At 43.6% G+C, this 115343-nt stretch carries 110 protein-coding genes, 6 tRNA genes and 2 pseudogenes (2 of these 118 running past the window's edge); 37 read left to right on the top strand and 81 right to left on the bottom strand.

What is annotated here, in order from left to right:
* The 3 genes from mfd to LVY74_RS04055 form a co-directional block, all read right to left on the bottom strand.
* Positions 1-1948, bottom strand: partial view of a transcription-repair coupling factor gene (gene mfd, locus LVY74_RS04065; protein ID WP_237814106.1) — the 5' portion only. 1517 nt of this gene lie to the left of the window's left edge; 1948 of the gene's 3465 nt are visible here — the first part of the coding sequence; the start codon lies at positions 1946-1948; the stop codon falls past the left edge of the window.
* Positions 1949-2065: 117 nt separating this feature from the next.
* Positions 2066-2572 (bottom strand): ribonuclease E activity regulator RraA, encoded by a 507-nt coding sequence (gene rraA / locus LVY74_RS04060; RefSeq protein ID WP_237813947.1) that lies wholly within the window; start codon positions 2570-2572, stop codon positions 2066-2068.
* Positions 2573-2583: 11 nt separating this feature from the next.
* Positions 2584-3252 carry a nucleoside-diphosphate sugar epimerase gene (locus LVY74_RS04055; RefSeq protein WP_237813946.1) on the bottom strand — a complete coding sequence of 223 codons (669 nt, stop codon included), beginning with the start codon at positions 3250-3252 and terminating at the stop codon, positions 2584-2586.
* A gap of 203 nt (positions 3253-3455) precedes the next feature.
* On the opposite strand from LVY74_RS04055, the gene rpsT reads away from it, so the two are divergent.
* Positions 3456-3722, top strand: a complete 267-nt coding sequence (rpsT, locus tag LVY74_RS04050; RefSeq protein ID WP_237813945.1) for a 30S ribosomal protein S20 — start codon at positions 3456-3458, stop codon at positions 3720-3722.
* 44 nt (positions 3723-3766) lie between these two features.
* Here the strand turns inward: rpsT and LVY74_RS04045 are convergent, their stop codons facing one another.
* A complete protein-coding gene (locus LVY74_RS04045) occupies positions 3767-4510 on the bottom strand; it encodes a histidine phosphatase family protein (RefSeq protein WP_237813944.1) in 744 nt (247 codons plus the stop codon).
* 58 nt (positions 4511-4568) lie between these two features.
* The gene (locus tag LVY74_RS04040; protein ID WP_237813943.1) at positions 4569-5420 is read right to left on the bottom strand and encodes a 3'(2'),5'-bisphosphate nucleotidase CysQ family protein; all 852 of its coding nucleotides are present in this window, start codon (positions 5418-5420) and stop codon (positions 4569-4571) included.
* Between the two features lie 323 nt (positions 5421-5743).
* On the opposite strand from LVY74_RS04040, the gene purU reads away from it, so the two are divergent.
* The 8 genes from purU to LVY74_RS04000 all read left to right on the top strand — a co-directional run bounded on the left by purU (position 5744) and on the right by LVY74_RS04000 (position 13857).
* Positions 5744-6613, top strand: coding sequence for a formyltetrahydrofolate deformylase (gene purU, locus LVY74_RS04035; RefSeq protein ID WP_237813942.1), 870 nt, complete (start codon positions 5744-5746; stop codon positions 6611-6613).
* Positions 6610-7518, top strand: coding sequence for a bifunctional methylenetetrahydrofolate dehydrogenase/methenyltetrahydrofolate cyclohydrolase FolD (gene folD / locus LVY74_RS04030; RefSeq protein WP_237813941.1), 909 nt, complete (start codon positions 6610-6612; stop codon positions 7516-7518). Before purU ends, folD begins: the two co-directional genes overlap by 4 nt.
* 27 nt (positions 7519-7545) lie before the next feature.
* Positions 7546-8784, top strand: a complete 1239-nt coding sequence (locus LVY74_RS04025; protein ID WP_004751791.1) for an FAD-dependent oxidoreductase — start codon at positions 7546-7548, stop codon at positions 8782-8784.
* A gap of 10 nt (positions 8785-8794) precedes the next feature.
* Positions 8795-9112 carry a sarcosine oxidase subunit delta gene (locus LVY74_RS04020; protein ID WP_111891710.1) on the top strand — a complete coding sequence of 106 codons (318 nt, stop codon included), beginning with the start codon at positions 8795-8797 and terminating at the stop codon, positions 9110-9112.
* On the top strand, positions 9109-12009 hold the full coding sequence (locus LVY74_RS04015) for a glycine cleavage T C-terminal barrel domain-containing protein (RefSeq protein WP_237813940.1): 2901 nt from the start codon (positions 9109-9111) through the stop codon (positions 12007-12009). Before LVY74_RS04020 ends, LVY74_RS04015 begins: the two co-directional genes overlap by 4 nt.
* Positions 12009-12674: a sarcosine oxidase subunit gamma gene (locus LVY74_RS04010; protein WP_237813939.1), complete on the top strand. Its 666-nt coding sequence runs from the start codon at positions 12009-12011 to the stop codon at positions 12672-12674. The genes LVY74_RS04015 and LVY74_RS04010 overlap by 1 nt, the downstream gene beginning before the upstream one ends.
* Positions 12675-12738: 64 nt before the next feature.
* Positions 12739-13077 carry a P-II family nitrogen regulator gene (locus LVY74_RS04005; RefSeq protein WP_237813938.1) on the top strand — a complete coding sequence of 113 codons (339 nt, stop codon included), beginning with the start codon at positions 12739-12741 and terminating at the stop codon, positions 13075-13077.
* A 183-nt stretch (positions 13078-13260) separates the two neighbouring features.
* Positions 13261-13857, top strand: coding sequence for a GNAT family N-acetyltransferase (locus LVY74_RS04000; RefSeq protein ID WP_237813937.1), 597 nt, complete (start codon positions 13261-13263; stop codon positions 13855-13857).
* 50 nt (positions 13858-13907) lie between these two features.
* On the opposite strand, the gene LVY74_RS03995 is transcribed toward LVY74_RS04000, so the two are convergent.
* The 12 genes from LVY74_RS03995 to LVY74_RS03940 form a co-directional block, all read right to left on the bottom strand.
* On the bottom strand, positions 13908-14453 hold the full coding sequence (locus LVY74_RS03995; RefSeq protein ID WP_237813936.1) for a GNAT family N-acetyltransferase: 546 nt from the start codon (positions 14451-14453) through the stop codon (positions 13908-13910).
* A 20-nt stretch (positions 14454-14473) separates the two neighbouring features.
* Entirely contained in the window at positions 14474-15052 is a 579-nt protein-coding gene (locus LVY74_RS03990; protein ID WP_237813935.1) for a helix-turn-helix domain-containing protein, read from the bottom strand.
* 200 nt (positions 15053-15252) lie between these two features.
* Positions 15253-16383 carry an aminomethyltransferase family protein gene (locus LVY74_RS03985; protein WP_237813934.1) on the bottom strand — a complete coding sequence of 377 codons (1131 nt, stop codon included), beginning with the start codon at positions 16381-16383 and terminating at the stop codon, positions 15253-15255.
* Between the two features lie 52 nt (positions 16384-16435).
* The gene (locus tag LVY74_RS03980; protein ID WP_237813933.1) at positions 16436-17449 is read right to left on the bottom strand and encodes a heme-dependent oxidative N-demethylase family protein; all 1014 of its coding nucleotides are present in this window, start codon (positions 17447-17449) and stop codon (positions 16436-16438) included.
* 10 nt (positions 17450-17459) lie between these two features.
* A complete protein-coding gene (locus LVY74_RS03975) occupies positions 17460-18401 on the bottom strand; it encodes a PDR/VanB family oxidoreductase (RefSeq protein WP_237813932.1) in 942 nt (313 codons plus the stop codon).
* The gene (locus tag LVY74_RS03970) at positions 18389-18898 is read right to left on the bottom strand and encodes a dimethylamine monooxygenase subunit DmmA family protein (protein ID WP_237813931.1); all 510 of its coding nucleotides are present in this window, start codon (positions 18896-18898) and stop codon (positions 18389-18391) included. Before LVY74_RS03970 ends, LVY74_RS03975 begins: the two co-directional genes overlap by 13 nt.
* A gap of 746 nt (positions 18899-19644) precedes the next feature.
* Positions 19645-21012 (bottom strand): NAD(P)-binding domain-containing protein, encoded by a 1368-nt coding sequence (locus LVY74_RS03965; RefSeq protein ID WP_237813930.1) that lies wholly within the window; start codon positions 21010-21012, stop codon positions 19645-19647.
* Between the two features lie 163 nt (positions 21013-21175).
* Positions 21176-22183: a hypothetical protein gene (locus LVY74_RS03960; protein WP_237813929.1), complete on the bottom strand. Its 1008-nt coding sequence runs from the start codon at positions 22181-22183 to the stop codon at positions 21176-21178.
* A 211-nt stretch (positions 22184-22394) separates the two neighbouring features.
* Positions 22395-23249, bottom strand: a complete 855-nt coding sequence (locus LVY74_RS03955) for a hypothetical protein (RefSeq protein ID WP_237813928.1) — start codon at positions 23247-23249, stop codon at positions 22395-22397.
* A 182-nt stretch (positions 23250-23431) separates the two neighbouring features.
* Positions 23432-24238, bottom strand: a complete 807-nt coding sequence (locus LVY74_RS03950) for a PAS domain-containing protein (RefSeq protein ID WP_237813927.1) — start codon at positions 24236-24238, stop codon at positions 23432-23434.
* A 7-nt stretch (positions 24239-24245) separates the two neighbouring features.
* Entirely contained in the window at positions 24246-24926 is a 681-nt protein-coding gene (locus LVY74_RS03945; protein WP_237813926.1) for a response regulator, read from the bottom strand.
* A gap of 12 nt (positions 24927-24938) precedes the next feature.
* Positions 24939-26114, bottom strand: coding sequence for a sensor histidine kinase (locus LVY74_RS03940; protein WP_237813925.1), 1176 nt, complete (start codon positions 26112-26114; stop codon positions 24939-24941).
* Between the two features lie 174 nt (positions 26115-26288).
* On the opposite strand from LVY74_RS03940, the gene LVY74_RS03935 reads away from it, so the two are divergent.
* The 3 genes from LVY74_RS03935 (at position 26289) to LVY74_RS03925 (ending at position 31744) form a co-directional block, all read left to right on the top strand.
* The gene (locus LVY74_RS03935; RefSeq protein ID WP_237813924.1) at positions 26289-28694 is read left to right on the top strand and encodes a DUF1989 domain-containing protein; all 2406 of its coding nucleotides are present in this window, start codon (positions 26289-26291) and stop codon (positions 28692-28694) included.
* A gap of 109 nt (positions 28695-28803) precedes the next feature.
* Positions 28804-30120: an ammonium transporter gene (locus LVY74_RS03930; protein ID WP_237813923.1), complete on the top strand. Its 1317-nt coding sequence runs from the start codon at positions 28804-28806 to the stop codon at positions 30118-30120.
* Between the two features lie 307 nt (positions 30121-30427).
* Complete coding sequence (locus tag LVY74_RS03925) at positions 30428-31744, top strand: ammonium transporter (protein WP_237813922.1); 1317 nt, start codon at positions 30428-30430, stop codon at positions 31742-31744.
* Between the two features lie 85 nt (positions 31745-31829).
* Here the strand turns inward: LVY74_RS03925 and LVY74_RS03920 are convergent, their stop codons facing one another.
* The 10 genes from LVY74_RS03920 to LVY74_RS03875 all read right to left on the bottom strand — a co-directional run bounded on the left by LVY74_RS03920 (position 31830) and on the right by LVY74_RS03875 (position 39610).
* Positions 31830-32486, bottom strand: coding sequence for a tRNA-(ms[2]io[6]A)-hydroxylase (locus LVY74_RS03920; RefSeq protein WP_151710417.1), 657 nt, complete (start codon positions 32484-32486; stop codon positions 31830-31832).
* Complete coding sequence (gene pdxJ / locus LVY74_RS03915; RefSeq protein WP_045793329.1) at positions 32486-33214, bottom strand: pyridoxine 5'-phosphate synthase; 729 nt, start codon at positions 33212-33214, stop codon at positions 32486-32488. The genes LVY74_RS03920 and pdxJ overlap by 1 nt, the downstream gene beginning before the upstream one ends.
* Before the next feature lie 26 nt (positions 33215-33240).
* Positions 33241-33945, bottom strand: coding sequence for a DNA repair protein RecO (gene recO, locus LVY74_RS03910; protein ID WP_237813921.1), 705 nt, complete (start codon positions 33943-33945; stop codon positions 33241-33243).
* 8 nt (positions 33946-33953) lie between these two features.
* On the bottom strand, positions 33954-34166 hold the full coding sequence (locus LVY74_RS03905; RefSeq protein ID WP_237813920.1) for an NF038104 family lipoprotein: 213 nt from the start codon (positions 34164-34166) through the stop codon (positions 33954-33956).
* Positions 34167-34192: 26 nt separating this feature from the next.
* Positions 34193-35212: a GTPase Era gene (gene era, locus LVY74_RS03900; RefSeq protein WP_237814105.1), complete on the bottom strand. Its 1020-nt coding sequence runs from the start codon at positions 35210-35212 to the stop codon at positions 34193-34195.
* A 2-nt stretch (positions 35213-35214) separates the two neighbouring features.
* On the bottom strand, positions 35215-35916 hold the full coding sequence (rnc, locus tag LVY74_RS03895) for a ribonuclease III (protein ID WP_237813919.1): 702 nt from the start codon (positions 35914-35916) through the stop codon (positions 35215-35217).
* On the bottom strand, positions 35888-36265 hold the full coding sequence (locus tag LVY74_RS03890) for a DUF4845 domain-containing protein (protein ID WP_237813918.1): 378 nt from the start codon (positions 36263-36265) through the stop codon (positions 35888-35890). Before LVY74_RS03890 ends, rnc begins: the two co-directional genes overlap by 29 nt.
* A gap of 37 nt (positions 36266-36302) precedes the next feature.
* On the bottom strand, positions 36303-37166 hold the full coding sequence (gene lepB / locus LVY74_RS03885; RefSeq protein ID WP_237813917.1) for a signal peptidase I: 864 nt from the start codon (positions 37164-37166) through the stop codon (positions 36303-36305).
* 19 nt (positions 37167-37185) lie between these two features.
* Positions 37186-39006 (bottom strand): translation elongation factor 4, encoded by a 1821-nt coding sequence (lepA, locus tag LVY74_RS03880; RefSeq protein ID WP_237813916.1) that lies wholly within the window; start codon positions 39004-39006, stop codon positions 37186-37188.
* Positions 39007-39154: 148 nt separating this feature from the next.
* Positions 39155-39610, bottom strand: a complete 456-nt coding sequence (locus LVY74_RS03875; RefSeq protein WP_237813915.1) for an acyl-CoA thioesterase — start codon at positions 39608-39610, stop codon at positions 39155-39157.
* 78 nt (positions 39611-39688) lie between these two features.
* On the opposite strand from LVY74_RS03875, the gene LVY74_RS03870 reads away from it, so the two are divergent.
* A complete protein-coding gene (locus LVY74_RS03870) occupies positions 39689-40279 on the top strand; it encodes a uracil-DNA glycosylase family protein (RefSeq protein WP_237813914.1) in 591 nt (196 codons plus the stop codon).
* A 70-nt stretch (positions 40280-40349) separates the two neighbouring features.
* Here the strand turns inward: LVY74_RS03870 and LVY74_RS03865 are convergent, their stop codons facing one another.
* The 7 genes from LVY74_RS03865 to pabC form a co-directional block, all read right to left on the bottom strand.
* Positions 40350-41093 (bottom strand): amino acid ABC transporter ATP-binding protein, encoded by a 744-nt coding sequence (locus LVY74_RS03865; protein ID WP_151778075.1) that lies wholly within the window; start codon positions 41091-41093, stop codon positions 40350-40352.
* 16 nt (positions 41094-41109) lie between these two features.
* Positions 41110-41787 (bottom strand): amino acid ABC transporter permease, encoded by a 678-nt coding sequence (locus LVY74_RS03860; RefSeq protein WP_237813913.1) that lies wholly within the window; start codon positions 41785-41787, stop codon positions 41110-41112.
* A 1-nt stretch (position 41788) separates the two neighbouring features.
* A complete protein-coding gene (locus LVY74_RS03855) occupies positions 41789-42631 on the bottom strand; it encodes an amino acid ABC transporter permease (RefSeq protein WP_237813912.1) in 843 nt (280 codons plus the stop codon).
* Between the two features lie 78 nt (positions 42632-42709).
* The gene (locus LVY74_RS03850; protein WP_237813911.1) at positions 42710-43603 is read right to left on the bottom strand and encodes an amino acid ABC transporter substrate-binding protein; all 894 of its coding nucleotides are present in this window, start codon (positions 43601-43603) and stop codon (positions 42710-42712) included.
* Between the two features lie 499 nt (positions 43604-44102).
* Complete coding sequence (gene tmk, locus LVY74_RS03845; protein WP_237813910.1) at positions 44103-44708, bottom strand: dTMP kinase; 606 nt, start codon at positions 44706-44708, stop codon at positions 44103-44105.
* Positions 44708-45775 carry an endolytic transglycosylase MltG gene (gene mltG, locus LVY74_RS03840; protein WP_237813909.1) on the bottom strand — a complete coding sequence of 356 codons (1068 nt, stop codon included), beginning with the start codon at positions 45773-45775 and terminating at the stop codon, positions 44708-44710. Before mltG ends, tmk begins: the two co-directional genes overlap by 1 nt.
* 4 nt (positions 45776-45779) lie before the next feature.
* Complete coding sequence (gene pabC / locus LVY74_RS03835; RefSeq protein WP_237813908.1) at positions 45780-46595, bottom strand: aminodeoxychorismate lyase; 816 nt, start codon at positions 46593-46595, stop codon at positions 45780-45782.
* 168 nt (positions 46596-46763) lie between these two features.
* On the opposite strand from pabC, the gene LVY74_RS03830 reads away from it, so the two are divergent.
* From LVY74_RS03830 to LVY74_RS03795, 8 genes are all read left to right on the top strand, one after another.
* Entirely contained in the window at positions 46764-47777 is a 1014-nt protein-coding gene (locus LVY74_RS03830; RefSeq protein ID WP_237813907.1) for a sulfate ABC transporter substrate-binding protein, read from the top strand.
* A 27-nt stretch (positions 47778-47804) separates the two neighbouring features.
* The gene (locus LVY74_RS03825; RefSeq protein WP_237813906.1) at positions 47805-48398 is read left to right on the top strand and encodes an RBBP9/YdeN family alpha/beta hydrolase; all 594 of its coding nucleotides are present in this window, start codon (positions 47805-47807) and stop codon (positions 48396-48398) included.
* A gap of 63 nt (positions 48399-48461) precedes the next feature.
* Positions 48462-49295: a sulfate ABC transporter permease subunit CysT gene (gene cysT, locus LVY74_RS03820; RefSeq protein WP_237813905.1), complete on the top strand. Its 834-nt coding sequence runs from the start codon at positions 48462-48464 to the stop codon at positions 49293-49295.
* Positions 49292-50179: a sulfate ABC transporter permease subunit CysW gene (cysW, locus tag LVY74_RS03815; protein ID WP_111891783.1), complete on the top strand. Its 888-nt coding sequence runs from the start codon at positions 49292-49294 to the stop codon at positions 50177-50179. Before cysT ends, cysW begins: the two co-directional genes overlap by 4 nt.
* Before the next feature lie 15 nt (positions 50180-50194).
* Positions 50195-51250, top strand: coding sequence for a sulfate/molybdate ABC transporter ATP-binding protein (locus LVY74_RS03810; protein ID WP_237813904.1), 1056 nt, complete (start codon positions 50195-50197; stop codon positions 51248-51250).
* 39 nt (positions 51251-51289) lie between these two features.
* Positions 51290-52213, top strand: a complete 924-nt coding sequence (locus LVY74_RS03805; protein WP_237813903.1) for a CysB family HTH-type transcriptional regulator — start codon at positions 51290-51292, stop codon at positions 52211-52213.
* Positions 52214-52319: 106 nt separating this feature from the next.
* The gene (gene gloB / locus LVY74_RS03800; RefSeq protein WP_237813902.1) at positions 52320-53054 is read left to right on the top strand and encodes a hydroxyacylglutathione hydrolase; all 735 of its coding nucleotides are present in this window, start codon (positions 52320-52322) and stop codon (positions 53052-53054) included.
* Positions 53055-53351: 297 nt separating this feature from the next.
* Positions 53352-53555, top strand: coding sequence for a hypothetical protein (locus LVY74_RS03795; RefSeq protein WP_151709231.1), 204 nt, complete (start codon positions 53352-53354; stop codon positions 53553-53555).
* Between the two features lie 165 nt (positions 53556-53720).
* Here LVY74_RS03795 and LVY74_RS03790 read toward each other — a convergent pair.
* The 7 genes from LVY74_RS03790 to LVY74_RS03760 all read right to left on the bottom strand — a co-directional run bounded on the left by LVY74_RS03790 (position 53721) and on the right by LVY74_RS03760 (position 56661).
* Positions 53721-53805: transfer RNA gene (locus LVY74_RS03790), tRNA-Leu, on the bottom strand.
* 20 nt (positions 53806-53825) lie between these two features.
* Positions 53826-53899 (bottom strand) — tRNA-Trp (locus LVY74_RS03785).
* Positions 53900-53949: 50 nt separating this feature from the next.
* Positions 53950-54034: transfer RNA gene (locus LVY74_RS03780), tRNA-Leu, on the bottom strand.
* Positions 54035-54054: 20 nt separating this feature from the next.
* Positions 54055-54128 (bottom strand) — tRNA-Trp (locus tag LVY74_RS03775).
* A 52-nt stretch (positions 54129-54180) separates the two neighbouring features.
* Positions 54181-54265, bottom strand: a tRNA-Leu gene (locus LVY74_RS03770).
* A 106-nt stretch (positions 54266-54371) separates the two neighbouring features.
* Complete coding sequence (locus LVY74_RS03765) at positions 54372-55163, bottom strand: protein kinase domain-containing protein (protein WP_237813901.1); 792 nt, start codon at positions 55161-55163, stop codon at positions 54372-54374.
* Complete coding sequence (locus LVY74_RS03760; RefSeq protein ID WP_442862769.1) at positions 55150-56661, bottom strand: DUF3336 domain-containing protein; 1512 nt, start codon at positions 56659-56661, stop codon at positions 55150-55152. Before LVY74_RS03760 ends, LVY74_RS03765 begins: the two co-directional genes overlap by 14 nt.
* 171 nt (positions 56662-56832) lie before the next feature.
* Here LVY74_RS03760 and LVY74_RS03755 point away from each other — a divergent pair, with 171 nt between their 5' ends.
* Together LVY74_RS03755 and LVY74_RS03750 are read left to right on the top strand one after the other, a co-directional pair.
* On the top strand, positions 56833-57702 hold the full coding sequence (locus LVY74_RS03755) for an ATP-binding protein (RefSeq protein WP_237813900.1): 870 nt from the start codon (positions 56833-56835) through the stop codon (positions 57700-57702).
* Positions 57703-57766: 64 nt separating this feature from the next.
* The gene (locus tag LVY74_RS03750) at positions 57767-58678 is read left to right on the top strand and encodes a LysR family transcriptional regulator (protein WP_237813899.1); all 912 of its coding nucleotides are present in this window, start codon (positions 57767-57769) and stop codon (positions 58676-58678) included.
* Between the two features lie 47 nt (positions 58679-58725).
* On the opposite strand, the gene madM is transcribed toward LVY74_RS03750, so the two are convergent.
* The 15 genes from madM to glnT all read right to left on the bottom strand — a co-directional run bounded on the left by madM (position 58726) and on the right by glnT (position 72920).
* On the bottom strand, positions 58726-59487 hold the full coding sequence (madM, locus tag LVY74_RS03745; RefSeq protein ID WP_237813898.1) for a malonate transporter subunit MadM: 762 nt from the start codon (positions 59485-59487) through the stop codon (positions 58726-58728).
* A gap of 50 nt (positions 59488-59537) precedes the next feature.
* Positions 59538-59942 (bottom strand): malonate transporter subunit MadL, encoded by a 405-nt coding sequence (madL, locus tag LVY74_RS03740; RefSeq protein WP_237813897.1) that lies wholly within the window; start codon positions 59940-59942, stop codon positions 59538-59540.
* A gap of 57 nt (positions 59943-59999) precedes the next feature.
* Positions 60000-60929 carry a malonate decarboxylase subunit epsilon gene (mdcH, locus tag LVY74_RS03735; protein ID WP_237813896.1) on the bottom strand — a complete coding sequence of 310 codons (930 nt, stop codon included), beginning with the start codon at positions 60927-60929 and terminating at the stop codon, positions 60000-60002.
* On the bottom strand, positions 60926-61546 hold the full coding sequence (locus LVY74_RS03730) for a malonate decarboxylase holo-ACP synthase (RefSeq protein ID WP_237813895.1): 621 nt from the start codon (positions 61544-61546) through the stop codon (positions 60926-60928). The genes mdcH and LVY74_RS03730 overlap by 4 nt, the downstream gene beginning before the upstream one ends.
* Positions 61543-62391, bottom strand: a complete 849-nt coding sequence (mdcE, locus tag LVY74_RS03725; protein ID WP_237813894.1) for a biotin-independent malonate decarboxylase subunit gamma — start codon at positions 62389-62391, stop codon at positions 61543-61545. The genes LVY74_RS03730 and mdcE overlap by 4 nt, the downstream gene beginning before the upstream one ends.
* Complete coding sequence (locus LVY74_RS03720; protein WP_237813893.1) at positions 62388-63236, bottom strand: biotin-independent malonate decarboxylase subunit beta; 849 nt, start codon at positions 63234-63236, stop codon at positions 62388-62390. The genes mdcE and LVY74_RS03720 overlap by 4 nt, the downstream gene beginning before the upstream one ends.
* A complete protein-coding gene (locus LVY74_RS03715) occupies positions 63229-63528 on the bottom strand; it encodes a malonate decarboxylase subunit delta (RefSeq protein ID WP_237813892.1) in 300 nt (99 codons plus the stop codon). The genes LVY74_RS03720 and LVY74_RS03715 overlap by 8 nt, the downstream gene beginning before the upstream one ends.
* 18 nt (positions 63529-63546) lie before the next feature.
* Positions 63547-64413: a triphosphoribosyl-dephospho-CoA synthase gene (locus LVY74_RS03710; protein WP_237813891.1), complete on the bottom strand. Its 867-nt coding sequence runs from the start codon at positions 64411-64413 to the stop codon at positions 63547-63549.
* The gene (gene mdcA / locus LVY74_RS03705) at positions 64414-66093 is read right to left on the bottom strand and encodes a malonate decarboxylase subunit alpha (RefSeq protein WP_237814103.1); all 1680 of its coding nucleotides are present in this window, start codon (positions 66091-66093) and stop codon (positions 64414-64416) included.
* A 108-nt stretch (positions 66094-66201) separates the two neighbouring features.
* On the bottom strand, positions 66202-67836 hold the full coding sequence (locus LVY74_RS03700; protein ID WP_237813890.1) for a SulP family inorganic anion transporter: 1635 nt from the start codon (positions 67834-67836) through the stop codon (positions 66202-66204).
* An 8-nt stretch (positions 67837-67844) separates the two neighbouring features.
* On the bottom strand, positions 67845-68261 hold the full coding sequence (locus tag LVY74_RS03695) for a hypothetical protein (RefSeq protein ID WP_237813889.1): 417 nt from the start codon (positions 68259-68261) through the stop codon (positions 67845-67847).
* Positions 68262-68364: 103 nt separating this feature from the next.
* Positions 68365-69699 (bottom strand): FMN-binding glutamate synthase family protein, encoded by a 1335-nt coding sequence (locus LVY74_RS03690; RefSeq protein ID WP_111891815.1) that lies wholly within the window; start codon positions 69697-69699, stop codon positions 68365-68367.
* Positions 69700-69726: 27 nt separating this feature from the next.
* The gene (locus tag LVY74_RS03685) at positions 69727-70446 is read right to left on the bottom strand and encodes a protein glxC (RefSeq protein WP_237813888.1); all 720 of its coding nucleotides are present in this window, start codon (positions 70444-70446) and stop codon (positions 69727-69729) included.
* Positions 70447-70477: 31 nt separating this feature from the next.
* On the bottom strand, positions 70478-71401 hold the full coding sequence (locus LVY74_RS03680) for a class II glutamine amidotransferase (protein ID WP_237813887.1): 924 nt from the start codon (positions 71399-71401) through the stop codon (positions 70478-70480).
* A gap of 127 nt (positions 71402-71528) precedes the next feature.
* Positions 71529-72920 (bottom strand): type III glutamate--ammonia ligase, encoded by a 1392-nt coding sequence (glnT, locus tag LVY74_RS03675; RefSeq protein WP_237813886.1) that lies wholly within the window; start codon positions 72918-72920, stop codon positions 71529-71531.
* A gap of 293 nt (positions 72921-73213) precedes the next feature.
* Here glnT and LVY74_RS03670 point away from each other — a divergent pair, with 293 nt between their 5' ends.
* Entirely contained in the window at positions 73214-73810 is a 597-nt protein-coding gene (locus LVY74_RS03670; protein ID WP_151709216.1) for a helix-turn-helix domain-containing protein, read from the top strand.
* A gap of 176 nt (positions 73811-73986) precedes the next feature.
* Here the strand turns inward: LVY74_RS03670 and LVY74_RS03665 are convergent, their stop codons facing one another.
* Together LVY74_RS03665 and LVY74_RS03660 are read right to left on the bottom strand one after the other, a co-directional pair.
* Positions 73987-75228, bottom strand: a complete 1242-nt coding sequence (locus tag LVY74_RS03665; RefSeq protein WP_237814102.1) for a CaiB/BaiF CoA transferase family protein — start codon at positions 75226-75228, stop codon at positions 73987-73989.
* A gap of 143 nt (positions 75229-75371) precedes the next feature.
* The gene (locus LVY74_RS03660) at positions 75372-76598 is read right to left on the bottom strand and encodes an acyl-CoA dehydrogenase (protein ID WP_237813885.1); all 1227 of its coding nucleotides are present in this window, start codon (positions 76596-76598) and stop codon (positions 75372-75374) included.
* A gap of 257 nt (positions 76599-76855) precedes the next feature.
* Here LVY74_RS03660 and LVY74_RS03655 point away from each other — a divergent pair, with 257 nt between their 5' ends.
* On the top strand, positions 76856-77803 hold the full coding sequence (locus LVY74_RS03655; RefSeq protein WP_237813884.1) for a LysR substrate-binding domain-containing protein: 948 nt from the start codon (positions 76856-76858) through the stop codon (positions 77801-77803).
* A gap of 90 nt (positions 77804-77893) precedes the next feature.
* On the opposite strand, the gene LVY74_RS03650 is transcribed toward LVY74_RS03655, so the two are convergent.
* Together LVY74_RS03650 and cysS are read right to left on the bottom strand one after the other, a co-directional pair.
* Positions 77894-77969 (bottom strand) — tRNA-Gly (locus tag LVY74_RS03650).
* Between the two features lie 63 nt (positions 77970-78032).
* Positions 78033-79454, bottom strand: coding sequence for a cysteine--tRNA ligase (cysS, locus tag LVY74_RS03645; RefSeq protein WP_237813883.1), 1422 nt, complete (start codon positions 79452-79454; stop codon positions 78033-78035).
* Between the two features lie 216 nt (positions 79455-79670).
* Here cysS and LVY74_RS03640 point away from each other — a divergent pair, with 216 nt between their 5' ends.
* The 6 genes from LVY74_RS03640 to LVY74_RS03615 all read left to right on the top strand — a co-directional run bounded on the left by LVY74_RS03640 (position 79671) and on the right by LVY74_RS03615 (position 83937).
* Positions 79671-80648 (top strand): KpsF/GutQ family sugar-phosphate isomerase, encoded by a 978-nt coding sequence (locus tag LVY74_RS03640; protein ID WP_237813882.1) that lies wholly within the window; start codon positions 79671-79673, stop codon positions 80646-80648.
* A 3-nt stretch (positions 80649-80651) separates the two neighbouring features.
* Positions 80652-81191, top strand: a complete 540-nt coding sequence (locus LVY74_RS03635; protein ID WP_237813881.1) for a KdsC family phosphatase — start codon at positions 80652-80654, stop codon at positions 81189-81191.
* Positions 81192-81218: 27 nt separating this feature from the next.
* On the top strand, positions 81219-81767 hold the full coding sequence (gene lptC / locus LVY74_RS03630) for an LPS export ABC transporter periplasmic protein LptC (RefSeq protein WP_237813880.1): 549 nt from the start codon (positions 81219-81221) through the stop codon (positions 81765-81767).
* On the top strand, positions 81751-82338 hold the full coding sequence (gene lptA, locus LVY74_RS03625; protein ID WP_237813879.1) for a lipopolysaccharide transport periplasmic protein LptA: 588 nt from the start codon (positions 81751-81753) through the stop codon (positions 82336-82338). The genes lptC and lptA overlap by 17 nt, the downstream gene beginning before the upstream one ends.
* Complete coding sequence (gene lptB / locus LVY74_RS03620) at positions 82335-83084, top strand: LPS export ABC transporter ATP-binding protein (protein ID WP_151709209.1); 750 nt, start codon at positions 82335-82337, stop codon at positions 83082-83084. Before lptA ends, lptB begins: the two co-directional genes overlap by 4 nt.
* 97 nt (positions 83085-83181) lie before the next feature.
* The gene (locus LVY74_RS03615; protein ID WP_237814101.1) at positions 83182-83937 is read left to right on the top strand and encodes an IclR family transcriptional regulator; all 756 of its coding nucleotides are present in this window, start codon (positions 83182-83184) and stop codon (positions 83935-83937) included.
* A gap of 10 nt (positions 83938-83947) precedes the next feature.
* On the opposite strand, the gene LVY74_RS03610 is transcribed toward LVY74_RS03615, so the two are convergent.
* The 9 genes and pseudogenes from LVY74_RS03610 to LVY74_RS03575 all read right to left on the bottom strand — a co-directional run bounded on the left by LVY74_RS03610 (position 83948) and on the right by LVY74_RS03575 (position 93937).
* On the bottom strand, positions 83948-85444 hold the full coding sequence (locus LVY74_RS03610; protein WP_237813878.1) for a CoA-acylating methylmalonate-semialdehyde dehydrogenase: 1497 nt from the start codon (positions 85442-85444) through the stop codon (positions 83948-83950).
* Between the two features lie 56 nt (positions 85445-85500).
* Positions 85501-86661: an iron-containing alcohol dehydrogenase gene (locus LVY74_RS03605; protein WP_237813877.1), complete on the bottom strand. Its 1161-nt coding sequence runs from the start codon at positions 86659-86661 to the stop codon at positions 85501-85503.
* A 291-nt stretch (positions 86662-86952) separates the two neighbouring features.
* On the bottom strand, positions 86953-87738 hold the full coding sequence (locus LVY74_RS03600) for an acetoin reductase (protein ID WP_237813876.1): 786 nt from the start codon (positions 87736-87738) through the stop codon (positions 86953-86955).
* 138 nt (positions 87739-87876) lie between these two features.
* Entirely contained in the window at positions 87877-88935 is a 1059-nt protein-coding gene (locus LVY74_RS03595) for a 2,3-butanediol dehydrogenase (protein ID WP_237813875.1), read from the bottom strand.
* A gap of 33 nt (positions 88936-88968) precedes the next feature.
* The gene (lpdA, locus tag LVY74_RS03590; RefSeq protein ID WP_237813874.1) at positions 88969-90372 is read right to left on the bottom strand and encodes a dihydrolipoyl dehydrogenase; all 1404 of its coding nucleotides are present in this window, start codon (positions 90370-90372) and stop codon (positions 88969-88971) included.
* 10 nt (positions 90373-90382) lie between these two features.
* Positions 90383-91066, bottom strand: a pseudogene (locus LVY74_RS17845) (2-oxo acid dehydrogenase subunit E2); the annotation flags it as partial.
* Positions 91067-91126: 60 nt separating this feature from the next.
* Positions 91127-91939: pseudogene (locus LVY74_RS17840) on the bottom strand (E3 binding domain-containing protein); the annotation flags it as partial.
* 1 nt (position 91940) lies between these two features.
* Positions 91941-92960 (bottom strand): alpha-ketoacid dehydrogenase subunit beta, encoded by a 1020-nt coding sequence (locus tag LVY74_RS03580; protein ID WP_237813872.1) that lies wholly within the window; start codon positions 92958-92960, stop codon positions 91941-91943.
* Between the two features lie 14 nt (positions 92961-92974).
* A complete protein-coding gene (locus LVY74_RS03575) occupies positions 92975-93937 on the bottom strand; it encodes a thiamine pyrophosphate-dependent dehydrogenase E1 component subunit alpha (protein WP_237813871.1) in 963 nt (320 codons plus the stop codon).
* Between the two features lie 358 nt (positions 93938-94295).
* Between LVY74_RS03575 and lipA the strand changes: the two genes are divergently transcribed.
* Together lipA and LVY74_RS03565 are read left to right on the top strand one after the other, a co-directional pair.
* Positions 94296-95258 (top strand): lipoyl synthase, encoded by a 963-nt coding sequence (gene lipA, locus LVY74_RS03570; protein WP_237813870.1) that lies wholly within the window; start codon positions 94296-94298, stop codon positions 95256-95258.
* Between the two features lie 278 nt (positions 95259-95536).
* A complete protein-coding gene (locus tag LVY74_RS03565; RefSeq protein WP_237813869.1) occupies positions 95537-96625 on the top strand; it encodes a transcriptional regulator in 1089 nt (362 codons plus the stop codon).
* Positions 96626-96682: 57 nt separating this feature from the next.
* On the opposite strand, the gene LVY74_RS03560 is transcribed toward LVY74_RS03565, so the two are convergent.
* Positions 96683-98056, bottom strand: a complete 1374-nt coding sequence (locus tag LVY74_RS03560; RefSeq protein WP_237813868.1) for a PepSY-associated TM helix domain-containing protein — start codon at positions 98054-98056, stop codon at positions 96683-96685.
* A 96-nt stretch (positions 98057-98152) separates the two neighbouring features.
* Here LVY74_RS03560 and LVY74_RS03555 point away from each other — a divergent pair, with 96 nt between their 5' ends.
* Positions 98153-98554 (top strand): DUF2946 domain-containing protein, encoded by a 402-nt coding sequence (locus LVY74_RS03555; protein WP_237813867.1) that lies wholly within the window; start codon positions 98153-98155, stop codon positions 98552-98554.
* Positions 98555-98616: 62 nt separating this feature from the next.
* Positions 98617-100719: a TonB-dependent receptor gene (locus tag LVY74_RS03550; RefSeq protein ID WP_237813866.1), complete on the top strand. Its 2103-nt coding sequence runs from the start codon at positions 98617-98619 to the stop codon at positions 100717-100719.
* A 52-nt stretch (positions 100720-100771) separates the two neighbouring features.
* On the opposite strand, the gene LVY74_RS03545 is transcribed toward LVY74_RS03550, so the two are convergent.
* The 7 genes from LVY74_RS03545 to LVY74_RS03515 form a co-directional block, all read right to left on the bottom strand.
* Complete coding sequence (locus tag LVY74_RS03545) at positions 100772-101815, bottom strand: dipeptidase (protein ID WP_237813865.1); 1044 nt, start codon at positions 101813-101815, stop codon at positions 100772-100774.
* Entirely contained in the window at positions 101812-102963 is a 1152-nt protein-coding gene (gene pqqE / locus LVY74_RS03540) for a pyrroloquinoline quinone biosynthesis protein PqqE (protein ID WP_237813864.1), read from the bottom strand. The genes LVY74_RS03545 and pqqE overlap by 4 nt, the downstream gene beginning before the upstream one ends.
* Positions 102956-103234 (bottom strand): pyrroloquinoline quinone biosynthesis peptide chaperone PqqD, encoded by a 279-nt coding sequence (pqqD, locus tag LVY74_RS03535; RefSeq protein ID WP_237814100.1) that lies wholly within the window; start codon positions 103232-103234, stop codon positions 102956-102958. The genes pqqE and pqqD overlap by 8 nt, the downstream gene beginning before the upstream one ends.
* Before the next feature lie 8 nt (positions 103235-103242).
* Entirely contained in the window at positions 103243-104001 is a 759-nt protein-coding gene (gene pqqC, locus LVY74_RS03530; protein WP_151709197.1) for a pyrroloquinoline-quinone synthase PqqC, read from the bottom strand.
* 9 nt (positions 104002-104010) lie between these two features.
* Positions 104011-104922, bottom strand: a complete 912-nt coding sequence (gene pqqB, locus LVY74_RS03525) for a pyrroloquinoline quinone biosynthesis protein PqqB (protein ID WP_237813863.1) — start codon at positions 104920-104922, stop codon at positions 104011-104013.
* Positions 104923-104994: 72 nt separating this feature from the next.
* A complete protein-coding gene (gene pqqA, locus LVY74_RS03520) occupies positions 104995-105069 on the bottom strand; it encodes a pyrroloquinoline quinone precursor peptide PqqA (RefSeq protein WP_111892195.1) in 75 nt (24 codons plus the stop codon).
* Between the two features lie 210 nt (positions 105070-105279).
* Positions 105280-106266, bottom strand: a complete 987-nt coding sequence (locus tag LVY74_RS03515; protein ID WP_237813862.1) for an ion transporter — start codon at positions 106264-106266, stop codon at positions 105280-105282.
* 152 nt (positions 106267-106418) lie between these two features.
* On the opposite strand from LVY74_RS03515, the gene rbsK reads away from it, so the two are divergent.
* Both rbsK and LVY74_RS03505 read left to right on the top strand, forming a co-directional pair.
* On the top strand, positions 106419-107351 hold the full coding sequence (rbsK, locus tag LVY74_RS03510; RefSeq protein ID WP_237813861.1) for a ribokinase: 933 nt from the start codon (positions 106419-106421) through the stop codon (positions 107349-107351).
* 209 nt (positions 107352-107560) lie between these two features.
* Positions 107561-108046, top strand: coding sequence for an Lrp/AsnC family transcriptional regulator (locus tag LVY74_RS03505; protein ID WP_237813860.1), 486 nt, complete (start codon positions 107561-107563; stop codon positions 108044-108046).
* Between the two features lie 46 nt (positions 108047-108092).
* Here the strand turns inward: LVY74_RS03505 and LVY74_RS03500 are convergent, their stop codons facing one another.
* From LVY74_RS03500 to rbbA, 4 genes are all read right to left on the bottom strand, one after another.
* Complete coding sequence (locus LVY74_RS03500; protein WP_237813859.1) at positions 108093-109931, bottom strand: autotransporter outer membrane beta-barrel domain-containing protein; 1839 nt, start codon at positions 109929-109931, stop codon at positions 108093-108095.
* Between the two features lie 219 nt (positions 109932-110150).
* A complete protein-coding gene (locus tag LVY74_RS03495) occupies positions 110151-111608 on the bottom strand; it encodes an efflux transporter outer membrane subunit (RefSeq protein ID WP_237813858.1) in 1458 nt (485 codons plus the stop codon).
* Between the two features lie 16 nt (positions 111609-111624).
* The gene (locus LVY74_RS03490) at positions 111625-112749 is read right to left on the bottom strand and encodes an ABC transporter permease (RefSeq protein WP_237813857.1); all 1125 of its coding nucleotides are present in this window, start codon (positions 112747-112749) and stop codon (positions 111625-111627) included.
* Position 112750: 1 nt separating this feature from the next.
* A protein-coding gene (gene rbbA, locus LVY74_RS03485) for a ribosome-associated ATPase/putative transporter RbbA (protein ID WP_237813856.1) crosses the window boundary here: on the bottom strand, positions 112751-115343 show its 3' portion. Its footprint extends 176 nt past the window's final position; 2593 of the gene's 2769 nt are visible here — the last part of the coding sequence; the start codon falls outside the window, past its right edge; the stop codon is at positions 112751-112753.

Below are 115343 nucleotides of genomic sequence, written 5' to 3'. Positions count from 1 at the left end.
CGACAAATGCTGCACGCATCGCCACTTCGGTTTTACCAAAACCAACATCACCACAGACCAAACGATCCATCGGTTTGGCTTGTTGCATGTCATGCAAAGTTGCCTCAATGGCATTGGCTTGATCGAGGGTTTCCTCATAAGCAAAACCACTGGCAAATTGCATATACAAGCTTTGATCTAGTTCAAAACCATAACCCGGTTTAGACTGACGACGTGCCTGAATATGTAAAAGTTCAGCAGCAACATCATGGATCTGCTCTAAGGCTTTGCGTTTGGCTTTATTCCATGCGTCATTCCCCAGTTTATGCAAAGGTGCTAAGTCAGGGTCGCCACCACTATATCGGCTGATCAAATTCAGATTTGATACAGGGACATAGATTTTTGCAGCATCGGCATAATCAAGCTGCAAAAATTCATGTTCCTGATCATCAATGGTTAAATTGACCAAGCCCGCATAACGCCCCACCCCGTGATCAATATGCACTACAGGCGCACCAATACTCAGCTCGGTTAAACTCCGAACCAGAAATTCTTCAGAAATTTCCTGCTGACGCTTACGACGGCGCTGTACCACCCGATGCTCATACAACTGATTTTCGGAAATCACAGCGAGTTGATCATGAATCACCAAACCACGATCAAGTGGCGCATTGGTAATCGCGATTGAATATTGCTGTTTTAGAAACTGCTGAAAAGACTCAACCTGTGGAATATCACCAAAGCTTGGACGCAATGCATCTTTTAAAGTCTCACGTCGACCTGCACTTTCTGCAACCAACAACACAGGATGACGCATGGCATCGACATACTGCTTGACGTGGCTGAATGGTCGCTCTAACTTGGCATCCACAGGCAGTTTAGGCGGTGCATCAGTACCAAGATTCATCGCACCTGCTTTTTCAGCAATCGGTTCAACGGATACCACGATACGGCGAAATTGATTGACCTGTTCTAGCACCTGCTGTGGTTTTAAAAATAATTCTTCAGGTGCTAATAAAGGCTGATCAACATTGTGACGACGGTCTTCATAACGTCGATATACATCTTGCCAGAACTGGGTCAGCCCTTCATCGAGATCATCGGTATTGATGACGATCGTCTGTTCAGGAAAATAACTGCTCAGCATACTTTCCTGTCGCATCGCCGTTTTTTCAAAGAATAACGGGAGATAAAACTCTAAACCCGAAGATGCGATTCCTTCTAACGCATCTTGATAAATCGGGTTTTTCTTTGGATTTGCCGTTGGGAAACTCTCAGCATAACGCTCACGGAATAATGCTCGCGCTTCTTTGAGTGGAAATTCTTTAGCAGGCAAAATCCGAAATTGCTGAATCGTTTGTGTCGTGCGCTGGGTTTCAGGGTCAAAATATTTTAACGTGTCAATTTCATCATCAAACAAATCAATACGAATCGGTGCTTCCTGACCCGATGCATACACATCGACAATGCTGCCACGTACCGCAAATTCACCATGATCGTACACAGTATCGACCAGTTGGTAGCCTGCCTGAATCAGACGTTTTTTCTGTTGTTCTAAGTCAAATTTTTGCCCGACTTTTAAGTCGAAATGCGCCCCAAGTACCCAAGACACAGGCGCAACGCGCTGAGCAAAGGTCGAAGCTGAAACAAGTAAAATACCCTGCTGAGGCATATTGGCTAAAATCGCCAAACGCTCGGAAACAATATCCTGATGCGGTGATAAACGGTCGTAAGGTAAAATTTCCCAGTCTGGAAAAATGGTCGGCTTTATTCCATAAAATTCCAGTTCACTTTCCAACTGCGCCAAATGCTGGTTATTGCGTGCGATCAGCACAAATAACTGAGGGAACTGCTCAGCAATTTCTTTAAATAAAAGCGCACCTGCCGAACCGAGTAAACCACCGATCCAGCGTTTTTCATGTTGTTTAAACTGATTGAGTTTTAATGCAGAAATTTCTTTGGTAAAAATAGACATGGAATCAAGTTTTAGCCCGTTTTTCATAGGCCAAATACTACCATGTCTATTCTAGGCTGGTCAGAATAATCCGTTAAAATTTAGATTCATTTTTAAATTCAGCAGATTAGATTAAAGATCAACCAACTTTTCTTCTGAAATAATAATGCCATTGTTATCTGCATACAGATAAGACTCAGGAATAATTGTCACCCCACCAATATGCAAGGCAACATCAACAACGCCCACACCTTGACGGTTACTTTTTTGCGGAATAGCAGCCAAAGCATGTACCCCTAAATCAAGTTCTGCCAAGGCGTCGACATCACGCACGCAACCATAAATCACCACGCCATTCCAGTGATTACGTACCGCAGATTCTGCAATCAGATCGCCCATGAGCGCACAGCGCATCGATGCACCCCCATCGACCACCAAGACTTTACCTGTGCCATCACTCGCCAGTAATTCTTTAACACGAGAGTTATCTTCATAGCATTTGACTGTCACGATTTGCCCGCCAAAGGTTTTGCGACCACCATAACTTTTAAAGAATTTATTGTCTAAACTTGGCCCAAGTACCTGAATATTCTGTTCAGGGTGATCGTCCAGTAAATCACAGGTTACAAATGCTGTCATTGCGTGCTCCATCATTTTGTGTTTTGTATGTCTAAGTTATTATAAATTCGAATATGCTCCGTTTGTAGCATTCCTGCCGCGACCATAGTCTTAGCCACTTGCGATGCGGTGACAGGCTTATATGTGTAATGCTCAGGTAAAAATCGCTCTGTCAAATGAAAAAGTTTCTGACTGAGACCTTCAAAAAAACGCGATTGCGAACGCTCACCAATCAACAACGATGGACGCAAAATGGAAATGGTGTCGAGATTAAATGCCTGCACATCGCGTTCTAGCTCTCCCTTCACCCGATTATAGAAAAAATGCGAACTGGCCGATGCACCTGCGGCACTCACCAAGACATAATGAATATGCTTGTCCTGTAACAGCTCAGCAAAATGCATGTTGATGATATAGTCAGTATCATAGAATGCCTGACGCGAACCCGCCTGTTTTAGTGTTGTGCCTAAACAACTAAAAGCATGCGTATGCTGACTGACATCTTCTTCATTCAGTAATAAAAAGTCATCTAAGATAAGCTGCTGAATCTGACTAAAAGTACAATATTGAGGCTGTTCACGACGAACAACAAGGGTAATTTTTTGGCATTCGGGAAGTAGTAGCAACTGTTCTATGAGTTGCCGCCCCACCAAACCTGTTGCGCCAATCACAATTGCACTTTGGATTTTTAGCTTTTGCATGCTTGAGATCATCTATCACCCTAATTATGCTTATATTTTATACTGTTTTGATCAGCAAAAGTCGATCAAACCCTGATAATACTTGACTTCATAACGCTGATTCATCAAAATATTGCACTTGTTTACGGGCTGGTGAAAGCGATCTGAGTAGTTTCAGTATTGTTTCAGCCCGCCCAGACCAATCTATTTGAAGGAGTGCAAGAGTGGCAAACTCTGCTCAGGCAAAAAAACGTGCGCGTCAAAACGTTGTAGCGCGCAAACACAACGCAAGCTTGCGTTCTATGGTTCGTACTTACATCAAACGTACTTTAAGTGCAATTGCAGCTGGTGATTATGCTGTTGCTACAGACGCTTACAAAAAAGCTGTTCCTGTTATCGACCGTATGGCTGATAAAGGCATCATCCATAAAAACAAAGCTGCTCGTCATAAGAGCCGTTTGAATGCACAAGTTAAAGCGTTAGCTAACTAATTTTGCATTATAAAAAAGCCCCAAATTTGGGGCTTTTTTATTGCTTATGAATTATCTTTTTGCTGAACAAATTCGCGAATAGATAACTGGTAAATCTTGCCACGCCAAATCCATTTCAAAACACTATCTGCGAAATTATCACCTTCAAACCAGACAAAGACCCCTTCCATCATTTCAGGCCAGTCGCTTTTCTCAAGCTGCATCTGATTTCGCATCACTGCAAGCATCGCAGCAATAATCGTATCATGACTAACTGCAAGCGTTAGACCACCACTGTTTTGTGGATGGGCGTTATACAGCAGCTCAAGCACATCCGCGACACCCGTAATCGGATGCTTCATGCCAGGTAAAGCATTATTCACAAAACTATTAATAAAGCCTAATGCACCTTGCTTTCTAAAATATGGTGCAGCCTGCTGAATATCGAGGACAAAACTTCCTGGTTCAACCAGTAAACCCTGCTCAACAATTTCAATATTATGGGTATTTGGACGCTGAGTGACCTGATCTGCCCCTTGAATCATCAATGCAGCAGTATCGACACAGCGCTGAATCGGGCTCGACATACACTGTTCAATGACTCGCCCTGTATTTTCAATCAGGTAGCGACCCCATGCTTGTGCAAGCTCACGTCCCTCATCTGTCAGTTGCAGGTCATATCCAGCAAGTCCCTGCCCAGCGACCATTTCACGAACCGAATGTCGTGTAAATAAAGTCACAGGCGTGATGCTATCAGGGAGTAATTCGATTGCCTGATACATACTTTGAGGTAATAACTGTAATGACATTCTTCTAGATTCAAGTGGTTACTTGTGCACTATATCATGCTGCTTTTGGACTGCAATGTCATTTCGTCATTAGGCGAAGTGCATTCAGCGCGATTTCCTGATATGCAGGCTGAGCGAAAGCAATGAAACCATCATTGAGTAAACGGTGACGCTGATTATAAATGAAAGGTTCTCCTGCCAAGCTCACCAATCCACCACCCACACTTTCGAGCAAACCTTGCCCTGCACTGGTATCCCATTCTGAGGTTGGATGAAAACGTGGATAGATGTCGATTTTACCTTCCAACATCATGCAAAATTTATAAGCACTGCCTGCCTGAGAAGTTTCAATTACATGACTTTTCTGCAAAATCTCGATAAATTCTTGATACTCTGGCTGTTTACTACGATGACTCAGCCCAACTTGAATCGGCTCAATCTGCTGCACTTCAGGCGCTTGATAGGCAAACCACTGCTGTTGCTCGGCATCGTACTTATAAGGATGCTGATCCAAATAACCGATATAAATCAATTGCTGTGCGGGAATGGCTATTGCAGAAAATAAGGTTTTACCATTTTCGATCTGGCTGAGATTAATGGTAAATTCTGGGCGCTGATGCAAAAATTCTTTGGTACCATCTAAGGGATCAAGCAACCAGCAGCGTGACCAAGTATGCCGTTCATGATGTTCATTTTCTTCCGATAAAAGTGGCAGTGCTGGCGTGAGCTTTTGTAATGCTGTTTCAATAAACTGATTGGCTTTTAAATCGGCCTGAGTTACAGGCGAATCATCGTGCTTGGTCTGCACATGAAATTTCTCACCCTGACAGAATGTCAGGTATTCCTGCCGAATAATTTCGCTAGCTTGATGCAAAATCTGCACAACAGCCTGCATTAATTCATCATTGGGATGGATACTTGGCACGAACATGATTGCTTCTCATTTTCACAATCTGTTCATCATAACGCCTCATCTTTTGAAATACAGCTCAATTCATTAGATTTTTTGAGTTTGCTGAAAATCTCGGCACAATCTTTGCTTTATTCCCTAGAAGAAAAAATATTGCACAATAATATGATGCTCTACTCCTAATGAGATACCTCACAAAAGTTTCCTGTCAGGAAAAAATAATTCAAAAAGTGCTAGACGGCGTGGTTAAATTTTTATATAAATTACCTTGAAGAAAATATTTTTCCCACGAAGAATTTTAAAGGGGAATTTTCCTAAAGACCACACGGCGAGGAAGCACCACCATGGAACACAAGCAAGTTGAGCAATATGTATTAAAAATTAGTTGTCCTGCGGCATCTGGAATTGTTGCAGCGGTTTCAGGGTATTTAGCAAGTAACGGTTGCTATATCAGTGAGATGGCACAATTCGATGATGAAACTACAGGGCATTTCTTTATGCGTGCTGTGTTCCGTTTCAATGCTGGGGTTGATGGAGATCTTGAACAACTCAAAGCCAATTTCAATGAGATTGGTGAGAGCTTTAACATGCAAGCCACTTTTTACGATCAAAGTAAGCCTGTTAAGGTCTTGATTATGGTCAGTAAATTTGACCACTGTCTATTAAACTTATTGTATCGCTATCACAAAGGCGAACTTGATTTTGAAATCACCGCGATTGTATCGAATCACTTAGATTTACGTTCAGTTGCAGAGCGTGAAGGCATTCGCTTCATTTACTTACCTGTGACCAAAGACAATAAGTCTCAGCAAGAACAAGAGCTAATCAAAATCGTGGATGAAACTGGCACTGAATTGGTGATTCTTGCGCGTTATATGCAGATTCTTTCCAATAACTTGTGCAAACAGTTATCGGGTCGTGCCATCAACATTCACCATTCATTCCTTCCAGGTTTTAAAGGTGCAAAACCGTATCACCAAGCATTTGATCGTGGTGTGAAACTGATTGGTGCAACAGCGCACTTTGTCACTAGCGACTTGGATGAAGGCCCAATTATTGAGCAGGCTGTGCAGCGTGTAGACCATGCCTATATGCCAGAAAATCTGGTGTCTTTAGGTCGTGACACTGAAACCATCGCGCTGTCTAAAGCGGTGAAATACTTTGTCGAACACCGTGTATTCCTCAACGACAATCGTACGGTGGTGTTCAAATGAGTCTACTCAGCCAATTTACTGCGTCTGAAAGTACCGTGATTGATGGTAAAGCCACCGCTGCACAGGTACTCGAAGAAGTGAAACATGATGTCGTCGCATTACAGCAGCAAGGCATTAGTCCTTGCCTCGCTGTGGTGTTGGTCGGTGAAGACCCTGCAAGTCAGGTCTATGTGCGTAACAAAGTCGAAAAAGCGCTGATGGTTGGCATCCGTTCACTGGAATTCCGCTTCCCTGCTGAACTGAGCCAAACAGAACTGCTTGCCAAAATTGATGAACTCAATGCTGATCAAAGCGTACATGGCATTTTGGTACAACTGCCATTGCCAAAACATATCGACGAAATCGCTGTTCTGGAACGTATTGATCCGAAAAAAGATGTCGATGGTTTCCACAGTGAAAATGTCGGCGGTTTAAGTCAGGGGCGTGATGTGCTCACCCCGTGTACGCCAACAGGCTGTATTCGCCTGCTAAAAGACACTTTGGGCGATCTGACTGGGCTACACGCAGTTGTGGTTGGACGTTCCAATATTGTCGGAAAACCGATGGCGGCTTTACTGCTCAAGGAAAACTGCACCGTGACTGTGGTGCATTCCAAAAGTCAGAATTTAGCACAGCTTTGCCAGTTGGGTGACATTGTCGTGGCGGCAGTCGGACGCCCACGCATGATCAATGCGTCTTATTTAAAGGCAGATGCGGTGGTGATTGATGTTGGCATTAACCGCATTCAGGAAAATGGCAAGAACCGTTTGGTCGGCGATGTGGACTATGAAGATGTCCTGCCGATGGTCAGTGCCATTACCCCTGTGCCTGGTGGTGTTGGCCCAATGACCATTGCCTACCTCATGAAAAATACCGTACATGCCGCACAGTTGCAGCATGCACAAACCCATTCAACTTCCGTTTAAGTCAATGCCGAGCGCTGTGGAGGACTCATGCCATTTAGTCTACTGAAATATGGATTAAGTTCTGAATATCCTGTCGAAGTGGATTTACCTCCACCGACAGCTCTGAAACCGCATTATGATGTGGTGATTATTGGCGGTGGTGGGCATGGTCTTGCGACAGCCTACTATTTATCTAAATATCACGGTATTACCAATATTGCGGTTTTAGAAAAAGCCTATTTGGGTGGAGGCAATACTGCGCGGAATACTGCTGTGATTCGCTCCAACTACTTAACCTCTGAAGGCGTCGAGTTTTATGCCGAATCGGTCAAAATGTTTAAAAATCTCTCCAACGAGTTCGATTTCAACATTATGTACTCCGAGCGTGGACAGCTGACACTGGCACACACTGACTCGACTGTCCGTGCCTTCCGCCAACGTGCCGAAGTCAACAAGCACTTTGGTGGTCGTACCGAAATGCTGGATCGTCAGCAAATTAAAGAACTCGTGCCTTGCTTAAATCTCGATCCTGCACATTTGCCTGTATTGGCTGGGCTTTGGCATATCGATGGGGCAACTGCACGTCACGATGCTGTGGCTTGGGGTTATGCCAAAGAAGCGGCAAAACGTGGTGTAGAAATTCATCAGCTGACCGAAGTACAGGATTTGGTGATTGAGAACAACAAAATCAAAGCCATTAAAACCAATCGTGGCACAGTGCAATGTGGCTGTGCCGTTCAGGCGATTGCAGGGGCATCTTCGATTTTGATGGCAAAAGCCAAAATCCGTGCGCCAATTCAGACCTTTCCGTTACAAGCCATGGTGTCTCAGCCATTTAAACCATTCCTGACACCTTTGGTGAGTTCATCGGCTTTGCACTGTTATGTGCAACAAACCAGTCGTGGTGAAATCGTATTTGGTGGTGGTTCTGACCCATACCCACTATATAACACCCGTTCAACGTTGGACTTGAAAGAAAGTTTGCTCGCCCATGCCATTGAAATGTTCCCGTTCATGGCAAATGTCAAACTGATGCGCCAATGGGCAGGGATTACCGACATGACCCCTGACTACAGCCCGATTATGGGGAAATCTCCTGTAGACAATTACTACCTCGATGCTGGCTGGGGCACATGGGGCTTTAAAGCCACGCCAATCTGCGGCAAGACTATGGCGGAACTGGTGGCAACAGGCAAAACCCCTCGCCTGATTGAACCTTTTGCACTGGAACGTTTCAGCACCTTCCAGCAAGTCAACGAAATGGGCGCAACAGCAGCAAGCCACTAAGGAGAATCTGATGAAAATTATGCCTTGTCCACTCAATGGTCCACGCAATATCAGTGAATTTGTCTATGGTGGCGAACTCAAAGAGATGCCTGACCAGAACCACTGTAGCGATTTAGAGTGGGCAGATTATGTCTTTAACTGCGACAACCTTGCGGGTGTGGTACGTGAATGGTGGATGCATGCGCCAAGTAGTTACTGGTTTATTGCGGAACGTAACACCATCACCGATGAAATTTTAAAAACCTATGACCCCAAAGAGCTGTTTCAGCAACGGGTCGAATTTAGTGAAAGCAGCCCATCTTCAGTTCACAAGGAGTCTTTGACATGAACCGATTACCTCTCCCTTATGGGCTGTTAATCAATCGCCAACAGCCTGTCGAATTTGAATTTGACCATAGCCGTTTCCAAGGCTTTGCAGGTGACAGTATTGCCAGTGCACTTGTCGCCAACCAACGCTGGATCATGTCACGCTCATTTAAATACCATCGTCCGCGTGCACCGCTGACCATGGCAGGACAAGATGCCAATACCTTGGTACAACTGCCTGAAGAAGCGAATGTGCTTGCCGATACCACAGTAATCAAACCAAATATGCAGGTCACTGGACAAAACTTTTCGGGTTCACTCTTAAAAGACTCCGATGCCTTTTTGGGTAAATTCTCCAAATTTATGCCTGTCGGGTTTTACTATCGCTCTTTCTATAAACCGAAAGGCGCTTGGAAACTGTGGGAACCCCTGATTCGTAAAAAGGCAGGCTTGGGTATTCTGGATCTGAACTTTCAGCCTGAATATTACGACAAAGCCTATTTGTTTACCGATGTTGCCATTATTGGTGCAGGCCCTGCGGGTTTACAAGCCGCGCTGACCGCAGCAGAATTAGGTGCAAAAGTTTTACTGGTTGAACAAGAGAAAATCTTGGGTGGTAGTCTGAACTATGCTCGTCTGGATGCTTCAGGCAAGAAAGCCGCTGAAATCAAACAACGTTTAGTGAGTGCGGTTGAACGCCATCCACAGATTACGGTACTGACTGAAGCCACCTGTAATGCATGGTTTACCGACCATTATTTGCCCATTATTCAAGGCAAACGTATGTACAAAGTTCGCGCAGCGCAATGTATTGTGGCGAGCGGTAGCTTCGATCAGCCTGTGATTTTCCGTAACAATGACTTGCCTGGTGTGATTCTGTCGAGCGCAGCACAACGCCTGATGAAACTCTATGCAGTGAAACCTGCGCAAACAGTGGTGGTGCTCACTGGGCATGATGATGGTTATTTGACTGCACTGGATTTGGCTGAGGCAGGCGTGACCGTCAAAGCTGTGGTGGATATGCGCCCTGTGGCATCGGATACCAGCTTGTTAAGCGCGGTCAAAGCCAAAGGCATCACCTGCCATTTAAGTAGTACTGTCTATGAAGCCTTACACAGCAGTGGCATGCAGCACCTGACAGGTGTAGATGTGCGCCGTATTGTGGCTGAAGGTCAAGTCGATGCTCACGCGCAGAAAATTGACTGTGACGTGCTGTGCATGTCAGCAGGTTACATGCCTGTGTATCAATTGCTCTGTCAGGCAGGTGGCAAACTCAGTTATGACGATCAACAGGCGGCATTTAAAATTTCAGGTCTGCCAAAAGGCTTGTTGATTACAGGTTCGGTCAATGGCATTCACCAGATTGAGCATGTTTTACAAGATGCCAGCTACATTGCCCAAGTTTCGGTGGCTGCTTTACGTGGTGAAGATGCAAGTCAAATTGCTGCGCCAAACTTTAAAGAAAGCTCAATGAATTTTCCTTGGCCGATCTTTGAACATCCTAAAGGTAAGGAATTTGTCGATTTCGATGAAGACCTGCAAATTCGTGACATCGTGAATGCCACAAAGAGTGGTTATCGCGATGTGCAACTGGTTAAACGCTTTTCGACTGTGGGTATGGGACCGTCTCAAGGACGTCACTCTGCATTGCCAACCGCACGTTTGGTGGCAAAATCCACCCAGCGTAGTGTTAGCGAAACAGGTGTGACGACAGCGCGTCCTCCGTTTACGGTCGAGAAACTGGCACATGTTGCGGGGCGCGGCTTCGACCCATTTCGCCAAACCCCAATGCATGCTCGCCACCTTGCTGCGGGTGCAAAAATGATGCCTGCGGGCAACTGGCAACGTCCTGCATTTTATGGCAATCCTGAACAACGCCTGCAACACATTGCTCGTGAAGTGCTCAACGTGCATCAGAATGTCGGCATGATTGATGTGTCTACCCTCGGTGGTTTGGATGTCCGTGGGCCAGACAGCGCCGAGTTCTTAAATCGTCTCTATACCTTTGGTTTCGCCAAACTTGCGGTTGGAAAAACCCGTTATGCGGTCATGGCAAATGAACATGGTGTGGTGATTGACGATGGTGTAGCAGCACGCCTAAGCGACAACCATTTTTATGTGACGGCAACCACCAGTGGTGTCGATCGAATTTATCAACAAATGTTGAAATGGAATGCCCAATGGCGTCTCAGTGTCGATATTGCCAATGTCACTACGGCCCTTGCTGCACTCAATATTGCAGGCCCGAACTCACGCCAAGTGATGCAGAAAGTCTGTCAGGACGTGGACTTGTCCAATGCAGCATTCCCTTACTTGGGTGTACGCACTGGCACAATTCATGGCATTCCTGTACGGATTTTACGGGTCGGTTTTGTCGGTGAACTCGGCTATGAAATCCATTTCCCTGCACGTTTTGGCGAGTATATGTGGGATACCCTCATGCAGGCAGGTCAGCTATTTAACATGCAGCCATTTGGGGTGGAAAGTCAGCGTTTACTACGTCTTGAAAAAGGTCACATTATCATTAGCCAAGATACCGACGGTATGACCCATCCACAAGAAGTCGATTTGGGCTGGGCGGTGGCACGCAAAAAACCGTGGTTTGTCGGCAAACGCTCCATTGCGATTTTGGAAGCTCAGCCGTTGAAACGCAAACTGGTCGCCTTTGAGCTAGACAAACATCAGGCTCAACCGCTTGAAGGGCATATCGTGCTGAATGGTGACAAAATCACGGGCAACATTACTTCTTGTGAATACTCGCCAACCCTCGACAAAATTATTGGCTTGGCCTATGTCGGCATTGAACAAAGTGAAATCGGGCAAAACTTCCCGATTCGGGTAGAACACGGTGCAATGGTGCATGCCAAAGTCGTCAAAGCGCCATTTTATGATCCAGACAACCAACGGCAGGAGGTTTGATGATGCAAACTCTAGCAACAGAACGCAGCCCGATTGCACAACAACCTTACAATGCTTTTGGGCGGAGCAAACGCGAATTTTTAAGCGAAGCGACTTCACAGGCGGAACGTAAAATTCAGCACTGTGCAGTGGTGGATCTGACCAATCTATCCCGTGTCGGTTTTCGTGGCATAGACAGTGCAGCCTACTTACACCAGTTTGGTTTTAGCCTGCCTGAACGTCCAAACCATGCACTTGCACAGGTTGATGGTAGCTGGATTGCCCGCCTGTCGATGACTGAATATTTAGTTTTAGGCAGCCTGCATGATTTTGGTGATCGGGTTGCCCAACTCGAAAATGACTGGCAGTACAATGAGCAATATGCCAACTATTTGCTACCCCGTCAGGACAGCCATGCATGGATTCAACTCACAGGTCAGTTCAATACTGAAATTATGGCAAAACTCTGTGCGGTTGATTTATCGCCTGAAGCCTTTGCTGTCGGTAAAGTGGCACAAACCTCGGTGGGACGGGTCAATGCCATTGTGATGAATGTCGGCGATCAACAAACCCAAAAACTGAATATCTTATGTGACCGTGCCGCAGCACTTTATTTGTGGCAAGTTCTGCAAGATGCCATTTCGGAATTTGGCGGTGAGATAAGCGGGATTGAAGGGCTAATTTAAATCATAACAATCAACCAGACATCTGAAATTTTCAGGTGTCTTTTTTCTTTTAGGGGATAGAACAATGAAACTCATTACTGCAATTATAAAACCATTCAAACTCGATGATGTCCGTGAAGCACTGGCAGCACTTGGGGTACAAGGCATTACCGTGACTGAAGTTAAAGGTGCAGGTCGACAAAAAGGACACACCGAAATGTATCGCGGTGCAGAATATGTGGTGGATTTCCTGCCAAAAGTCAAAATTGAAATTGCGATCAACAGCGCAACACTTGATCAGGCGATTGAAGTGATTAGCCAAGCCGCCTCTACAGGTAAAATTGGCGATGGGAAAATTTTTGTTTCCAATCTGGAGCAAGTCATTCGGATTCGTACAGGTGAAACTGGGGTCGATGCCTTATAGGTTGAGTCTTGCATTCGTCCGTCAGACTTGTTTAACTCTTTGGGTTGTTTTTCATTAGACTTCTTTGATTCATATTGATTTGTATTTTTCTCATTCGAATATGAAATACGGCGCCATAAAAAGAAGTCTATTCATCTCCTGATTTCTATTTTTTAGATTCTGACTTCATCGAGCATAAACACAATGAACTGGTTAGCTGCTGCACCTGTCCTTGAACATGGCAACATTCGTCTTGAACCGTTAAGCATCGAACATACCCAAGGGTTAGTCGATGCCACACAAGATGGCGAACTGTGGAATATCCGCGTCACATCAGTACCCCATCCCGATCAGGTTATTGCCTATATTGAACAAGCCTTGCAGCAACGTGAACAGCAACAACGCCAAGCCTTTGCCGTGATTAACACGCAAACAGGCAAGGTACTTGGAACCACCAGTTATCATGATATTGTGCCGAACATTCAGCGACTTGAAATTGGCTATACATGGTATGCGGCTTCAGTACAGCGCACTCATGTGAATACCACCTGTAAATTCCTGCTGTTAAGCCATGCCTTTGAAGATCTAAACGCGCAGCTTGTAGGCTTTCGAACCGATAATTTTAATTACCGCAGTCAACGTGCGATTGAGCGTTTAGGTGCAAAAAAAGATGGCGTTTTGCGTCATCATCAACCACGTAAAGATGGCACAGTACGCGATACTGTCATGTACAGTATTCGCGCTGGGGAATGGGCAGAGATCAAAGCACATTTGCAGGATTTATTGCAGAAAGCGTATTAAATTTTTGAGATAAAGAAACCTGCTGATACAGGTTTCTTGAATTTTAGCGATCAAGCATCATCTTTCGGATTAAAGGGTGTTTGCAAAATCAACTGATAAAAATCGACATCTAGCCAGCGCCCGAACTTAAAACCGACTTGCGGGAATGTCCCCGAATGTTCAAAACCTAAACGTTGATGCAAGGCGATGCTCGCCTGATTACTGGCATCAATACAACCAATCAGCACATGTACCTGCCCATGTTGCTTTGCACGTTCAATCAGGGCTTGCAACAACAGTTTTCCCAAACCGCGCCCACGCTGTTCATGATGAATATAAATACTGTGTTCAACCGTATATTTATACGCAGGGAATGCACGGAAACTGCCCCAACTGGCAAAGCCGAGTAACTTGCCTTCAATATCGGCTGCACCAATCACGGGAAAACCATGTTCACGTTTAGAGGCAAACCAAGTTTGAATCTGTTCCAAACTGCGCGGTTTATAATCATACAACGCTGTTGAGTTTAAAATCGCTTCATTAAAAATGTCTAAAATAGCTTGGGCATGCTCAGCTTCATTACATTCAATGAGTTGAATATTTTCACTTCTGTACATTACTTGTATTCCTATTGTCATTACATTTCACATACTGCGACCAAGTAACGCGCTTGATTGGCTGTGAAATTTTGAAAAACGATGGGTTCGTTCAGTTGAATCGACAGGCAATCACCTTGCTGCAAGGTATAGCTCTGCTCACCACAGTGGATTTGCATTTCACCTTCTAACAGCCAAATCTGTTGATAAACTTTGACCTCGCGCGGTACAAAGTCATAAGAAACCTGCGTATGTGCAGGAAAAGTAATTTCAGCCAGTTGCATCGGTGATGCCACACTCACAGGCGACAAATTACGTCGTAAATAACCCGATGCAGGATCACGCCATTGTTTCTGTTGCTCATAACGTAATAACGGTTGTGGCTCACTGGTTGTTACATCAAAGACAAATAGACTCGCCAATGAAACATCTAAAGCGGCAGCAAGTTTTTCAAGAATCACTGCCGTAGGACTGGTTGCAGCACGTTCAATCAGAGAAATACTGGAGCGACTAACTCCACTTCGTGCCGCCAACTGATCGAGCGAATAGCCTTTGGCAAGGCGTAGTTCACGAATATGCTGGGCGATATGCTGATTAATATCAGGTTGTTGTTCGCTCATACCCCTCCTCTTTATATTCAATATATTAGAATACAAATCCAATATATTAGAATTTAAAAAGTAGATGCAAGCAAATTTTGTATAGTTTTAATTTTGAAGTGCTTGTTAATGCCTTTAAAATGCTTAGGCTATTTAAATAACAAAGCAATTCCCATAAAAAAATCCTGCTAGATGCAGGATTTTGGATGTAATCAGGCAAATTAACCTTTTGCTGTTCTTTTAAGTTTTTGTGGATCATCAAACGGTAAAGTATACGTGATCGCATTGACTTCCAAACTGCCTTTGACCTGAATCTCGCGTCCTTGTACCGCATACGGGACATCAACACGGGCTAAAGCCACTGATTTCTTGCTGAGTGGTGAATACATACCACAAGTAATCACCCCGATTTGTGTATCGCCATCCCACAAGGTATCGCCCATTTGCGCAGCTTGCTCACCTTCAAGCATCACACCAAAAATCTTGATGCGTTCTTTACCTTGCAAGCGTTTATGCTCATAGCCACCACGAAACTCGCCTTTGCTTGGTGAAACGGTAAAGTCAAGTCCAAGTTCCCATAAGCTATCGCCAGACTTTTCATTTTTAAATGGGAAATATTCCGAGTTATCATAAGGATAAAACAGCAAATAACTTTCAACCCGCAACCAGTCCAAAGTTACAAATGAACATGGAATAATGCCGTACTTCCCGCCTTTGTCTAAAATCGTATCCCAAATCAATGGTGCATCCATTGCCTTACAGAAAATTTCATAGCCACGCTCGCCCGTATAGCCTGTACGTGAAATCATCACAGGGCAACCAAACAGTTTGGTCTGAATATGGTGAAAATACGGCAAGTTGCGAATATCAGGGATATATTCCGCTAGAAAATCCACTGCCAATGGCCCTTGTAATGATAAATCATGTAAGTCATCATCAAACAGCACCGCGACTTGACGACCTGTTGCCGAACGGGTCAGCATTTCCAAGCCAATCCCTGTGCCATGTACCACCATAAAAGCATTCGGCCCTGTACGGTAAATCACGCAGTCATCAACAAATTTTCCTTCTTCATTCAGCATGGTGGCATACACCGACTTGCCAGGGTAAAGCTTGGAAATATCGCGTGACGTAGCATATTCGAGCAAACTTTCTGCATGAGGCCCCACATAATGCACTTTTTTCAAGCCTGAAACGTCCATCAAACCTGCTTTGGTTCGAATCGCTAGATAATGCTCGGCAGTATCGCTGGCATAGGTCCATGCCGTGCCCATACCATTCCAGTCTTCTAAATTTGAGCCAAGCTGACGGTGACGCTCTGCCAGTGCTGAAATACGCCATAAATTTGCCATAAGTACTTTTCCTTCATTTTGTATCAATATCAATTCATTGTTAAATCATGGTTTATTCTTGGTCGAACTGACTCAGCCACTGCACCAATGGTTCACGGTAACGAGTAATGCCTTTGTAATCGGCAATCGACTCAGGCAAATCCCGAATCACCCGATGTAGGCGCTTGGCCCATGCGGGATTGGTGACCAGATCATTCAGGCTAATCAGATACGTGCGGATGCTAAATAACAGTGCGTTGCTGCGCGCAAGGCGTGGCATCATTTGCAGCTCAACCCGTAAATGCACCAACTCACCTGCATTGTCCTTGGTCACTAAACCACGCTCATGTCCCCACAAGTGGTAAGTTTCCGAAGAGGTGTCCATACGCGGGTTAATGGTCATGGTCCAGTTGAGACGGCGATACGGATGCCCGACCTGAATGTTGAGCAAAAATTTCAGTGCCCGTTCAAACACACCTGCATCGTGTGCCAGTTTCGGTACAGGTGCATGCCACTGTTTAAAGCTCATGCCTGCATCGAAGTTCAGTGACCAGTCCGCAGGCCCTGTAATCATGCCTGCATCCATAAACAGATCACCTTCACGCTGATCGAGTAAGGCAATATCGCCCTGCAACTGGCGTGAAATAAACTCAAATGCGGGTAGCGGCAGGCTTGAGTCATCACCAAACTGAAAATGCACATCGATATTCATCGGGCGGTTGATCCAGTGCCACGCCTTGCCCTGCCGTTCCAACTGAAAATGTTCAGGATAATCTGCTGACAAATGCAGCATCGCCATTTCCAGAAAATCCCACGCTGCCTGTTGCATATGTGGCAACACAATGCAGCGTTTCGGGTCATTTTTCAGGGTCAAGGCACGCTCATTCACCTCGGTTAGGTAATGCTCGTCAATGTCAAACCAGTGTTCAAATATCGTTCCTGGTTTAGATAATGCAGGCTCGATATTTACCGAATACATGTAACTGTCTTCAGGAAATGGAAATGGGAAACGTGCAATGGCTTTAGCACTGTTGTGATAATGAAACTGATCGCGCATATTTTCCACGGGGTTAAATTGTACGGTCATGGCAGTTCTCCTATAGCTCAAGCTCAATACGACAGCCCTGTTTGCCTCGTGACACGCATGGCATCAACAATTGCTCACGTTCCTGCGGATTTAAATAATGGTCATGATGCTCAACATCACCTGTATATTTGGTCGCACACTGCCCGCACACGCCACCACGACATAAACTAGTCACTGGAATGTCGTGTTTTTCCAAAGCTTCAAGCAGGCTGTAATCGCTCGGAACTTCGATTTCCTGTTGGCTTTGAGTGAGATAGACCGTAAATGCTGCCCCTGCTGGAGGTGCTGCAAAAGCTTCAGCATGTACCCGTTTTTTTGACCAGCCCAAAGTTTCTGCGGCATCTTGTACGGCTTCAGTCAGACGTTCTGGGCCACAGACATAAACATGGCTGTTTAAACTTTGCTGTTGAAGCAGTTGCATCACATCCAGACGGCGTGCGGTTTTTTCAGAATAGATGTGTACCTGTTCAGGAAATAACTCGGTCAATAACGTTTCATAGGCATTGCTGAGTTGATCTCGGCAAGCATAATGCAACTCAAAGGCTTGACCTGTATGCATCAGTTCACGGATATGTGACAAAAATGGTGTGATGCCGATGCCACCCGCAATAAACACATGCTTTTGTGCTTGTGAATGCAGGGCAAATAAATTCAGTGGTGCAGAGATATTCAGTACATCGCCAATCATCACCTGTTCATGTAAAAATCGAGAACCGCCACGCGAGTCATCCTGCAAACGCACTGCGATTTTGTAGTGATCATCATGGGCAGGATCATTGGTCAGTGAATAGGCATTGCGCAACATACGGTCAGGCAAAGGCAACTGCACCACCACATGGCTTCCAGAAGAAAATGCAGGTAAAGGCTGATTGACTGCTTCAAAGGTAAACTCACGAATCAACGCTGTGATTTGTTGAATATTGCGTACTCGCACAGGAATTAATGTAGACATACGCCCTCCGCTTGCATTGGTTGGTCTGGGTTGGCACAGACGCCCATATACGCGCCTAGACGTTGGGAAAAGTGGCTGCGAATCAGCAAATACACACCACAATGTTCGCAACTGCAAAACTCTTCGGCTGTTGTGGTTTGAGTTTCACCACAGTGTACGCAATAGACTTTTTTAAGTTCAGGCTGGGTCTGTACCAGTTCGATTTCATCTTGCATCAATCCTTGAGCAACTAAGTTTTGCGCCATCTGCCACAAAAAAATTTCATCACCACACACCACGGCATGTAACCCTGCATGTGCCTGTTGTAACTGGTCTTTGAGTTCATCTGAAAATGTGTCTGAACTGGCAAGCAATGTTGGACATGCTGCGAACTGCTCGCTGAGCTGCTGTGCCTCTGGGGAATGGGTATGCTGTAAAATCAGCAGGTATTGCCCGTGTACAGGTTGAAGTTCCTGTATCTGCCGATAGCTCGGAGTGCTAAGCATTGCTTCTTGCATGGCAGTTACTCCAATGAATAAATTAATATAATCAAATATTTAAATTATTTTATTTTTTCGATCAATTCCCTTTAAAACATACCTCCAAGGGGGTAATGCAACTTCGTGGAATTTTAAAAAGCAAAAAACCAGTCATCAACTTGACTGGTTTTGAAAGCGTTGGAGAATATCCTCTGTATCTGCTCGTGCCAGAGGTCATCCACAACCTGCGTGGTCTTTGCTGAATGTTGTTTTTGCAACACTATTGATTTAATGCCGATATTGAACAGGTTTTGTGGATGACAAAGTTTTTGGTTACTTTTTTAAAAAAGTAACATCACTGCTAAAACTTCCTTGATGTACTCACCACCAGATGCCGAGTTGTTAGCATTCATAGATAAGGCAATGTAGATAAAAACCTATACAAGATATTGAAAATAAATGCACTGTGATGACTCATTAGAACTCTAAGTTATATTCAAAGATCAACGGACTATGTCTTGCACTTCGATTGAAATATATTTCAATCTCGTTCAGGTTCGACCTGAGAAGCACTGCTTCGCAAGGCTTTCGGGAAAAGTAGGCAAAACCATTTGTCATCCACAAAACCTGTTCAACGTCAGCATCTATTTAATTACATCGCAAAAACAATATATTGTATAAACCACGCAGGTTGTGGATGACGTTCTACACAAGCAAATACCAACGAAGATGACAAAGAAAGAATCTGATTTAAAAAAATTATTCTTTCTCGCTCTCCACAACACCTACCCCACTTTTTTCTGCGGCACTTCAGGCGTATCCGTCAAATAAGCTTCAAGCGAATCATCCAGTGCATCCAACCACGGCGTATGATGCGGTGCTGCCAACGTGCCTGTAATCGCTGAACGGTAAATATGATCGCGGAAAGTCATGATGTTTTCTTTTTTATGCTTTTTCCATTCAAGGAAAATCAGACGCATCGCTTCAATATCAAAGGTTGGATAATCCGTTGCCTCGATCAACTCTAAAATATAATCGCCCTGAAATTTATACATTTGCCCCGCTTCCGTCAGGGTTTTCTCCTCTTCATGCCATGCCAATGTATGTGCCTGCATCTCTGGAAAACTTGGCAATGTCATACGATTTAAAATAATGTCGCGTACATACCATGCCTGTGCATCGAACATATTGAAGGTGTACCACTGATCTTGCATACCCAAATAAAACAGTTTCGGATTTTTCTCCCAAACCACACCTTTATATAAACCAAGTGGATACAAACGGTTATCGGTTTTTAAACGAATGGACTCTGCCATAAACGGGAAATGGTGCAAATAGCCTGTACATAGAATAATGGCATCAACTTCGGCACGGCTGCCATCGGCAAAGTAAGCATGCGTCTGATCGACTCGCAATAACTTCTGACGTTCTGACCAGTTTTCTGGCCATTTGTAGCCCATTGGACTGTTGCGGTAGCAGCTAATGATCTGTTTTGCGCCATATTTATAGCATTGTGAACCAATGTCTTCCGCAGAATAACTACTACCAACGACGAGAACCGTTTTATCTTTAAATTCAAGTGCATCTCTAAAATCATGCGCATGTAAAATGCGCCCACCAAAGGTTTTAAAGCCATCATATTCAGGCACTTTAGGGGTCGAGAAATGCCCACTCGCCACCACAACATAATCAAAAATTTCGGTATAAACGACATCTTGGTTATGGTCATGTACACTGACTGAAAACTGCTGCGTTTGTTCATTAAACTCAATATGACGCACAGCACTATTGAAACGGACATAACGACGCACATTAGCCTTTTCTACACGCCCTTTAATATAGTCCCAAAGCACTGCACGCGGAGGATACGAGCCAATCGCTTTGCCAAAATGTTCATCGAAACTATAGTCCGCAAACTCAAGCGCCTCTTTCGGCCCATTTGACCATAAGTAACGATACATGCTGCCATGTACAGGTTCTCCATTTTCATCAATTCCTGTACGCCATGTGTAATTCCATAAACCACCCCAGTCCGCCTGTTTTTCAAAACAGACGATTTCTGGAATATCTGCACCTTTTGCCTGTGCTGATTGAAACGCTCGTAACTGTGCCATCCCACTTGGACCCGCACCGATGATTGCAACTCGTGTCATGGCTGTATCCCCATGTAATTTATTTTAAAAAGTGACAGTGCTTAGCACCATGCAATTAACATAGGACGAAGTTGCGGGTCGTGAAATTCCTAAGATGGGGTATTACAAATGAGATACTGCGCATCAATAAATTGTACTCATGATTCATTCCTCTCATTTACTGTTATTTAAAGTTACATGCATTTACTTTGATTCCAAATTCAATTGGTATACCTATACCTGCACTATGCTGCATATCAATAATTGACAGATATTTTCCTGCTAATGAAATCTCCTCTGCTTTTCTATAAAGGTGGCTATAATTAGGAAAATTATCACTAAAAAAAGAATAATCCTGTTTATTTTTACCATTAAGCTGATCTAAATTGACATGATAGTTAAAATAATCTCTTCGTTTCCCATCTCGATTCAAATTTCCGCTTTTTGATAAATCTCTAAGATTTTCTTTTAATCTCTCATCAATAGAATATTGATCACAGCATAAGAAAGGATCGATAAAATCATAATAACTTAGATTCAGTATATATTTTGAATTTTCAAAATCACCTTCAGGCCAAAAACGACTAACATATTTTTCTACTCGTCGCATTCTTTTATCAGGGAGACCTTTTGCTTTATAAAAAATCATAGATGAAACTGGGAAGACTTCTGCATAGGTATGATAACCATCGTAAGTGATCATAATAATGGTGGAAGTTGGCGTAATATAAGGATCTAAAATGTCATAGACACGTTTTGTCGTCTTTTTATACTGTTTTAATTCTTCATCTAAAACACCATTATAATTTGCAGGTAATTTAACCTTTTTCCCATCTGCAAAAATCTCTAAACTATTTTTTACTCCAGCAATCACATTAAAATTTTCTATAAATGATTTATTGCGATCTGAATTTTTAATGATCTTAATTAACATATCCATATCTTTAATATCATATTTTGATATATAAACATATCCAGTTCCAGCATCATAATCCGTATCTGGCTCAGGTCGATATATCTCCCAAGCCCGATCCACAATCAATTTTTTTGCATACTGGACTTTTAAAGAATTCATTTGAGTTAAATCTAAACTTTTATAAGAATAGCAATATTTATTTTTAGCAGATATAAATATATAAATTAAACATATTAAAAATATAATACATAATATTCCATAACCTAATTTTCTCATTAATGATTCCTTTTATGATTTACTAATTTATTTGGTCTCACCTTCTCCACTTCATTAAACAAACTTAATTTCTGATTCATATAATTCACTACACTCGAAATCTACTGCTTAAAGGTCATATATATTTATAAATCTACATCACTAAGATATGCTTTGATCTGCGCTAAGGTCAGTGTCTGTCGAGTATTCATGATTTATTCTCTACTGTTATTTATTGAGATTTCTTATGATTTAAATGAACAACATATTGCTGTAAAACAGGCTTAACCCGACTTTGTATTAATTGCCAGTCTTTTAAATTTGACCGTCTATAACGCACAACGACTTTTGCTTTAAAGTCAGGTAACAATAAAAAATTGTGTTCACAATTTGGTCTGCGTGCAAGATTGGCACAGTAAATAACTGCTGTTACATGACCCTGATTATTTTTATGCATATAGATATCTTCAGAAACACCATAATCAGGTATTTGATCTAACCTATATTCAGACAACCCATACAATTCTTTACCTGTGGCATGATAATTAGATGTAGGATAGGATTTTTTTGTCATAATACTCCCCCACAATGCATCTAAGTCTAATCCGCCACTACGCCGCCCTGCATTGATATTGACTCGTAACCACTTACTATCATTTCGGTCATGTTCAACTCGATATAGGTCTCTAGATTTTGGTGGAGTTTTATAATAAGGCTCATATAGCATGCCATCGGTATAACGCATTTCAAAACTCACGTCTGCCATGACGGAGTCATAGGTTTCTGGTCGTTTTTTATACGCTTTTTTCTCTTCTTCTGTACCGCCCCATAGATCAGGCGAGTCATCATATTCCCAAACTTTAAAAATAGTTTGAGGTAACTTGACAGGCTTTCCACCCAAGTTCCCAACCCAATACTCTAAGCCATATTGGTCTTTAGGAATTTCAAATTTTGGTTTGTCTGAGTTTTTTTCTTTTGAATCGCTGACGGATTTAGATGCCTGATCGCAGGCAGTCAATATACAAGATAAAATCAAAAGTCCGAGTATTTTGAATGTTTGATTGGTCAACGGATGCATCAGCAACATGAAATTTTCCCAAAAATAAAATCCACTGCCTGTTATTGAGTGGATTGTGATTTATAATCATGAAACAGCTTTTATTGTTATTTTTTAGTCTCTTTTACGGCTAAAACAGCACAAAAGAATCTCTAAACCGTTATAAAAGCAGTCTATTTAAGAAATGCGTTAACATTATAGATTATTTTAATTTATTTTTTTAATGATATTGAATCAATAATGGGTTCAGGCATCTGCTCCGCAGTGCGCCAAATCACACCTTCAACTGCCAAAATCATATCGCTTTCTGAGTAAACGCCCCAACCGAGATCCTGCACCCAAACCACCTGCTCACCATCGAGCAAGATTCGGTAAATCACATCAAAGATTCCTTTTTGATTCAGCGCATCTTGCACAGATGACCAGACATAAGGGGCATCATCTGGGTGAATCATCTGCCCAAAACGAGGCGTATTGAGTAACTCTGTTGGAGCATAGCCTGTCACGTCCACACAGCCATCACTCAGATATTCCATCGTCCAGTCAAAATCATTGCGTGAACGGTACAGCATCATCGGTAAGCGCTTGATCAGATCATTCAGGCTGCGCTGCTGTGCCGATTGTCGATATTGCTGTTTAATTTTTTCAGTATGATCGGAGAGCAACAAACACCAATAATACTGCTGTGTCTCAGGCTGGCTCACCAAATAATTGGCGGAGAGTTCAAACCAACGTAAATTCTGCTGTGCATCCCTCAGGCGAATCCGACAACTTTCCGTAAGCTGTGGTGAACTCAGCAGACTTTTCAGTTTATGCACATCTTCTGGATATAAAGACAAACTCAGGTCTTGCATGTCACTTTGGCTAAAATGCTGCCACGTAATATTACTTTTATAAATATTGAGGTATTGGTCGACAATCAGTACCGCTTCGGCGAAACGATCAAATACAGGTGACCAATAGCTGTGTAACAACTGCAAGGGATAAACCTGTGCGGGACGGCGAAACAGTTTCAGCATAGTCACCTCAACTTCGCAATGATTTCAGATGCTGATGCGCCCACACGGACAATTCCAAACGTGAATGCACACTAAGTTTACGCAGCAAGCTTTTGACATAGACTTTGACCGTACCATCACTAATGCCGAGTTCGCGTGCAATCAGTTTATTATTCAGTCCCTTGGCAATCAGCAACAAGGTTTCTTTTTCCCTTACGGTCATGTCCGCCAAATCCTGTTGTTCTTGTTGTTCAATTTCCCAAGATTCGGTTTCACTGAGCTGCGGCTGCACACGGCGCACTTGTCGCGCCAAAATATTCACGCCTTGCCCATGTAAAATGATCTGTCCATCCAAGACATCATGCAATTTTTGCAAAATCACCTCGGGCAAGGTGTCCTTTGGCAAAAAGCCATTTGCCCCCAATTGAATCGCATCAATCACCACTTGTTCATCTTCACAAGCTGTTAAGATAATGACTTTAAGTTCCTGATCGGTCTGACGAATGTGCTTTAAAATCTCCAAGCCCGATTCATTTGGCATTTGCAAATCGAGCAGCACCACATCAGGATACTGTTCAGATAAGCCCTGCAAAAACTCTGCGCCCGAAGCATATTCGGCAAGCACATCATAACCCTGTTCCTGCCGAATAATGTCTGCAACTCCACGGCGAAATAACGCATGATCATCGACAATACTGACTTTACACATGACGACCTTCCTCTAATGTTGTTCCAAAAGCAATATGACGCAGGTGCCTTGCGGCTGATTAGCAACAAAACGTAGTTCTGCGCCAATCCGTTCCGCCCGTTCCTGCATAATTTCTAAACCAAAACTGTCACTACGTTTATTTTGTAACTGAATGCCACGCCCATTGTCACAAATACAGATTTGCAATGCCCCCGAATTCAAATACTCAATGCGTACCTGCGCGCTCGAAGCATGAGAATGCCGCACGATATTGCTCAGGCTTTCCCGAATAATGTAGAGCAGTTGCATGGCATGTTTGGCGCTGACTTTGAAATGTGCCACCCGATTGTCCAATTCAAAGGAAATACTGGACTGGTGAGAAAACTCATCCATGACTTTATTCAGTGCCGAAGCAAAATCCAGTTCTTGATAGGCCAAGCGTGAGGCGGTAATTAGCTCGCGTGTCTGCTGATAGGCGTAGTGAGTATAACTGGCAAGGTCTTCACTGAGTGGTAACAAGGCACTATAAGCTGACTGGTTTTTACACAGGCTATGCAACTGTGCCGACTTCAAGCGTAAAAAGCCCAAGACTTGTGCAATGCTGTCATGCAGTTCTGCGGCAAATTCACGGCGTTCTTTGAGTAAAATCGCCTGTCGTTTTTGTTGTTGCTCAATCCAATGCTGAAAGCCTTGTTGCAAGGCATCATCCAGTTGTTGCAGATAATGTTGCATATCACGATCAACCGTATTCGTCTGCTGCACATAGACCCGCCAGACCACCACTTCTTGTCCGAGTACCAACAAACGTGCCTGATGGTTTTGAATCTGTAGCAAGTTTTCAAGCTTAGACTGTGCATAGTAAGTTTGATTCAGTAAAACCGACTGAATCTGGTTTAAATCCTGTCGCTCAAGTTGAGTCTCTTGAGCATGGTAAATAAAACATTCCTGCGTAAATGGATAGCACAACACAAGGCACAGTTTTGGCACATGCTGCATTGCAAAAGTGCCATTGAGCTGCTGTTGCAGGTCATGCAGTAACTCAGGCAATTGTGAATTGGGTTGCTCGACACGGGCAATATTCAGCATGAGTCGAAACAGCAGACTTTCATATCGTGCAGCAAAGAGTTGCTGTTGCAGCGAGGTTTCTGCTGCATCTGTCGCTGTACGGCGCTTGTGCCAGACCTGTGACCAAGACTGCCAAGCTTTCATTGCCGCTCCGTATCGTATTGCCCAATCCACTGCATCTTTGCCCCATTTTTATTCTTAATAGTTATAAAATTTGAGCATTATTCATGCCAAAATCAGGCTTTACCTCATTGGGGGTAATCATTCTGGGCAATTGTGATCTGTTTTTGAACTGGCGATATTGAATTTCATTCAGGCATGGCGACAGGCAAATCTGCATGTGGTGATGCGAGTGAGGACAACAGCGCAAAGGCAATGCATATGGGCAATTTACCACAACATCTCTCAGTCGAAACTGAGCAGTTTTTCCATTTACAGGTTCCGCTGCAACAGATTCAGTTACGGGTTGATCCGCAATCGGCTCTGCTGTTGTCACTTGAAGCTCAAGATGAATTAGAACTGAATCTTCCAGCAGGTCAAGGGATCGAAATCTTGGTGCGAAATGCACACGGTAAAATCCAGTTACCCTTGCTACAACTGGTTAGCCCCAATGGCATTATCAGTATTGGAACAGCCGTACAAACGCTTGAACAACTTGTACAACAAGACAGCGTTGCTCAGCGTCTTAAAGACCAATTGCAAAAATTTAAGATTACTCAAACCGATTTAGACGTGGTGCTTCGCATACAACAGACTGAACATGTCCGTTTTCGTACTGCCGAAAACAGTGCCGTGATTTTACTGAACACTGGCAAAAACATGTCAGTTGATCAGCAAGATGTGATTGATGAAGTTCAAGCCATCATCCATAAAGCCAAAGCCCAAACTGAATACTTACCTGCACCACTGGCACAGCCGATTCAGGAGATCCGCGTGGGCAAAGCCAGTGCCAAAACCTATAGCGTCAAGGCAGGACAATGGATTCAGATTATTGATGTGTCAGGCAAGCAGTGTTCAGACTTTCTCGCCTTCGATGCAAAAGCATTGGAACATGGTCAGGAAATCGGACTGGATGCTGTTGCAACTCGCACCCTACTTGGACACAGCACCCCAACGCCTGGCATTCACTCACGCTTTTATGGCACAGACATGCAAGCCTTGGTTGAGGTGGTTCAAGACACCGTGGGGCGACATGATATGTTCCTGACTGCATGTAGCCCGAAATTTTATGAAGACAGTGGCTACTTTGGACACATCTCCTGTACCGACAACTTTAATCGTATTTTAAGTCCACTCGGCTTGAGTCCTAAAGCCGCATGGCCTGCGATCAATTTTTTCTACAACACCCAAGTTGAAGCTTGCGGCAGCATCAGCATGGACGAACCGTGGTCACGTGCAGGCGACTATATTTTGCTACGTGCACACAAAGACCTGCTCTGTGCTTCATCGGCATGCCCTGACGACATCGACCCATCCAACGGTTGGGTTCCGAGTGATATTCATGTGCGAATTTATGCCGAATCCGAACAATTTTCACGTTCCCAACTGTACCGTATTCATCCTGAGGAGATGCCCCGCATGACCAAACAAAGTGGCTTTCATTCACGTATTGCTGCACTAACCTCGCACCTCGTTGAATATCATGGGTATTGGGTGGCTGATGAATATCATGGTTGGGGAGCCAAAGCCGAGTATCTGGCGTGTCGTGAACGTGTGGCAATGATCGACCTTACCGCTTTACGCAAATTTGAAATTACAGGGCCTGATGCCGAGAGTTTCTTGCAATACATGCTGACGCGCAATGTCCGCAAACTCGCAATTGGTGAAATTGTCTATTCTGCGATTTGCCTTGAAACAGGCGGCATGCTTGATGACGGTACGATTTTCCGTTTGGGGGAAAACAACTTTCGCTGGGTCTGTGGTGATGAATACACAGGCACATGGCTGAAACAAAAAGCGCAACAACTCGGTTATCGGGTCAGTATTCGACATTCTTCAGATCAGATTCACAATGTTGCTGTGCAAGGACCTCGCAGCCGTGAGCTACTCAAGCAACTGATCTGGACACCTGAACATCAACCCGACCTCGACCAACTGGCATGGTTTCATTTCACGCTCGGACGTTTGGGCAATGCCCAAGGCATTCCTGTCATGGTGTCACGCACAGGCTACACTGGCGAACTAGGTTTTGAAGTGTGGTGTCATCCGACTCATGCTGAACAGATTTGGGATGCAATCTGGTCGGCAGGACAAGCTTTTGAAATTGCACCGATGGGTTTTGCTGCGCTAGATATGCTGCGCATCGAAGCAGGTCTAATTTTTGCACAACATGAGTTCGATGCTCAAACCAATCCTTTTGAAGCAGGTATTGGTTTTACCGTTCCATTAAAAAGTAAAGAAGAAGACTTCTTGGGTAAGCAAGCCATGCAAAATCAGACCGCACAAAGTCGGCACAAATTGGTGGGCTTGGTTTTAGAACAAAATGAAGCAGCTGAACATGGTGACCTGATTTATGTCGATCGTTACCCAGTCGGTGTCGTCACCAGTGCCACCAATTCCCCTTTACTTAAAAAACAGATTGCACTGTGTCGGGTTGCCCCGCAATACGCCAGTGCTGAAACCACTTTAGAAATTGGCAAACTCGACGGGCAAAAGAAACGCCTGAAAGCCAAAGTGGTCAATTTACCGTTTTACGATCCTGAACGTACTCGGGTTCGTGCCTAAGTTTTTTAATTCTCCTGATTGCCGAGTGTGAACTGGGCAATCTGCAAAAAATGGATGTTTTGTTTCGGCAAAACGCAACGTATTGTGATCATTACACGAGGAGAGAAATATGAATATCCGTTCTATTTCGAGCTTAGTATTGGGTTGTTTATTGTTGTCGCCACACTTTGCACAGGCAGCAGAAACAGCAACATTGAACCAAACATCGACCTCATGGGTCATGACATCGATCGTCTTTGTCATGATCATGTTTATTCCAGGGTTGGCTTTGTTTTACGGCGGTATGCTGCGCAGTAAAAACGTCCTGTCAATCTGTACCCAGTTTTTTGCCTTTGCAGGCATTATCGGGCTGATGTGGATTACCCATATTTACAGCATGATTGTCGATACTACAGGCATGCAAGAAGGAACATTTAACCTTGCCAGTTTTGTCGGTGGTTTCGATAAAGCCTTTATGCATGGAGTGACCGACCAGTCGTTAATGGGCGATATTCCTGAATATGTGACCTCGGTGTTTGGTATGACCTTTGCCATGATTACCCCTGCAATTGTCGTGGGTGGCTATGCAGAACGGATGAAGTTTAGTGCCATGGTCATTTTTGTGATTTTATGGACAACGATTGTTTACGCACCTATGGCACACATGGTCTGGGGCGGTGTCGGTTCTGCCATGCACAACTGGGGAGTACTCGACTTTGCAGGCGGGACAGCCGTACATATCAACTCAGGCATTGCCGCACTGGTTGGTGCGATGATCATCGGACGTCGTAAAGACTGGAAAACTCAAAATATTGCCCCACACAACTTGGTCTACACCTTCATCGGTGCAGGTTTACTTTGGGCAGGCTGGTTTGGTTTCAATGTCGGTTCGGCACTGGCAGCCAATGCAAGTGCAGGCTTAATCATGATGAATACCCAAGTCGCAGCGTGTGCAGGCATTGTAGGCTGGATGATCATTGAAAAAGTGCTCGACAGACACACCACCTCATTAGGGCTTGCTTCTGGTGCAATTGCAGGTTTGGTCGGTATTACGCCTGCGGCGGCTTATGTTGGCGTATTTGGTGCAGCAGCCATCGGACTAATCACAGGCATGGTGTGCTTCTACGCAGTCACTCGCCTTAAAAATGTACTCAATATTGATGACTCTCTTGATGTCTTTGCCTTACACGGTATTGGCGGGATGGTTGGCGGAATTTTAACGGGTATCTTTGCTTCACCACTCTTGGGCGGCAATATCACAGGTCTTGATTTTGGTACACAGTTTATTGCGCAAATGATTGGAATTGTGGTGACAGTCGTCTATAGCGCAGTCTGCACATGGGGCATTTTCAAAGTGATTGAATTAACCGTTGGCCTACGTGTTTCACATGAACAAGAGGAAAAAGGTCTTGATCTCAGCGATCATAACGAGCGTGCCTATAACTAAAACTCAGTTATTATTTCTTTCGGGCAGAGGGTTACTTCTGCCCGATTTTTTTGCGCTAATTGGTTGCACACACTGAATACCTTCTGATTTATGCACATTTTTTGTCCTCTCTTTGTCACACTTTTAATCTATTTCACATCCACACCACCCTAAATAAGCATTTGATTTATAAATTATTTTATTAAATTAAGATTTTATAAAATCTGGTACAAGAATTGCTTATAACCAAAATGAAATTAATATTCTTTAAAAGAATATTTAAAAATAATCCGCATCTCGCTTATTTATCGCAAAACAGGAGGGATCTATGAATTCCCGTTCTTTGATTCAACTGGCTTTGGGGAGCCTGCTGTTTACCCCTGTCTACGCATTTGCTGCCGATGCACCCTTCGATGCTGCATCTACCGTTTGGGTCATGATTTCAGCGATTTTAGTACTGATCATGTTTATTCCAGGATTGGCACTATTTTATGGCGGGATGATTCGCTCTAAAAACATCCTGTCCATTTTCTCGCAGTTTTTTGCCATCGCAGCTGTTGTCGGTATTTTATGGGTCAGCTTTGTTTACAGCTTTGCAGCTGATACCACAGGCATGACCGAAGGTTCCCTCAATCTACACAGTTTTGTTGGGGGCTTTGGCAAAGCCTTTATGGTCGGGATTAATGAAAATACGTTAATTGCAGGTGTGCCCGAATATGTACTTGCAGTGTTTGGGATGACTTTTGCCATGATTACCCCTGCAATTGCCGTTGGTGGTTATGCAGAGCGCATGAAGTTTAGCGCAGTGGTTTTATTTGGCGCTCTTTGGCTCATTCTTGTGTATGGCCCACTGGCACACATGGTTTGGGGTGGTGCTGGTGCCATCATGCACAACTGGGGTGTCCTCGACTTTGCAGGTGGTACAGCGGTACATATCAACTCTGGGGTTGCAGCCTTGGTCGGTGCACTCATTCTCGGCAAACGTAAAGGCTGGCCAAATACCTCTATGCCACCACACAATCTAGTCTTTACCATGATTGGTGCTGCGCTACTTTGGGCGGGCTGGTTTGGTTTTAATGTCGGCTCGGCACTGGCAGCTAATACTACAGCGGGTCTTGTCCTCATGACCACCATGATTGCAACATGCGGTGGAATCGTCGGCTGGATGTTCATTGAAAAAATGGTGGCTGGTCACGTTACTTCATTGGGTCTCGCATCTGGCGCGATTGCGGGCTTGGTGGGTATCACCCCTGCCGCAGCTTATGTCGGTGTATTCGGTGCGATTGCTGTCGGTATGATCACCAGTGTTTGCTGTTTCTTCGCAGTCACTGGTTTAAAACGTAAATTTGGTTTTGACGATGCACTCGATGTCTTTGCCTTGCATGGTATTGGCGGTATGGTCGGTGGCGTGCTCACAGGTATTTTTGCTGCACCGTCTTTAGGCGGTAACATTGCCAATTTAGCCATCGGCTCACAAGTTGTTATCCAGCTTATGGGAATTGGTTTAACCGTTGTCTATTGTGGTTTCTTTACATGGCTCATTTTGACTGTTATTGATAAAACGATCGGTTTACGTGTCAGCGCTGAAGAAGAACAGCAAGGACTTGATGTTAGCGATCACAATGAGAAAGCCTATAATCCTTAATCGCTTGTTATAGTGGGCTATGCCGCTCTTAAATTAAACCTCATAAAAAAATCCTCTCACATGGAGAGGATTTTTTATGTCTGACTTATGCCGCAACTGTAGCAGGCACACCGCTATGGAAACGGAACGTATCATCTGGACTTTGAATTAGATTTTTCTCTACTTCACGAATCTGAGCAATCCGCTGCTGAATATCCTCTTCAGGATTTTTCATTTTCGCAGTTTTTGCCACATCGAGCGCAAGCGCTAAATAGTCTTCATAATGGCGTGACTCAGACTTAAGCAAATAACGATAATAACGCCCTAATTCTTCATCCACCAAGGGTGCCAAAGCATAGAAACGCTCACAAGAACGCGCTTCCACAAATGCCCCGATAATCAGAACATCGATTAAAGCCTCAGGCTCATAGGTACGGATTTCTTTACGCAAACCACCTGCATAACGCCCTGCACTGACCGCTTTCCATTCCTGACCACGCTTTGCCATGAACTCCAACACCTGTTCATAATGCAGCATTTCTTCACGAACCAACTGTGCCAGTTTTACTTGCAAATCGGTAAAGAAGCTATAGCGAAACATCAGGTTCATGGCTGTGCCCGCAGCCTTCTTTTCACAGTTGGCATGGTCTTGCATCAACAACTCTAGGTTATTGAGTGCTTCATCCAGCCATGCTTTGGGTGTTTCACAACCCAAAAAACCGATCACTGGCTGCATCAATTCGTCATAATCTGGTGTAGACATTATGCACTCGCTGCCTGAATTGCCGCTTTCATTTGCTGTACGGCTTGTTCTAAGCCCACAAATACGCTGTCTGCAATAATTGAATGTCCGATGTTCAATTCATGAATTTGTGGAATTGCTGCAATTGGTGCCACATTTTCCAAGTTCAAACCATGTCCTGCATTGACCACCAAGCCTTTTGATGCCGCATATTCAGCGCCCTGAATAATACGTTGCAATTCGTGCTGCTGTGCTTCGGGAGTTTCTGCATCGGCATAAGCACCTGTATGTAGTTCAATGGTTGGTGCACCACAGGCAACCGCTGCATCAATTTGAGCAACATCCGCATCAATAAACAATGACACATCGCAGCCAATTGCTGTCAGTTCTTGGGTAGCGGCTTTGACATGTTCAAAGTTACCCACAACATCTAGACCGCCCTCTGTAGTCAATTCCTGACGTTTTTCAGGAACAAAGCACACGTGATGAGGCTGAATTTCTTTGGCAAATGCCACCATTTCATCGGTCACAGCCAGTTCCAAGTTCATACGTGTTTTTAAAGCTGGGCGCATGCGGCGTACATCATCATCCTGAATATGACGACGATCCTCACGCAAATGCAAAGTAATTCCTTCTGCACCTGCTTGCTCACAAATCAGTGCAGCTTTGACAGGATCAGGATATTGAGTTCCGCGAGCTTGTCTTAAAGTCGCGACATGGTCAATATTTACACCCAGTAAGGCAGCCATAACGTATTTCCTATTTAGTTCTGAACTTAACGATGCTGTATCCACAACTGCCGACTTTTTAAGGGTCGATCACCCAAAAGTGCGGTTATCATTTGTCGGTAAAGCTTGGTGAGACATTGTAACTGCTGTGCAGAAAAATCCCTACCCTGAATATGTGTTTGCATGCTTAAAATTAGCTCGCCTTGCAAACTTGCTGAACTTCGGCTGACGACAGGTAAAAAACCTTCTGTCAGTTGAAATTGATAATGTGCATTCGGCAGCACATCATTTTGGTTGGCATCTTTTGAAAAGTCGATTGCATAGCCTAATTCTTGTAATAATACATGCTCAAACTGACGTAAAATCTGCTTTAAAAATAGAGGTTTTTCTGCTTCGGTTTGCAGATTTAAATGCTGTAAATTTTGGACTGCCGATGCATATTGCAAAAAACTCTGCGGCAAGGCTTCTTCTAATGGGCAGAGTCGTAAAATCAATTCATTCAGATAAAAGCCACAAAAGAAAGCATCCCCTTGAAAAAAAATCGGTTGGGACTGAATTTCCAGATGACTAAAGTTTTTTAATTCTGATTTGCCAGAAGCCTGTAAGCGTAATGGCTGATATTGTGGCGGCGAATTTTGTCGCAATACGCCATCTATTCGCCCATATTCTTGACTAAAGATATGAACAATCTGACTACGTTCGCGGTATTTTCGGTGATGAATGAGATACCCATGTAAGACTTCATTGCGCATGAAACTGTTTAATTTTTCTCTTGATCTTTTTGTTTTTCTTGATCGTTAGATTTGTCTTTATCATCATCCCCATCAGGGGTTACAGCACGCACAACAGCGGCTGTTCCTTTAACCACACCTTTGGTGGTTTTATAAGCAACTTTAACGGGAACAGTCACAATACTAGTAATACACCCCTGCAATAAAATTACAGTTGCTAAAATAATACCTATTCGTATCATGCTGTTCCCCTCTTATAGCGAAGCAATTAAATATCGCTATAACCTAAACTTTTCAATGCACGTTCATCATCAGACCAGCCACCTTTGACTTTCACCCAAAGTGTCAGCATGATTTTCTGTTCGAACATTTTTTCCATATCAACACGTGCATCCATACCAATACGTTTCAGTTTTGCACCTTTATCACCAATGACAATGGCTTTTTGACCTTGGCGTTCTACAAAAATGGTCGCATCAATATAAGTACATGCTGGTTTCAAACGACCTGTTTTTTCATGTACGGTCGGTTCTTCGGTACGGAAAGACTCGATCTGCACAGTCAAATCGTAAGGAAGTTCTTCCCCCAATTGACGCATGATTTTTTCACGGATGATTTCACTTGCCAAGAAACGCTCTGAACGATCAGTAATTTGGTCTGGTGAATACAATGGCTCAGAAAATGGCAAATAGCTTTCGATCGTATCGCGTAAATGATCAAGGTTTGCACCACGTAATGCAGAAACAGGAACAATTTCTGCAAACTTCATCAGCTTAGTACGCTCTTGAATCAAAGGTAACAGTGATTTTTTATCTTCAAGCGTATCGACTTTATTGATGACCAAAATGACAGGCATCTGCGCATTTTGTAATTTTTCAAGGACAAGATCATCATTCTGTGTCCATTTTTGTGCATCAACCACAAATAGCACAAGATTCACATCACGCAATGCTGAATGTGCAGCACGGTTCATCATTTTATTGATGGCGCGGACTTCTTTTTTATGCATCCCTGGGGTATCAACATAAACCGCTTGTGACTTTTCACGAGTGTCAATACCGATAATTTTATGGCGTGTTGTTTGTGGTTTACGTGACGTAATTGACAGCTTTTGTCCTAGCAAGTGATTCATGAGAGTCGACTTGCCGACATTCGGACGTCCAACAATTGCTACAAAACCACTTCTGAAGTCAGCAGGCAGCGCGGCACTTTGTGAACTAAAAAATTGATTGATCAAATCAGAATTTTCAGGGTTCACAGGTTGATCGTCTTGTTGATCAGATGACATCGTCATGCTGTTTTTTGCTCCAATAATTTTAAAATTTCAGCCGCTGCAGACTGCTCTGCAAAACGTCGGCTGCTACCTTCACCCAGTGTTATTGGAAAATCTTCCACTTTGCACACAACTTTGAAATGCTGATTCGGCGCATCGCCTTGAATATCCGTCACTTCATACACAGGTAAAGGTTTTTTGTGTGCTTGTAAATATTCTTGTAAACGCGACTTTGGATCTTTGAGCTGGTCCGTTGGTTCAATATGACTAAAATAAGGTGCATACCATTTTAGAACAATTTTTTTCAGAACCTCTAAATCAGCACAATCCAGATAAATCGCGCCAATAATGGCCTCAACTGTATCTGCTAAGATAGATTCTCGATGATGTCCACCTGATTTTAACTCACCCGTACTCATAATCATATACTGGCTGAGTTTCAAATCATTGGCGATCTTTCCTAAAGCTTCTTGTCTGACCAATGTTGCTCGCATTCTCGTCAGACGCCCTTCATTTTCATGCGGATAGGCATGATAAAGGTAATGTGCGATCATCATACCCAACAATGAATCGCCTAGAAACTCTAGGCGCTCATAGTTATATTTGTGACTCACCGAGCGATGAGTTAAAGCAAGCTGTAATAATTCAGGCTGTTTAAACTCATAACCGATGTACTGAGCTAAGCGAAAATTACTTAGCTTTGACTGTCCTTTGATCAAAATCTTTCTCGAAGCTTAAAACTAAATCAATATTGAATAACAAATGGCTACGTATTTGATAGCTTTTTGCTACATGTAATTGTCCACCATCATTAGATACTTTGGCAATATTTTCCATCTTTAAATCATTGATGTTATTTCTTGACAAATTATCATTCATATTTGAAATAAATTTAGAAGGTGTCAGATTTGAATCATTTTCTAGCAAGGTCGATTCGATTTGCTTATTGATGATGTGGTCATCCCAATAAGCAGGCCAAATTGCCACGACGATCTTTAAAATCATTGACGCGACAATTACCCCTAGTAGAAAAGTACTATACGATGCCCCATGTTGAAATTTACGCATTTTTATTATCCATAATCCAGATTATTCAGGTTGGTTTTTAACTGATTTTACCATTTCGAGAAAAACTTGGAAGATGTAAACCTGGTTCTTTATGCATCCAAACATAAAAAGCTCGTCCAGTTAAGTTTTCTTCAGGTACAAATCCCCAAAAACGACTATCTGCACTTTCATCACGGTTATCGCCCATCGCAAAATAATGTCCTTGAGGAACGGTCACCTCCCAAGCCTTACCATCACTTTGTACAAAAGTCTTATTCAGATTGGCAACAAATGGAATCGCACTCGCCTGATTTTGACTCATTGCATAATTGTATTGCTCAATTAAAGGGTCACGACCTTCCAAATGACGAACCAAATGCTTATGCGTACCTAAGGTTTCATAGGTATATTTTGGCTGAAATGACGACAACTGATCTTTTTCACGACTAAATGGCGTGACTGTTGTTGCAACAGCCTGACCATTAATAAATAGTTTGCCATCATGATAAGCCACACGATCGCCCGGTAAACCCACCACACGTTTAATATAGCTAATGCTAGGTTGTAATGGATAACGGAAAACGATCACTTCGCCACGTTGGGGTTCCCCGACATTAATCACTTTTTTATTGATCAAAGGCAAGCGAATGCCATAATCAAATTTATTGACCAAAATAAAATCACCTGTTTCTAAGGTTGGTACCATAGAATCAGACGGAATATTAAATGGTTCATATAAAAATGAACGCAGGATCAGAACAGCTGCTAATACTGGCCAAAAATCATAAGCCCATGTAATAATGACGTTTTCATAGCCTCGCCCTTTATTGGCTCTTTGCTTGAGTTTGACTTTATCGAGTACCCAAACAAAAAACAAAATCAAGGTAACGGGAACGAGGATCAAATTAAAATCAAAATCCATGGACTTTTCCTAAAGACACTTACTTTTTATCAACTTGTAAAACGGCTAAGAAGGCTTCTTGTGGGATTTCAACACTTCCCACCTGCTTCATACGCTTTTTACCTTCTTTTTGTTTCGCAAGCAATTTTTTCTTACGGGATACGTCACCACCATAACATTTTGCCAACACATTCTTACGCATTGCTTTCACAGTTGAACGCGCAATAATCTGCGCACCAATCGCTGCCTGAATTGCAACATCAAACATTTGACGTGGAATCAATTCTTTCATTTTTTCAACGAGAGCATTACCACGGTAACGGGCATCATTACGATGACAAATCATAGCTAAAGCATCGACTTTATCGCCATTAATCAAGACATCAACTTTCACCAAGCTTGCGCTTTCGAAACGTACAAAGTTGTAATCTAAAGATGCAAAACCACGTGAACATGATTTCAAGCGGTCAAAGAAGTCCATGACCACTTCAGCCATTGGAATATCAAAGGTAATTGATACTTGATTACCCAAGAATTTCATATCTTTTTGAACACCACGACGTTCAATACATAACGTCATGACGTTACCCAAATATTCTTGAGGAACAAGGATATGACACTCAGCAATTGGCTCACGCAAATCTTCAACTGTTGAACCATCTGGCATTTTTGACGGGCTGTCGATGTAGATCGTTTCGCCTGCTTTGGTCAATGCTTCATAAATTACGGTAGGTGCTGAAGTAATGAGGTCTAAATCATACTCACGTTCTAAACGCTCTTGTACGATTTCCATGTGTAGCATACCCAAGAAGCCACAACGGAAACCAAAACCTAAAGCATCTGAACTTTCAGGTTCAAAGAACAACGCTGAGTCATTGATTTGAAGTTTTTGTAAAGCTTCACGGAACGGTTCAAAATCACTTGAATCGATTGGGAATAAACCTGCATAAACCTGAGGTTTGACCTTTTTAAATCCAGGTAAAGTGGCCACTTCTGGTGTTGATGCAAGTGTGATGGTATCACCCACTGGCGCACCAAAAATATCTTTAATCCCTGCAATCACGAAGCCTACTTCGCCCGCTTCAAGCATATCTGTTTCGGTATGTTTTGGATTAAAAATACCGACAGAAGTCACAGGGTGTACTTGACCTGTCGATTTAACCAACATACGGTCACCCTTACGGATACGACCTTGCTTAATACGAACTAATGAGACAACACCTAAGTAGTTATCAAACCATGAGTCAACAATTAAAGCTTGTAGTGGCGCATCACGCTCACCTTCAGGCGCAGGGATCACATCAACTAGACGCTCCAATACACCTTCAACGCCTAAGCCTGTTTTTGCTGAACAGGTTGGTGAATCAGTCGCTTCAATCCCGATAATTTCTTCAATCTCGTGGATGACACGCTCAGGTTCAGCCTGCGGTAAATCGATTTTATTAAGAATAGGAAGAACTTCTAAGCCTTGCTCAATCGCGGTATAGCAGTTTGCAACAGACTGAGCTTCAACGCCTTGCGCAGCATCGACCACCAACAAAGCACCTTCACATGCAGCCAAAGAACGTGAAACTTCATAAGAGAAGTCGACGTGTCCTGGCGTGTCAATGAAGTTCAATTGGTATTCTTGACCATTTGGATGCGTATAGTACAGTGTTACAGAAGCCGCTTTAATGGTAATCCCACGTTCACGCTCAAGCTCCATCGAGTCTAAGACCTGAGCCTGCATTTCACGCTCTTGTAATCCGCCACACATTTGAATGAAACGGTCAGCCAAAGTCGACTTACCATGGTCAATATGTGCAATGATACTGAAGTTGCGGATGTTTTTGATATCAACAGATTTTTTAGCTTGCGCCATGGGCTACCTTAAGAAATTGAAAATCGCTATGTACGCTAAAAATCATGTTGTACACAGCACAAACTGTTAACGAAATTGCGAGGATTATAGCAGATGGATATTTTAAAGTATCCATTATTTAAACGGACAGCGTTGATTCGCTGAAAAATTAAGAAGCTTCAGTTTTATCTGAAAAATCATAAGGATTAATTTCTGGGTCAAGCGGTTGGTATGCATTTAAAAATGTTGGAGACATTCGCTTTGGACGGCCTGTAGAAATTTCGATACACGTCCATTTGGTTTTAGCCAGAAAAACAACGGCCTGATCACTTGGTCTAAAAAAGGCATATTCTCGAAATGAATACATCGCACTAAGATCAGAAAACCACGTTCTTAAAATCAGCTCTTCACCCGCCAAAACTGCCTTCCGATATTGCATTTGATGCTCCACAGCGACCATTGCATGTTTCATTTGCATATATTGCTCGAGTCCTATGCCTAAAGCCGCAATATGGGCATGGGCAACATCTTGCATCCAACTGACATACACCACGTTATTCACATGCCCAAGCAAGTCAATGTGTTCAGGTTGAACCTGTATTGGCAAATCAAAAAAAGTGGTCATATCCCTGTATCATCATTTTTTATCAAAGCCGCTATTTTGCTACACTGTTTATGGCTTCTGCAAGAATTGAACAAAATCATGTCTATCTCTGTGACTGAAACACATCCTTTAACGCCTTTTCTGCCTCAACAAGCCAAGTTATTGATGCTTGGCAGTTTTCCACCGCCACAAAATAAATGGAAAATGCAATTCTACTATCCAAATTTTCAAAATGACATGTGGCGAATTATGGGAATCTGCTTCTTTAATGATAAAAATCACTTCTTAGATCTCGCCAATAAAAATTTCTTTCAGCAGCAGATTGAAGATTTTCTCAATGAAAAAGGCATTGCTATTTTTGATGCAGCTTGCGAAGTCATTCGACTCAAGGGCAATGCTTCAGATCAGTTTTTACAGGTTGTACAAGCGACCGACTTATCTGTTTTGCTCAAGCAAATCCCTGAGTGTCATAGCATTATGACCACAGGTGACAAAGCCACAGATACATTAATGACCAATTTCGAAAAAGACAGCGTTAAACCGCAATTTAACCAGCCCAGTCAGGTCAATTTTCTTAATCGGTCACTCAATTTATATCGCTTGCCCTCTAGCTCGCGAGCATATCCACTGGCTTTAGAAAAGAAAGCTGAAATTTATGCTGACTTTTTCAACAAAATTGGTTTGATCTAAATCTACTGCACATTAAAAAACCACAATACACTTTCGCATATTGTGGTTTTTTCCCCATCAAGCTTTTAACTTAATGAACAGCTTGAATTTTATCTAGGAACTGTTTGGCACGTTCATGGCGTGCATCCAGATTTCCAAAGAACTCTGAAGTAGCACAATCTTCTAGAATCTGACCTTGATCCATAAAAATCAAACGATTAGATACTTTTCTAGCAAAGCCCATTTCATGGGTAACACACATCATGGTCATGCCTTCATTGGCAAGCTGCACCATGACATCGAGAACTTCACCCACCATTTCAGGGTCAAGTGCTGACGTTGGTTCATCAAACAACATACAGATTGGATCCATACACAAACCACGTGCAATTGCGACACGTTGTTGCTGACCACCTGAAAGCTGACCTGGAAATTTGTCTTTATGTGCCAATAAGCCTACACGTTCAAGGTACTGAGTGGCTTTGGCACGCGCATCAGCGATGTTGCGTTTCAGTACTTTGACTTGTGCAATAGTCAAGTTTTCCAACACAGTCATGTGCGGAAACAACTCAAAGTGCTGAAAGACCATTCCGACACGTGAACGAAATTGGGCAAGATTGGTTTTTGGGTCTTTGAGTGAAACACCATCAACAATAATGTCGCCTTTCTGGAATGGTTCAAGCGCATTCACCGTTTTAATCAGTGTTGATTTTCCTGAACCCGAAGGGCCACAGACGACAACAACATCGCCTTTTTCAATTGTGGTTGTACAATCTGTGAGAACTTGGAAATCACCATACCATTTAGAGATATGTTGAATGTCGATCATAGGCATTTTGCTATCTCCTAAATTAGCGAATAATGGCAATTTTTTCTTGTAAGCGTTTGACGAGTTTGGACAGGCAGAATGATGTACAGAAGTACACGATAGCAACAACGAGATAGAAAGTTGCTTTGGTTTCTGGCCCATAAGTATTGGCAAGTGTGTCAGCATTACCCAAGAAATCAGGTGCGCTAATCACATAAACCAATGACACGTCTTGGAACAAGATAATGGTTTGAGTTAGCAAAACTGGAATCATGTTGCGAAAAGCTTGTGGCAAGACAACGTAACGCATGGATTGCCCATAGGTAAAACCCAGTGCATAACCCGCAAATACCTGTCCTTTAGAAACTGACTGAATCCCCGAACGCACAATTTCTGAAAAGAATGCGGCTTCAAAAACGGCAAAGGTCACCACGCTCGAAAAGAGTGGCCCATAATAAGTATCTGACTGAAATTCAAAAACTTTAGGCAACAAAAAGTAAAAAATAAAGATAACCTGAATCAGTGGAATACCACGAAAACAGTCAACATACAGCTTAGAAAAATTGCGTGCGAACCAATTGTTGGATAAGCGCATCATTGCAAGCGGCGTACCAATCATGATACCGCCGATCATCGCCAGTAATGATACTGTCACAGTAAAGCCCAAGCCTTTTAGCAATGCCTGTGTGACATCAGCATGTTGTAATAAGCTAAAGTCCATCTTACTTACCCCCCGAGCCTAAACCAGGTACTGACATGCGTTTTTCAATCCATGCCATAAATGCTTTGATGGTATAGGTAATGATCAGATAAACAGGGGTAGATAAGATCAAAATGACGATATCTTGGGAGGTTTCTTCACGCATAGTTTTGGTATAAGCGAAGAAATTCAATACACTAAGCGCATATAATACTGCTGAGTTTTTGAAAATGTTCATTGACTCAGAAGTAATGGTTGGCCAAACAATACGATAAGCCACAGGTAGAATTACATAACGGTAACTTTGTGCAGTGGTAAAACCCATTGCAGAAGCTGCAAACTTTTGACCACGTGGCACAGTTAAAATGCCTGCACGAATTTGCTCAGACACACGCGCAGCCGTATATAAACCTAGCGCCATAACACCAATGCTAGCAGGGTTCTGATTGAGTAGGTTTTTCCACCAACCACCTGCAACAACCTCACCACTACCCGCACTCAAGCTTTGCGGTAAAAATTCGGGAAAGACAAATGCCCAGAAAAAAAGCTGAACAATTAATGGGATATTACGAAAAATTTCAACGTAGAGATTACCAATAGCGGCAAGTGGTTTGTTGGGTAGCGTCCGTATAACACCCAGCAACGAACCTAAAAAAAATGCAATCACAAATGAAAGTAGAGCTGTCCAAAGCATGGTCATCACGCCATTGCCAAGCATCTGCAACCATGTTGGTGCTTCAGCCAACTGCGAATAGCTTGTGCCACCAATATGCTGACATACTGTTTCAGCCCACTGTGCTTTCTCGACACCATATTCATTTGATGCTGAACAAAAAGTTGTCCAATTTAATGAGCCAAGAGACATACATTCCCCTTATAAAAACTATAAACCGATCACCCTGCTCTCCATAGCGGGTGATCAGTAACATCCTGTTATTGCAGTTTAAATACCTGCATCAGTCGGACGAGCTTTTAACTTTTTAAATGATGCACTTGGAGCCATGTTCAAGTTTACATTTTTAGGTGGGATTGGAGATTGGAACCATTTTTTATAAAGTTTATCCATTTGACCTGTTTTCCACATACCTGTGACGACTTTGTCTGCAACTGCTTTAAATTTCGGGTCATCTTTTGGCAACATAATGCCGTAAGGTTCAGATGAGAGTACAGGTCCAACAATTGCAAATGATTTAGGATTTGAAGATTTTGCAATCAAGCCAGCCAAGATATTGTCATCCATAACAAATGCTGCTGCACGACCAGAAGCCAACATAGCAAATGAGTCAGCATGGTCTTTACCATAAACATTTTGTACGTTTACAGCTTGACCTTTTTCATTCATTTTGATGTATTTATCAGAAGTTGTACCTTGTGTAGTCACAACTGCTTTACCATCTAAATCACCAATACTTTTAACATTTGTGCCTGCTTTTACAGCCATACGCACTTCTGTTGCATAGTAATTGGTTGAGAAGCCCACTTGTTGCTGACGCTGTAAAGAGTTGGTCGTTGTACCACATTCCATGTCAATATTGCCTGCCAACAATTCAGGAATACGGGTTGATGAAGTTACAGCCTTATATTCAACCTTAAGGTTCGGCATTTTCAATTCTTTTTTGATTTCATTCGCCACGTTGTTACAGATATCAACCGCATAGCCAACTGGTTTTCCTGCCACAACATAAGAAATCGGATCTGATGATTCACGATGACCAATCACAATTTTACCAGTCGCTTTAATTTTGGCTAATGTATCTGCCGCTTGGACTTGGCTCGCTCCTCCCATCATACAAAGCATTAAGGTTGAAGTAAGTACTGATTTGGAAGAAAGTTTCATATTCACTCCTGTGATGAATCGTTTGTTTTAGCTTTTGTTTATCCAATCGATAGATTTGGCTAAATACCTGCATATCCCAAGCAAATATCAAGCCAATGTTTAGTAATTTATAAATTCAAATTACTAATCATATTTTTATACCCAATTTAGTGCATTGAGTGAACCAAAATATTACCAATTTAGACTTTAGTCTAAGTTTTATACATTAACAAAATTTTTCTTTTTTAAAAACAATAAGGTAATTTTCAAGCAATTATTATCATTTCAATAAAAAACAAGATATATATCAAAATAAATATACATCTTGTTCATGTCAGCGACTGAGATTTCGCTTTTCTCCGATTTTTTCAGCATTGACCTTTCAATTTATTCACAAAAATTGAACAAATTAAAAGCAATATGAGTATTTTGAGAAGCTCTATTTTTTAAAAACTAAAGATTCCCAATCAATCCACTTTTTACTCTGACGGACGCCATAGAACGCTTTTTTCAGTCCGCTTTAGATGCTTTTTAGGCTGCTGAGTGCTTGATTAAAAACATTTTCAGCAGATTGCGTTGCATCTAAACGAATCACACGATCTGTATCTTTTTCGTGCAAAAGTTTATAACCTTCACGTACCCGACTAAAAAAATCGAATTTTTCTTGTTCAAAGCGATCAAGCTCACCTCTTGCACGTGCCCGAGCCATTCCTAATTCGATTGGTGCGTCCAGCCAAAAGGTCATATCAGGCAAACATGGCACAAAATTTCGATTTAACAGGTCAAGTTTATCGGCATCCAAACCTCGCCCCATGACCTGATATGCAAAACTTGCATCACAAAAGCGATCACTGAGCACAATTTTACCCTCTGCCAAAGCAGGAAAAATGACCTGACTCAAATGCTGACTGCGTGCCGCATAAATCAAAAGTAGCTCTGTATCAGGGCACATATTTTCATTTGAGTTCACTGTAAGCAATAAATCACGAATTTTTTCTGCCAAAGGTGTTCCCCCTGGCTCACGTGTCAGGACAACCTCATGCCCTAATTGCTCAAAATACACCCTTACTTTCTCAATTAAGGTGCTTTTTCCAACGCCTTCAGTACCTTCAAAACTAATAAACATTATGGCGTTGCTCCACTTTTCTTCTCTCGTAATACTGCTAAATACGCTTGAACTGCCTGATTATGCTCGGTCAGGTTTGCACTAAATTTATGCCCACCATTGCCTGTTGCCACAAAATAGAGATTATCTGAATGATCTGGATGCATCGCTGCTTCAATCGCTTTTTTGCTTGGTAATGCAATTGGACTCGGTGGCAGACCTACCATGGTGTAAGTGTTATAGGCTGTCGGTGTTCGCAAATCTTTTTTGGTCAGTTTACCCGTGTACTTATCGCCCATACCATAAATGACGGTTGGGTCAGTTTGCAGTCGCATGCCTTGCTGTAACCGACGAATAAATACACCTGCAACCTGATTTAACTCACGATCCAAACTGGTTTCTTTTTCAATAATTGAAGCCATTGTGAGCGCTTCATATTTATTTTTATACGGTAAATTTGGATCTCGATTAGCCCAAGCTGCATCCAAATTATCCATCTGATGCTGATAAAGATCGAGTAAGATTTTTTTATCCGACTCCCCTTTATTATAAAAATAGGTATTGGGTGCAAATAAGCCTTCAAGATTTGAATAAGGTATACCAAGTGACTGAATCATTTGATCTTGTGGCAAATTCACTACAGTTTTTTCAATCAATGGATCTTTACGTAATTTTTCTAGCAACTGCTTAAATGTTGTGCCTTCAATCACCAAAATACGACTCATTTGGGCATTGTCTGAATTTGACATCATGCTCAACACTTGGCGCACACTCATGCCACGCTTGACTTCATACACCCCTGCTTTCAGAGTGTCATGAATCATCAGTTTTTGATAAATCTTGAGCACCCAAGGGAAATGAACTTTATGCTGCTTGGCTAAACGATCAATTAAACGTGAATAATTATCCCCCGTATTGATCGAAACGAACTGCTTTTCGCCTTGTATTGGATAATTTCGCCAAAGACTTGAACTAAAAATCAATAACAACATGGCAAATACAGCCAGAATACATGCCACAATAAATTTTTTTGTTTTGAAAAAAGGAACAGGCTTTTTTCTAGATGAAGTGGAATTTAGATTTGCCATAGCTTTATTGAATTTGATCAAGTTGAAGGGCTTTAAACAACTGAATTGCAGGCGTCAGACTGAGTTCGACATAATTTAGATGTTGTGCAATCTGCATAGGATGCAGCGCATTACAAAAAAATAGGGCTTGTATCTGGTCAATATCCGATTGAAGTAACTCAATTTCGGAACATTCAATTCCTGCATGCTGCATACGCTGCAAGATTTCTGCCCGCATCACACCACGCACGCCATTATACTCAAGATTTGGCGTGACCCACTGATTATTCATCAGAATAAAACAATTGCTGCTGATTCCTTCAACAATCCGCCCTTGAATATCTAAAACCAGTGCTTCATCCAGTTGTTTTTCGACCGCTTCTTGCTTTAAAAGCACTTGTTCCAAGCGATTTAACGTTTTTAATCCACATAGTGTTGGCATGGTTAAGCCAATCCGTTGCTCTAGAACAGCAACTTGATCAAGATGACTCCATTCATTTTTTGCAGTTTGGCTTTGCGGATAATAAAACACATACACATCGGCAGCATGTTCAGGCAATGCATAACCACGCTGCCCCTCTCCACGACTGATGATGATTTTCAGCGTGCCATTCAGCTCGGCTTGTGAACTTAATTTCTGCAAAGTTTGCTCAATCAGGCTCAAATCAACATCCAATGCCATTCGCTGTATGCAGTCATTTAACCGTTGTAAATGTCTGTTCCACAATTGAATTTTATTTTGAATAATTTTGGCTGTGGTAAAGCAGCCATCCCCATAATGAAAAGCTCGGTCTAGCAAAGAAATTTGAGGCTGTGGATGTGCATTTTTAAAGCATTGCATGAGGTTGATCAGCTAGGCAGTTGATTTTGTAGCTTAGTTTAAAAATGAATATCTAAATTCTATTTCTTTTTTATTCATATCAAATTCTATTTTTATTATTTTTTTAGATTTTAATTTCAGCATATTCTTCTTTGCATGAAAGATGCACCGAATATGAAGGAAAAGAAAATGCAACGAAATCAATTAAAATTGGGGTTACTGGCAGCACTCCTCTCGTTTTCATCAGTTAGCTTTGCCGCAAAAGATTTCTTAAATGTGTCGTATGACCCAACACGCGAATTGTATGTCGACATCAACAAACAATTTGGCGCGTACTGGAAAAAACGCACAGGTGAAGAGATTAATTTCCGTCAATCTCATGGCGGTTCAGGTAAACAGGCTCGATCAGTAATTGATGGTTTGGATGCCGATGTCGTGACTTTGGCACTGGCTGCGGATATTGACGTGATTGCGGATAAAGCCAAACTTTTACCACCCGACTGGCAAAAGAAACTGCCACAAAACTCAACACCATATACCTCAACGATTGTATTTTTAGTGCGTAAAGGCAACCCGAAACACATCAAAGACTGGAATGACTTGGTGAAACCGGGTGTCGATATTATTACCCCGAACCCGAAAACTTCAGGTGGCGCACGTTGGAACTATCTTGCGGCTTGGGCATGGGCAAAACATCAAACCAATGGCAATGACAAAACAGCACGTGATTTTGTTGCCAAGATTTATCAGCACACCAAAGTCCTCGATTCAGGTGCGCGAGGTGCAACCACAACCTTTGCTGAACGTGGCATTGGCGATGTATTGCTAGCTTGGGAAAATGAAGCCTACCTCGCTGTGCGTGAACAACCAGGGAAATTTGAGATTGTCACGCCATCTCTATCAATCTTGACTGAGCCACCTGTTGCGATTGTTGAGAAAAATGTTCAGAAAGATGGCAATTATTATGTCGCAAAAGGCTACTTGAACTTCCTGTACTCGCCACTTGGACAAAATATTATTGCGCGTAATTTCTATCGTCCACGTAGCCCTGAAGTGTTGAAAAAATACAGTAATGTGTTTAAACCGCTGAAATTAGTGACCATTGATCAGGAATTTGGCGGCTGGAAAAAGGTTCAAAAAGAACACTTTGAAAATGGTGGTGTATTCGACCAAATCGTTCAAAGCAATAACGCGAAGAAATAATCGGTACAGCTACACGGGAGTAAGCACATGATTCATCATTTAATCGTACCGGGTGTCGGTGGAAGTGACGAACAACATTGGCAATCTTGGCTGCAACGCCAGTTACCCAACAGCTCTCGTGTAGAACAAGATTGGCAGCAACCGATTTTGCAAGAATGGATTGAACAATGGGTCGCTCACGTTGAGCAAATTCAGGAACCAATTCAGGTGATTGCACATAGTTTTGGTTGCCTGACCAGTTTGGCTGCATTGGTGCAATATCCTGCATTGCAAGAAAAAATCAATAATCTGATTTTGGTTGCACCTGCCAATCCAGCACGTTTTAGCTCAACAGGCTTTGCTCAGGCAGAGCAAGCTTCATATTTGCAGTATTTTGAACAGCTTCGACTCGAATTGTCTAGCCTGATGTTGATTAGTGAAAATGACCCTTGGTTGGCATTGGATGATGCTCTGCATTTGGCAGAACTCTGGAAATTTCCTTATCTCAATATGGGTCAGGTTGGACATATCAATGTCGCTTCTGGTTTTGGGGCTTTCCCACAAATTTTACCTTTTATTGAACAGCCTTATTTTAGTCCTTGTACGCGAATGCGTTGCTTAACTCAGGCTTTGTCACATTAATTTTGCACTTTATATCTGATCTGATTTTTTTGTGGTGATGATTCATCATCATTGAGGTATTCCATGTCACACGGTAAGCGGGTATTGCCCGGCTTTGGACTTTCTTTGGGGTTTACCCTGCTGTATCTATCCATCATTGTGCTTGTGCCATTATCGGCAGTGTTTATTAAATCTATGGGCATTGGCTGGAGTGGTCTTTGGGACATCCTCAGTTCAGCACGAATATTGAAAGCCTTACAACTGAGTTTTACCACTGCATTGGTCGCTGCGCTCATCAATGTCTTTTTGGGCTTACTGTTGGCATGGTGTCTGGTGCGTTATCAGTTTTTTGGTAAGCGTATGGTCGATGCCTTGATTGATTTACCCTTTGCCCTACCGACAGCGGTTGCAGGGATTGCACTGACTTCGCTGTATGCCTCAACAGGTTGGCTGGGTCAATATTTAGAACCACTGGGCATTAAAGTCGCCTACACCCCACTTGGGATTACGCTCGCCCTGATTTTTATTGGTCTACCTTTTGTGGTGCGTACCGTACAGCCTGTACTGAGCGACTTGGAAACCGAACTTGAAGAAGCGGCTTCAGCACTTGGTGCAAATCGTTGGCAAACCATTCGGCATGTAATTTTCCCGATTGTTCTCCCTGCGATCTTTACAGGTTTTGCTTTAGCCTTTGCGCGTGGTGTGGGTGAATATGGTTCAGTGATTTTTATTGCAGGAAATCAACCTTTTAAAACCGAAATTGCACCACTGATGATCATTTCCCGTTTGGAAGAATATGATTATGCTGCTGCAACCACCATTGCCGTGATTATGCTGTTGATCTCCTTTGCCATCTTATTTTTGATTAATATTTTACAAGCGTGGGCAACACGTCGCACAGGGAGAGTGGCATCATGAGTAGTTTAGCCAATAGCCAAGATTATGCTGCACAACTGCAAAAACGCGATGCAACACGTGAACCGACTTGGGTACGTTACCTGTTATTGAGTATTGCCCTGATCAGCTTTTTAGGTTTACTGATTTTGCCGCTGATTTTGGTGTTTGTTGAGGCATTCCACCAAGGGGTTCAGGTTTATCTACAAGCCTTGGTCGACCCAGATACGCTGTCAGCAGCCAAACTAACCTTACTGACTGCGGCAATTGCCGTCCCACTCAATGTGGTGTTCGGAGTAGCAGCAGCATGGACGGTGGCGAAGTTCCAGTTTAAAGGCAAAACCATTTTAACCACGATTATTGATATGCCATTTTCGGTATCTCCAGTGATTGCGGGTTTAATGTTAGTGCTGATTTTTGGGACACAAGGTTGGGCAGGTGAATGGTTACTCGACCATGACATTAAAATTTTATATGCCGTTCCTGCAATTGTGTTAGCGACTGTGTTTATTACTGTGCCATTTGTTGCTCGTGAACTGATTCCATTAATGCAAGCTCAAGGCACTGAAGAGGAAGAAGCCGCGATTTTACTTGGTGCATCAGGTTGGCAAACCTTTTGGAAAATCACCCTGCCCAATATTAAATGGGGTCTGCTCTACGGCGTGATTTTATGTAATGCCCGTGCAATGGGCGAGTTTGGTGCGGTATCAGTGGTGTCTGGGCATATTCGCGGTGAGACCAATACCCTGCCGTTACATGTTGAAATTCTCTACAACGAATACAGTTATAGCGCAGCCTTTGCCGTGGCATCGTTACTGGCATTTTTGGCGATTATCACCCTGATCATTAAAACATGGGTCGAATTACGCCAAGAAAAACAAAACGCTGAACTCAACAAATCGAACTAATTTTGGAGTGCCCTCATGAGTATTCAAGTTAAAAATATTGAAAAAAACTTTGGTGCATTTCATGCACTCAACAATATCAGCCTCGACTTCCCCGAAGGTCAACTGGTGGCCTTACTCGGCCCATCGGGCTGTGGTAAAACCACCTTGCTACGCATTATTGCTGGACTGGAAAGTGCTGACTCAGGTCAGGTGATTTTAGAAGGCGAAGATGCCACCAATACCCATGTGCGCGAACGTCAAGTGGGTTTCGTATTTCAACATTACGCACTGTTTCGTCACATGAGCGTATTTGACAATGTTGCCTTTGGTCTGCGTGTCCGCCCACGTGCAACACGTCCATCGGAAAGTGAAATTAAAAAACGGGTCGATGCCCTGCTCGACTTGGTACAACTTGGCTTCTTGGCAGATCGCTATCCTGCTCAGCTTTCAGGGGGGCAGCGTCAGCGTATTGCCCTTGCCCGTGCACTCGCAGTTGAACCCCGCGTATTACTGCTCGATGAACCTTTTGGCGCACTCGATGCCAAAGTACGTAAAGAATTACGCCGCTGGTTACGTCATTTACATGATGAACTGCATATCACCTCGATTTTTGTAACCCATGACCAAGAAGAAGCTTTAGAAGTTGCCGATCAAATCGTGGTAATGAATAAGGGAAATATCGAGCAGATTGGTTCACCACGCGAGGTGTATGAAAAACCCGCAACACCTTTTGTATTTGATTTCTTGGGACATGCCAACCGCTTTGAAGGCGAGCATCAACACGGCAAACTGATCTTGGGTGAAGATCGTTTAGATTTAGCAGCACATCATCCACAAGGTTCATTGATTGCTTTTGCTCGCCCCCATGAACTAAGTGTGTATCAACATCCTGTCGATAATGCCATTCAAGCAACATTTGTCCGTGAAGTTTGGGTTGCAGGTAAAGTTTTTCTTGAACTACAGGATCGACAAGGCAAGATGATTGAAGCAGTATTAAGCGCCGAACAAGCCAAGCTTCAAAATTTCCAAGCTAATCAAACGGTTTGGGTTAAAATTAATCATTTACATTTATTCGAACATCATGCGGCATAAAAATTTGCCCAATTTTAAATTTTTTAGTGGTTAGCAATTATGAATTTTCAACAATTACGCATTATTCGTGAAACAGTCCGTCAAGACTTTAACCTGACCGAAGCCTCTGCTGCACTGTACACTTCCCAGTCAGGTGTCAGTAAGCATATTAAAGATTTGGAAGATGAACTTGGCGTTCAACTGTTTATTCGTAAAGGTAAACGCTTGCTGGGACTCACTGAGCCGGGGCAATCGTTACTTGGCATTGTTGAACGCATGTTGATTGATGCTGAAAATATCAAACGCCTTGCCGATGACTTTAACAAAGTTGATGAAGGCACATTGACCATTGCAACAACCCATACACAAGCGCGCTATGTATTACCACCAATTGTGAACTTATTTAAGCAGGAATTTCCAAAGGTTCACTTGGTTCTGCAACAGGCAAGCCCTGCGGAAATTGCCGACATGCTGCTACAAGGCGAAGCGGATATCGGGATTGCAACCGAATCCCTGACTGCCGAAGACAATTTAGCCAGCGTGCCTTACTATAACTGGCAACATAGCCTGATTACCCCTTTTGACCATCCTTTGACCCAGCTCAAAGAAGTTACCCTGCAAGATGTGGCACAGTATCCCGTGATTACCTATCATGGCGGTTTTACAGGTCGTTCGAAAATCGACTTAGCTTTTGATGCTGCTCAGGTTGATGTGGATATTGTGATGTCTGCTCTCGATGCTGACGTCATTAAAACCTATGTTGAGCTGGGCATGGGCGTTGGGATTATTAACGATGTCGCTTATGACCGTGAGCGCGATTACCGCTTAAAACAAATTAAAACTGATGTGTTTGGTTTAAATACCACATGGATTGCGGTGCGTAAAGGTCACTTGCTTCGCGGTTACGGCTATGAATTTATTTCTTTATGCTCACCCGATGCTGACATTCAAGCACTGAAAAAAGTTGCCTATCCAGACTATTAATTCATTCACGTCTGTACCTGCCGAATCTCCATCTATTTTGGAGTTCGGCTTGCATCCTCACTTCACGTATAATAAAAACAAGAGATGATAAACATGGATGCCCAAAATGACAGCCTACAAAATTCACGTCATTGATGTTAAAAATGATTTAAAAAATTATATCTGGCTGATCGAACATACCGCTTCACATGAAGTTGTGATTATTGATCCTACAGAGGCTCAGCTCGTACTCGATTATTGTGCAGCACATCAACTTATTCCAAGTCAAATTTGGCTAACCCACTGGCATAAAGACCATATTGGTGGTATTCCTGCCCTGCTCGCAACAAAAGAGATGCCTGTTTATGGGCCACGCGCCGAACTCAGTAAAATTCCAATGATCACGCTTCCACTCGATCAGCACAGCAAAGTTGAATTTCACGATCTTGACATCGAAATTATTGAAGTACCAGGACATACACTCGGTCACATTGTCTATTACATTGAAGATTTAGATGCCGCATTTGTCGGAGATACTTTATTTGCGATGGGTTGTGGTCGTGTCTTTGAAGGCAGTTACGAACAGATGTTTCACTCTTTACAACGACTGGCTGCTCTACCCATCCAAACCAAAGTCTATTGCACGCATGAATACACCCTTGCCAATGCCAAATTCGCCTTAAGTGTTGAACCAGAAAATGTCGCCTTACAGCAACGTGCCGATCATGTTGAACATTTACGTTATCTAGATCAAATCACGTTGCCAAGTAGTATTGAACTTGAACTCGCAACCAATCCATTTTTACGTGCTGAGTCCGTTGATGCATTTCGCCACTTACGCAAGCTCAAAGACACTTTCTAAAAAACTGAAAGTGTAATAATTGCTTACACTGTTTTAATGCTGAAATTTAGTCAAAATAAATAAACCTTTTAAAGCATATATTTTATCTATCTTATTTATTTTTATAAATTTCTTAAAAGTTCATGATTACATATCATAAAAAAAATTCACATAATTTTGCATGGTATGTGATCATTTGTGTTTGTTGTCTCATGTTTTTGTAGATTGCAAAAATAATTTTTATTTTCCCCCTTTAAAAATGTAAAAGAGAGCCTTATAAATATTAGTAGTTGTTTATTGATTTTGAGGATTTTAGCCATGAAAAAAGTTGTTAAAGCAAAAAATTTAATTGCATTTCGTATTTGGTTAGAAAAATTGGGGTACTCTGTTAAAAACCTAGCAGATGGTCAAGGTTTTACCTTTAGTTTTAAAAAAGAATATGGTTTAGTGACCTGTGATTTAGCGGGTAATTCTTTAGCAATGCAATTGGGTGAGGAGTTTGAGGATCACTTAAAAGCCTAATCCACTCTTTCTTTGGCTAAACAGTTGATATAAGAGAAAAGGAAATTCTCACACAAAAAGAGCCTGATTCAATAGGCTCTTTTTTTATCGCCGAAAAACAGGCATAAAAAAAGCAAGATCATTTATCTTGCTTTTTATCAATCTAAAACCTTATTCAGTTTTAAATGGTGGGGGCGAAGAGACTCGAACTCTTACACCTTGCGGCGCTGGAACCTAAATCCAGTGCGTCTACCAATTTCGCCACGCCCCCATCAGGGTACATCAAGTTTTTGGCAGAGGATCAAGGACTCGAACCTTGACGAACGGTTTTGGAGACCGTCATGCTACCATTACACCAATCCTCTACATTCGCCATTTTCAGGCACAAAAAAAGCAAGTTATTCTTGCTTCTTTATGGTGGGGGCGAAGAGACTCGAACTCTTACACCTCGCGGCGCTGGAACCTAAATCCAGTGCGTCTACCAATTTCGCCACGCCCCCATCAGGGTACATCAAGTTTTTGGCAGAGGATCAAGGACTCGAACCTTGACGAACGGTTTTGGAGACCGTCATGCTACCATTACACCAATCCTCTACATGACTCTGCTTTCACATTGTCGATCTAAAATTTACAGTTAAATTTCAGATGGTGGGGGCGAAGAGACTCGAACTCTTACACCTTGCGGCGCTGGAACCTAAATCCAGTGCGTCTACCAATTTCGCCACGCCCCCGATGGATGTGTATATTATAGATGAGGCTTGTCGATGACAAGCCTTTTTTCCAGAAAAACCGCCTAAACGCTTAAATGTTAAGCAAAAAAGTGTTTTACGGTCATTTTTAAGTCATATTTATTGTTTGCAAACAATTACTTGCTTGATTTGCACTCTCAAATCTATATCGATTATCACGCGCTAAAAGCCCATTGAGGCAAGTTTGTAAAGCGTTCCAAGGTTCAGGCAAATTAAAAACTGAGGTTTGGCAATGGAAAATTGCCCAATCTAAGTAACTTTTTGAACGCAAACGAGTTTGTGTCAACCATTCAAACAAAATGATTCCGAATGCATATAGATCTGTTTGACAAGTTTTTGCCTGATGATGAAATAGCTCAGGAGCCATATAACGTGGTGTAGCATTTAACTCAAGATGAGAAGCTTGCTGGAACTGACTTTGTTCAAAATCAATTAAATAAACCCGACCTTGCCATTTGCGAAAATGTTCAGCCTTAAGATCGCCATGAACCATATTCAAATCATGTAATGCAGCAAGCGTTGCCAACGCTTGTTGTATCAATTTAACCACGTGTTGAAATGATAAATGACAAGGAGATTGCCAAAAAATCTCGGTATCAGGCAAAATCAGTACTGAGCCAGTTTGATCAAATTCCGAAATATGAAACTTGGAATCATGCTGATAAGGCAATAAAAACTTTGCGTGTTGCAATGACCAAATTTGGTAATAGTCAATTTCTCTTTGAAAGCCCTGTTTAAATGTAGGATGACCTTGCTGAAGTTGTAATTTCAGCCAATAATATTGTGATGCTTGTTCAACCTGATAAATATAACGTCCAAACTGACGACTCGTTACGGACGTTTTGTCCTGCAACGAGTAGGCTAAGTTAGGTTGCAGCATAACTTGCTGTCAACTCTGCCAACGCCGCTTCTCGCATGACTGCATGTAAAGCATGTTCAATGGTTTTTCCGATTCGGGCATGCATTTCAATGGTTGAAATTTTCGACCATGTGGCTTTTTCCCCTTCCCTCTGCAAACGCATAAACAAATGTGGTTTAGGGTTCTGTAGCATATAGATATAATGTTTCATATTATAATGCGCAAAGATATTCACATCACCATAATAACGCTGGTCAATAATGCCATATCCATGATCTAGCAAACGGCGTACCTGTGGCACAGCACCAATTCGCTCACGAGTAAAGTCCATCACACCTTTTGCAAAGACTTTGCCTTGACGGCGCAAAATTCGCTCGGGCCAACTCAATAAATCACGACGATAACGATCTTCATCACTTTGCATAAATGGCACAATATGCGGGTTGACCTGACAGGCAATGGTATAATTCACATTATATAACCGCGACATTTTTTCTTGAGGAAAATCACTACGCATACTCCCATCGACCCAATAGGTGTTGGCCATAAATGGCGTATGCTCACCATCGTAGCGCTTGGCAGTGAGATGGACAGGTGGAAATAAAATTGGCACTGCACAAGAGGCTAAAACTGCGCTCCATACCAGTAAGTCAGGTGAAGTAAAGCGGTTTAGAATTCGGGCATTTTGTGAAGCATCATAAGGAGCAACGGCAATATTAATATTTAGACCTGAACGCTGATAAGCTTCTTCAAATGTGACATCACCCAAGTTTTCCATCAGGAATTTTTTGAGATAACGTACATCTGCCAAACCACCTTTGTCTTTGAGTAAGGCAGAGATCGAACGAAAATGAAAGGCTTCACTGAAAAAATGTTCGCCTGTCAGCACCTGATCAACTTGTTCAGGCAGTGACGTGCCTAACATCGCCGCCATAATGGCACCTGCACTTGACCCCGAAAGTACACGCGGCAATAAATCCTGTTCACGCAATACTTTACAGACGCCTGTGTGAAATAAGCCTAATGTTGCGCCACCTGAAAACATCAAAGCTGGCTGACCATAAGCCGTCTGACAATTCTTAAAAAATTCGATTTTTTCAGCATAGTTCAGCAATTCATTGGGTGCAGTAGCCACCTGCTCTAATGCTTGGCTGACTTCATCGACATAATCTTCAATAATTTTTTTAGTGCCAATATAACACTCGACAAATAACATCGGATGGCAGATATTGGCAATATCGTAGGTTAAGCCTTCTCTTAAGATATAAATCAGGTCTTTGATACGATTTTGCTGGCGATATCTGCGCAACAACCCTAAACGATGGGAAATCACTTCCGCATCAAAATAAGGCGACGAGTTATCGAGTTTCCATTCTTGGCTGCCTGACACTTCATCGAGTTGTAGGGCGATCTCTTTCCATTCGGTGTAACTTTCAGCACGGTTGAGTTGTTGCTGTAATTTTTGAATACGATCGGCTTTATGTGAGTTATAGGAATTACTGGTGAGTAGATTTGTCATCATATTTCCCAATTGTTTGACCTTCACGATTTCCGCTCATTTTGCTCAACTTAACTTAACTGGCGTAATAAGATCAATTGCAAATTCGATTAATTTGTTGAAAGCGTGAAATATACAATTTTTTGGCTTATGCTTTAAACCTACAAAAAACCAGCAAACAAGATGTACGTTATGGCACATATCGATTTACCGCAAGAGTTTCTTGACCATATCAGCCAAGTATTACAACAGTTACAACAAGCACTTCCTGAAATCAAAACTGAGGTTGATTTCTCTGCACCTGCTTATAAGTGGCAAAAGCAGCAGCTCAAACCGATTCATCATCCTAAAAAAATGTTTTTGGACGATTTAAAAGGGATTGAACGTCAAAAACAAAAAGTTGTTCAGAATACCTTGCAGTTTCTTAAGGGCTTACCTGCCAATGATGTGCTGCTGACTGGTGCACGTGGTACAGGTAAATCATCGATTGTCCGTGCCTTACTCGCTGAATATGTCGATCAGGGTTTACGTCTGATTGAAATTGAACGTGATGATTTATCTGATTTACCCGAGATTCAGAAGTTAATTCAGGGTCGTCCTGAAAAATTTATTGTGTACTGCGATGACCTTGCTTTTAATGCCGAAGATGAAAACTACCGTAGCTTAAAGAGCGTGCTCGATGGTTCTCTACAATCAGGTAATAACAATTTTATTATCTATGCGACCAGTAACCGCCGTCACTTGTTACCTGAATTTATGCATGAAAATACACCTGTCACCAAGGTCGATGTGCCACAGTACAAAGAACTGCATCCGCAAGAAGCGATTGAAGAAAAAATTTCACTCTCTGACCGTTTTGGTTTGTGGTTGTCTTTTTATCCGATGGATCAGCCTTTATACCTTGAAGTGGTTGAGCACTATTTACAAAAGGCCAATGTCGAATTTAACGATGAAGCCCGTGCTGAAGCGTTGCGTTGGTCGCAAAGTCGTGGACAACGTTCAGGGCGTGCCGCATATCAGTTCTCGAAACACTGGATTGGTTCAAATCTACTGAATCAATAATTTACTGTTATATGATTGGCTGAGCAGGTGCTGAGCCAATTTTTAAGAATATGGATGTTCGATTATGCAGATTGATGATGAAATCACTTTAAAGAAAATCCAGATTTTCCTTGCCTTTATGCGTTATGGCAACTTATCTAAAACCGCCGATGACATGCAGGTCAGCAATGTCAGTATTCATAAAGCCCTGCATTCACTAGAAAGTGCCCTACGCTGCCCACTCTTTAAAAATGAAGGTCGCAACCTCATTCCGTTAAAAAGCGCTTATGTGTTTGAAGAACATGCCAAAAAAATTGTGGCCGACTTGGTTTTGAGCGTGGAGAAAACCCGTGAAGCGGCAGGTTTTGCAGCAAAAGTTTTACGTTTAGGCTCATTGTATTCTTTAACAGTCAAAACTATTCCTTCACTGATCAGCGGTTTAAAGTTACGACGCAGCGAACTGGATATTCAGCTTTTACTCAGTTCCAATCAGGATTTGGTGACTAAACTCAAGCAAACTGAAATTGATGCGATTATTGTGGCGCTGAATGAAACCACTGCGAGTCATGATTTTGAAGTCCTGCCGATGTTTCAGGATGATATTTTTCTAGCTGTGCCTAAAGATTCAAAATACGCAGCGCTTGCTGAAATTGATTTGAGCTTACTCAAAGAAGAAACATTCATTACTTTAAATAAGGGTTTTGCAACCCACAGTGATAGCGAAGTGGTCTTTCAAAAAGCAGGTTTTGAACCGAAAGTTGCCCTGCAAGTCAGTGATATTTTCACGTTGATTAGTATGGTGAGTTCTGGCGTGGGCTTTGCATTATTGCCTGGTCGAATTTCGGCAGTGTATGAAAGTTCGGTCAAATTAATTCCGTTACGTGCCGATTTTCATATTCAGCAGCACATTGGCTTGGTGTTTTTAAAAAGTAAAGAGCGCGATCCAAATCTGTTAGCATTGATTGCAGAATGTCGGATGTTTGCCAAGAACTTTTAGTCATTTTTTGGGCAATCTAATGGATCATTAAATTGCCCAAGTTTTGCTTAACCAAAGATCGCATTCACAGTAAGGAAGAACACTGAAGGGCCAAGCAAACAGCCTAAACCTGTATAGAACGTGGCAACCAAAGCACCATAAGGCACTAAACGCACATCTGTTCCTGCCAAGCCTGCAGCTGTACCACTCGTTGTGCCCGCCAAACCACCAAAAATCATGGCTGAACGCGGGCTTTTAAGGTACATAAATTTCGCAAGTAATGGTGTCCCGACCATAAAGAACACGGACTTGATCAAACCAATCGCAATCGAGAGTGCAATCACATCTGAGCTTGCACCAATCGCTGAACCTGTAATCGGGCCAACGATATAGGTCATTCCACCTGCACCAATGGTGGTCATGGCAATCGGGTCACGATAACCCATTAACCAAGCAGTCATCACACCAATCACAAAAGGCACAACGCAACCAAGCATAAGGGCGATTAAACCAATTTTCCCAGCCTTTTTGACTTCTTTGACATCAACCTCAAAAGCGGTCGAAGCAATTGCAAGATCACGAATCATGGCTCCACCAAGTAAAGCAAAACCAGAGAAGATGGTGAGGTCTGAAATGCCTTTGGTACCATGCGTATAGACGCCTGCAAAGTACGCTACGACCAAACCGAGCATAATTGCAATCGCTGAACTTTGGAGCTTCCCTTTGGTGAGGTATTTAGACAGTACATGGGACACAAACATCATTAACCCTGTGACGGCCAATGCAGTGACCAAGGCATTTTTACTTAAAACGGTGACTAAAACTTCCATAATTTTTTATTCCCTGTCATGTTGAGATGATTGCCATTTTCCTTAAGGCGTTATGCTGTTTTTTCTTTGATTTCAGTGACTGTCCATTCATAGGTTTCGTAGTCGCCACTCATACGGTTCAAATAACGAATCACTAAAACTGTGCCGATCAGAGAAGCCACTGAAACGATGAGTCCCAACATACCGCCAGATAGTGCTGCAACCACGTTTTGTCCTGCCGACATGGCAACCACAATCGGAATATACATGCCCGACCAGTACAACACACCGAATTGAGTCACTTGTGGTAAGTAGCCTCTTTTGGCTAACAACTCTTTTGACAAAATCAGCAAAATCATCGCAATCGCAACACCGCCAACATTGGCTTTGACACCAAGTGCCATGCCGAGCAGATTGCCGAGATAATCACCCAGTAAGTGGCAAATTGCGAGTATTGCAGTTCCATATATAATCATTGTAGTTTCCTCATATCCTTGGAAATTCATCTATTTTTTGCAGTACCGAAAGTGAAATTAAACGCTTTCGTACTGCTGTTGCATTGCAATCATAATATTGTCGAGGCGCGTTCCTTGAAACGCCATGACTGAGCCTTCTTTAAATATACAGCGAGCAAGCCCTGTGAGTACCGTGCCAGGCAGCAACTCTAGTTGCAACCGAACACCCCGCTCCCATGCCGCTTGTATCGTGCTTTCCCATTCCACGATACACGCCATATTGCCTGCCAAATCCTGACGAATCTGTGAAGCGCTCATCATCAAACGCGCGGTACTACTACTCAAATATCGAATCTTTGCTGTTTTAAACTCAACCTCTTGCATCGCTTGCGCCAAGGTTTGCGCTTGCTGTTCCAATAATTCACAGTGTGATGGCACACTGACCTGTAAACGTTTTGCTAAAACACCTTGCTGCTCTGCCAAACTCACCACATCTTGCATGGCGGCATTTGCACCCGAAATCACAATCTGGTTTGCAGCATTGATATTCGCCACATAAACTTGCCCTTCTTGCTGCTGAACTTGGTTGACCCAATGTTCAACCTGTGTCCGACTCGTCCCGATGATGGCAGTCATGCCATAACCTGTCGGATATGCAGTTTGCATCAGCTCACCACGCAACGCGACCAGTCTGACGGCATCTTCGAAGCTCAGTACGTCGGCAATCACTGCCGCAGCCCATGCCCCGATTGACAACCCTGCCACATAATCAGGTTTAAACTGTTTCTGCAACAGTTGCTGTGAACTCACCACACCTGCAATCAGTAAACACAGTTGCACAGCTCGGGTCGATTGCAAGGCTTCTTGCGTATCCAAACTAAGTACATCCTGCCCTAAAGCGTGTGAAGCTCGGTCTAAATAACGCTGCGTCACATCATTTTGTGGTAAGTCGTGCAGCATGTTCGGCTTTTGTACGCCCTGACCCGGATAGACCCATAATGTACTCATGCAGCCACCTCCTGCACCATCCAAGGGTTATCCACCAACACCGCACCTTGTGCACGTTTCAAGAGCACCTGATGTCGGGCATTTGCCCAGTCTGCCAATGCCACACCACCGCATGGGGTTTGCAATTGCACATCCATACGTACCGATGTCTGTTGCAAGGCATCCCATAAGGCTTTTGCATCTGCTTTAGACAACTCATTTGGCATGCGAATCAGGATATCCAAATCACTGTTGGCATGGGTCACTTGCAGACCTGTTGCCAACTCAAAGCCTGTACTGCCTGTAATACCCCACGTCCATTCTGTTGCCTGTAACACTTGAGCAATCGGCTGAACTTTTTCTGCAATTACAGGAAATTGTTCAGCATCAACCATAATCAACTGTTCAGGTTTCACTATGCGCTGAATTGCAACTTTTGGCATAACACAGCCCAAGCGTTGCTGACGCTGTGCACCACGAATTCCCACGGCGATCTGATCTTCATGGGTCACAGCACGGCGTACCACCACAGGTTGCCCCGTAGCAATCGCCTGCCATGCCCAATCAGGCGCTTGCTCTGGAAGTGCACCGAGTGGCATTCCCCAAAGCAGGTCGTGGGCTTGTGGTGCGCTCATCATGCAGATTGCTCACGTGACCATTGTTCACGCAGTAAGGCACGCACTTTTTGCGATGCCTGACGGTTTTCACCGTGAAAGCGTGAAGATAAACTCCGATCTTGGCTGTGCAGAATATCTTGCAATGCGGCTGACACATGCTGCTGAATCAACTGCACATCTTCCGCTTGTGGATGCACAATATTCTGAACCTGTAAAATTTCTGCCAGTAAACCTAAGCTGTGATAATTGTGAATGTCATACGCCATAGGCGCAACTTTCGATGCCAGTTGCTCCAGTTCTTCAACACTGCGCAAGGTCACGCGTGCAGCAGATTCCTTGCCCATCGCATGTACCATCACACCTTCATCATCCAAAGCAATTAATCGATTGCCCTGATAACCATGTGCCAAAAATGCACCTGACATGGCTTTACCGACCAACAGACTAATCACAGGATGCCCTGCCAAACGCGCAGTAATATAACGATCTGCGGCAGCGCCCAAAGCCTGATGAATCCCTAAAACTTCCTCACGGCGACCATAAGCCTGACTCGGCACATCGACCACACACAAGATGGCGCGTTTTTGTGACTGAGCTTGATCGGCTTGAATGACTTGATCCACGGCTTTTGCCAGTGACCAACCTTCAAGTAAACCTACTTCGCCTTGTTGTGCACGTGGAAACTGATTGTTGGTATCTGCCACCACCGCAATCACGCGGACGGGATAACCATTCAGTTCACCATCGGCAACCCGTAATGATGCAGGAAAATCAGAAACCATTTTAAAACTTGATTCTGCTGTCAGCGCATTGAACCAGTTCAGACCGCGAGTGGCGACACGCGTTGCATTCACATCCATATTCATGCGGACTCTCCTTGATATAACTGCTGCACTGCACTTGGGCTGATCTGTTCAGAGGTATCGACCTGTGCCATTTTTTCCAAGAACCATGCATAGCGCGAACTACGCGGCTGAGTTGGGCAGCCTGCACTTAAAAACTGCTGGACTTGCTGATGAATCTGTTCCACATCATCTTCAACAAAGGCATCGACCAGACCTGATGCAAAGCGTTGTGCACCCCCTGTAATGCTCCAGATAAATGGACGATCTTTAGCATCGTATTCTTGAACACCTGCTTCCTGCTCAATCACTTGCGGGCCATTGAGACCTAAACGACCTTCCTGAGTCAGAATCAAATAGCTACATAAACTTGCAGCAATCGACATACCACCAAAACAACCCACACTGCCAGCCACAATTCCAATCACAGGTTGATACTGCCTTAATTCCACAATAGCTGAATGAATTTCGGCAATCGCTGCCAAGCCCAGATTGGCTTCCTGTAAACGTACACCACCTGTTTCGAGCAATAATATGGCTGCGGTGGGAATGCCTTTAAGGTTATCTTCAATCGCCAGTTCCAAAGCCCCCGCGATTTTTGCACCGCCTACTTCACCAAGGCTTCCACCTTGAAATGCCCCCTCAATCGCAATCACCACCACAGGTTGCTGTTGCATGGTGCCTTTAATCACCACCACGCCATCATCGGCTTGCGGCACAATATTTTGCTTAGGCAACCACGGCGATGTCATACGGTCGAATGGGTCAACCAGTTCACGGTAACGCACATCGAGCAGGCTTTGTGCACGCTGACGCGCTGAAAGTTCAATAAAGCTGCTACGCTGTAATAAGTCCTGAATATCAGTCATGTTGCACTTCCTCCAAAGCTTGCTCTAAACGTAAGCGCACCACGCCTGGGGTTGCACCAAAGTCATTAATTTCAATATTGACCGCAGGCAATTGCTGCATAGCAAACACGCGTTCAAGCAGATTTTTCCAGCGCATTTGGCTGCCATCGACCGATGTGGTGACCTGAATGTTTAAGGTGTCACCGTCGTGAGGCTCAACCAAAATTTCCAAATCACCCGAACCGACACAACCCACCAACGCACGTTGTTTGGCAACAACTTGGGCAGCAAATTCAAAATTCAATATTTCCATGTTCTTTATCCTTATGGGTTATTCGCCGTGTTCACGTTCTACCCGATCGACAAATATCGTCGCTGCCAATAAATCCGCTGCACCACCTGGTGATGCATTCAACCGCAATAAATCAATTTCCAGCAAATGCAGTTCACGACGCGCCGCCAGACTGGTATAACCACCCAAAGCCAACACTTTACCTGCACCTTGCTGCATACGGTTTAAACCGTTTAGACCTGCCCGATGCAGCACGCAGGTATCATCCAAATGTTGCATCAATGCAAGCAGTGCATCTAGGCGGGCAAATTCCTCTCGCATTGAATGCTGTCGGGTTTGACGAAGCTGCGGCAAAGCATGCTGACGAATCGCAGGGAAACCTTGCTGAGCTTGCTGTTTTGCGCCTTGCTTGCCATGTTTCTGCAACACCATTTGCCCATGACTGAGCGTTGATTGCACGCTCACAGCCCGATCTTCAATTTGTGCGATTTGCCCTGCACAAAAACAGATGTCTTCTGCGGATGTCCCTTGTGGTGATAATGTCGCTGCCGTAACCAATAAACCGAGTGCCCAAATTGCGCCACGATGAGTATTGACGCCACCTGTTACCGCCAACATGCGTTGTTCGCCCTCACGTCCAAGCTGTCCAATCTGTTCGCGTAATGCCTGTGAAACTTCACCATGCCATGTTGCTGCCACACTCATGGCAACAAACATTTCTCTTAAACTTTCTGCTGACTGTTCCATCAAACTTAAGCTTAAATCTTGATGTGCGCCTGCACTGCGTGCATCAACCAATGCAGGTTTTGGCGACAGACGGACTTCATCAAGTAATGCCTGTACTGCAAAATCGGCTAGCGTATCGGCAAGGCAACGCTGCGGTTTGGGTTGAAAAAATGCATTCATTTACCAACTCCGAAATTTCGCAGGCGGTTCGTACAAACCATCTGACCATGTCACCAAGTCAGCGATATTTTTTGCAGCAAGCAACTCACGGGTTGCATCTGTACGGCGAATGCCCAAATCTTCAGGGAATGCCACCAAACCTGCTTGGCGTAAGCGTTCGGTATTTTTCGGATCGTGACGTAAACCAATATCAGTGACCCCTGCCACTGCCGCGATCATTTCTTCACGTTGTTGCTGACTGTCGGCTTTATATAAGTAGGCAATGCCTTCTTCGGTGAGTAAATGCGTCACGTCATCGCCATAAATCATGATTGGCGCAAGTGGCATACCTGATTTTTTCGCAACATCGACGGCATCAAGCTGATCCACAAAGGTCGGTTTGCCACCCTCTTGGAAAGTTTCCACCATTTGCACCACCAATTTTTTGCCGCGTGCCAAGTAGGTATCGGTGTCATTTAAGCCTTGAGGACGCATATCCAGCCATGCAGGTGTACCATGTCGACGACCACGCGGGTCATGTCCCATATTCGGTGCACCACCAAAACCTGCCAAACGACCTTTAGTCACCGTTGAAGAATGTCCTTGTCCATCGACCTGTAAAGTTGCACCAATAAACAGATCGACAGCATATTGCCCTGCTAACTGACACATCATACGGTTGGAACGCAGCGAACCATCACGCCCTGTAAAGAACACATCGGGACGCGCTGCCACATATTTTTCCATGCCCAGTTCTGTCCCGAAGCAGTGCACGCTTTCCACCCAGCCCGATTCAATCGCAGGAATGAGGGTCGGATGTGGATTGAGTGTCCAGTTACGGCAAATCTTGCCTTTAAGCCCCAGTGATTCACCATAAGTCGGCAAGATTAACTCAATCGCTGCGGTATTAAAGCCAATCCCATGATTCAACGACTGCACCTGATGCTTTTCATAGATCCCGCGAATCGCCATCATTGCCATAAGGACATGCACAGGTTTGATGTGTTTTGGGTCACGGGTAAACAGCGGTTCAATATAAAATGGGCGATCTGCCACCACCACAAAGTCCACCCAAGAGGCAGGAATGTCGACACGTGGCAAGTCAGTCACGTCATCGACCAGTTTGTTGACCTGTACAATCACAATACCGTCGCTAAATGCCGCAGGTTCAATCAACGCTGGAGAATCTTCGGTACTTGCGCCCGTATAAATATTGCCGTGACGGTCTGCCATAAAGCCAGCCGACAACACCACATTCGGAATCAGGTCGACCAATAAACGTGAATACAGTTCGATGTAGGTATGAATTGCCCCGATTTCCAGTAAGCCATCTTCAAGTAACTGGCTAATGCGTAGGCTTTGTGTACCTGCAAATGAAAAATCCAGTTTGCGGGCAATACCTTTTTCAAATAAATCGAGATGTTCTGGACGCCCAACACTCGGCATGATCATGTGCAAATCATGCAAAATATCTGGGTTGGTTTGTGCCAATGAACGTGAAAGAAAGTCGGCTTGTTTTTGGTTGTTGCCTTCGAGGACAACCCGATCGCCTGGAGTAATCAGGGTTTCAAGCGCCTGAACAATATTTTGGGTTGGAATCACCACACCGTCGGCAAATTTGCGTGCCAAGTCCAATTTAATCTGCTTGGCATAACGGCGTTTATTCCAAATTCGATCTTTATGCTGTACCGAGCCTTCCATGTGATGTCCTGTTCTGCAGTTCATGTTTTCATCTATAAAACCCTGTTCAGGATTTTTGATCAATAAACTCGAAATGCAGAACATTAACTTCAAGTTAATGAAGTAACATCAGGTTGCAGATGAAGCTCTCCGTTCATACTCCTGTACAGCATCATCGACACTTTGAGCCGTGTAAGTCGATTGAGGAAATAAAGGACTGTTGACATACAACAAGGTCTGCGCCACTGAACGGCGTACACGTGCCAATCTCAAGTCAATTTGTTGTTCATGTAAACGGGTAGCAAGCAGAAGTAGTTCTTCAATACTGGTACTATCAAGACTCGGACATTCTTCCAGATTTAAAATCACATGCTCATAATGCTGTGTCGCAATTTTAGTTAAGATCGCATTACAGATTTTTTCAGCATTGGCAAAAAACATCGGATGATCAGGTCGGGCAATTAAAATTTCATATGGAGCAACCGCTTCAGGAAAGCGATCCATATCGACAAAGTCATGTCCTCCATCTAAGCGCCCAAGCCATGCAATACGGGGAACAGCATAACTTTTCAGCATCATTAAAATACTGACCGCAATTGCGATAATTAAGCCATTCAGCACACCAAAAATAATCACAGCCCAAATTGCAGTAATCGAAAGAATACGATCTTTACGCCAAATAAAATACTGTTTAAAGGGTGCAAGACGAATATGCCCACTGACCGCATACATCACAATACTGGCCAGAATCGGCTCAGGAATATTGGCAATATATTGACGAAAACATACTAAAAACAGGATGACTGCCAGCGCTGCAACCCACGCCGATTTTTTACTTGTTGCACCTGCGGCTTCATTGGCTGAGGTGGCGGAGTAGCCTGCGCCTAGCGGCATACCTTTGAGTAATCCCGAACAGATATTACCGACACCCAATGCAATAAGGTCACGGTTAGGTTCGCTCGGATCATTATATTTTAAGGCAAAAGTACGGATTGAGGTATAGGACTCAGCATACACAATCAGTGCTACTGCAAGGGCAATTTCAACCAGTTGCAGCCAGCTATTCATACTCAAGTTGGGCAAACTGGCACTCGGTAAAACAAATTCAAAATGCCCAACCGAATGAATTCCCCATTGTGCTGTATAACCCAATACATTTAAACTAATTCCCAAGATAATCAACAATAAAGCCACAGGAATGGTTTTATAGCTTTGGGTGAGTTTTAGAGTTGCAAAGGTCACAATACCCATGCCGAACGCATAAACATTCCAGTCCTGATACGCCGTAATGAATCCCCAAATCTGCCGAAAGAAATCACTGTGTTCAGGATGAACCTGCAAGACTGAGGGTAACTGTTTCACCACAATGCTCAGAGCCAAACCAAAAGAAAAACCTTTGAGTACAGGTTTGGCAATAAATTGTGTGACTTCGCCAAGCTTGAACAAGCCCGCAATCACCAGCAAAATCCCAGATAAAAATACCAAGGCATACGCCAAACTGGCTCGCTCAGGCGAAGATAATGCAACAATAGTGGCTAAACCTGAGCTCAACACTGCTGCGGAAGAAGATGTTGAAGAAACGATTGCAAAACGGCTACGCCCAATCAATCCATACACAATTAAACCAATGACCAAAGCCACTAGACCGCTTTGTGGGGACAAGCCTGCAATGTTGGAATAAGCCACAGCTTCAGGCAATAACAACCCTGCGATGGATAAGCCTGCGACTACATCAAAAATTGAAGATTTTTTATTGGCATTCATTCAACGACTCAACTTGCATCAAATGAAACGATTTGGCATGGAATTAAAGCATCTTCATCGTGTAAATACACGGCACATAGACGATGATAGCCATCGGCAATAATCACTTTATGCTGAGCAAGATCTCGAACAAGTAATAATGGAGAAAGCGCTTTTTCCTGTTCAATCTTGGTGATATCTCGTGCCACATGAAAATTATGCGCATCGAGCAAGGGAAGCTGTGCTGCACGAAAAATATCTTTGGCTTTGAATTGACTGATGGGTTGTTTTTGTAACTGATCGAGCAATTTTTTCACTTGGATGGGATCAAGAATCAAAGAGAGATAGGAACTCGCAGCGGGATAGTCATGGGCTTCAGGTTGTGTTAACCAGACAATGCTTGGTTTTAATTTTTTATTACTATTGTCCATGATCTTTAAACTCATTGTTATTTCAATAATTACTTGTCAAGAATAACAAATCATCGCTGTAAAAGTCTGTAATAAAAAAGCGAGCACATGGCTCGCTTTAATGGGGGATTTAAATCACTTAGAACTGAACTTGACCAGGTACCCAGTTGGTTCCTGCCAGTGGCACACGTGCCATCGCTGCTGCTTCAACAGTGAGCGCCACCAAGTCTTCAGGGTCAAGGTTGTGCAAGTGTGATTTACCACAAGCACGTGCCATAGTTTGTGCTTCAAGTACCAACACACGTAAGTAGTTTGCTAAGTGGCGACCACCTTCAATCGGGTCAAGGTTTTTAGCTAACTCAGGGTTTTGCGTGGTGATCCCAGCAGGGTCTTGACCATTTTGCCAGTCATCGTAATAACCTGATGCTGAACCAATTTTTTTCAATTCATCATTTAAGCGTGGATGGTTATCCCCCAGTGCAATCAAGGCTGCTGTACCAATTGCGACTGCATCTGCACCCAGTGCCATGGCTTTTGCCACGTCTGCACCTGTACGAATCCCGCCTGACACGATCAACTGAACTTTGCGGTGCATTCCCATTTCTTGCAATGCCTGAACCGCTTGTGGAATGGCAGGTAAAATTGGAATACCGACATGTTCAATAAACACTTCTTGAGTTGCAGCCGTACCGCCTTGCATACCATCGAGTACGATTACATCTGCCCCTGCTTTGACTGCAAGTTTGACATCGTAATATGGACGGCTTGCCCCGATTTTCACATAAATTGGTTTTTCCCAATCGGTGATTTCACGGATTTCGGCAATTTTAATTGCAAGATCATCTGGGCCTGTCCAGTCTGGGTGACGACAGGCACTGCGTTGATCGACACCGACTGGAAGTGTACGCATACCTGCCACACGTTCAGTCACTTTCATACCCAAAAGCATACCACCACCGCCTGGTTTTGCACCTTGACCAAGGACAATTTCAATCGCATCGGCTTTACGCAAGTCATCTGGGTTCATGCCATAACGTGAAGGCAGGTATTGATACACCAAAGTTTGTGAATGACCACGTTCCTCAGGCGTCATACCACCATCACCCGTTGTTGTTGATGTGCCGACCATGGTTGCACCACGTCCCAACGCTTCTTTAGCATTGGCAGACAATGCACCAAAGCTCATTCCTGCAATCGTTACAGGCACTTTCAGGTGAATCGGTTTTTTGGCAAAGCGTGTGCCAAGTACCACATCGGTTCCGCATTTTTCACGATAACCCTCAAGTGGATAACGCGACATACTTGCACCCAGCAATAACAAGTCATCGAAATGGGGTAATTTGCGTTTTGTACCCCCACCGCGGATGTCATAAATCCCTGTAGCGGCAGCACGTTGAATTTCCTGAATCGTTAAACGGTCAAACGTAGCAGATTCGCGTAATACTGGTTCAAATTGAGTAGTAGATTGAGTCATCGTAAATATCTCCGAGCCACGTTTGGTTTAGTAAGCAGATGCGTTGTCGACTTTGAAGTTGTACAGTTGGCGTGCTGAGCCATAGCGTTTGAAGGTGGTTGGATCTTCATCAAATCCCGCCTGTTCCAACAACTCGGATAACTCAGCAATATGTTCTGGGCGCATTTCTTTTTCAATACAGTCTGAACCCAAAGATTTCACTGTGCCTTTGACATAAATGCGCACTTCATACAGTGAATCACCCAATGCATCGCCTGCATCGCCACACACCACCAAGCGTCCTGCTTGTCCCATAAAGCAGCTCATGTGTCCAATGCTGCCACCCACTACAATGTCCACGCCTTTCATCGAGATGCCACAGCGTGCGCCTGCATCTCCATCAATCACCAACAAACCACCGTGTGCTGTTGCGCCTGCTGCTTGTGACGCATTGCCTTTAATGCGAACTGAACCTGACATCATGTTTTCAGCAACACCAACACCCACGTTTCCGTTCACAATCACATCGGCTTCTTGGTTCATGCCTGCGCAGTAATAACCTGCATGCCCGTCAATGGTCACTTGTACAGGGGCTTTCATGCCGACCGCAATATTGTGTTGACCTGCTGGGTTGTGTACCGTCCATGCAGGAATCGCAGCCACTAATTCAGGGGTATGTAATGCCTGATTGAGTTCGCGAATGCTGTCCACGCTCAAATCATAAGTGTCTTTTAATTCGATTTTGTCTGCCAATACTGTGCTATTCATCGTCTTTATTCCTCTAATCTGTTTTTGGTTTTTATGCTGCTGCGCCAGTCTTGGCTGTTGAGCGTTCCCAGACATATAAAGTCGCTGGTTCTGGTTCCCAAACTTTGGCTTTGTCGATGTTTGGAAGTGAAGCCAATGCCTGATATTCAGAAGCCATTGCCACATAGTCATCGGTTTCTGCCAACACTGCTGGTTTGCAGGCAATCGGATCACGAATCACGGCGAAACCGTCACGTGTACCAATCGCAAAAGTAAAGAAACCATCCAAGTCATCAAGGGCATGATTCAGCGCTTGTTCGAGGTTGTCCCCTTCTTGTAAACGCCAAGCCAAATAACCTGCAGCCACTTCAGTGTCGTTATCGGTTTCAAAATGAATGCCTTCGCGTTTGAGTTCCTGACGTAAACGCGCATGGTTCGACAATGAACCGTTGTGCACTAAGCAAAGATCTGCACCCGTTGAGAATGGGTGGCTGCCCTCCATAGTCACCGCACTTTCAGTTGCCATACGGGTATGCCCGATAATGTGGCTGCCTTTCATGTTGGCTAAGCCAAAGCGTTCAGAAATTTCCACAGGTAAGCCCATGCCTTTTAAAATTTCGATGCTTTGCCCAACGCTCATGATTTTCAGTTCAGGTGCAAGTTCAGTAATTGCTGCACGAACGGTGGTTTCATCTGCTTCGACTTTCAGCACGGCTGCGGTTGCATTTTGGAACCAGTCAAAGCCTGTACCGAGTTTTGCTTCCAGTTTTTCTGCAAATGCTTGCCAGTTAAAGCTTTCATCCGTGCTTTGTAGGGTCAGTTTGACCCAGCCATCTTGTACTTCATCGCCATAGATCGCAAAGCCTGCGCTGTCTGGGCCACGTCCAGTCATGGCTTCAAGCATCGGTTCAAACAGTTTGCCCAATTGAGATTCGAGCGCTGGGTTTTTTAAATATAGTCCGACAATGCCACACATAATGCTTACTCCAATAGATTCGATGGACTTCTTTCATAAATCCCTTTCATTTCTCCCTATGGGAGAAAAACAAAGAGGGCGTAAACAATGATCAAAGAAGTTTAATTCTGTTGATTTATCTTAAAATTTAGAAAAATTCGGTATAACGCTTAACTTCCCAGTCAGACACATGTCGACTGTATTCAACCCATTCCATGCTTTTTTGATCGATGAATTCATCCACGATTTCTGTACCCAGTTTTTCACGGAACAGTGGATCTGCTTTGAGTGCATCGACTGCCTCTTTAAGCGACTGTGGCAAGGTTTCAATGCCACGTGCAGCGATTTCTTCCAAGCCAAGGCTGTACAAGTTTTCATTGCAGGCGGCTGGTGGCGTCAATTCACGTTCAATGCCATCTAGACCTGCCGCAATAATTGCCGCTGAAACCAAGTAAGGATTACAGCCTGCATCTGGCAGACGTAGTTCGATACGACCATACGGAATACGCACCATCGCTGAACGGTTGTTAGAACCGTAGGCAATAAATGCAGGTGCCCATGTCGCACCAGACAATGAACGACCCACTACAAGGCGTTTATAAGAGTTCACGGTTGGCGCACAGAACGCACAGAGTGCTGGGCCATGCTCAAGCAAACCTGCAATGAAGTGATACGCCATTTTGGATAAGCCCATACCACTTGGGTCACTTGGGTCATGGAATAGGTTGCTAGATTCTTCACTGCCAATTGACAAGTGGAAGTGCATACCGTTGCCCGCACGTTTTGGATCTGGTTTCGGCATAAATGAGCAGATCATGCCTAAATCGTTAGCAATTTCCCCTGCTGCCATGCGGAAGAACGTGAACATGTCTGCCGAATTCATGGCATCGCTGTAGGTATAGTTGATTTCAAACTGACCGTTGGCATCTTCATGGTCAATTTGGTAAATGTCGAAACCCACAGGAATAAGCGCTTCAGTTAAACGTTCTAAAAATTCACGTGAACGCGATAAACCTTTATAGTCATAGCAAGGTTTATCGAGGTTATCTGAATCATCCACCATTTTGAGTGAACCATCTTCACCACGGCGAAATAGGCTAAACTCTGGCTCTAGACCTGTATTCAATGTCCAGCCTTTCGCACTTAAACGCTCAACTTGTTTACGCAAAACATAACGTGAATCGTAAGGATGCGGCTGACCATTGACATAGCCTTCGCACACCACACGACCATAACCTGGTTGCCATGGCACAGGGGTTAAGTTCGACAAATCGCCTTTCACCATAAAATCTGGCCCATGCGGCTGCATTCCCATTCCCGAGATGGCAAAACCCGCAAAGCCTACACCATCTTTTTCAATGGCTTTTAAGCCAGAAATCGGCACAGACTTGGTTTTTGCAGCACCATGAATATCGACAAACTGAGCCAATACATATTTTAATTGGTACTGATCAATCACCTGCTGAACCTCTGGACGATACATCGGTTTTTTGATGAGTTGATGTTGATCAAACATCTCGGTTACGGCTTGCTGCAACATTTGGCATACTCCCATATGACAAAAACTGAATGTGGTGCAGAAAATGCATCTTTCTGTGCTTACATGGTTTAAAAATTCCATTTAAGAAATTTTCTTTCCTATTAAGAAAGCAAATCCCTTGCCAACTTTTAAGCAACAGACGAAATTTGTGAATGAGAGGTAAAATTTGACTATATTTCCAACAAGAATATATATTTCACAATAGGAATTTTATTTTTTAGCGAAGTTCGGTTGTGCTTTGCAGTAAAATACACAGCAAGATCAGTATCAAAATAGTGCAGGAATGAACCAGAATGAGACAAAGTAAAAATAGTTTAAAGCTTGAACAATATATTGGCATTCAAATCAAACGTAACCGCCAAGAACAGGGTTTAAAATTGTCTGAGGTTGCACAGATCGCAGGAATTAGTCAGGGCATGCTCAGTAAAATTGAAAATGCTCAGGTTTCGACCAGCCTTGAAACCTTAAGCCGCTTATGTGAAGTACTCGGTATTCCCATGTCGACTTTATTTAGCCAGTACGATCAGCAAGAGAGTCATGCCATGTTGGTGAAATCGGGTGATGGTATGGAAGTGGTTCGCCGTGGCACAGAAAAAGGACATACTTATCATTTATTGACCCATTCACGCGGCCCACGTAAAAACTTTGAAGCCTATTTGGTCAGCATGGACGATGCCAGTGAGGAGTTCCCGACTTTTGCTCATCCAGGAACAGAAATGCTGTATTTAGTCGAAGGTGAATTGTTGTATCGTCACGGGCATGAAGTGTTTCATATGCAACCAGGCGACTGTTTAACTTTGGAAGGTGAGATTCCACACGGCCCAGAAAAACTGATTCAGGTTCCGATTCGCCTGCTCTCGGTGATGAACTACGCACAGCCGCAGGAATAAGTTTTCAGGTACAGACAGGCATAATGTCATTTCAAAATGCCTGTCAATAATAGATCATTAATATTAAAAGTTCCTTCTCCCTTTGGGAGAAGGTTAGGATGAGGGTATTTATATTGTGATTTATTGTTTAGAAAATGACTTATGAAATAAAGTCGAATAATCCTTTTTTCTCGATCTTATTCCACACCCACCACATCATCTTGCTCAGTAAAAGCCTCAATCACTCCTGTAGCTGCGAGCTGCCTTAGTTCGCTCTCACTACGATACCGTTTTAAGACCGTCCAAGTGTGCTCCCCTAAACGAGGGGGCGCTTGACGGTATTCAATCGGTGTACCCGACAGTTTAATCGGCGAAGCAATCATTTTAAATTCAGCATTTTGCGGATGTGGCACATTTACCAACATATTGCGCGCCTGAATCTGTGGTTCCTGTAATGCTTCTGCAATCGAGTTAATCATGCCTACAGGGACTTGTTTCGCATGAATACAATCCACCCAAAATTGGGCATTTTGAGTTAAAAAGTGCTGCTCCAATTGCTGAACCAAAACATGACGGTGTTTCACCCGATCCTGATTTGAACGAAAATTAGGATGATCCCCAAGGTCTGGTCGCTGAATGGCCATACACAGAGCTTTAAACTGCTTGTCATTTCCACAGGCAATAATAAAGTCTTTATCTTTTGCTTTAAATGTCTGATACGGCACAATATTCGGATGCGTATTACCCATCCGCACTGGGGATTTTTCTGTCAGCAGATAATTCATGCCCTGATTGGCCAAACCCGCAACCTGAACATCAAGCAGTGACAGATCAATATGCTGACCTTTTCCAGTCGTGAGACGTGACCACAACGCCGCCTGTATTGCAATGGTGGCATACAGCCCTGTTTGTAAATCCGTTACAGCAACCCCAACTTTTTGCGGCACATTTTCAGGTTCACCTGTAATGCTCATCAGTCCCGCCATACCCTGAATAATAAAGTCATAACCAGGTTCAGCCGCACGTGGCCCTGTCTGCCCAAAACCTGTAATCGAACAATACACTAGTCGAGGATTGATCTTGCTGAGGCTGGCATAGTCCAGACCGTATTTAACTAAAGAGCCTGCCTTATAGTTTTCAATCAGCACATCGGTATTTTTAACCATGTCCTGAATCAGCAATTGCCCTTGTTTTGAGGCGATATCAACCGCGACTGAATATTTATTACGGTTTGCCGACTGATAATAACCCGCTTCTCGGGTGGCATCTCCCTGTTCATCGGGCATCCACGGAGGTCCCCACATACGGGTATCGTCCCCCAGTTTGGGACGTTCGATCTTGATCACCTCCGCCCCTAAATCTGCGAGAATCTGACCACACCAAGGGCCAGCCAGCACCCGACTCAAATCCAGTACACGCAACCCTGTTAATGCACCCATTGCTCCATCCCAATTATTTTTATGATGTGTCATCCCAATTTCAATTTGCCTGTACTGCCATTCCCTCGGCATTTTGAAATTTTAAATCTCCTCAAGATGCCCACAACGAGCATCTCCAAGAATTTTTAATGAAAAGGTTTTATCTAGTTGGCAAATGCAGCAATGCCTGTTTGCGCACGCCCCAAAATCAAGGCATGAATGTCATGTGTACCTTCATAGGTATTTACAACTTCAAGATTAACCAAGTGGCGGGCAATCCCGAACTCATCACTAATCCCATTTCCACCCAACATGTCACGAGCGAGACGAGCAATCTCTAATGCCTTGCCACAATTGTTACGTTTAATTAAGGATGTGCCTTCCACTGCGGCAAGACCTTCATCTTTCATACGCCCAAAACGCAAGGCGATCTGTAAGCCGAGTGCAATTTCGGTTTGCATATCCGCCAGTTTTTTCTGAATAAGCTGATTGGCTGCAAGCGGTCGACCAAACTGCTGACGGTCGAGTGTGTATTGACGCGCGGTGTGCCAGCAAAATTCTGCGGCGCCCATCGCCCCCCATGCAATGCCATAACGTGCACTATTCAAACAGGTAAATGGGCCTTTTAAACCACGAACTTCAGGAAAGGCATTTTCTTCAGGGACAAAGACATCATCCATGACAATTTCTCCTGTAATCGAAGCACGCAACCCCACTTTGCCGTGAATTGCAGGTGCAGATAAACCTTGCCAACCTTTTTCTAAAATGAAACCGCGAATATCACCAACATTGCCTTCTTCTGACACTTCTTTTGCCCAAACGACAAATACATCGGCAATCGGGCTATTGGTAATCCACATTTTTGAACCTTTCAGGCGATATCCACCTGCCACTTTTTTGGCACGTGTTGACATGCCCGCAGGATCTGAACCGTGATCAGGCTCAGTCAACCCGAAACAGCCAATATATTCACCTGTTGCCAGTTTCGGCAGATATTTCTGTTTCTGCTCTTCTGTCCCAAACTCATTAATCGGGACCATCACCAAGGAACTTTGTACACTTGCCATAGAACGATAACCCGAATCAACCCGCTCGATTTCACGGGCAATCAAACCGTAACTAACATAGTTCAAACCTGCTCCGCCATATTGTTCAGGAATGGTTGGCCCAAGTAACCCCAACTCCCCCATTTCTCGAAAAATGCGGGGATCTGTGGTTTCATGGCGGAATTGTTCAAGCACACGGGGCATAAGTTTATCTTGACAGTAAGCCGCTGCTGCATCACGAATCATGCGTTCTTCTTCGGTGAGTTGTTGTTCGATCAGAAATGGGTCTTGCCAGTTAAATTGGACACGTTCAGATTTTTTTGTTGTTTCCAGCATTTGATTCATTGCTTTCCTAGCCTGTTCTGGTTGATCTTTTCATTCATGCTACGATCAAGTTCTCGACTCAGGCAAACGATTCTTTTTCATGCAGACATGCGGTTTACGCATATCTTATTTCACAAAAAATGATCCAACTTTAAAAAGTATTTTAAATACAATGAATTTTATATTTTTATAAAATGAAGATTTTATTTTTAAGGACAATCTATGTTATTTATAAATACCTTATTCTAAAAATCCACCGATATGACAAGGATCGTAATATGCGTCGGATGATTCCATCTTTACAGTCACTGTTGTGCTTTGAATCTGCCGCCAAACATAAAAGCTATACCCACGCTGCGCAGGAACTGTGTATTACTCAAAGTGCTGTTTCTCGACAAATTCAGCAATTAGAAGAATTTTTAAATCTGAGTTTATTTCAACGTACTCGCCACGGCGTGGAATTGACGCTGGCAGGCGAACAGTATTTTAAAAATATTAAATCTTCATTATTGAACATTGAACAAAGCACGATGGATCTCATGTCGCACAAAGGGCTTGGCGGCACACTGAAACTCGGCGTTGTTCCTACTTTCGCGACTCGTTGGCTGCTGCCTCGACTGTATCGCTTCAATCAGATCTATCCTGAAATTACGGTGCATCTTGAAACCAGCACCAAACCCTTTTTATTTAGTGAACATATTTTTGATGCTGCAATCTACGCAGGTACGCCGTCCCAACTTGAAAACTGGCCTGAGGCAAAGGTTGAATTTCTCATGCAGGAAGAGGTTGTTCCTGTCTGTTCGGTTCAGCTCATTCAAAAATATTTCCCCGAAATGGATCTGAATGCAATTGATTTGACTCCGCAGCAATTGAGCCAATTGCCTTTGTTGCAGCAAACGACGCGACCTTATATCTGGAAAGAATGGTTCAATGCAGCAGGTTATGACTATCCTTCCACAATGGATGGACAACGCCATGAGCTTTTTTCCATGCTTGCAGTTGCCGCAACACATCACATGGGCGTGGCACTCATTCCTCAGATGCTACTTGAGAAAGAATTAAACAATGCTGATTTAGTGATTGCCTCTCGATTTAAGCTGGTCGGTTCGCGTTCTTATTATTTTGTTTATTCGGAACAACAAAATAGTGGTTTGATCTTGAAGTTTGTAGAGTGGCTTAGTCAGGAAGTTCAGGCTTATCAGCATAGTGCGACGTGCTTAATCTAACATCATCAAAACCTAATGAAATCAGCTTTACTCTAATTTTAAACACCATAAAAAAAGCCCCAAGATTTAATCTTGAGGCTTTTTAAATTTTGGAGCGGGAAACGAGACTCGAACTCGCGACCCCAACCTTGGCAAGGTTATGCTCTACCAACTGAGCTATTCCCGCAATATGGACGCATTATAGAGTGTTTCAAAAAGCTGTCAACTCTTTTGGTGTCCAAGTGGTGATTTAATCAGCACGACGCCAAACAGTCCCTTGACGGGTATCTTCCAAAACCACACCTTGATCCAGCAATGACTGACGAATTTCGTCCGCTTGAGCAAAATCTTTGGCTTTTTTGGCATCTTTACGTTGCTGAATCAAATCTTCGATTTGTTCTTCAGACAATCCTAAAGCGTCCTGACCGATATCTGACTTTAAGAAGTCCTCAACATTGTGCTGTACCAAACCTAAAATGTTGGTCAGATGACGTAAGGTTGAATAATAAACCGCTGCCTGTTCAGTATTTTCTTCTTTCACCGCACGGTTCAGTTCTTTGTTGATTTCAAACAATACCGCAATGGCTTCAGCAGTATTAAAGTCATCACGCATAGCAGCATTAAAACGCTCAACCAGTGCTTGATCTAAAGTTTCAACCGTTTTTTCGCCATACACCTGCTGGTAAGCCTTAAATGAATGGTAGAAACGGCTAAGAGCAGTTTTCGCTTCTTTTAATGCCACATCCGAGAAATTGACTGGGCTACGGTAATGTGAAGACACGATAAAGTAACGAATCACTTCAGGATGGAATTTGTCCATCACATCGCGAATGGTAAAGAAATTGCCTAAAGACTTCGACATTTTCTCACCATCGACATTAATAAAGCCGACATGCATCCAGTAATTCACGTACTGTTCGCCTGTTGATGCTTCACTTTGTGCAATTTCATTTTCATGGTGCGGGAACATTAAGTCAGAACCACCACCATGAATATCAAAATGATTGCCGAGGCAGCAGGTTGACATTGCTGAACATTCGATGTGCCAACCTGGGCGACCTTGCCCCCAAGGTGAAGCCCAAGCAGGTTCATTTTCTTTGGCATGTTTCCAAAGCACAAAGTCAAATGGGTGCTTTTTCTCGACTTCTACATCGACACGCTCTGAAGCGCCTGCTTGCATATCTTCAAGCTTACGACCCGACAAACGACCGTATTTAGCAAACTTTTCAACTTGAAAATAAACATCGCCATTACTTGCAGGATACGCTGTGCCATTATCCACCAAATTCCCGATCATGCTTTGCATCTGGTCAATGTATTCGGTTGCACGTGGTGCTTCATCTGGGTGCAAACAACCCAGATTTTCAGCATCTTCATTCATGGCCTGAATAAAACGATCGGTCAATGCGGTGATGCTTTCACCATTTTCATTGGCACGTTTAATAATTTTGTCGTCAATATCGGTGATATTGCGTACGTATTTGACATTCCAACCCTGACTACGCAAGAAACGAATAATGTAATCAAATGCAACCATGACTCGAGCATGCCCAATATGACAATAGTCATAAACGGTCATACCGCAAACATACATGTCGATATGCCCTGCTTTACGGGGTACAAATTCAACTTTTTTACGTTGCTCAGAGTTATATAAAACAAAGGGTTGCATATAAAGTCTTCAAATGTTCAAACTAAAGATGCCTCATCATAACTGATGCACAATATTTCACAAAGTCTTATCCCTAAAAAATATAAGATAAGCAAAAAGACACGCTTTGCAAAAGTTTGTCTGGCATATTCTGTGCTAAGATAATTTTGATTGTTTTGTTAAACCGTGAATAAGTATTTAATATTGGTAAGGTAATTAACTTTGAATTTTCCAAGTATGATCAATTCCATTGATTTTAAAAAAGTCGCTTTAGAAACTTTAAAAATTGAACAGCAAGCCCTTGACGTTTTAGCAATAGAAATTGATGAACGTTTCGTAAAAGCCTGTGAAATTATCTTACAGTGCAAAGGTCGTTTGGTTGTTACAGGCATGGGAAAATCTGGGCATATTGGTCGTAAAATGGCAGCCACATTTGCTTCCACAGGTACGCCATCTTTCTTCATGCATCCAGGTGAAGCAGGTCATGGTGACTTGGGTATGCTGGTCAAAGGTGATGTCCTGATTGCCATTTCCAACTCTGGAAAAAGTGATGAGATCATGATGCTCATGCCTCTGATTAAACATCTAGGTGTACCTTTGATTACCATTAGCCGCGACACTAAAGGTCCAATGCCACAAAATGCAGATGTGGCACTGACACTTGGCGCAGCTGATGAAGCTTGTCCGCTAGGTCTTGCACCCACTTCAAGTACCACAGCGACACTGGCATTGGGTGATGCGTTAGCTGTTGCTTTACTAGAGGCACGCGGCTTTACCTCTGATGATTTTGCGCGTTCACATCCTGCAGGCGCTTTGGGTAAACGCCTGTTACTCCATGTAGAACATCTGATGCATAAAGGAAAGGATCTTCCTAAAGTTTTACCAACAGCACCAATGAGTCATGTTCTGTATGAAATGACGGAAAAACGCTTAGGCCTAACCACAATTGCAGATGAAAATGATCAATTATTAGGTGTCTTTACCGATGGTGACTTGCGTCGCCTACTCAGCAAACAAAGTAGTATTAATCTCAATATGCCCGTTGCCGAAGTAATGACTCATCATCCTGCTACAATTTCTGAACATGCCCGTGCGGTTGATGCCCTAGAACAATTGCGTGATAAAAAAATCCACCAATGTATTGTCACTGATCAAGAACATAAAGTCATTGGTGTCATTGGTATGCATGACCTTATTCAAGCTGGAGTAGCATAAAACATGGCATCTTATGTGTTATTAGAACAAGCAAGCCACATTAAGGCTTTGGTTTTAGATGTCGATGGTATCTTAAGTGATGGTTTTGTCACTTTTACGAACACTGGTGATGAAATCAAATCTTTCGATATTCGTGATGGTTTAGGCATGAAACTGGTACAAGATGCTGGTTTAAAAGTCATTATCATCACTGGACGAAAAAGCAATATCGTAGAAAAACGCATGTCTGACCTGAAAGTCGATTTGGTTTTCCAAGGTCGTGAAGACAAAGGTGTAGCACTTCGTGAAGCATGTGCGCAGTTCAACCTATTGCCAAAAGACTGTTTATATATGGGAGATGACTGGCCAGACCTTTCTGCATTTGCGATTGCAGGGATGAAAGTCACTGTTCCAAACGGTCACGTTGAAGTGCGTCGTCGGGCAGATTTGGTGACTCAAGCAATGGGTGGACGTGGTGCTGTACGTGAAGTGTGCGATATGCTGCTACAAGCCCAAGGTGTTTATCAAGAATTACTTGAAAAATTCACTGCTGTCCCGCATTAAGTAGCATTTGTTTGATAAACTACGCTTATGGATACTAAAACTTTATATATCGTAGCGATTGTAATAGGAACCATAAGCGGTGGTTACTATTACTATAGCGGTAAAAGCAAAAAGCTCGATGTCAATGCTGCACGTAATATGACCTATGCGGCCAAAGACGTTAAAATCACCCAAACCGATCAACAAGGGTATGTTTCTGCACGCGCCTCAGTTGATGAGATGCTACAAAATAAACAAAATAATACATCTCAGTTATATAACTTCAATGCGACTACTTATAGTCATGGTAAGGTTGATGCCACTTACGCGGCATCACGTGCCGATGGTTATGACGATAATCAAAAGATTATATTGTCTGGCAATGTGGTTGCCCACAAAAATACCACTCAAGGCGTTATGACTCTAAAGACTGATCAATTGACTGGCTATCCGAAAACTCGACAGTTAGAAACGACTCATGAAGTCACTGTTGACTCTTCTCAAAGCCAGTTTATAAGTCATGGCTTAAAAGCAGACTTAAACTCAGGACAATATGAGTTTTTCAATATTCGAGGAAACTATGCTCCTAAATCCTAAACATTCATCTATTAAAGCGGTCTTCAATGTTGTCATTTTAGGAGCCCTGTCTAGTACGGCAATGTCAGCATTTGCATTACCAACAGACCGTAATCAACCGATTTCATTGGTTGCAGACCGTGCAACTTATAATGATAAAACGGGTTATACCACCTATACGGGCAATGTGGTGATTGAACAAGGCTCCATGAAACTTCAAGCCGATTCAGTAACAGCACAACTCAATAAAAGTCGTCAAATTAGCACCATTACAGCCAATGGTCATCCTGCACGTTTTCAACAGAAAATGGATGTCAACAAAGGTTTAGCACATGGTGAAGGTCAAAAAATTGTTTACAATGCTGACACAGGAATTATTACGCTCAGTGGCAATGCCTATGTCAATCAAGATGGTGCTAGTCTGCGCGGCGCAATCTTACGTTACAGCATGAACAAAGGCGATATTGAAGCCATAGGAAGCTCATCTGGTGGCGCTGCAACCTCTACAGGTGCAAGCCAAAATAAAGGTCGTGTACAGATTGTGATTCCACCCAATGCATCACAATCAATGCCAGGAGCAAAAAGTAAATGAGTGATGCCCTCATCAATCAACCACAAAAGCTTCGCATTCGTCATCTTGCCAAAAACTACAGTAAACGCTGGGTAGTCAAAGATGTTTCTTTTGAAATGCACAGTGGTCAAATTGTGGGTTTGCTCGGGCCAAACGGTGCGGGTAAAACCACCAGTTTCTACATGGTGGTTGGCTTGGTTCGTATGGACAAAGGTGAGATTTATCTAGATGACCAAGATTTATCGCACTTTGCCATGCACGAGCGCGCACGTAAAGGTATTGGCTACTTGCCACAGGAAGCTTCGATTTTTAGAAAATTGACCATTGGTGAAAATATCATGGCGATTTTGGAAACGCGTAAAGACCTGAACAAAGCTCAGCGTGAACAACGCCTGAAAGAACTGCTCGATGACTTTAAAATCAGTCATATTAAAGATTCTTTAGGCATGAGCGTGTCTGGTGGTGAACGCCGTCGTGCCGAAATTGCACGTGCTTTGGCAGCAAATCCTAAATTTATGCTGCTCGATGAACCTTTTGCAGGGGTTGACCCGATTTCTGTCGGTGATATTAAAGAAATCATTCAAAACCTGAAAGATCGTGGTATCGGCGTGTTAATTACAGACCACAACGTGCGTGAAACACTGGCAATTTGTGAGAAAGCTTACATTGTCAGTGAAGGTTCTGTGATTGCTGAGGGTACAGCACAAGAAATTCTGGAAAATACCACAGTTCGTGAAGTTTATTTGGGTGAAGATTTCACCGTATAAAATTTCATTTACTGAATATTTTCAAAGCTGTATATTGAAAAATATACAGCTTTTTTATATTCAATTTAAGGATAAGGCAGGACAAGTGGCAGATCAAATCAAGAAAAAGGGATCTTCGATTACACGTGTACTTGAAATTATCGAGGCCATTGCAACTGCACAACATCCTCCTACTCCTCTCGATTTAGCCATCGCCCTCGATATTCCAAAACCAAGCATTCACCGTTTATTACAGACCTTAGAAAAAGAAGGTTTTATTAAACTCGACACTTATGGCGGTTATATTGTCGGGCGAAGAACTCATGCACTGCTCATCAGTTCATGGAATCAGGAACCCAAGAAAATTGAACGGCTTGCCATTTTGCAAAAGCTATCCAATCAGATTGGTGAAACTTGTGGCATTGCCATTTTACAAGACAATGAAATGCTCTACACCGATCGGGTACAAACCAACTGGCCCTTGCAAGTCTATTTACCTGTAGGTTCAAAAGTTCCATTATGGTGTACATCGAGTGGAAAATTGTTTTTAAGTTATTTAGAAAAAGAACGTCGGACGAATGTGCTGAAACATTTGCCAATTGAGCAAATGACGAAAAATACCTTGATTGATAAAGCTGCGTTAGAGCAGAATTTACAAGAAATTTTTGAGCAGCAACTTGGAACAGATAACGAAGAATTTATCGCAGGTATGGTGGCGTGTTCTGTACCGATTTTAAATGCACAACAAGAAATCGTGGCTTGTCTATATACCCATGCACCTACAATTCGTAAGTCATTACAGGATTTGATAGTGTATAAACCTGTGCTACGCGAGGCAGCACAGGAACTCAGTCAATTGATTCAGCAAGGATAACTGTATTCGATTAATTCAACGTTGGCATTGAGAATTGTACGCCTTCACGAACATTGCTCGATGGCCAACGTTGGGTAATGGTTTTACGGCGCGTGTAGAAACGTGCACCGTCTGGCCCGTAGGCATATAAATCACCAAACAATGAACGCTTCCAACCACCAAAACTATGATAAGCCACTGGTACAGGCAGTGGAACGTTCACCCCAACCATCCCCACTTGAATATGATCGGTAAAGTAACGTGCAGCTTCCCCATCACGGGTATAGATACAGGTACCATTGCCATATTCATGATCATTAATCAGTTGCATGGCTTCTTGCATGGTCGCAACACGAATCACTTGTAGCACAGGGCCAAAGATTTCCTGCTTATAGCTGAGCATATCTGGACTAACATGGTCAATCAGGGTTGCACCCACAAAGTAGCCATTTTCATAGCCTTCAGGTGCAGCATGACGACCATCGACCACCACCGTTGCGCCTTGCTGCTCTGCACTGTCAATATGCCCGATCACTTTGGCTTTATGTTCTGCGGTAATGACTGGACCAAAGTCATTGTCTTTATTGGCAAAGTGTCCGTATTTCAAACCTTGCATACGTTCACTGAGTTGCTGTACCAACGCATCGGCTGTTTCATCGCCTACCGCAACTGCAACTGACAACGCCATACAACGCTCACCCGATGAACCAAATGCTGCACCCAACAATGAACTCACGACATTTTCAAGATCTGCATCAGGCATCACAATCGCATGGTTTTTTGCACCGCCAAGTGCCTGACAGCGTTTACCTGTTGAAGTTGCAGTCTGATAAATGTATTCGGCAATTGGGGTTGAACCAACAAAACTCACCGCTTGTACACGGCGATCGTGCAGTAAAGTATCAACTGCAACTTTATCCCCATTCACCACATTAAACACACCATCTGGTAAACCTGCCTGTTTTAACAATTCAGCAAGAAACAGTGTTGAAGATGGATCTTTTTCCGATGGCTTCAAGACAAAGCAGTTACCACAGACGATTGCCATCGGGAACATCCACAGCGGTACCATTACGGGGAAGTTAAATGGGGTAATCCCTGCGACCACACCGAGCGGTTGGAACTCACTCCATGAATCAATTGATGGCCCGACATTTTTGCTAAATTCACCTTTTAAAAATTCTGGTGCACCACAGGCATATTCCACATTCTCAATACCACGTTGTAATTCACCCGCAGCATCATGCACGATTTTGCCGTGTTCAGCCCCGATTAATTCACAGATTTTATCGGCATGTTGTTCGAGTAATTCTTTAAATTTAAACATGACACGCGCACGTTTAATCACAGGGGTATCACGCCATTCAGGAAATGCGGCTTGTGCAGCGGCAATCGCCTGCTCAACAGTTTCTACACTGGAAATCGCAACTTCCTTGCTTTGCTCGCCTGTTGACGGGTTATAAACGGCTTGGGTACGTGCATGGTCGTAACACAGTTTGCCTTGGATAAAGTGACCAATCATGTCCATTGTGGGAGTTCCTCGTTGTGATTCTAAGATCATTGTTGATTTTAAAAATAAGCCATTTACAGCCATAATTTTTGATAAAGCTGTACCATTTCTTCGATGCTAGGTACAACAGGATTATTGTTTGGCGAACCCGATGCTAAAGCTTGTTCTGCCATAGTTTCAACCACAGCATCAAAATCAGCTTTATTGACACCAAACTCTGCCAAAGTCGGTACTTTGAGTTCTAGATTGATCTGCTCTAGTGCAGCAACCAGTTTTTGATTAGCAAGATCGGTCGCATCATTGGGTTCTGCAACACCCATCGCCTTGGCACAGGTGGCATAACGCTCAGGTGCAGCTTTAATCGAATAAGCCGTGATCATCGGTAATAACATCGCATTGGAAAGCCCATGTGGCACATGGAAAAATGCCCCGATTGGTCGGCTCATACCATGCACCAAAGCCACCGAAGCATTGGAAAATGCGATCCCTGCCAAGGTCGCACCGAGCATCATCTGTTCACGTGCGGTAGCATCCTCAGGATGCAAATAGACTTGAATCAGGTTTTGACCAATCAATTTCATGGCTGCGAGTGCTTGTGAGTCACTGTATAGATTGGCTTTTTTACTAACATAAGCTTCAATGGCATGGGTGAGTGCATCAATGCCTGTATCGGCGGTGGTACGCGCAGGTAAACTCAGTGTCAGTTCATAGTCGACAATCGCCGCGACTGGCAAAAAGCCAATTCCTGTACACAACATTTTTTCATGCGTGGCATCATCGGTAATAATCGTGAATTTGGTACATTCCGAACCAGTGCCTGCCGTGGTGGGCATCGCAATAATCGGCAAACCTGTTTCATTCACTTGACGTGGGAATTTATAGTCCCGAATCTCTCCGCCAAATTTCCCTAAAATACCAATCGCTTTGGCACTATCAATCACACTGCCACCACCAATTGCAATGATCGCATTGTAATCTTGAGACTGAACTTTTTCGACACCCGCAGCAATCGAGCTGGCGGTCGGCTCTGGAATGGTATCGGCAAAGTAGTCAGTTGAGATATTGGCTTGAGCCAAAATCGCCTGTAGTTGATCGACATAACCCAAAGACAGCATGACACGGTCAGTAATGATTAAAGGTTTACTTGCCCCTAACGATGCCAAAATATCGGGCAACTGACTTCGAGCATTACGCCCAATTTCTAAAATACGTGGTAAAACAATACGGTGTGACATAGTTTCCCTCTATTGCATCATCATCTTTCAACTCATCACTCTCGTCATTCACGACGAGAAGCGGATTAATTGACATGACAACCAAGCCATCCTGAGCTTTTTAATTATTTAAAACGATACGTATCGTATCATTATTAAATTAATATAAATTAACTTTCACATCCTCGCAAATGATTTTTTTATCAACTTTCGTCAATAGGTCGTTCTTCTATTCTGATATCGTCATATTCTAAGAATAAAAAACCGCTTGATTTAGCGGTTGGAGATAAAACGAAATTGGGCTTTCTCAGGCTAGCGATAAACAATCCCGCCATCAGTCAAAATTGACTGCCCTGTAATATAGTCCGAATCCTCGCTGGCCAAGAATGCCACCAGAGCGGCTACATCATCTGGTGTTTCGGCACGTCCCAAGGCAATGCCCTCAACATATTTTTTGTAGGTTTCACCAATCGCCGCGCCTGTAATTTCAGAAAAACGTTTATCAATTTCCACCCACATGTCTGTGCCAACAATTCCAGGGCAATAGCCATTTACAGTAATACCCTGACTGGCATATTCTTTGGCAGCGGCCTGTGTCAGTGCCCGCACTGCAAATTTGGTCGCTGAATACACACCCAGTAAAGCAAAGCCATCATGCCCTGCAATTGAACAGGCATTGATAATTTTGCCTTTGTGCTTGCGCTGCTGAAATTTCTTGGCGGCGGCTTGTATGCCCCACAACACGCCACCGATATTCACATCAACAATTTTATGAAATTCCGCAGGTGTGACATCGGCAAGTGCCTGAACCTGAGCAATGCCCGCGTTATTGATCATGATATCGAAACCACCCAAACTGCTTTCAGCATGGTCAATCGCCAATGTGACCTGTTCCAACTGGCTAACATCGGCAATAAAAGTACAGGCTTGAACACCCAATGCCTGCACTTCCTGTTGCACTGCTTGTAATTTTTCCTGATGCATGTCGACCAATGCCACATGCACGCCTTCTTGTGCCAGACGTAGTGCAATCCCGCGTCCAATTCCCTGTGCTGCACCTGTGACCAAGGCAACTTTATTGTGTAATCCTCTTGGCATTTTTTGATCCTTTTGATTTGAATGATCAGGAGAATCCTGCTCCTGTAATCAAGATGACTTCCCTCAGTTTAATTCTTGTGGTCTTTTATTCAGCGCAAAGAATCAGGTTTAACCAAGAGAAGTCTATGTTCTCTATATTTATGGATGAACAATAATTTTCACCGCAGATTCATTGTTATGAATCAGGGTTTCAAAACCTTGTGAAATCAGATCATCCAGTTGAATGCGCTGAGTAATAAACGGTTCAAGATTGATCTTGCCTTGCTCAACCAGTTTGATGGTTTCCTGATGATCATTGACGTAGGCAATCGTGCCCCGCACATCCAGTTCTTTCATCACCACGCTATGCACATTGATAGTGGCAGGATGACTCCAGATCGACACGATCACAATCACGCCTGTCGGTTTGGTTGCAGCGACCAAGGTATCTAAAACTTTGTTGACGCTGCTGCATTCAAAGGCAACATCGACACCTCGGTCTTGGGTAATTTTCATGACTTCAGCAACCACATCGACCTGTGAGGGATCGAGAATATAATCAGCCACGCCCGATTCTTTGGCTTTTTCCTTACGCTTACTGCTCAGTTCGGTGACGATCACGGTTAAGCCTTTGGCTTTAAGAATCGCAGACAGCAATAAACCAATCGGCCCTGCTCCACCCACCAAAGCCACATCACCTGCTTTCGCGCCACTGCGCACATAGGCATGATGCCCCACCGAAAGCGGTTCAATCAGCGCTGCCTGATCAAGCGGAATGCGGTTAGAAATCGGATGTACCCAACGGCGTTTCACCGCAATTTTTTCAGCCAAGCCACCACCACGACCGCCCAAGCCAATAAAGTTCATATTTTTGGAGAGATGGTAGTTTTCACCTGGGCCTGTCGGCACATCATCGGCAATGATATATGGCTCAACCACCACATGTTGCCCCACTTGAATATCCGTCACGCCTTCGCCAACGGCATAAACCACGCCTGAAAACTCATGCCCCATCGTGATCGGTGCAGATTCACCCGAAATCGGATGTGGATGCCCACATGGTGGAATAAAAATCGGGCCTTCCATAAATTCATGCAGGTCAGTGCCGCAAATGCCACACCATGCCACCTGAATGCCGACTGTACCCGCGGCGACTTCTGGTTCTGGAATATCCTCAATGCGGATATCCCCTTTGTCATAAAAACGTGCTGCTTTCATTGTTTTGTATCCGTCAAATGATGAGTGAAAAAGTTAAATATGAATCGCGCGTTGCATAGATGCCAAAATCGACTCATGCATCGCTTCCGACAAGGTCGGATGCGGGAAAATGACCTGTGCCAATGTCGCATCGGTGGCTTCGAGATATTTGGCAATCGCAAAACATTGAATATGTTCAGTGACTTCATGCCCGACCATGTGCGCGCCCAGTAATTCACCCGTTTCCGCATGAATAATAGTTTTAACAAAGCCTGCACTATCGCCAAGTGCCAAGGCTTTACCATTGGCAGACAGTGGAAACTTGCCAATATGAATCGGCAGATTTTGGGCTTTCGCTGCCGCTTCATGTAACCCGATACTGGCGACTTGTGGATGAGTAAAAATACACCCTGGAATTTGGCTACGATCTAGTGCATGTACGCCTTGCACCCCTGCAATTTTCTCAACACACAAAATACCTTCATGGCTGGCTTTATGTGCCAAACACGGCGCACCCGCAACATCTCCAATCGCATACAACCCGACAACATTGGTTTTGCAGTAAGCATCAGTCTGGATAAAGCCTTGCGGATTTAACTCCACACCTAAATCTTCCAATCCTAAATTTTTGGTATTTGGCTGCACCCCAATCGCTGAAAGTACCCGATCAAATTCAAGTGTCTCTTCACCTTGAGGTGTCGTCACTACACACTGCACTTGTTCATTCAAAATACTGATGCTTTGAATCGCGGCCTGAGTGAGTATCTGCATGCCTTTTTGCTGAAACTGCTTTTGCACATATTGGGCAACTTCAGCATCTTCAGTCGGTAAAATTTGCTTGGCAATATCAATCAGTGTGACCTGACAACCCAAGTCCTGATACAAACTAGCAAACTCGCTGCCGATTGCGCCCGAACCGACCACAAGTAAACGCTTTGGCAATTGTTCAGGAACTAAGGCCTCTTTATAACTCCAAACATATTTGCCATCGACAGGGAGCTGCGGCAAATGCCGAGCTTGTGCGCCTGTCGCCAAAATAATGTGCGGTGCAGTTAAGATTTGCTGTTTTCCGTTAGCATCGGTCAGTTGCAGGGTTTCTTTGCTGATCAGTTTAGCTTTGGCATCGAACACCGTGATCTGATTTTTTTTCAGTAAATGGGCAATCCCCTGTACCAGTTGTGCTGACACCTGACGGCTATGCTTGACCAGTTGTTGCAGATCAAACTCGATCTGCGACAACTGAAAACCAAACTGTCCCGCATGTTTGAGTTGGGTCGCCAGTTCTGCCCCTGCAAGTAAAGCTTTGGTTGGAATACAACCCCAGTTCAGGCAAATCCCGCCCAAATGCTGTGCTTCAACAATCGCCGTGTTCAGCCCGAGCTGGGCTGCACGAATGGCAGCCACATATCCCCCTGGCCCTGCACCCACCACCACCACATCAAATTGTGTTTCTGACATGCGGTTTCTCCTAGACCAAAATCAGGGCGGGATTTTCAACAAACTGCTTGAAGCTTGCCAAAAATTTTGCCCCAACTGCACCATCAATCACGCGGTGATCACAAGATAAAGTTGCCGTCACCATTTCCCGAACCACGATTTCACCTTGCTCAACCACAGCACGCGCTTCAGATGCACCGAGTGCCATAATCGCGCCTTGTGGCGGATTGATAATCGCATCAAACTGTTTAATGCCAAGCATGCCCAAATTGGAAATACTGAAGCTACCGCCCTGAAACTCATCAGGCTGTAATTTTCCAGTTTTGGCACGAGTGGCTAAATCACGCATTTCAGTTGAAATTTCAGATAGTGTTTTTTGATTGGCAGCTTTGACAATCGGGGTAATTAAACCATTGGGAATCGCCACCGCCACCGAAATATCAGCCTGAGCAAATTGCAAAATCGACTGAGTCGCTTCATCGAATTGCACATTGACCTCAGGCACTTTCAGCAATGCTGCCGCAGCCGCTTTAATTAACATATCGTTAATCGATAATTTCACCTGCGGAACGCTATCATTGATTTGCTTACGCAGGTTTTGCATAGCCTCAACATTCAAATCCACTGTTAAACGGAAATGTGGTGCATTGCGTTTTGCCGCTTGCAGGCGTGAAGCAATCGCTTTACGCATGGCATTTAAGGCAATCGAAGTGACCTGATTTTTCGGTGTCGCTTCTGAACTGCTTGCAGCAGATTCGGCACACACAGTACTCGAATTGCCCCGATGATATAGTGCTTCGACATCTTCCTTACACACGCGTCCACGCGAACCTGACACACGGCAATCATGCAGGTTAATGCCCCACTGTTTCGCCAAACGGCGCGCCACGGGTGTTGCCAAAACCTGACTGTCATCGGCAGTAGACTTCGCAACTTTACTAGAGGATTGAGCTTGAACTTTTACATCTGCCCATTGTCCTCCTGCAGCACGTACCGCAGTCTGGATGTCTTGTACGCTGATGCGTCCTTCACGCCCTGAACCTGAAACTTTTGCCAAATTCACATTGTGTTTTTCAGCCAGTTTAAGCGCATGTGGCGTGGCAAAAATCGCGGTATCTTGCTGATAACCTTGTAATGCTGCTGGCACAACATAACCCGTTTGTGTTGTCGCAGGTGCTTTGGCAACTGGCACAGTCGTACTTGCCACAGCTACAGACGGTGCTGCGACTTCAGCTTGCGGTGCGGTTGCTGCCACTGCCGTTTCCGCCTGAACCGTAGGTGCAGCATTGGCTGTTGCACCACCTAAAGATTGCACAAACTGTTCAATTTCAGCATCGGAAACACTGCTTTCTGCACAGACCGCAATCAAGCCACCCACAGGTAAAGTATCGCCATCTTTGGCAATAATTTTACGTAGCGTGCTGCCAAAGGGCGCTTCAAGGACATTGACGATTTTGGTGGTTTCAATCTCGCAGATTTCCTGCCCTTTGCTAAAACTGTCGCCTTCCTGAATCAACCATTGGGCAATCGTGCCTTCTTCCATGGACAATCCCCATTTCGGGATCTCCAGCGTTTTGATTTCGCTCATCCTAAGCCTCCAAGGTTTTACGTACAGCCTGCTCGATGCGTTCTACGCTCGGAATCCATTCCTTTTCCAGTACAGGTGAAAATGGCACAGGCGTATGTGGAGGCGTGACGAGTTCAATCGGCGCTTTCAGATAGTGGAAGCCTTTTTGCGCAATCAGCGCAGCAACATCGTGCCCAAAGCCGCAACGCGCTGCTGACTCATCCACAATCACCACACGCCCTGTCGATGCGACCGATTCCAAAATGCTGTCTTCATCCAGTGGTGAAATGGTACGCGGATCAACCACTTCCACTGAAATGCCTTCTTTGGCCAGTTTGTCAGCCACTTCATTGGCACGGTGCACCATCAGGCTTAAAGCAATAATGGTGACGTCTGTTCCTTCGCGGGTGTAATTTGCGACACCAAACGGAATGGTATAGGCTTCGTCTGGCACTTCGCCTTTAATGTCGTACAGCATTTTGTGTTCGCAGAACACCACAGGGTCATCGTCACGGATGGCTTGAGTGAGTAAACCTTTCACATCGTAAGGGCTAGATGGCACAACCACCTTCAAACCTGGCACGGCTGCAAACACGTTATACGGTGACTGCGAGTGCTGCGCTGCTGCCGAGAAGCCCGCACCGATCATGCCACGCACTACCATTGGGGCTTTAGCTTTACCACCAAACATATAGCGGAATTTCGCAGCTTGGTTATACAGCATGTCATGACAGACACCGTAAAAGTCCATAAACATCAAGTCCGCTACAGGGCGCAAACCTGTTGCGGCTGCACCTGCCGCCATCCCGATAATCGCAGATTCGGTAATCGGCGTGTCAATCACGCGCTCTGAACCAAACTCTGTCCACAAACCTTTGGTGACACCGAGTACCCCACCAAAACCTTCAATTTTATTTTCTTCAGTGTTTTTACCACCATGTCCTCCACGGACATCTTCCCCAACCACAAATACGGTTGGGTCACGGCGCATTTCCAGTTCAATGGCTTCTTTGATCGCGTTACGAAAACTTTTATTTGGCATGATTCACTATTCCCTTAGTAAGACACATAAACGTCGGTCAAAAGTTGCTCGGCTTTTGGATATTCCGCCGCACGTGCTTTGGCAACCGCATCATCGACATTGGCTTTCGATGCCGCATCAATCGCATCGAGTTTGGCAACATCGACTTTGCCTTTGACTTTTTTACGGAAAATTTTCAGTGGGTCTTTATGTTCTTTGACATAGTCCACTTCTTCTTTAGAGCGAATCAATCCCGGATCGCCCTCAAAGTGCCCATAAAAACGGTTGGTCACGGTTTCAATCACACTTGGCCCTTCACCACGGCGTGCACGCTCAATGGCTTTTTTCGCTGCTTCATACACCGCAAAGAAATCGGTACCATCGACCTTGACCGCAGGTAAACCAAATCCTGCTGCACGCCCTGCAATGTCTTTACTGCCCACTGCGTAGTCATGCCCTGTACCTTCACCAAAACCATTGTTTTCAAATACAAAGATCACTGGAAGATTCAACACCACCGCCATATTCATGGCTTCAAAGGTCAAGCCTTGGTTAGAGCCGCCATCGCCTGTAAAAGACAACCCAATCCCACCCGTTTTCAGGGTTTTCGCGGTCAATGCCGCACCAATCGCCAAAGGAGGACCACCGCCCACAATCCCGTTTGCGCCGAGCATGCCCTTGTCCAAATCGGCAATATGCATCGAACCGCCTTTACCACGGCAAAGACCGTCATCTTTCCCAAAAATTTCCAGCATCATGGCGTGAATATCACAGCCTTTGGCAATACAATGCCCATGCCCACGGTGAGTTGAGGTAATGTAGTCTTTATCGGTTAAATTTTCGCAGATACCCACTGCAACCGCTTCTTCACCACTATATAAGTGAATGAACCCCGGAATATCACCATTGGTATTTTCTTCGTGAAGTCGGTCTTCAAATTCACGAATATCCCGCATACGTTTATATGCGGCAAGTAATTGCTCTTCAGTAAGCTGCATATCCATATCCCTTATATTTTAAATATCGTCTTTAAAATAAAATTAATCTGACAGTTCGATTTAAACCATCTGTATTTATATAAAATCAAATTTTAAATATTGGATATTAGACTAAAAAAGTTTTTGATTTATTTTTAGATAAAAATGAAATAAAACAAGTAATTAAACCCACAAAATAAAATGTTATTTTTTATTAATAATCAATAAATTATAAAAACAAACCTTCAACCAACCTTTGCCTGATAATCTATAATGCTGCTATTTTAATTTAACGGCATTAATGATTTTAAAATAGAGGTTATTTATACATTATTCCGAGTAAATCAATCAATTTAAATCACATAAGGATATGTTTTAAATGTCACAAAGTATAAAACCACAACAAGGTGAAAAATTACGGGGTGCAGATAAACTGGCACGTATTCCCGTTAAAATTATTCCCAGTGAACATTTACCGAAAAAACCGCAGTGGATACGCAGTAAAATCAGCGATCCTGAAGAAATTAAGCGCATTCAACGTTTATTAAGACAACAAAAGCTGCATACCGTGTGTGAAGAAGCCGCTTGCCCCAATCTGCCACAATGCTTTGGAAGTGGCACAGCGACCTTTATGATCATGGGTGATATTTGCACGCGGCGCTGCCCATTTTGCGATGTGGCACATGGTCGCCCGTTGGCACTCGATGCCGATGAACCCATGCATCTTGCCGAAACGGTGGCACGTTTAAAGCTCAATTATGTGGTGATTACTTCCGTAGATCGGGATGATCTGGTCGATGGTGGCGCACAGCATTTTGTGGATTGCATTCAAGCAATTCGAGCGCAAAGTCCAGAGACGCGGATTGAAATTTTAGTGCCTGATTTTCGTGGACGTATGCCCTTGGCACTGGAGATTTTAAGTCACTGCCCGCCCGATGTATTTAATCACAATATTGAAACCGTACCACGCTTGTATAAAGCCATGCGTCCGGGTTCTGACTATCAGCACTCACTCCAGTTGTTGCAACAGTTTAAGCAGCGTTGCCCTGATATTTTGACCAAATGCGGCTTGATGGTGGGCTTGGGTGAGATTGAAGCCGAAGTGTTGGCTTTACTCAATGATCTGAAAGACCATGAGGTCGATCTGGTCACAATTGGACAATACTTACAGCCAAGCCCTGCGCATGCTCCTATTCAACGTTTTGTCGATCCTGCCGAATTTCAGCATTATCAAACGCATGGTCAGCATTTGCAGTTTTTTAATTTATGGAGTGCGCCTATGGTGCGTTCCAGTTACTTTGCCGACAAGCAATATAAAGGAGAAAATCTACCTGTTTTTTAATAACCATAGAAAAAACAAGTGTTTCATTTTACAGTTCACAAAGTACCGAAATTTTTTAACATTTTTCGAGCAAACTACAGCAACAATCTGCTATAAATTGGTGTGGGAGATGAGGCGACACAAGATTTTAAAATAGCCAAGAGATCGGGACAAACTGCTGTTTTAGATCATAAAAAATCGTTTCTTTGCTGTGAATTTGAATGCACTAAACTGCGATGGGACAGACAAAATGCTCAACGGATATGAGCCTAATGTCCCATCCCTTGAAGGATAACAACATGGATATGCAACACAGCCGTTTTTCTGGCACATCTGCTGATTCACTTCTTTCTTTAACTGCCGCACCACTGCTTTGTTTAGAGCAAAACTGGCAGTCTTCCTTATTTGGGCGCAGTATTCAACACGGACAACGCGAGCTTGCCAGCATTGCTGATGAAGCAGGCATGGCAATTGGGGTCACTGACAGTTGTGGCACATTGCTCTGGACATGGAGCAGTAGCGCGATGCGTTCTTCTGCCGAACAGGTGCATTTTGTTGAAGGTGGACAATGGTCAACCCAATCGGTGGGAACCAATGCGATTGGTCTGGCACTCAATACCCATCAAACCAGTTGTGTCTATTCTCATGAAAATAGCATGAACAGTGTGCGTGACTGGGTCTGTTACGCCACCCCAATTATTGACCAAAAAACCAAGCAATATTATGGCATTATGAATTTATCTGCCAAATATAAACGCCATAGTACTTTGGGTAAATTGGCAGTCGAACGCTGTGCAGAATTACTCAGTCAAATTTTTCATGTACAACAGCAAGACTGCCTGTCCATGAATCTGTTTGGCACACCCCAAATCAGTTTCAATCAAACGATTCTTACCGTAACCCAACGCCAAACCGAAATCTTATGCATTTTGGCACTCTGCCCCGCAGGGATTCAGCTTGATGAACTGCACTATGCGCTTTATGGCGATCGGGATGTCAGTTTAACGACCTTAAAAGCCGAAATTTCGCAGCTCCGCCATTTGCTTAAAGGTGGAATTCAGTCACGTTGTTATCGTCTGAATTGTGAGTTGCAATGTGACTTTCTCATGGCAGAAAAAGCCCTGAATGCAGGCTATATGCAAACCGTGTTTAATTTATATAAAGGTGAATTTTTACCGAAAACCGATAGCCCATTTTTACGGGCATGGCGCGATGCTTTTGATGCACGTTTGAGCCACTATATTTATCACTGTCAGGATGCAAACTTACTGCTCAATCTAGTGAATCGTGCGCCTGAACGTCTGGATGCCATTGAACGGTTACTGGAAATTTTGCCTGAAGACAGCCCGTATTTAGATAAAGTACAAGCCTTACTCAGTCATAGCTAAACCATTTCAAATAAATGACAACCTGCCAATGCATCATTCAAATTGGCAGGTTGATATTTAGTCCACCGCACCCTGTGGCTTTCTGAGATTCAACATCCACAATATGATCTGTAATACCAAAATACTTAAAACCCAGACAGGCATTAAAAAATAAAGCACCGCTAAAACCAGTAAACTGACCCCACGCTGTACGACATTGGCAGACTGCCACAAACGTATCACCTGACGATTGAGATGCTGCAAGGTTGAACGTGCCTGTGCATAGCTCCACCACGCCCGATAAGCAAAAACCACCAACCCCAAAATCAAAGCACCACTGAGTACCAACACCAGTTGATTGACCCAGCCAAATAGCACCCCAATATGGGCATCAACGCCCCAACGGGTCAACTTGGCAGACAGTGGGAATTTGGCAAACTCGATCTGATCGACCACTTTCTGTTGCTGCATATCCACCGCAATCGCATCGACTTGTACAGGCCAACGATGATGCATTTCTTCAATCGTCCATGCCTTGTCACTGCTATAGCTCGGTTTAATTTGCAAATATTCTGAAGTCAGCCCATTTTGCTGTGCCAGTTTTTCAATGATGTCAAAATTTTTCAAAATCAGCGGCTGCTGCTGAACTGACATCGGCATCGACATGTGATGTTCTGCATGAGCGTCCATCGGCATAGACATCGACATGGGGCTGAGTTGAGTATTTAGAGTGGGCGTATCGCTGTTTGCCAAATGTCGCAGTTTGGCAATATTCGCCCCTGCCCAGTTTGACCATGTCAGCCCTGTAGCTGAAAAAAACAGCAGCATTGGAAATACACTTAAACCTATCCACGCATGCCAGCGCAAGTTCTTTTGTCGCGCATGTGCTGTGCTGACTTTCATCTGCTGACGCTTTCGATACCACTGCCATAATCCAGTCAACGCAAAAATCCCGAGCCAACTGGCTGCCAGCTCACTGTAGGCACGCCCAAATGTACCCAATAGCAAGTTGCGATGTAAGTTATCTAAAAAGGTACGAATTGGCAGCACACCACTGGTGCCATACACAGGTAATTGTCCTTGTACGGCAAGCGTATACGGATTAATAAAAACAGCATGGCTATGCTCAGGGTCGTTCGGATCGAGATACAAAACCCGCGTGGTCGCATCGGGTTGCGGTGCAGGACGTACAGCCGTAATGATTGCTTGTTTTGGTAAAACCTTTTGTGCAGCAGCCACTTGCAAACTTAATGCTTGTTCTGACTGGGACAGATCATGTACAGCAAAGAGCTGCTTTTGATACACTGCATGTTCAATCTGTGGGGTCAGTGCATAAAGCAAACCTGTCAATGCAGCAATAAAAATAAACGGCGCAACCAACACTCCTAGCTGGACATGCAAGACATGTAGCAATTGATTGGAAAAGTGAGTTTGCGATGAATTTTTCTGCATAAAACAGCCCAGAACCTTCAAAAATAGGCTGCATCTTATCAATCTTATGCTACGCTGTGCATCTTTTTTGGGGAATGCTGAAACTTGGATTAAGTCATGCGGCGTTATGGTTTGTTTTTCGGCTTGATGGCACTTTTGCTGCAAAACCTTGTGTTTTGGCAAGTCGCTATGCCTAAAAGCATGCAAAACAACATGATTTGTGAACAGATTAGCGTTGCACTTGAACAAAGCGGCATGTCCATGTCACAGATGAATATGTCTGCGGCTGAGCATTCCCAAATGCAAAAACAACATGACAAAATGTTGCAGCATTGTCACTTTTGCGAGTTATTCCATCACCTCTCGCCAATCACTGAGCCGAGCTTAACGCTCATCGAAGACAAAATTCTGGTTCGCCTGATCGTCTTCGCAGCGCTCAGCTATGTGTTTTTCTATCTACGTCGTTTATTTCTCTGCCCTCAAGGTCGAGCACCGCCTTTCGCCTTCAACTTTGCATAGTTTTGTTTAAGCGAATTTTATTCGCACACCCTTATTTTGCTTTTGTTGAAAGGCTCTTTGTTATGCCAAATCATTTTTTATTGCACCCTTTAACTTGGGGAATTCTTGCTGCATCTATTTCTGCAACGGCTTATGCTGCTGATCAGGTGAGTGACTCAACCACCGTTTCAGATTTACCGACTATTACAGTTTCTGCCGAAAAACAGGATGAACGCCATTTGTCCTCTCAGGCCATCACCCAGTTCAAACACAACTTGCTTGAAGTGCCCTTTACCAAATCGCATGTTTCTGAAAAAGATATTCAAAACTACAACATCCAGCGGGTCAGCGATGCACTGGCTTTGGTGAATGGCGTGATGTATCAGGACAGTTATGGTGGTGGATTTTGGGATAACTATTCATTTCGTGGCTTTAGCACCGACCCGAATATGGGCACGATGTACATGCGTAACGGTTTGAGTTCTCTGAGTGGGATTCATGCGCCCCGAGATATGGTCAACATCCAGTCGATTGATTTTCTCAAAGGGCCGATGGCAGCCATGTATGGGCAAGGTGCAATTGGCGGAATCATGAACATCACCACCAAACAGCCTGAGTGGCAACCTAAAACCGAAGTTTCTGTCAGTGGCAGTACCGAAGAGCAGTATCGTGGTTCAATCGATACCACAGGTGCCATCAATGATGCACTTGCCTACCGCTTAGGTGTGGCGTATGAAAATAATCAAAGTTTCCGCGATCATGTGGACAATCAACACGATTACATTGCGCCACAACTGGCATGGAAAATCTCCGATCAGACCCAGCTCAATCTCGATACCGAATTTGCAAATTATCGCGGTGTGTTTGACCGTGGCATTCCCATGGTCAACGGTCAGTTTGGGAACATTCACAGTTTTTACGGTGAACCCAGCGATGGCGATATCAAGATTAAAGATCAAATGGTTCAGCTTCGCCTCAATCATCAATTTAATGACAATTGGGACAGTACCACTGCACTGAGCTATGAACACGGCGAACGTGAAGGTACATCGACTGAAATTTCATCGATCAGTAGTAATGGTTTAACAGCCAACCGTTTCCGCCGCTATCGACATTTTGAAACTGACACCACCCAGTTTCAGCAGATTTTACGTGGAAAATTCAGTACAGGTTCGATTCGCCATGAAGTCGTTGCCAACGTTGAAGCAGGTCACTACACCATTGACCAGTTACAGTTAAGAAGTGCATCTGGGGCAAGTAGTCCGATTAACATTGCCAATCCTGCCTATGGTCAGACGATTTTACCGCTGACCCGTACCACCAAATACAGCCAAGAAACCCAAGACATGTTGGGACTCAACCTGCAAGATCAGATCTTCCTGAATGATCAATGGAATGTGGTGTTAGGTGGGCGCTATAACCGTTTACAGCAACAGATTGATGATTACCGCACAGGGATTTCTGCCAAACAAACCTTTACTCCATTTACCCCACGCGCTGCAATTAATTATCAACCGACTGAAAAATGGTCGTTATATAGCAACTGGGGCAAATCCTTTGAACTCAATACAGGTTTAGACAAGAACAATCAACTCTATGCCCCTGAAAAAACCGAGAGCTGGGAAATCGGCACGAAATATCAGTTCTTGCCAAAAAGCTGGTTGGGACTGACGTATTTTAATCTGGATAAGCACCATTTGCTGACTGAAGGCATTAGCGACAGTTATGTCGATAGTGGGCATGTACAAAGTCACGGGCTCGAAGTCGAATTGCAGCATCAACTCACCGAAAATTTACGGATTAACGCGAACTATACGCTGACCCATGCTTCAGTGATTGAAAGTGAAGTTGATGTCAAAGGTGCACGTCTGAAAAATATTCCAAAACATACCGCGAACCTATCAGCAGATTATCAGTTCCATATTGCAGATTACCCTGCGGGACTGGTGGGAAATATCAACTACTTTGGAAAACGCAGCGCGAATTACATCGATAATGGCACAAGCTTACCTTCATTTACTGTAGTGAATGTCGGTGGTTATCTCTTGCCGCGTCCAGATGTTCGGGTGCAGCTCAATATCAGCAACCTGTTTAACCGCACCTATTATGTGTCGAGTTATACCAATTACTGGGTTCAACCGGGTGAGCCTTTAAAAGCAACACTCACTTTAAACTGGACATTCTAAGTTTTGGGTTTGCACGCCATCTTGATGGTGGCGTGTATCTGAATGACTTAGGCTATTTACCCCAAATTCGTTCCAAGGTATTGAGCCAGTTTTCTCGACATAACTGATGAATCAGATGTTCAGAATAACCACGCTGCTGCATGCGTTGCACAATCTTTGGCAAACCTGTCACATCTTCAAGTTCCTGACTGATAAAACCACCATCAAAGTCTGAACCAAAGCCCACGTGTGCTTCTCCGACATGTGCTATCAAGTATTCAATATGATCTAAAATCACATCAAGCGAAGTCTCGCGATTACGCTGACCATCCTCACGTAAAAATACGGTATCGAAATTCACCCCGATCATGCCTTGCGTTTCCTGAAAGGCTTTCAATTGATGATCGGTCAAATTACGTGCTTGTGGACATAAGGTATGGGCATTGGAATGCGTAGCGACCAGCGGCTGGTGCAACAGTTCTGCCGTATCCCAAAAGGCACGTTCGTTCATATGCGATACATCCACCAGCATGCGCAGTTCAGCACAGCGCTTCACCAACTGTTTACCTAACTCAGTCAGCCCTGCACCTGTGTTGGGTGAATGTGGAAATGCTGCTTTTAAGCCATGTCCAAACAAACTGGGGCGATTCCATAGCGGACCAATACTGCGCAAACCCGCTTGATAAAACACATCTAACAATTCAAGATCTTCGGCAATTGCTTCTGCACCTTCCAGATGCAGCACCACTGCCAATTTCTGCTGTTCAATAAACTGACGAATTTCTGTCACACGGGTACAGAGTTTCACCTGCTGCCGAGAATCTGCAACAATCTCTTGTAAAATTGCCAGTTGCTTCAAACAAATGTTTTGCATGTCCTGCTGGCTAAACTGATCAGCCTGCGGATTAGCCAGTTTATGAGGTGTATGCTGCTGTACATATTCAAATGGCGGTACAAACATGGCAAACAAGCCACCTGCAAAACCTGCCATTTGGCAACGCTGCAAATCCATTTCCCCTGTAAGGCGTTGTTGTAAAAATGCCTGAGCAGGGTTGGGTAAATCGCTCAACCATAAGCGTGTCAGCACGTCATTGTGCCCATCAAACACCAAACTCATGATGATTTACCCTCAAGTTGTTGCACTTGGATTCGGGTTAATTTTTTAGAATTGCGCGGATTTCTAAATTGCAGTTGCTCAAAAGTCAGCGGTTGCTCGCTTTCAGCCCGTGCCTGTTCAATCAAATGATGCTGTGACGATTTTCCACAGACTGGATCAGGCTGACTGGCATCCCCTGTCAGCATAAAGGCTTGGCAACGGCAGCCACCATAATCTTTGCCTTTTTCATCACAACTTCGACACGGTTCTGGCATCCACGCATCGCCACGAAATGTGTTAAAACCTTTGGATTGATACCAAATCTCTGACAAGCTTTGCTCTCGGACATTCGGAAACTGAATCGGTAACTGACGTGCAGCATGACATGGCAATGCTGTGCCATCGGGTGCAACAGTCAGGAAGATTTTGCCCCAACCATTCATACAGGCTTTGGGACGTTCCTCATAATAATCGGGCACCACAAAAATCAATTTGCAAGGATGGTTTTGCTGTTTGAGTTTGGCACGGTATTCATTGGTAATTCGTTCTGCACGAACCAGTTGTTCTTTGGTCGGCAACAATCCCTGACGATTTAAAAATGCCCAACCATAAAACTGACAAATCGCCAATTCCACTGTATCGGCTTCAAGCTCAATACACAGTTCAATAATTTTATCAATCTGATCAATATTATGCCGATGAATCACAAAGTTCAGCACCATCGGATAATTATACTGCTTGACCAAACGGCTCATGGCATATTTCTGCTCAAAAGCATGTTTGGAACCTGCCAAGGCATTATTCACCGTTGGATCACTAGCTTGGAAACTGACCTGAATATGATCTAGCCCCGCCTGTTTCAGCGCGGCAATCCGTTCTTCAGTCAGTCCCATACCCGAAGTGATCAGGTTGGTATAAAACCCAAGCTGATGCGCATGCTGAACCAGTTGTTCCAAGTCCTGACGTACCAAAGGCTCACCGCCCGAAAACCCCAATTGCACCGCCCCCATCTGACGTGCCTGATCAAACACCCGACACCATTCGTCAGTGCTGAGTTCTTGCTGATACGCAGCATAATCCAGTGGATTGGAACAATACGGGCATTGTAACGGGCAGCGATAAGTCAGCTCTGCCAACAGCCAAAGTGGTAAGCCAACACCCTCAGCCATGCAGGTCAATCCAGTGTTGTTGCTGTGCCACCAGCATATAATCCACCACGTCCTGCTCAATTTCCGCAATATCACCAAACTGCTGTTTCAGTGCAGTCACAATGTCTGCCACTGAACGCTGTCCATCGATCTGCTGTCCAATCGCGGCGGCACTGCCATTGAGTGTGATCATTCCCTCAGGGTACAAAATCACATGGGCATTTTGTGCCGCTTCAAACTGGAAGCGGTAGCCTTGTCGCCATGCAGGCACTTGCGCTAAGTCAAAATCCATTTTTTCACTCACTTAAACAATCCTGTATGCCAAACGCGTTGTTCAGTCACACTATGATATGGGGCTTGATTGTGTACATAGGCCAAGGTCAATGCATCTAAAATCGTCCATAAAATGTCGAGTTTAAATTGCAAAATTTCCAGCATACGTTGCTGTTCAGCATAGCTGGTAAATGATTCAAGGGTAATGCTCATCCCATGTTCTACGTCACGGCGTGCCTGACTCAAACGGGAACGGAAATATTCATAGCCTTGGTCATTAATCCACGGATAATGCTGTGGCCAAGAATCCAGACGTGACTGGTGAATTTGCGGTGCAAACAACTCGGTTAATGAACTACTGGCCGCTTCACGCCACGGCGCACGACGGGCAAAGTTGACATAGGCATCTACAGCAAAACGCACGCCTGGCAGTACCAGTTCTTCAGACATGACTTGTTCACGGGTCAAGCCCACAGCTTCCGCCAAGCGCAACCATGCTTCACGCCCGCCGCCATCAGGAAAAATACCATCCTGATCAATCATGCGCTGAATCCATTCCTGACGCACGCGCTGGTCAGGGCAATTCGCCATAATCGCTGCATCTTTCAGAGGAATATTAATCTGATAATAATAACGGTTCGCCACCCACGCCTGAATTTGCTGCTGCGTGGCTTTGCCTTCATACATCATCACATGAAACGGGTGATAAATATGGTAATAACGCCCTTTATCTAAAATCGCCTGCTTGAACTGTTCAGGGCTCATTGCCTGTGTTTGCTCTGTCATTATTATCCCTTAAAGTTCAATCTGCATGCCGTCAAATGCCACTTCCACACCATGCGCCTGTAACTCGGCACATTCGGCAGATGCTTCATTTAAAATCGGATTGGTATTGTTAATGTGGATATACACCTTGCGCGGTTTGTCGAGCTGATCCAGATAAGACAACGAACCACCTTCGCCACCAATATATAAATGCCCCATTTCACGCCCAGTTTTTTGACCGACGCCACATTGCTGCATTTCATCATCTGCCCACAATGTTCCATCAATCATCACGCAATCCGACGCTGCCATAATCTGCATGATCTCGTCACTGATTTTTCCAAGCCCTGGGGCATAGAACAGTTGTTTTTGGGTTTTAAGATCACGAACAATCAGTGCGATATTGTCTCCATCATGCGGATCATGACGATGTGGAGAATACGGCGGCGCAGCACTGCGAATAATCAGCGGTTGGAATTCCAATTGATCAAAGCCAGTAATTTGAAAAGCTTGTTTTGGATCAATCAGATGATGCTGCAAACCGCCATTCCAGTGTTTCAGCATATTAAAAATCGGAAAACCAGTGGTCAGGTCTTGATGCACCATTTCGGTACACCACACATCCATCGGGCAACCTTCACGCAAGGTTAAGAGCCCTGTGGTGTGATCGAGTTGACTGTCCATCAATACGACACTACGAATTCCTGTATCACGCAATTTACGTGCAGGTTGTGCCGCTTTAAAATCAAAAAGTTGCTGACGAATGTCAGGAGAAGCATTACACAAAATCCAGTCAACTCCATTTTCGGAAATGGCAATTGAAGACTGAGTACGCGGTTTAGCCTGAATCGTTCCTTGGCGTAAGCCCGAGCAGTTGGCACAGTTACAGTTCCACTGTGGGAAACCACCACCTGCTGCTGATCCTAATACATGAATATACATAATTTTTAACTTTTACAAAGAGATAAGCCCTAGTAAATCTAGGGCTTATAAATTGACTATAAACAGCGAGGCTTAGCGCGCTTCAAAATACATAGTCACTTCAAAACCAATACGGATATCAGTATAAGCAGGTTTAGTCCATTGCATTGCAATTCCTCCAGATAGTATTTTTTGCAAGACTGCTTAGTCTTTAGCAAAACTTTATAAAAGACTAAGGTCGCATTGTAACGAAAATTTTTCAAGGTGCAAATTGGCGAAAACTATACTTGTTGTAATCTCATGCATATAGATACAAAATAGTACAAAAGCAGATTAATTTTCATATGATGATAATATTAAGTAAAAATTAAGCTAATCTTAATCATGCAATTTTTCACCACAATGTGGACAATATTTATAATGTTTTAATTGTTGTTCTTTTTCTTCAAGGATTTGTTCTCGAATAAGTTGCATCTGAATTTCATGAATCTGCTCTTTTCTTAACCCTACTGTACGCCCAATTTTTTGTATTTGTTTTTCATCATTTACCAAATCCAAATCTTTTTCGATAATCAGTTCGCGAAATTCCTGTTCAAGGCGTTGCTTACGCACGTTCAGCTCATTGGCCAAACCTGTTGCTAAAATACCTGCGGGTAAAGCCGCAAGTCCCACCCCGAGTACCATAATCACCGAACCAAGCAATTTTCCTGCGTTGGTCACAGGAGTGACATCGCCATATCCAACGGTGGTTAAAGTCACAACTGCCCACCACATGGCCTGTGGAATCGAGCCAAATACCTGTGGCTGAGCATGATGTTCAAAGGCATAAACACCTCCTGCTGCCAGTACAATCATAATGATTAAAATAAAGATGACCGCCTGAAATGAACCTTTCTCACGCTCAATAACATTCAACAAAATTTGTAATGACACAAAATAACGGGTCAATTTCAGTAACCGCAGTAAGCGCAAGATTCGTAAATAGCTCAAATCCATATGCACAAAAAAGTTGAGATATGCAGGGAAAATTGCAATAAAATCAACGATAGCTGCACCACTTAACAACCAGCGACAGCGCTGTTTCCATGCAGGTGTTTCCGTATCTTCTTCGACCACGCTCCATAGTCTTAGCAAATATTCAAACGTGAACACTGCAATTGAAATATGTTCAAAGCGATCAAAATAAACCGCGTGTGCCAAATAAACATGATCAATAGACTCAACCAAAACCGCCGAAACATTGGCAATAATCATGATAATCAGCAAATAGTTAAAATAACGGCTTGCAGGAGTATCATAATCAGAATTATGAAGCACATCATAGCAATAGCGACGTGTACGACGATAGTAAGCTGAAACTGCCATGGCAAAGGCACGAAAAAGTAAAATTCGATATTAACAAATTCCATATAAACTTTGAGGAATTTTCTCTGTGCAGCAACCATCGTCTAGGTTCATCTTCACCCACCCCTCAAAATCTTTTATGCTGTCAGCAATAATTCGTTGTGAGCCTATATATGACAAATAACAATAAACAGCTCGTAGTTCTTGGCAGTATCAATGTCGATCATATTTTAAATGTCCCTGCTTTTCCCCAAGCAGGACAAACCATTACTGGACAGCATTATCAGTTGGCTTTTGGTGGCAAAGGTGCAAATCAGGCGGTTGCCGCCAGTCGAAGTGGTGCGAACACAGCTTTTATTGCCTGTTTAGGCAGTGATGCTATTGCCGATGATATTTTGATGCAATTCACTCAAGATGGAATCAACCTCCAATCTGTTCATAAAGTTCCTGAGCAGACCACAGGTGTTGCGCTGATTTTTGTCAATCGTGAAGCTGAAAACTGTATTGGAATTTATGCAGGTGCAAATGCCTTTTTAGACAAAAGTTATGTGAAGAAACATGCGAATCAGATTCGTCAAGCAGATGCATTGTTGTTGCAACTCGAAACGCCTTTAGACAGTTTGCTTGAAGCTGTAAAAATTGCCAAGGCAGCAGGTAAAATGGTGGTGCTCAACCCTGCGCCTGCACAGACGTTATCTACCGATTTTTTACAACAGATTGACCTCATCACCCCCAATGAAACGGAAGCTTCACAGCTCACAGGCATACAGGTCAAAGACCTTTCAAGTGCTGAACAGGCAGCGCAAATCCTTCATGACAAAGGTATCTTAAATGTCATGATTACTTTAGGTGAGCATGGTGTTTGGCTCAGTCAAAATAGGCAAGGTCAACACATTCCTGCATTTAAAGTTCATGCAGTTGATACCACAGGCGCGGGTGATACCTTTAATGGTGCATTAATGACCGCACTCCTTGAAGGTCAGGGTTTCATCGATGCCTGTTATTTTGCCAGTGCAGCAGCAGCCTTAGCCGTAACCAAAGCAGGCGCACAGCCTTCGATTCCTTGGCGAGCAGAGATTGAAAAATTTCTGATAAATTTTAAATAAATATAACAAAATGCCCCTGTTCAGGTACCCTTCCCATACAGGGGCATTTTGTCAATCAAAGCCATTACCCAAGTGACTCTGACCTTATGTATTCAGTGTATAACCGATGAATCACAAATGTTGCCCGATTTTTTGGTTTTTTCTTGATTCAGCAAAATAAAAATAAAGTATATTGGTATTTTTAAGATGATTCTTCCGTAGTTTAATTCATGAACAGTACAGAATACACACTTGACCAGATTGACCGAAAAATTTTATCTGCATTACGTTCCAATGGACGTTTAACCGTTGCACAGCTTTCAGAAGTTGTTGGTTTATCCTCCTCCCCATGTTGGACGCGCTTAAAGCGACTGGAAACACTGAAAATTATTGATGGCTATACCGCAAACATCAATCCTAAAGCGATTGGGATCAATGAACTGTTTTTTATTGAAATTACTTTGGAACGGCATGACGATGAAATTCTAGAACAGTTTAGTCAGGCACTCGCGGATATTCCTGAAGTGATCGAAGCACATTTGGTGACAGGTGATTATGATTATCTAATTAAAGTTGCTGTTAAAAATGCCGAGCACTATGAAAAATTTCTTAGAAAAAAATTGTATTCGATTAAGGGGATTCGGCATACCCGTTCTATTTTTGCACTGCGTCCGCTTAAACTGGAAAATACTGCGGATCTGATGCTGATTGATTAGCAAAAAGAGCCATATCAAGGTGGCTCTTTTTCCATCAACTTACACATCAAAATGAATACTTCATCCCAACATTGACACCAAAATCTTCAGCCTGATTGTTGGCAAACTCACCATTGGCACTTGCCCATGCTGCAAGATTTGCTGAATACTGTGTCGTTAAACCTAGGCTTGCACTTCCCCAGTTTTTATCAGGAGTATAACCTGAAAGTACAAAACTTCCGCCCATACTATTAAGACCCGCACGAATACTATGTGAGTCAGCTTGATTATCATGATTCCAAGCCACCTCAGCAAATGGCGATACAACAACATCACGGTATTTCCAATCACCTTTTAAACGCCAGCCTGCACTGGTTACAAATGAATCGCGTTGTTGTTCACCAAACCACATGGCTGTACTGTCTGTACCATGCTCAGCAAAATCATTGACTTTAATGGTTTGCCATTCTAAATGAACAAATGGCCCTGTTTTCAAATCATTGAAGTTAAACCACCATCCACCATCTAAGCCACCGCCCACATGGTAGCCCTGTGCATCGGCTGTTTCGGTACGCTCTGCTGTACCTAACTGTAAACGGCGTTTAATATCCGTAAAATGCAAACTGCCTGCATTGGCAAAGCCACCAATATAAGCATTATCTTTATGATAAATACCGTATCCTAAACCACTGACATCAAATAGTTTATAATTACCTTGACTCGAAAAATTACCATTTTGCTGATTCAGGCTCATCGCAACGCCTGCTGAAAAATTCGGGGTAATTTGAGTATCTGAACCCACCATGAAGTTCACATTATTATTACTCAGTTGTGGTGAGCTGTCAGATGCTTTGAGTTTTTGATGATTATAATCCAGATTAAAAAATACCCGTGTATCTCCGCCATCTACATCGGTCAGCATTTCATTCTTAACTGTTCGATACTGCGCTTTGGTGATCGCAAGGGGTACTTCTGACAATAAAGACATCTGACCTGGTGCAGCAAGCTCCGCCAGTACAGCTTGAGCTAATAAGCGATGAGTTGCCGTCGTTGGGTGTACCCCGTCTGCAAACAGATAGCTTTCATCTGTGCCTGCAGCATAGGTATAAGTTGCCCCCGAACCCGCAGGTCCACAAGCAACCGAAGATGAACCTAAACCACAAGCTTCATTGGTTACATTACTAAAGCCATAAGCACTTGGATTAGCAACCACTTCATTGAGTAACCCATACACATTGACAGGAACAATATTAAGCCCTGATGAGCTTAAACTGTCTAAACCATTGCTTAAATTATAATTATACAATTGAGATAACTGCGTCAGATAACCTGCAACCGTTGTTCCTTGCTCTAATGCAGAGGGCGTTAAACCCATATTTGGCAAGTTATAGACCACAACATAATTTGCACCCGCCTGTTGCAGCGAAGACAGTAAAGAGAGTTCCGTCGTTGCAGCTGTGGTTGTGCCTGTCACTAACTGAGCTTGAGTAATGCCTGAAGTTTGGATCAGACCAAAAATATCATTCGCTCCACCCCATACTTGATATAGAGTATTGGCATCGGCTGTTCCACCTGTTGAACTCAGATATTGAAGTAACTGCTGCTGTAAAGTTGGAATACCACTATATAAGCTATTCACAACTCCCGAGCCACCCCACGCATAGTTCGTTCCACCGAGTAATGAGGGAGATGTGGTTGTTCCTACTCCCTCAGCCACCAACTCTGCCGCTGTCTGTCCCGGATTGGTGGTGTAGCGTGCTTGAGTTCCTGCGGTATATAAGGCAATGTTACCACCATCACTTAGGCTATCTCCAAAAATAACCACATTATTAAAACTGGTTGCCTGTGCTTGTGTCGCACTCAGCCACATAAGGCTTGTGGTTGCAAGCCATAGTAATTTTTTCATACGCATATTCAATCCCCTGAACCCTGATCGTTCTTCCTGTTATTGTCTGAACTGTGCCGATAACCTACTTATTGTATAGTAGATTTGAATTCATATTCAGATATATTCTCTTTGTTTTATCTATCATTTTCTTTGATATGACCAGTCAAAAAAGAGGGCTTGATATCCAAAAACATCAAGCCCTCTTGAAAATAGAAAATTCACCGAACAAAACTTCGCTTACTCCATTTCTGGCTGCCAGCCTCCACCTAGCGCTTTATATAAACTGAGTAGATTACTGGCTTCTGCCAAATGTCCTTGTACCAAGCGATCTTGCAAGTCTTGAGCATTGATTCTTGCAAGTAAGACTTTATCTAAAGTCAGATTGCCAAATTTAAACAACTGATTGGCTTGTTTAACTTGGGTATTGGCTTGAGCTGTCGCTTGACTCAAATACTGGTTTTGCTGAAACAAACTGCTTTGTAATTGGTAGGCACTGTTTACTTCCGCCAAAGACTTCAGTAATAACTGATCATAATGTGCCAATAACGCTTGAGTCTGCGCCTCATGTGCTTCAATATTGCGCTGAATTCGTCCAGAAGTAAAAATCGGCAGGCTTACACCTGCACTCACTAAACCTGCAAAACCTTGCAGTTCTGAGCGATCACTATCCAGTCGAATTTGTCCCATTTGCCCTAAGAACTCCAACTTAAAGCGTGGCAATAAATCGGCTTTGGCACTGGCGATCTGTGCGCTAGAGGCTTGTAATAAAGCATATTGCTGACGTAAATCGGGTCGGCGATTGAGTACACTCAGCGGCGTTTCTCCCTGAGGACGTGCAGGAAGATGCTGAAGAATATCTATCGAATGAGCGAGATGAAACTGCTGTGGGTCTTGTCCTGTTAATACCGCAATATTGCGTTGATACGCGTCTGCCTGTGCCTGTAAAGTGGCTAATTGTGCCTGTAAGCTTTGCTTTTTAATCTCAACATCATGCACATCATAGGCTGTTACTTGCCCTGCCTTAAAGCGCCCATCAATATAACGCTGCAGCTCAGACAAACTTTGAATGGTTTGTTGTCCAATCTGTATTCTTTTCTGTAAACCTCTAACTTTTAAATAATTTTCAGCAATATCACTGGCAATCAACATTTGCGCAGCATATCCCTGCTGCATCACGGCAACACTGGCATATTGGGCAGCATCAGCATCACTGCGTTTTCCTCCAAAAAAATCAGGTTCCCAACTTGCAGCTAATCCGACATGTTCACTGTAGCCAGTGGCTTTTAATTGATCTTGAGTTAACGTGCTTGCACCAACTGTTGAAAGCAGCGTTTGTGTTTGCTGACTCAGTGGATTATCCAATTGGAGATGATGTGCTTCAGCACCTGCGGACAGAGCCACACTTGGACCTAAATTTGCCAAAGCCAAAGCAGCATTGGCACGTGCCGCCTGTAAATTGGCACGCGCTGCTGCCAAATCATGATTATTTTTTAAGCCCTGCTCAATCAACTGCGTCAATACAGGGTCATGCCACGTCAACCACCAGCGTGATAAATCGGTATGCTCAGGAGTGACTGGAGCGACTTGCTGAAACTGTGCGGGTACGGCAACACTGGAGTTCAATTTAACTTGTACTGGACTACATGCGGCTAAAACCAAACTACTCATTAACCCTAGCAAAAATGATTTTTGCATTTTTATTCTCCGTAATTTAGCCTTGACTGGCCAGCATGGAGCGAAAGCGTTTCAATGCAAATATTAAAAACGCTGCGCCCATGACACTCATGACCAATAATTTTTTCCAAACGATTGCAAAGCCTGCATCTCGAAACAGTACTTCTTGTCCAAACTGCATATATAAGGTTACAGGCGAATAAAAAGTAATGTTTTGAATCCAGTCTGGCATACTTTCAATCGGTGATTCAGAACCTGATAGCAGACGTGCCACCATATAAATCGGTAGACAGAGCAACCCAAATTGCGGCATTGTTGGCGCAACGGTTGCCAGACAAATTCCCAAAGAAGACACTGAAAATAAGTAAATTGCTGTGCCTAGCACATATAAGCCTATCGAACCATGAATAGGTACAGCCAAAGCCCAATGCACAACCAACCATAATGACAGCAATGTAGACAAGGTAATCACCAAGCCATTGGTCACGATTTTAGACATCACAATTTCACTGGCATGTACAGGCATAACCAGTAAATGCTCAATCGTGCCATGTTCTTTTTCACGAATAACCGCTGCCCCAACCAAAATCATGGCGAGTAAGGTAATATTGTTCAGGACTTGTGCTACCCCTGTGTACCAGTGGGTTTGCGTATTGGGATTAAATAAAACTTGGACAACAGGTGTCAGTGGCAATAAATCTGAAGGGGACTGCTGTTTAAAATCATTCACTTCATTTTGCACAATCTGATTCAGATAAGTTGTCCCCACCCCCGCTTGAGTCACTGCGGTTGCATCGGCAAGGACTTGAATCGAAACCTCACGATTGGCCATCACATCCCGTTCAAAATTGCTTGGAATGGTCAGTACAAAAACATAGTCGCCTTTATCCATCGCCTGATCAACCTGATCGGGTGAAATCATCACAGGGGTTTTAAAATAAGGCGCTTGTAAAGCATCTCGAATCCGAAATGACAACTGTGAATGGTCTTCATCAATGATCGCCACTGAAGCATTACGAACTTCTGTGGTAATGCCCGTTGCTACGGTATATACCGCAACTGAAAGAAACACCACAATCAGCCCTAGCAAAGTTACATCGCCTAACAAGCTTTTAAGCTCTTTAAGACTCAATACCCAAACATTTTTTAGCCAACGTAACATGTTACTGCTCCTGCTTTTTCAGAATCAGTCCTGCAACAAACACATACAGCACGGCAAAACCAAATAAAATCAGGTAGTATGGAATGAAACTCTGAAAACTCAGCCCTTTGGTAAAACCACCAAGGCTAATCAGTTGGAACCATGCAGTTGGAAATCCCCAGCCAATCCATGCCTTGATGCCTGTCAGGGTCGAGAGTGGATAAAAAAGACCTGAAAAATTTAACGCAGGAATCATCGACAAAATTGCTGAACCAAAAATGGCTGCCACTTGTGATTTCACAAAACTAGAAATAAGTAGTCCAAATGATGTTGCGGCACAAATTAAAGCAAAAGCTCCTAATGCCATAGCAAAGAAATTACCACGCACAGGGACACCCAAAACCACAACAGCCAGCCACACCAAAAGAAAATAGCTACACATCGCAACCGCAATATAAGGCAACTGTTTCCCAATCAAAAACTGCCGTACCGATGCAGGTGAAGTATATAAATTGGTGATTGAACCAATTTCACGTTCACGCACTACGCCCAAAGCGGTCATCATCACAGGAATAAGCATGGTTGCTAGCATGATCATGCCCGGAGCAATCGCATAAATACTTTTAAAATCCTGATTATAAACATAGCGTGGTTGCAACTGTACCGAAGTTACCTGATTCAGTGGATAACCACTCGCGGTCAATTTATCGCTTAAATAACGGGTTAAAATACCTAAAATAAAACCTTTGGTATTTTCTGCAATAAAAGGCAATGATCCATCAATATAAAATCCGACTTCAGGCTTTTCTCCACGTAATAACTGTTGTCCAAAATGCGCAGGAATATCAATCACCAAGCGAGCTTCAGAACTTTGCAAGCTATAATCAATCTGATCGCTACTTTGCAAATTCTTGGTAAAACTAAAATAACTCGATGCCGAGAAATTTTGAATTAACTCGCGACTTTCGATGGTTTGATCGCGGTCAAGCACAGCAAACTTGATTTTTTTGACATCAAAAGACACGCCATAAGCTGCCGCCATCATTAAAATCACGGGGCCGATCAAAGCAAAAAACAAACGGATCTTGTCGCGAAACAGCTCCTTGCCCTCGCGAACAGCAAAAGTCCAAATGGTTGCAAACCAATACAGCCAGCCTTGTACCTGAGCAGACTGAAAAACTGCCAAGTGGGATAAATCCGCCAAATCATGTGCTTCTGCTTCAGCTTCGACAGCTTGGGGAGTTGGCTGCTGTTCCTGAGATGCCGCTTGCAAATAAGCAATAAAGGCTTCTTCCAAGTCGGAGGTCTGTTGCTGCTGACAAAGCTGTTCAGGAGAACCCACTGCCAGTACTCGCCCTCGATGCATAAATGAAATGCGGTCACAACGTGCCGCTTCATTCATAAAATGGGTTGAGACAAAAATGGTAATCCGATCATCTCTTGATAAACGTAACAAATGCCGCCAGAACATGTCACGAGCTGCGGGGTCAACCCCTGAGGTCGGTTCATCTAAGATTAAAACTTCTGGATGATGCAAACACGCGGCTGCTAACTGCAAACGCTGGCGCATTCCCAAAGAAATTTCATTGGGTTTGCTTTGAGCAATGCTACCTAAATCAAATTCTTCTAGAGCCTGATCGACACGCTGAGTGATTTGATGTTCAGCCATGCGGTACAACTGAGCATGCAACACTAAATTTTGTCGGACGCTCAACTCCTCATATAGGGAAAATGCCTGTGACATATAGCCCACACGTAAACGAGTCTGCATATCACTGGTTTCAATCTGCGTTCCCAACAGTTTGGCTGTTCCTTCTGTCGCCTCCAGTAGACCTGTCAGCATTTTCATGGTGGTTGATTTACCACATCCATTTGAACCCAAAAAGCCAAAAATCTCACCACGTTCAATGGTGAAATTGACATGATCAACTGCGGTAAACTCACCAAAACTTTTAGTTAAATTAACCGCTTCAATCGCAGGTGGAGAATTTTCATCTTTCACAAAAGGCGTTAGCTGCAACCCATGTCCATCTGTTCGTTTCTGCTCAGGCAACAAGTGAATATACGCCTGTTCCAAATTGTGACTTTGAGTCTGTTGCAATACTTGCTGAGTAGGTGCACTGGCGATTAACTGTCCATCATCCATTGCCAATAAATATTCAAAGCGCTCTGCTTCATCAATATAGGCGGTGGAAACCAAGACTGTCATGCCCTGATTTTCTTGCCGCAAGCTATCCACCAAACTCCAAAACTGACGACGCGACAAAGGATCGACCCCTGTGGTCGGTTCATCTAAAATCAACAGTTCAGGCTGATGCACCAATGCACAGCACAAGCTGAGTTTTTGCTTCATGCCTCCTGACAGCTTACCTGCGGCACGGGTTGCAAATGGTGCTAGACCTGTCGCATTCAAAAGACGTTGAATATGTGCCTGACGTTGCTCACGTGCCAAACCAAATAAACGTGCATGAAAATCGACATTTTCATAAACCGATAATGTTGGATAAAGGTTATGTCCCAAACCTTGTGGCATAAATGCCACTTTATGAGAGGCCAACTGGCGTTGTTTTTTCTTGGACAGATCATAATCCAAGACCTTTACAGCCCCTGACTGG

This window comes from Acinetobacter sp. ME22 (assembly GCF_022012315.1).
Taxonomy (GTDB): domain Bacteria; phylum Pseudomonadota; class Gammaproteobacteria; order Pseudomonadales; family Moraxellaceae; genus Acinetobacter; species Acinetobacter brisouii_A.
This window is presented reverse-complemented; position numbering and strand designations above follow the sequence as displayed.

Coding starts and splice junctions, on each gene's coding strand:
- rraA (WP_237813947.1), bottom strand. CDS start 2,572: ATGACAGCATTTGTAACCTGTGATTTACTGGACGATCACCCTGAACAG.
- LVY74_RS04055 (WP_237813946.1), bottom strand. CDS start 3,252: ATGCAAAAGCTAAAAATCCAAAGTGCAATTGTGATTGGCGCAACAGGT.
- LVY74_RS04045 (WP_237813944.1), bottom strand. CDS start 4,510: ATGTCATTACAGTTATTACCTCAAAGTATGTATCAGGCAATCGAATTA.
- LVY74_RS04040 (WP_237813943.1), bottom strand. CDS start 5,420: ATGTTCGTGCCAAGTATCCATCCCAATGATGAATTAATGCAGGCTGTT.
- purU (WP_237813942.1), top strand. CDS start 5,744: ATGGAACACAAGCAAGTTGAGCAATATGTATTAAAAATTAGTTGTCCT.
- folD (WP_237813941.1), top strand. CDS start 6,610: ATGAGTCTACTCAGCCAATTTACTGCGTCTGAAAGTACCGTGATTGAT.
- LVY74_RS04025 (WP_004751791.1), top strand. CDS start 7,546: ATGCCATTTAGTCTACTGAAATATGGATTAAGTTCTGAATATCCTGTC.
- LVY74_RS04020 (WP_111891710.1), top strand. CDS start 8,795: ATGAAAATTATGCCTTGTCCACTCAATGGTCCACGCAATATCAGTGAA.
- LVY74_RS04015 (WP_237813940.1), top strand. CDS start 9,109: ATGAACCGATTACCTCTCCCTTATGGGCTGTTAATCAATCGCCAACAG.
- LVY74_RS04010 (WP_237813939.1), top strand. CDS start 12,009: ATGATGCAAACTCTAGCAACAGAACGCAGCCCGATTGCACAACAACCT.
- LVY74_RS04005 (WP_237813938.1), top strand. CDS start 12,739: ATGAAACTCATTACTGCAATTATAAAACCATTCAAACTCGATGATGTC.
- LVY74_RS04000 (WP_237813937.1), top strand. CDS start 13,261: ATGAACTGGTTAGCTGCTGCACCTGTCCTTGAACATGGCAACATTCGT.
- LVY74_RS03995 (WP_237813936.1), bottom strand. CDS start 14,453: ATGTACAGAAGTGAAAATATTCAACTCATTGAATGTAATGAAGCTGAG.
- LVY74_RS03990 (WP_237813935.1), bottom strand. CDS start 15,052: ATGAGCGAACAACAACCTGATATTAATCAGCATATCGCCCAGCATATT.
- LVY74_RS03985 (WP_237813934.1), bottom strand. CDS start 16,383: ATGGCAAATTTATGGCGTATTTCAGCACTGGCAGAGCGTCACCGTCAG.
- LVY74_RS03980 (WP_237813933.1), bottom strand. CDS start 17,449: ATGACCGTACAATTTAACCCCGTGGAAAATATGCGCGATCAGTTTCAT.
- LVY74_RS03975 (WP_237813932.1), bottom strand. CDS start 18,401: ATGTCTACATTAATTCCTGTGCGAGTACGCAATATTCAACAAATCACA.
- LVY74_RS03970 (WP_237813931.1), bottom strand. CDS start 18,898: ATGCAAGAAGCAATGCTTAGCACTCCGAGCTATCGGCAGATACAGGAA.
- LVY74_RS03965 (WP_237813930.1), bottom strand. CDS start 21,012: ATGACACGAGTTGCAATCATCGGTGCGGGTCCAAGTGGGATGGCACAG.
- LVY74_RS03960 (WP_237813929.1), bottom strand. CDS start 22,183: ATGAGAAAATTAGGTTATGGAATATTATGTATTATATTTTTAATATGT.
- LVY74_RS03955 (WP_237813928.1), bottom strand. CDS start 23,249: ATGTTGCTGATGCATCCGTTGACCAATCAAACATTCAAAATACTCGGA.
- LVY74_RS03950 (WP_237813927.1), bottom strand. CDS start 24,238: ATGCTGAAACTGTTTCGCCGTCCCGCACAGGTTTATCCCTTGCAGTTG.
- LVY74_RS03945 (WP_237813926.1), bottom strand. CDS start 24,926: ATGTGTAAAGTCAGTATTGTCGATGATCATGCGTTATTTCGCCGTGGA.
- LVY74_RS03940 (WP_237813925.1), bottom strand. CDS start 26,114: ATGAAAGCTTGGCAGTCTTGGTCACAGGTCTGGCACAAGCGCCGTACA.
- LVY74_RS03935 (WP_237813924.1), top strand. CDS start 26,289: ATGGCGACAGGCAAATCTGCATGTGGTGATGCGAGTGAGGACAACAGC.
- LVY74_RS03930 (WP_237813923.1), top strand. CDS start 28,804: ATGAATATCCGTTCTATTTCGAGCTTAGTATTGGGTTGTTTATTGTTG.
- LVY74_RS03925 (WP_237813922.1), top strand. CDS start 30,428: ATGAATTCCCGTTCTTTGATTCAACTGGCTTTGGGGAGCCTGCTGTTT.
- LVY74_RS03920 (WP_151710417.1), bottom strand. CDS start 32,486: ATGTCTACACCAGATTATGACGAATTGATGCAGCCAGTGATCGGTTTT.
- pdxJ (WP_045793329.1), bottom strand. CDS start 33,214: ATGGCTGCCTTACTGGGTGTAAATATTGACCATGTCGCGACTTTAAGA.
- recO (WP_237813921.1), bottom strand. CDS start 33,945: ATGCGCAATGAAGTCTTACATGGGTATCTCATTCATCACCGAAAATAC.
- LVY74_RS03905 (WP_237813920.1), bottom strand. CDS start 34,166: ATGATACGAATAGGTATTATTTTAGCAACTGTAATTTTATTGCAGGGG.
- era (WP_237814105.1), bottom strand. CDS start 35,212: ATGTCATCTGATCAACAAGACGATCAACCTGTGAACCCTGAAAATTCT.
- LVY74_RS03890 (WP_237813918.1), bottom strand. CDS start 36,265: ATGCGTAAATTTCAACATGGGGCATCGTATAGTACTTTTCTACTAGGG.
- lepB (WP_237813917.1), bottom strand. CDS start 37,166: ATGGATTTTGATTTTAATTTGATCCTCGTTCCCGTTACCTTGATTTTG.
- lepA (WP_237813916.1), bottom strand. CDS start 39,006: ATGGCGCAAGCTAAAAAATCTGTTGATATCAAAAACATCCGCAACTTC.
- LVY74_RS03875 (WP_237813915.1), bottom strand. CDS start 39,610: ATGACCACTTTTTTTGATTTGCCAATACAGGTTCAACCTGAACACATT.
- LVY74_RS03870 (WP_237813914.1), top strand. CDS start 39,689: ATGTCTATCTCTGTGACTGAAACACATCCTTTAACGCCTTTTCTGCCT.
- LVY74_RS03865 (WP_151778075.1), bottom strand. CDS start 41,093: ATGCCTATGATCGACATTCAACATATCTCTAAATGGTATGGTGATTTC.
- LVY74_RS03860 (WP_237813913.1), bottom strand. CDS start 41,787: ATGGACTTTAGCTTATTACAACATGCTGATGTCACACAGGCATTGCTA.
- LVY74_RS03855 (WP_237813912.1), bottom strand. CDS start 42,631: ATGTCTCTTGGCTCATTAAATTGGACAACTTTTTGTTCAGCATCAAAT.
- LVY74_RS03850 (WP_237813911.1), bottom strand. CDS start 43,603: ATGAAACTTTCTTCCAAATCAGTACTTACTTCAACCTTAATGCTTTGT.
- tmk (WP_237813910.1), bottom strand. CDS start 44,708: ATGTTTATTAGTTTTGAAGGTACTGAAGGCGTTGGAAAAAGCACCTTA.
- mltG (WP_237813909.1), bottom strand. CDS start 45,775: ATGGCAAATCTAAATTCCACTTCATCTAGAAAAAAGCCTGTTCCTTTT.
- pabC (WP_237813908.1), bottom strand. CDS start 46,595: ATGCAATGCTTTAAAAATGCACATCCACAGCCTCAAATTTCTTTGCTA.
- LVY74_RS03830 (WP_237813907.1), top strand. CDS start 46,764: ATGCAACGAAATCAATTAAAATTGGGGTTACTGGCAGCACTCCTCTCG.
- LVY74_RS03825 (WP_237813906.1), top strand. CDS start 47,805: ATGATTCATCATTTAATCGTACCGGGTGTCGGTGGAAGTGACGAACAA.
- cysT (WP_237813905.1), top strand. CDS start 48,462: ATGTCACACGGTAAGCGGGTATTGCCCGGCTTTGGACTTTCTTTGGGG.
- cysW (WP_111891783.1), top strand. CDS start 49,292: ATGAGTAGTTTAGCCAATAGCCAAGATTATGCTGCACAACTGCAAAAA.
- LVY74_RS03810 (WP_237813904.1), top strand. CDS start 50,195: ATGAGTATTCAAGTTAAAAATATTGAAAAAAACTTTGGTGCATTTCAT.
- LVY74_RS03805 (WP_237813903.1), top strand. CDS start 51,290: ATGAATTTTCAACAATTACGCATTATTCGTGAAACAGTCCGTCAAGAC.
- gloB (WP_237813902.1), top strand. CDS start 52,320: ATGACAGCCTACAAAATTCACGTCATTGATGTTAAAAATGATTTAAAA.
- LVY74_RS03795 (WP_151709231.1), top strand. CDS start 53,352: ATGAAAAAAGTTGTTAAAGCAAAAAATTTAATTGCATTTCGTATTTGG.
- LVY74_RS03765 (WP_237813901.1), bottom strand. CDS start 55,163: ATGCTGCAACCTAACTTAGCCTACTCGTTGCAGGACAAAACGTCCGTA.
- LVY74_RS03760 (WP_442862769.1), bottom strand. CDS start 56,661: ATGACAAATCTACTCACCAGTAATTCCTATAACTCACATAAAGCCGAT.
- LVY74_RS03755 (WP_237813900.1), top strand. CDS start 56,833: ATGGCACATATCGATTTACCGCAAGAGTTTCTTGACCATATCAGCCAA.
- LVY74_RS03750 (WP_237813899.1), top strand. CDS start 57,767: ATGCAGATTGATGATGAAATCACTTTAAAGAAAATCCAGATTTTCCTT.
- madM (WP_237813898.1), bottom strand. CDS start 59,487: ATGGAAGTTTTAGTCACCGTTTTAAGTAAAAATGCCTTGGTCACTGCA.
- madL (WP_237813897.1), bottom strand. CDS start 59,942: ATGATTATATATGGAACTGCAATACTCGCAATTTGCCACTTACTGGGT.
- mdcH (WP_237813896.1), bottom strand. CDS start 60,929: ATGAGTACATTATGGGTCTATCCGGGTCAGGGCGTACAAAAGCCGAAC.
- LVY74_RS03730 (WP_237813895.1), bottom strand. CDS start 61,546: ATGATGAGCGCACCACAAGCCCACGACCTGCTTTGGGGAATGCCACTC.
- mdcE (WP_237813894.1), bottom strand. CDS start 62,391: ATGAATATGGATGTGAATGCAACGCGTGTCGCCACTCGCGGTCTGAAC.
- LVY74_RS03720 (WP_237813893.1), bottom strand. CDS start 63,236: ATGACTGATATTCAGGACTTATTACAGCGTAGCAGCTTTATTGAACTT.
- LVY74_RS03715 (WP_237813892.1), bottom strand. CDS start 63,528: ATGGAAATATTGAATTTTGAATTTGCTGCCCAAGTTGTTGCCAAACAA.
- LVY74_RS03710 (WP_237813891.1), bottom strand. CDS start 64,413: ATGAATGCATTTTTTCAACCCAAACCGCAGCGTTGCCTTGCCGATACG.
- mdcA (WP_237814103.1), bottom strand. CDS start 66,093: ATGGAAGGCTCGGTACAGCATAAAGATCGAATTTGGAATAAACGCCGT.
- LVY74_RS03700 (WP_237813890.1), bottom strand. CDS start 67,836: ATGAATGCCAATAAAAAATCTTCAATTTTTGATGTAGTCGCAGGCTTA.
- LVY74_RS03695 (WP_237813889.1), bottom strand. CDS start 68,261: ATGAGTTTAAAGATCATGGACAATAGTAATAAAAAATTAAAACCAAGC.
- LVY74_RS03690 (WP_111891815.1), bottom strand. CDS start 69,699: ATGACTCAATCTACTACTCAATTTGAACCAGTATTACGCGAATCTGCT.
- LVY74_RS03685 (WP_237813888.1), bottom strand. CDS start 70,446: ATGAATAGCACAGTATTGGCAGACAAAATCGAATTAAAAGACACTTAT.
- LVY74_RS03680 (WP_237813887.1), bottom strand. CDS start 71,401: ATGTGTGGCATTGTCGGACTATATTTAAAAAACCCAGCGCTCGAATCT.
- glnT (WP_237813886.1), bottom strand. CDS start 72,920: ATGTTGCAGCAAGCCGTAACCGAGATGTTTGATCAACATCAACTCATC.
- LVY74_RS03670 (WP_151709216.1), top strand. CDS start 73,214: ATGAGACAAAGTAAAAATAGTTTAAAGCTTGAACAATATATTGGCATT.
- LVY74_RS03665 (WP_237814102.1), bottom strand. CDS start 75,228: ATGGGTGCATTAACAGGGTTGCGTGTACTGGATTTGAGTCGGGTGCTG.
- LVY74_RS03660 (WP_237813885.1), bottom strand. CDS start 76,598: ATGAATCAAATGCTGGAAACAACAAAAAAATCTGAACGTGTCCAATTT.
- LVY74_RS03655 (WP_237813884.1), top strand. CDS start 76,856: ATGCGTCGGATGATTCCATCTTTACAGTCACTGTTGTGCTTTGAATCT.
- cysS (WP_237813883.1), bottom strand. CDS start 79,454: ATGCAACCCTTTGTTTTATATAACTCTGAGCAACGTAAAAAAGTTGAA.
- LVY74_RS03640 (WP_237813882.1), top strand. CDS start 79,671: ATGATCAATTCCATTGATTTTAAAAAAGTCGCTTTAGAAACTTTAAAA.
- LVY74_RS03635 (WP_237813881.1), top strand. CDS start 80,652: ATGGCATCTTATGTGTTATTAGAACAAGCAAGCCACATTAAGGCTTTG.
- lptC (WP_237813880.1), top strand. CDS start 81,219: ATGGATACTAAAACTTTATATATCGTAGCGATTGTAATAGGAACCATA.
- lptA (WP_237813879.1), top strand. CDS start 81,751: ATGCTCCTAAATCCTAAACATTCATCTATTAAAGCGGTCTTCAATGTT.
- lptB (WP_151709209.1), top strand. CDS start 82,335: ATGAGTGATGCCCTCATCAATCAACCACAAAAGCTTCGCATTCGTCAT.
- LVY74_RS03610 (WP_237813878.1), bottom strand. CDS start 85,444: ATGGACATGATTGGTCACTTTATCCAAGGCAAACTGTGTTACGACCAT.
- LVY74_RS03605 (WP_237813877.1), bottom strand. CDS start 86,661: ATGTCACACCGTATTGTTTTACCACGTATTTTAGAAATTGGGCGTAAT.
- LVY74_RS03600 (WP_237813876.1), bottom strand. CDS start 87,738: ATGCCAAGAGGATTACACAATAAAGTTGCCTTGGTCACAGGTGCAGCA.
- LVY74_RS03595 (WP_237813875.1), bottom strand. CDS start 88,935: ATGAAAGCAGCACGTTTTTATGACAAAGGGGATATCCGCATTGAGGAT.
- lpdA (WP_237813874.1), bottom strand. CDS start 90,372: ATGTCAGAAACACAATTTGATGTGGTGGTGGTGGGTGCAGGGCCAGGG.
- LVY74_RS03580 (WP_237813872.1), bottom strand. CDS start 92,960: ATGCCAAATAAAAGTTTTCGTAACGCGATCAAAGAAGCCATTGAACTG.
- LVY74_RS03575 (WP_237813871.1), bottom strand. CDS start 93,937: ATGCAGCTTACTGAAGAGCAATTACTTGCCGCATATAAACGTATGCGG.
- lipA (WP_237813870.1), top strand. CDS start 94,296: ATGTCACAAAGTATAAAACCACAACAAGGTGAAAAATTACGGGGTGCA.
- LVY74_RS03565 (WP_237813869.1), top strand. CDS start 95,537: ATGGATATGCAACACAGCCGTTTTTCTGGCACATCTGCTGATTCACTT.
- LVY74_RS03560 (WP_237813868.1), bottom strand. CDS start 98,056: ATGCAGAAAAATTCATCGCAAACTCACTTTTCCAATCAATTGCTACAT.
- LVY74_RS03555 (WP_237813867.1), top strand. CDS start 98,153: ATGCGGCGTTATGGTTTGTTTTTCGGCTTGATGGCACTTTTGCTGCAA.
- LVY74_RS03550 (WP_237813866.1), top strand. CDS start 98,617: ATGCCAAATCATTTTTTATTGCACCCTTTAACTTGGGGAATTCTTGCT.
- LVY74_RS03545 (WP_237813865.1), bottom strand. CDS start 101,815: ATGAGTTTGGTGTTTGATGGGCACAATGACGTGCTGACACGCTTATGG.
- pqqE (WP_237813864.1), bottom strand. CDS start 102,963: ATGGCTGAGGGTGTTGGCTTACCACTTTGGCTGTTGGCAGAGCTGACT.
- pqqD (WP_237814100.1), bottom strand. CDS start 103,234: ATGGATTTTGACTTAGCGCAAGTGCCTGCATGGCGACAAGGCTACCGC.
- pqqC (WP_151709197.1), bottom strand. CDS start 104,001: ATGACAGAGCAAACACAGGCAATGAGCCCTGAACAGTTCAAGCAGGCG.
- pqqB (WP_237813863.1), bottom strand. CDS start 104,922: ATGTATATTCATGTATTAGGATCAGCAGCAGGTGGTGGTTTCCCACAG.
- LVY74_RS03515 (WP_237813862.1), bottom strand. CDS start 106,266: ATGGCAGTTTCAGCTTACTATCGTCGTACACGTCGCTATTGCTATGAT.
- rbsK (WP_237813861.1), top strand. CDS start 106,419: ATGACAAATAACAATAAACAGCTCGTAGTTCTTGGCAGTATCAATGTC.
- LVY74_RS03505 (WP_237813860.1), top strand. CDS start 107,561: ATGAACAGTACAGAATACACACTTGACCAGATTGACCGAAAAATTTTA.
- LVY74_RS03500 (WP_237813859.1), bottom strand. CDS start 109,931: ATGAAAAAATTACTATGGCTTGCAACCACAAGCCTTATGTGGCTGAGT.
- LVY74_RS03495 (WP_237813858.1), bottom strand. CDS start 111,608: ATGCAAAAATCATTTTTGCTAGGGTTAATGAGTAGTTTGGTTTTAGCC.
- LVY74_RS03490 (WP_237813857.1), bottom strand. CDS start 112,749: ATGTTACGTTGGCTAAAAAATGTTTGGGTATTGAGTCTTAAAGAGCTT.